This is a genomic window from Nannocystis exedens, assembly GCF_002343915.1.
Lineage (GTDB): Bacteria > Myxococcota_A > Polyangia > Nannocystales > Nannocystaceae > Nannocystis > Nannocystis exedens.
The window spans coordinates 57,672-173,014 of the sequence record NZ_NETK01000002.1 but is presented as its reverse complement, the minus strand read 5'-3'; the positions used below and the strand labels follow the sequence as shown (position 1 = coordinate 173,014).

The 115,343-nt window shown below is 71.7% G+C and carries 100 protein-coding genes (1 of these 100 only partly in view); 51 read left to right on the top strand and 49 right to left on the bottom strand.

Annotated elements, in window-relative coordinates; genetic code table 11:
• Positions 1-270: 270 nt before the first annotated feature.
• Positions 271-1,155: a GGDEF domain-containing protein gene (locus NAEX_RS44725; protein ID WP_096334047.1), complete on the top strand. Its 885-nt coding sequence runs from the start codon at positions 271-273 to the stop codon at positions 1,153-1,155.
• Between the two features lie 313 nt (positions 1,156-1,468).
• Here NAEX_RS44725 and NAEX_RS44720 read toward each other — a convergent pair whose 3' ends face one another.
• The gene (locus tag NAEX_RS44720) at positions 1,469-1,780 is read right to left on the bottom strand and encodes a TMEM165/GDT1 family protein (RefSeq protein ID WP_211302630.1); all 312 of its coding nucleotides are present in this window, start codon (positions 1,778-1,780) and stop codon (positions 1,469-1,471) included.
• An 80-nt stretch (positions 1,781-1,860) separates the two neighbouring features.
• Between NAEX_RS44720 and mutL the strand changes: the two genes are divergently transcribed.
• From mutL to NAEX_RS44695, 5 genes are all read left to right on the top strand, one after another.
• On the top strand, positions 1,861-4,998 hold the full coding sequence (mutL, locus tag NAEX_RS44715) for a DNA mismatch repair endonuclease MutL (protein ID WP_096334045.1): 3,138 nt from the start codon (positions 1,861-1,863) through the stop codon (positions 4,996-4,998).
• A complete protein-coding gene (gene miaA / locus NAEX_RS44710) occupies positions 4,998-5,999 on the top strand; it encodes a tRNA (adenosine(37)-N6)-dimethylallyltransferase MiaA (RefSeq protein WP_096334044.1) in 1,002 nt (333 codons plus the stop codon). Before mutL ends, miaA begins: the two co-directional genes overlap by 1 nt.
• Positions 5,996-6,955, top strand: a complete 960-nt coding sequence (locus tag NAEX_RS44705; protein WP_096334043.1) for an acetyl-CoA carboxylase carboxyltransferase subunit alpha — start codon at positions 5,996-5,998, stop codon at positions 6,953-6,955. The genes miaA and NAEX_RS44705 overlap by 4 nt, the downstream gene beginning before the upstream one ends.
• A 4-nt stretch (positions 6,956-6,959) precedes the next feature.
• Positions 6,960-9,092 carry a rhomboid family intramembrane serine protease gene (locus tag NAEX_RS44700; protein WP_096334042.1) on the top strand — a complete coding sequence of 711 codons (2,133 nt, stop codon included), beginning with the start codon at positions 6,960-6,962 and terminating at the stop codon, positions 9,090-9,092.
• A 119-nt stretch (positions 9,093-9,211) separates the two neighbouring features.
• The gene (locus NAEX_RS44695) at positions 9,212-9,748 is read left to right on the top strand and encodes a DOMON domain-containing protein (protein ID WP_096334041.1); all 537 of its coding nucleotides are present in this window, start codon (positions 9,212-9,214) and stop codon (positions 9,746-9,748) included.
• Between the two features lie 90 nt (positions 9,749-9,838).
• Here the strand turns inward: NAEX_RS44695 and NAEX_RS44690 are convergent, their stop codons facing one another.
• From NAEX_RS44690 to NAEX_RS44675, 4 genes are all read right to left on the bottom strand, one after another.
• Entirely contained in the window at positions 9,839-10,453 is a 615-nt protein-coding gene (locus tag NAEX_RS44690; protein ID WP_096334040.1) for a DsbA family oxidoreductase, read from the bottom strand.
• 14 nt (positions 10,454-10,467) lie between these two features.
• Entirely contained in the window at positions 10,468-11,127 is a 660-nt protein-coding gene (locus NAEX_RS44685; RefSeq protein WP_096334039.1) for a glutathione S-transferase family protein, read from the bottom strand.
• A 65-nt stretch (positions 11,128-11,192) separates the two neighbouring features.
• On the bottom strand, positions 11,193-12,152 hold the full coding sequence (lipA, locus tag NAEX_RS44680; protein WP_177325861.1) for a lipoyl synthase: 960 nt from the start codon (positions 12,150-12,152) through the stop codon (positions 11,193-11,195).
• Between the two features lie 26 nt (positions 12,153-12,178).
• Complete coding sequence (locus tag NAEX_RS44675) at positions 12,179-13,168, bottom strand: DnaJ C-terminal domain-containing protein (RefSeq protein ID WP_245914006.1); 990 nt, start codon at positions 13,166-13,168, stop codon at positions 12,179-12,181.
• Positions 13,169-13,272: 104 nt separating this feature from the next.
• Here NAEX_RS44675 and NAEX_RS44670 point away from each other — a divergent pair, with 104 nt between their 5' ends.
• On the top strand, positions 13,273-16,188 hold the full coding sequence (locus tag NAEX_RS44670; protein WP_096334037.1) for a TIGR03960 family B12-binding radical SAM protein: 2,916 nt from the start codon (positions 13,273-13,275) through the stop codon (positions 16,186-16,188).
• 171 nt (positions 16,189-16,359) lie between these two features.
• On the opposite strand, the gene NAEX_RS44665 is transcribed toward NAEX_RS44670, so the two are convergent.
• Entirely contained in the window at positions 16,360-17,073 is a 714-nt protein-coding gene (locus NAEX_RS44665) for a hypothetical protein (RefSeq protein WP_096334036.1), read from the bottom strand.
• A 207-nt stretch (positions 17,074-17,280) separates the two neighbouring features.
• On the opposite strand from NAEX_RS44665, the gene NAEX_RS44660 reads away from it, so the two are divergent.
• The gene (locus tag NAEX_RS44660; RefSeq protein ID WP_096334035.1) at positions 17,281-17,670 is read left to right on the top strand and encodes a VOC family protein; all 390 of its coding nucleotides are present in this window, start codon (positions 17,281-17,283) and stop codon (positions 17,668-17,670) included.
• A 649-nt stretch (positions 17,671-18,319) separates the two neighbouring features.
• On the opposite strand, the gene NAEX_RS44655 is transcribed toward NAEX_RS44660, so the two are convergent.
• Entirely contained in the window at positions 18,320-18,640 is a 321-nt protein-coding gene (locus NAEX_RS44655) for a PDZ domain-containing protein (RefSeq protein ID WP_096334034.1), read from the bottom strand.
• 285 nt (positions 18,641-18,925) lie between these two features.
• On the opposite strand from NAEX_RS44655, the gene NAEX_RS44650 reads away from it, so the two are divergent.
• The 3 genes from NAEX_RS44650 to NAEX_RS44640 all read left to right on the top strand — a co-directional run bounded on the left by NAEX_RS44650 (position 18,926) and on the right by NAEX_RS44640 (position 23,468).
• A complete protein-coding gene (locus NAEX_RS44650; RefSeq protein WP_096334033.1) occupies positions 18,926-19,192 on the top strand; it encodes a hypothetical protein in 267 nt (88 codons plus the stop codon).
• Positions 19,193-19,737: 545 nt separating this feature from the next.
• The gene (locus NAEX_RS44645; protein WP_170136565.1) at positions 19,738-21,639 is read left to right on the top strand and encodes an AAA family ATPase; all 1,902 of its coding nucleotides are present in this window, start codon (positions 19,738-19,740) and stop codon (positions 21,637-21,639) included.
• Positions 21,640-21,911: 272 nt separating this feature from the next.
• The gene (locus NAEX_RS44640; RefSeq protein WP_170136564.1) at positions 21,912-23,468 is read left to right on the top strand and encodes a serine/threonine-protein kinase; all 1,557 of its coding nucleotides are present in this window, start codon (positions 21,912-21,914) and stop codon (positions 23,466-23,468) included.
• 246 nt (positions 23,469-23,714) lie between these two features.
• Here the strand turns inward: NAEX_RS44640 and NAEX_RS44635 are convergent, their stop codons facing one another.
• A complete protein-coding gene (locus NAEX_RS44635; RefSeq protein WP_096334030.1) occupies positions 23,715-24,623 on the bottom strand; it encodes a serine/threonine protein kinase in 909 nt (302 codons plus the stop codon).
• Between the two features lie 157 nt (positions 24,624-24,780).
• Here NAEX_RS44635 and pyc point away from each other — a divergent pair, with 157 nt between their 5' ends.
• Positions 24,781-28,230 carry a pyruvate carboxylase gene (gene pyc, locus NAEX_RS44630; protein ID WP_096334029.1) on the top strand — a complete coding sequence of 1,150 codons (3,450 nt, stop codon included), beginning with the start codon at positions 24,781-24,783 and terminating at the stop codon, positions 28,228-28,230.
• A gap of 325 nt (positions 28,231-28,555) precedes the next feature.
• On the opposite strand, the gene NAEX_RS44625 is transcribed toward pyc, so the two are convergent.
• Entirely contained in the window at positions 28,556-29,077 is a 522-nt protein-coding gene (locus NAEX_RS44625) for a hypothetical protein (protein ID WP_096334028.1), read from the bottom strand.
• Positions 29,078-29,589: 512 nt separating this feature from the next.
• On the bottom strand, positions 29,590-30,195 hold the full coding sequence (locus NAEX_RS44620; protein WP_143140201.1) for a hydrolase: 606 nt from the start codon (positions 30,193-30,195) through the stop codon (positions 29,590-29,592).
• A 148-nt stretch (positions 30,196-30,343) separates the two neighbouring features.
• On the opposite strand from NAEX_RS44620, the gene NAEX_RS44615 reads away from it, so the two are divergent.
• Positions 30,344-32,020 (top strand): FG-GAP repeat domain-containing protein, encoded by a 1,677-nt coding sequence (locus NAEX_RS44615; protein ID WP_096334026.1) that lies wholly within the window; start codon positions 30,344-30,346, stop codon positions 32,018-32,020.
• A gap of 59 nt (positions 32,021-32,079) precedes the next feature.
• Here NAEX_RS44615 and NAEX_RS44610 read toward each other — a convergent pair whose 3' ends face one another.
• Both NAEX_RS44610 and NAEX_RS44605 read right to left on the bottom strand, forming a co-directional pair.
• The gene (locus NAEX_RS44610) at positions 32,080-32,781 is read right to left on the bottom strand and encodes a hypothetical protein (RefSeq protein ID WP_096334025.1); all 702 of its coding nucleotides are present in this window, start codon (positions 32,779-32,781) and stop codon (positions 32,080-32,082) included.
• Between the two features lie 244 nt (positions 32,782-33,025).
• Positions 33,026-33,565: a hypothetical protein gene (locus tag NAEX_RS44605; RefSeq protein ID WP_096334024.1), complete on the bottom strand. Its 540-nt coding sequence runs from the start codon at positions 33,563-33,565 to the stop codon at positions 33,026-33,028.
• Between the two features lie 334 nt (positions 33,566-33,899).
• Here NAEX_RS44605 and def point away from each other — a divergent pair, with 334 nt between their 5' ends.
• From def to NAEX_RS44590, 3 genes are all read left to right on the top strand, one after another.
• Entirely contained in the window at positions 33,900-34,517 is a 618-nt protein-coding gene (gene def, locus NAEX_RS44600; protein WP_096334455.1) for a peptide deformylase, read from the top strand.
• Between the two features lie 96 nt (positions 34,518-34,613).
• A complete protein-coding gene (locus tag NAEX_RS44595) occupies positions 34,614-35,027 on the top strand; it encodes a thioredoxin family protein (RefSeq protein WP_096334023.1) in 414 nt (137 codons plus the stop codon).
• Between the two features lie 207 nt (positions 35,028-35,234).
• Positions 35,235-35,939 carry a hypothetical protein gene (locus tag NAEX_RS44590; RefSeq protein WP_143140202.1) on the top strand — a complete coding sequence of 235 codons (705 nt, stop codon included), beginning with the start codon at positions 35,235-35,237 and terminating at the stop codon, positions 35,937-35,939.
• Between the two features lie 48 nt (positions 35,940-35,987).
• Here NAEX_RS44590 and NAEX_RS44585 read toward each other — a convergent pair whose 3' ends face one another.
• The 3 genes from NAEX_RS44585 to NAEX_RS44575 all read right to left on the bottom strand — a co-directional run bounded on the left by NAEX_RS44585 (position 35,988) and on the right by NAEX_RS44575 (position 38,925).
• Positions 35,988-37,427 carry a porin gene (locus tag NAEX_RS44585; protein ID WP_096334021.1) on the bottom strand — a complete coding sequence of 480 codons (1,440 nt, stop codon included), beginning with the start codon at positions 37,425-37,427 and terminating at the stop codon, positions 35,988-35,990.
• 235 nt (positions 37,428-37,662) lie between these two features.
• A complete protein-coding gene (locus NAEX_RS44580; RefSeq protein WP_096334020.1) occupies positions 37,663-37,944 on the bottom strand; it encodes a hypothetical protein in 282 nt (93 codons plus the stop codon).
• A gap of 69 nt (positions 37,945-38,013) precedes the next feature.
• Complete coding sequence (locus NAEX_RS44575) at positions 38,014-38,925, bottom strand: hypothetical protein (RefSeq protein WP_096334019.1); 912 nt, start codon at positions 38,923-38,925, stop codon at positions 38,014-38,016.
• Here NAEX_RS44575 and NAEX_RS51730 point away from each other — a divergent pair.
• Entirely contained in the window at positions 38,924-39,076 is a 153-nt protein-coding gene (locus tag NAEX_RS51730) for a hypothetical protein (protein ID WP_170136563.1), read from the top strand. The genes NAEX_RS44575 and NAEX_RS51730 overlap by 2 nt on opposite strands.
• On the opposite strand, the gene NAEX_RS44570 is transcribed toward NAEX_RS51730, so the two are convergent.
• Positions 39,077-40,783, bottom strand: coding sequence for an FG-GAP repeat domain-containing protein (locus NAEX_RS44570; protein WP_143140203.1), 1,707 nt, complete (start codon positions 40,781-40,783; stop codon positions 39,077-39,079).
• 343 nt (positions 40,784-41,126) lie between these two features.
• Between NAEX_RS44570 and dacB the strand changes: the two genes are divergently transcribed.
• Positions 41,127-42,905: a D-alanyl-D-alanine carboxypeptidase/D-alanyl-D-alanine endopeptidase gene (dacB, locus tag NAEX_RS44565; RefSeq protein WP_096334017.1), complete on the top strand. Its 1,779-nt coding sequence runs from the start codon at positions 41,127-41,129 to the stop codon at positions 42,903-42,905.
• A 188-nt stretch (positions 42,906-43,093) separates the two neighbouring features.
• Here dacB and NAEX_RS44560 read toward each other — a convergent pair whose 3' ends face one another.
• Positions 43,094-44,563, bottom strand: coding sequence for a lipase family protein (locus NAEX_RS44560; RefSeq protein WP_170136562.1), 1,470 nt, complete (start codon positions 44,561-44,563; stop codon positions 43,094-43,096).
• A 53-nt stretch (positions 44,564-44,616) separates the two neighbouring features.
• Here NAEX_RS44560 and NAEX_RS52595 point away from each other — a divergent pair, with 53 nt between their 5' ends.
• Complete coding sequence (locus NAEX_RS52595) at positions 44,617-45,588, top strand: YARHG domain-containing protein (RefSeq protein WP_211302629.1); 972 nt, start codon at positions 44,617-44,619, stop codon at positions 45,586-45,588.
• Positions 45,589-45,938: 350 nt separating this feature from the next.
• On the opposite strand, the gene NAEX_RS44545 is transcribed toward NAEX_RS52595, so the two are convergent.
• On the bottom strand, positions 45,939-46,877 hold the full coding sequence (locus tag NAEX_RS44545) for a CapA family protein (protein ID WP_096334015.1): 939 nt from the start codon (positions 46,875-46,877) through the stop codon (positions 45,939-45,941).
• Positions 46,878-47,070: 193 nt separating this feature from the next.
• On the opposite strand from NAEX_RS44545, the gene NAEX_RS44540 reads away from it, so the two are divergent.
• Both NAEX_RS44540 and NAEX_RS44535 read left to right on the top strand, forming a co-directional pair.
• Positions 47,071-48,093 (top strand): hypothetical protein, encoded by a 1,023-nt coding sequence (locus NAEX_RS44540; protein WP_096334014.1) that lies wholly within the window; start codon positions 47,071-47,073, stop codon positions 48,091-48,093.
• A gap of 18 nt (positions 48,094-48,111) precedes the next feature.
• A complete protein-coding gene (locus NAEX_RS44535) occupies positions 48,112-48,903 on the top strand; it encodes a hypothetical protein (protein WP_096334013.1) in 792 nt (263 codons plus the stop codon).
• 230 nt (positions 48,904-49,133) lie between these two features.
• Here NAEX_RS44535 and NAEX_RS44530 read toward each other — a convergent pair whose 3' ends face one another.
• The 3 genes from NAEX_RS44530 to NAEX_RS44520 form a co-directional block, all read right to left on the bottom strand.
• Positions 49,134-50,429 carry an acetyl-CoA C-acyltransferase gene (locus tag NAEX_RS44530; protein ID WP_096334012.1) on the bottom strand — a complete coding sequence of 432 codons (1,296 nt, stop codon included), beginning with the start codon at positions 50,427-50,429 and terminating at the stop codon, positions 49,134-49,136.
• A complete protein-coding gene (locus NAEX_RS44525; RefSeq protein WP_170136561.1) occupies positions 50,426-52,621 on the bottom strand; it encodes a 3-hydroxyacyl-CoA dehydrogenase NAD-binding domain-containing protein in 2,196 nt (731 codons plus the stop codon). The genes NAEX_RS44530 and NAEX_RS44525 overlap by 4 nt, the downstream gene beginning before the upstream one ends.
• A gap of 225 nt (positions 52,622-52,846) precedes the next feature.
• The gene (locus NAEX_RS44520) at positions 52,847-53,953 is read right to left on the bottom strand and encodes a pyridoxal-phosphate dependent enzyme (protein WP_096334010.1); all 1,107 of its coding nucleotides are present in this window, start codon (positions 53,951-53,953) and stop codon (positions 52,847-52,849) included.
• A 586-nt stretch (positions 53,954-54,539) separates the two neighbouring features.
• On the opposite strand from NAEX_RS44520, the gene NAEX_RS44515 reads away from it, so the two are divergent.
• Positions 54,540-55,334, top strand: coding sequence for a hypothetical protein (locus NAEX_RS44515; protein WP_096334009.1), 795 nt, complete (start codon positions 54,540-54,542; stop codon positions 55,332-55,334).
• Complete coding sequence (locus NAEX_RS44510) at positions 55,327-55,818, top strand: hypothetical protein (RefSeq protein WP_143825769.1); 492 nt, start codon at positions 55,327-55,329, stop codon at positions 55,816-55,818. The genes NAEX_RS44515 and NAEX_RS44510 overlap by 8 nt, the downstream gene beginning before the upstream one ends.
• Before the next feature lie 58 nt (positions 55,819-55,876).
• Here the strand turns inward: NAEX_RS44510 and NAEX_RS44505 are convergent, their stop codons facing one another.
• On the bottom strand, positions 55,877-56,317 hold the full coding sequence (locus NAEX_RS44505) for a J domain-containing protein (protein WP_096334007.1): 441 nt from the start codon (positions 56,315-56,317) through the stop codon (positions 55,877-55,879).
• Positions 56,314-57,066, bottom strand: coding sequence for a DnaJ C-terminal domain-containing protein (locus NAEX_RS44500; protein ID WP_143825768.1), 753 nt, complete (start codon positions 57,064-57,066; stop codon positions 56,314-56,316). The genes NAEX_RS44505 and NAEX_RS44500 overlap by 4 nt, the downstream gene beginning before the upstream one ends.
• A 102-nt stretch (positions 57,067-57,168) precedes the next feature.
• Here NAEX_RS44500 and NAEX_RS44495 point away from each other — a divergent pair, with 102 nt between their 5' ends.
• From NAEX_RS44495 to NAEX_RS44415, 18 genes are all read left to right on the top strand, one after another.
• Positions 57,169-58,110, top strand: a complete 942-nt coding sequence (locus tag NAEX_RS44495) for a hypothetical protein (protein ID WP_143825767.1) — start codon at positions 57,169-57,171, stop codon at positions 58,108-58,110.
• A gap of 36 nt (positions 58,111-58,146) precedes the next feature.
• Positions 58,147-58,470: a transposase gene (locus NAEX_RS44490; protein WP_096325681.1), complete on the top strand. Its 324-nt coding sequence runs from the start codon at positions 58,147-58,149 to the stop codon at positions 58,468-58,470.
• Between the two features lie 11 nt (positions 58,471-58,481).
• Positions 58,482-59,477, top strand: coding sequence for an IS3 family transposase (locus tag NAEX_RS44485; RefSeq protein WP_211302334.1), 996 nt, complete (start codon positions 58,482-58,484; stop codon positions 59,475-59,477).
• Between the two features lie 585 nt (positions 59,478-60,062).
• The gene (locus tag NAEX_RS44480; protein WP_143825766.1) at positions 60,063-60,599 is read left to right on the top strand and encodes a hypothetical protein; all 537 of its coding nucleotides are present in this window, start codon (positions 60,063-60,065) and stop codon (positions 60,597-60,599) included.
• The gene (locus tag NAEX_RS44475; protein WP_096334003.1) at positions 60,599-61,012 is read left to right on the top strand and encodes a hypothetical protein; all 414 of its coding nucleotides are present in this window, start codon (positions 60,599-60,601) and stop codon (positions 61,010-61,012) included. Before NAEX_RS44480 ends, NAEX_RS44475 begins: the two co-directional genes overlap by 1 nt.
• A 7-nt stretch (positions 61,013-61,019) precedes the next feature.
• Positions 61,020-61,940, top strand: a complete 921-nt coding sequence (locus NAEX_RS44470; RefSeq protein ID WP_096334002.1) for a hypothetical protein — start codon at positions 61,020-61,022, stop codon at positions 61,938-61,940.
• Positions 61,941-62,005: 65 nt separating this feature from the next.
• Positions 62,006-63,820, top strand: coding sequence for a hypothetical protein (locus NAEX_RS44465; RefSeq protein ID WP_096334001.1), 1,815 nt, complete (start codon positions 62,006-62,008; stop codon positions 63,818-63,820).
• Positions 63,821-63,830: 10 nt separating this feature from the next.
• Complete coding sequence (locus NAEX_RS44460; RefSeq protein ID WP_096334000.1) at positions 63,831-65,987, top strand: alpha/beta hydrolase; 2,157 nt, start codon at positions 63,831-63,833, stop codon at positions 65,985-65,987.
• Between the two features lie 15 nt (positions 65,988-66,002).
• Complete coding sequence (locus NAEX_RS44455) at positions 66,003-66,395, top strand: hypothetical protein (RefSeq protein ID WP_096333999.1); 393 nt, start codon at positions 66,003-66,005, stop codon at positions 66,393-66,395.
• 25 nt (positions 66,396-66,420) lie between these two features.
• Positions 66,421-66,789, top strand: a complete 369-nt coding sequence (locus NAEX_RS44450) for a hypothetical protein (RefSeq protein WP_096333998.1) — start codon at positions 66,421-66,423, stop codon at positions 66,787-66,789.
• Between the two features lie 60 nt (positions 66,790-66,849).
• Positions 66,850-68,148: a hypothetical protein gene (locus tag NAEX_RS44445; RefSeq protein ID WP_096333997.1), complete on the top strand. Its 1,299-nt coding sequence runs from the start codon at positions 66,850-66,852 to the stop codon at positions 68,146-68,148.
• On the top strand, positions 68,145-68,417 hold the full coding sequence (locus tag NAEX_RS44440; RefSeq protein ID WP_096333996.1) for a hypothetical protein: 273 nt from the start codon (positions 68,145-68,147) through the stop codon (positions 68,415-68,417). Before NAEX_RS44445 ends, NAEX_RS44440 begins: the two co-directional genes overlap by 4 nt.
• On the top strand, positions 68,417-69,379 hold the full coding sequence (locus tag NAEX_RS44435) for a M23 family metallopeptidase (protein ID WP_096333995.1): 963 nt from the start codon (positions 68,417-68,419) through the stop codon (positions 69,377-69,379). Before NAEX_RS44440 ends, NAEX_RS44435 begins: the two co-directional genes overlap by 1 nt.
• Positions 69,376-70,431, top strand: a complete 1,056-nt coding sequence (locus NAEX_RS44430) for a hypothetical protein (RefSeq protein WP_096333994.1) — start codon at positions 69,376-69,378, stop codon at positions 70,429-70,431. The genes NAEX_RS44435 and NAEX_RS44430 overlap by 4 nt, the downstream gene beginning before the upstream one ends.
• 90 nt (positions 70,432-70,521) lie before the next feature.
• On the top strand, positions 70,522-70,809 hold the full coding sequence (locus tag NAEX_RS44425) for a hypothetical protein (RefSeq protein ID WP_096333993.1): 288 nt from the start codon (positions 70,522-70,524) through the stop codon (positions 70,807-70,809).
• Positions 70,810-70,836: 27 nt separating this feature from the next.
• Complete coding sequence (locus tag NAEX_RS44420) at positions 70,837-72,852, top strand: S1C family serine protease (RefSeq protein WP_096333992.1); 2,016 nt, start codon at positions 70,837-70,839, stop codon at positions 72,850-72,852.
• A 26-nt stretch (positions 72,853-72,878) separates the two neighbouring features.
• Positions 72,879-73,142, top strand: a complete 264-nt coding sequence (locus tag NAEX_RS51725) for a hypothetical protein (protein WP_170136559.1) — start codon at positions 72,879-72,881, stop codon at positions 73,140-73,142.
• Positions 73,139-73,822: a recombinase family protein gene (locus NAEX_RS44415; RefSeq protein WP_143825765.1), complete on the top strand. Its 684-nt coding sequence runs from the start codon at positions 73,139-73,141 to the stop codon at positions 73,820-73,822. Before NAEX_RS51725 ends, NAEX_RS44415 begins: the two co-directional genes overlap by 4 nt.
• Before the next feature lie 294 nt (positions 73,823-74,116).
• Here the strand turns inward: NAEX_RS44415 and NAEX_RS49170 are convergent, their stop codons facing one another.
• From NAEX_RS49170 to NAEX_RS51715, 12 genes are all read right to left on the bottom strand, one after another.
• On the bottom strand, positions 74,117-74,491 hold the full coding sequence (locus NAEX_RS49170) for a hypothetical protein (protein ID WP_211302628.1): 375 nt from the start codon (positions 74,489-74,491) through the stop codon (positions 74,117-74,119).
• 52 nt (positions 74,492-74,543) lie between these two features.
• Complete coding sequence (locus NAEX_RS52590) at positions 74,544-74,999, bottom strand: hypothetical protein (protein WP_211302627.1); 456 nt, start codon at positions 74,997-74,999, stop codon at positions 74,544-74,546.
• 300 nt (positions 75,000-75,299) lie between these two features.
• A complete protein-coding gene (locus tag NAEX_RS44405; protein ID WP_143825762.1) occupies positions 75,300-75,941 on the bottom strand; it encodes a hypothetical protein in 642 nt (213 codons plus the stop codon).
• A gap of 233 nt (positions 75,942-76,174) precedes the next feature.
• Positions 76,175-76,525 carry a hypothetical protein gene (locus NAEX_RS44400; RefSeq protein ID WP_096333989.1) on the bottom strand — a complete coding sequence of 117 codons (351 nt, stop codon included), beginning with the start codon at positions 76,523-76,525 and terminating at the stop codon, positions 76,175-76,177.
• A 33-nt stretch (positions 76,526-76,558) separates the two neighbouring features.
• Entirely contained in the window at positions 76,559-78,616 is a 2,058-nt protein-coding gene (locus tag NAEX_RS44395; RefSeq protein ID WP_143825761.1) for a ParB/RepB/Spo0J family partition protein, read from the bottom strand.
• Positions 78,582-80,015 (bottom strand): hypothetical protein, encoded by a 1,434-nt coding sequence (locus NAEX_RS49160; RefSeq protein WP_143825760.1) that lies wholly within the window; start codon positions 80,013-80,015, stop codon positions 78,582-78,584. The genes NAEX_RS44395 and NAEX_RS49160 overlap by 35 nt, the downstream gene beginning before the upstream one ends.
• Positions 80,008-80,697 carry a methyltransferase gene (locus NAEX_RS44385; RefSeq protein WP_096333986.1) on the bottom strand — a complete coding sequence of 230 codons (690 nt, stop codon included), beginning with the start codon at positions 80,695-80,697 and terminating at the stop codon, positions 80,008-80,010. Before NAEX_RS44385 ends, NAEX_RS49160 begins: the two co-directional genes overlap by 8 nt.
• Positions 80,698-81,023: 326 nt before the next feature.
• Entirely contained in the window at positions 81,024-81,947 is a 924-nt protein-coding gene (locus NAEX_RS44380; protein WP_096333985.1) for a protein phosphatase 2C domain-containing protein, read from the bottom strand.
• Positions 81,940-82,317 (bottom strand): hypothetical protein, encoded by a 378-nt coding sequence (locus NAEX_RS44375; RefSeq protein ID WP_096333984.1) that lies wholly within the window; start codon positions 82,315-82,317, stop codon positions 81,940-81,942. The genes NAEX_RS44380 and NAEX_RS44375 overlap by 8 nt, the downstream gene beginning before the upstream one ends.
• Entirely contained in the window at positions 82,314-83,405 is a 1,092-nt protein-coding gene (locus tag NAEX_RS44370; RefSeq protein WP_096333983.1) for a site-specific integrase, read from the bottom strand. The genes NAEX_RS44375 and NAEX_RS44370 overlap by 4 nt, the downstream gene beginning before the upstream one ends.
• Positions 83,405-84,160, bottom strand: a complete 756-nt coding sequence (locus NAEX_RS44365) for a hypothetical protein (RefSeq protein ID WP_096333982.1) — start codon at positions 84,158-84,160, stop codon at positions 83,405-83,407. The genes NAEX_RS44370 and NAEX_RS44365 overlap by 1 nt, the downstream gene beginning before the upstream one ends.
• A gap of 540 nt (positions 84,161-84,700) precedes the next feature.
• A complete protein-coding gene (locus NAEX_RS51715; protein ID WP_170136558.1) occupies positions 84,701-84,868 on the bottom strand; it encodes a hypothetical protein in 168 nt (55 codons plus the stop codon).
• 317 nt (positions 84,869-85,185) lie between these two features.
• Here NAEX_RS51715 and NAEX_RS44360 point away from each other — a divergent pair, with 317 nt between their 5' ends.
• Entirely contained in the window at positions 85,186-86,250 is a 1,065-nt protein-coding gene (locus NAEX_RS44360; protein ID WP_143825758.1) for a tetratricopeptide repeat protein, read from the top strand.
• A 137-nt stretch (positions 86,251-86,387) separates the two neighbouring features.
• Here the strand turns inward: NAEX_RS44360 and NAEX_RS44355 are convergent, their stop codons facing one another.
• The 4 genes from NAEX_RS44355 to NAEX_RS44340 form a co-directional block, all read right to left on the bottom strand.
• Positions 86,388-89,039, bottom strand: coding sequence for a protein kinase domain-containing protein (locus NAEX_RS44355; protein WP_096333980.1), 2,652 nt, complete (start codon positions 89,037-89,039; stop codon positions 86,388-86,390).
• Between the two features lie 37 nt (positions 89,040-89,076).
• Positions 89,077-91,818 (bottom strand): serine/threonine-protein kinase, encoded by a 2,742-nt coding sequence (locus NAEX_RS44350; protein ID WP_096333979.1) that lies wholly within the window; start codon positions 91,816-91,818, stop codon positions 89,077-89,079.
• Between the two features lie 8 nt (positions 91,819-91,826).
• Positions 91,827-92,816 (bottom strand): ADYC domain-containing protein, encoded by a 990-nt coding sequence (locus NAEX_RS52585; protein WP_096333978.1) that lies wholly within the window; start codon positions 92,814-92,816, stop codon positions 91,827-91,829.
• A gap of 182 nt (positions 92,817-92,998) precedes the next feature.
• Positions 92,999-95,053 (bottom strand): ABC-F family ATP-binding cassette domain-containing protein, encoded by a 2,055-nt coding sequence (locus NAEX_RS44340; RefSeq protein WP_096333977.1) that lies wholly within the window; start codon positions 95,051-95,053, stop codon positions 92,999-93,001.
• 64 nt (positions 95,054-95,117) lie between these two features.
• Between NAEX_RS44340 and NAEX_RS44335 the strand changes: the two genes are divergently transcribed.
• Positions 95,118-95,609, top strand: a complete 492-nt coding sequence (locus tag NAEX_RS44335) for a hypothetical protein (protein WP_096333976.1) — start codon at positions 95,118-95,120, stop codon at positions 95,607-95,609.
• Between the two features lie 290 nt (positions 95,610-95,899).
• Here NAEX_RS44335 and NAEX_RS44330 read toward each other — a convergent pair whose 3' ends face one another.
• Positions 95,900-96,277 (bottom strand): hypothetical protein, encoded by a 378-nt coding sequence (locus NAEX_RS44330; protein WP_096333975.1) that lies wholly within the window; start codon positions 96,275-96,277, stop codon positions 95,900-95,902.
• Positions 96,278-96,410: 133 nt separating this feature from the next.
• Positions 96,411-97,331, bottom strand: a complete 921-nt coding sequence (gene grxD, locus NAEX_RS54180; protein WP_096333974.1) for a Grx4 family monothiol glutaredoxin — start codon at positions 97,329-97,331, stop codon at positions 96,411-96,413.
• A 108-nt stretch (positions 97,332-97,439) separates the two neighbouring features.
• Here grxD and NAEX_RS44320 point away from each other — a divergent pair, with 108 nt between their 5' ends.
• From NAEX_RS44320 to NAEX_RS44310, 3 genes are all read left to right on the top strand, one after another.
• Complete coding sequence (locus NAEX_RS44320) at positions 97,440-97,961, top strand: hypothetical protein (protein ID WP_096333973.1); 522 nt, start codon at positions 97,440-97,442, stop codon at positions 97,959-97,961.
• 110 nt (positions 97,962-98,071) lie between these two features.
• Positions 98,072-98,467 (top strand): Co2+/Mg2+ efflux protein ApaG, encoded by a 396-nt coding sequence (gene apaG, locus NAEX_RS44315; RefSeq protein WP_245914005.1) that lies wholly within the window; start codon positions 98,072-98,074, stop codon positions 98,465-98,467.
• A 1-nt stretch (position 98,468) separates the two neighbouring features.
• A complete protein-coding gene (locus NAEX_RS44310; RefSeq protein ID WP_096333971.1) occupies positions 98,469-99,284 on the top strand; it encodes a hypothetical protein in 816 nt (271 codons plus the stop codon).
• A gap of 54 nt (positions 99,285-99,338) precedes the next feature.
• Here NAEX_RS44310 and NAEX_RS44305 read toward each other — a convergent pair whose 3' ends face one another.
• Together NAEX_RS44305 and NAEX_RS44300 are read right to left on the bottom strand one after the other, a co-directional pair.
• A complete protein-coding gene (locus tag NAEX_RS44305) occupies positions 99,339-99,893 on the bottom strand; it encodes a hypothetical protein (RefSeq protein ID WP_245914004.1) in 555 nt (184 codons plus the stop codon).
• A 489-nt stretch (positions 99,894-100,382) separates the two neighbouring features.
• Positions 100,383-100,847: a GNAT family N-acetyltransferase gene (locus tag NAEX_RS44300; protein WP_170136557.1), complete on the bottom strand. Its 465-nt coding sequence runs from the start codon at positions 100,845-100,847 to the stop codon at positions 100,383-100,385.
• A 38-nt stretch (positions 100,848-100,885) separates the two neighbouring features.
• Between NAEX_RS44300 and NAEX_RS44295 the strand changes: the two genes are divergently transcribed.
• Positions 100,886-101,590 carry a PepSY-like domain-containing protein gene (locus NAEX_RS44295; protein WP_096333969.1) on the top strand — a complete coding sequence of 235 codons (705 nt, stop codon included), beginning with the start codon at positions 100,886-100,888 and terminating at the stop codon, positions 101,588-101,590.
• A gap of 264 nt (positions 101,591-101,854) precedes the next feature.
• Here NAEX_RS44295 and NAEX_RS44290 read toward each other — a convergent pair whose 3' ends face one another.
• A complete protein-coding gene (locus NAEX_RS44290; protein ID WP_096333968.1) occupies positions 101,855-102,370 on the bottom strand; it encodes an RNA recognition motif domain-containing protein in 516 nt (171 codons plus the stop codon).
• Between the two features lie 432 nt (positions 102,371-102,802).
• Between NAEX_RS44290 and NAEX_RS44285 the strand changes: the two genes are divergently transcribed.
• Entirely contained in the window at positions 102,803-104,719 is a 1,917-nt protein-coding gene (locus tag NAEX_RS44285) for an ABC-F family ATP-binding cassette domain-containing protein (protein ID WP_096333967.1), read from the top strand.
• An 81-nt stretch (positions 104,720-104,800) separates the two neighbouring features.
• Positions 104,801-106,168 carry an MYXO-CTERM sorting domain-containing protein gene (locus tag NAEX_RS44280; protein ID WP_096333966.1) on the top strand — a complete coding sequence of 456 codons (1,368 nt, stop codon included), beginning with the start codon at positions 104,801-104,803 and terminating at the stop codon, positions 106,166-106,168.
• A 731-nt stretch (positions 106,169-106,899) separates the two neighbouring features.
• Here NAEX_RS44280 and NAEX_RS44275 read toward each other — a convergent pair.
• On the bottom strand, positions 106,900-107,187 hold the full coding sequence (locus tag NAEX_RS44275; protein WP_096333965.1) for a hypothetical protein: 288 nt from the start codon (positions 107,185-107,187) through the stop codon (positions 106,900-106,902).
• A 54-nt stretch (positions 107,188-107,241) separates the two neighbouring features.
• Complete coding sequence (locus tag NAEX_RS44270) at positions 107,242-108,042, bottom strand: helical backbone metal receptor (RefSeq protein ID WP_170136556.1); 801 nt, start codon at positions 108,040-108,042, stop codon at positions 107,242-107,244.
• A 422-nt stretch (positions 108,043-108,464) separates the two neighbouring features.
• Between NAEX_RS44270 and NAEX_RS49150 the strand changes: the two genes are divergently transcribed.
• Both NAEX_RS49150 and NAEX_RS44255 read left to right on the top strand, forming a co-directional pair.
• Positions 108,465-109,268: a helix-turn-helix domain-containing protein gene (locus NAEX_RS49150; RefSeq protein ID WP_170136555.1), complete on the top strand. Its 804-nt coding sequence runs from the start codon at positions 108,465-108,467 to the stop codon at positions 109,266-109,268.
• 157 nt (positions 109,269-109,425) lie between these two features.
• On the top strand, positions 109,426-109,815 hold the full coding sequence (locus NAEX_RS44255; RefSeq protein WP_096333962.1) for a hypothetical protein: 390 nt from the start codon (positions 109,426-109,428) through the stop codon (positions 109,813-109,815).
• A 463-nt stretch (positions 109,816-110,278) separates the two neighbouring features.
• On the opposite strand, the gene metG is transcribed toward NAEX_RS44255, so the two are convergent.
• From metG to NAEX_RS44240, 3 genes are all read right to left on the bottom strand, one after another.
• Entirely contained in the window at positions 110,279-112,327 is a 2,049-nt protein-coding gene (gene metG / locus NAEX_RS44250; RefSeq protein ID WP_096333961.1) for a methionine--tRNA ligase, read from the bottom strand.
• Between the two features lie 66 nt (positions 112,328-112,393).
• Positions 112,394-112,909: a hypothetical protein gene (locus NAEX_RS44245; protein WP_096333960.1), complete on the bottom strand. Its 516-nt coding sequence runs from the start codon at positions 112,907-112,909 to the stop codon at positions 112,394-112,396.
• Positions 112,910-113,281: 372 nt separating this feature from the next.
• Positions 113,282-115,343: the 3' portion of a lytic transglycosylase domain-containing protein gene (locus NAEX_RS44240; RefSeq protein WP_096333959.1), read on the bottom strand. The gene runs 485 nt beyond the window's last position; the window shows 2,062 of its 2,547 coding nt (coding positions 486-2,547); the start codon falls outside the window, past its right edge; it ends in the stop codon at positions 113,282-113,284.

Below are 115,343 nucleotides of genomic sequence, written 5' to 3'. Positions count from 1 at the left end.
GCAGCGCCCCTGCGGGCTCGGCAAAATTTCGCGAGATCGCTGCCGCGACGGAGCTCGCGCGCGAGCCGCGACGGCGGCCGAAAGAATCTAGCATTTCGGGTACTTACGCTGCGTGACCTGAGACGGGGGGTGCGGGCCCGAACGCGCCATAACGAGCCTACATCCTCGGACCGCGTCGCACCAGAATCACCCCCGCGCTCCGCGTCGTTCCCCGGCTCTGGTAATTTGACCGGCGCAGAGGGGGCGCCCCTCGAGGACTGCCGCGGGCTTATGCGGGACGAGACGATCGTTACAGTCATCAACAAGAGCGACGAGGGCGGCGGCAAGGGCCCCAAGAAGGAGGCCTGTCTCGTCGTTATCTACGGCGCCGAGCTCGGCCGCAAGTACCACATCGACGGGCGCGAGATGACGATCGGTCGCGGCACCCTCAACGACATCTGCGTCAGCCAGGACAGCGTCTCGCGCACGCACGCGACCCTGCGGGTCGAGGATCACGGCGTCAAGCTCCGCGACAACGAGTCGACCAACGGCACCTACGTCAACGACCACAAGATCCACGAGGCCTGGCTCAAGGACGGCGACCTTATCAAGATCGGGCGCGCCATCTTCAAGTTCCTCAGCGGCGACAACGTCGAGAGCCTCTACCACGAGGAGATTTACCGCCTCTCCACGGTCGACGGCCTGACGCAGATCTTCAACAAGCGTTACTTCCTCGAGACGCTCGAGCGCGAGCTGTCGCGGGCCCGCCGGTACGACCGCCCGCTCGCGCTGGTGATGTTCGACATCGACTTCTTCAAGGCCTGCAACGACACCTACGGCCACCGCGCCGGCGACTTCGTGCTCCGCGAGGTGGCCGACGTGGTGCGCGAACGGGCCCGCAAGGTCGACGTGCTGGCGCGCTACGGCGGCGAGGAGTTCGCGATGATCCTCCCCGAGATCGACATCCGCGGCGCGACCCAGTTCTCCGAGAAGATCCGCACGATGATCGCGGAGTCGAAGTTCATGTTCGAGGGCCGCCACATCCCGGTCACGATCTCGATCGGCGTCGCCGAGCTGACGCAGGACATCGCCACCTACGACGACCTGATCAAGAAGGCCGACGCGCGCCTCTACAAGGCCAAGCAGACCGGCCGCAACCGCGTCGTCGCCGACTGACCGCACGCGCCGGGCCTCGCGCCCTGTTCGCACGCCTCGACGAGGCCAGCCAGGCCGGCCACAACCGCGTCCTCGATGGACCCGCACGCGCCGCGCAGCCCCTGTCCTCCTCGCGCACGCGCCTCGGAGGCCGCGTCACCGCGTCGAGCCGGTCCGAGCGACGCGCCGCCGACGCGAGCCTCCTTGTTAAGGTTGCGTGCGCGTCGCTCGCTCGCGCGGCTGAGACGGCGACCGCCGCTCCCCCGCGCATGTCGCTGCACATGCACCGAACGGGGAGCAGGCGGGCCGTCGCCGCGGCGACGTCCGCCGCGCGTCAGGTCTCGCCGACGAACGTCGACGCGAGCATCCAGCCGCCGAGGATCACGAACAGCGCCCCCGCGGTGCGCTCGATCAGCACCGGCTCGACGCGGGCGCGCAGCCACTCGCCGGCCAGCACCGCGATCAGGCTCGACAGCACCAGCGCCAGCGCCGACGCCACGAACACCAGCCAGCGACGGCCGCTCGACGCCGCCATGCTCATCGTGGTGAGCTGGGTCTTGTCGCCGAGTTCGGCGAGGAACACGAGGCCGAAGGTCGTAAAGAACGCGCGGAGGTCCATGGCAGGCAGCGGAGGCAGGTCCGCCACGATAGCCGTCTTGGCCCGCGGCGGGCGCGCTTGCGCGCGGGGCCTTGCGCGCCGGCCTCCGGTCGGCCTAACTATCCCGCGTGAATTCGCCCGCTCCTGCCGCCTCCGGTCGGATCGCCGTGCTCGGGGCCCTGGTCATCGACCAGATCGCCGCCGGCGAGGTCGTCGAGCGGCCCGCCTCGGTCGTCAAGGAGTTGGTCGACAACAGCCTCGACGCTGGCGCCACGCGCGTCGACGTCGAGCTCGAGGACGGCGGCATGGCGCGGATCTCCGTCCGCGACAACGGCCGCGGGATCCACCCGGACGACCTCCTGCTGGCCGTCACCCGCCACGCCACCAGCAAGCTGCGCCACGCCGCCGACATCGCCGACATCACCACTCTCGGCTTCCGCGGCGAGGCCCTGGCCAGCGTCGCCGCGGTCGCGCGGATCGACCTGCGCAGCCGCCAGCCCGGCGCCGCCGTGGGCGTCCACCTGCACGGCATCCCGGGCGAGGCCCCCACCCTCACCCCGGCCGGCATGCCGGTCGGCACCCAGATCGACGTCCACGCCCTCTTCGCCAACCTGCCGGCGCGGCGCAAGTTCATGCGCGCCGAGGCGACCGAGGTCGGCCATTGCAGCGACACCCTGCTGCGCCTCGCCATCGTCCACCCGGGCGTGCACTTCACCCTGCGCCACGGCAAGCGCGAGCTGCTCAACTTGCCGCGCGCCACTCGCGAGGGCCGCGTCGCCCAGGTGCTCGAGCGCCGCGTCGCCGGCCCGTTCTTCGCCTTCCGCGGCGAGGACGACGGCATCCGCGTCGAGGCCTACCTGCCCCACCCGACCGCCGCCGCGCGCGGCCGCGGCAGCCCCTACCTCATCACCCGCCAGCGCGTCGTGCGGGAGCGCAGCCTCGCGCAGATCCTCACCCAGGCCTACGGCCTCGGCGGCGAGGCCCCCTCCGCCTGCCTGTTCGTCGAGCCGCCCGCCGGCGCGGTCGACGTCAACGTCCACCCGCAGAAGGCCGAGGTCCGCTTCAGCGAGCCGCAGCAGGTCTACGCGGCCGTGCGCCGGGTCCTCGCCGCCGCCGTCGCCGCCGCCCCGTGGGCCGGCGAGCTCGCCGGTCTTTCGGGACAGGTCGCAACGAACATGTCCGATGCGCCAGCCTCCGACGAGACCGCGCGCGCATCGGCCGGCGTGCCTCCGGGCCGCGCCGGCGCGATCCCGATCGGCTTCGCGCCGGTCCGCGCCGGCGACGCGCCCCGCTCCGACGACGACTCGCCCGGCGCGCGGCAGTCCCCCGCGAGCGCGCGTCGTCGGGCAGCCCGCGACGACGACGACGCGGACGAGGCCGAACCCGACGACCGCCGCAGCGGCGCCGCCGGAGCGGGGCCCCGAGCGGGCAGGCGGCCCGCGCCTGGCCGCGACGGCGACGACACGGGCGAGGCTCGACCGCGAGGGCCGGACGAGGCCGACGTCGGACGCCGCCGCGCCGCCTTCGCCGACGACCTCGGCGAGGACGACGAGGACGACTCGCCCGGGCCCGCCGTCCGCCGCGCGCAGCAGGCGGCGGCCGCGGCGGCCGCCAACCGCCGCGCCGAGGCGGAAGCCTGGCTGAGCCGCGCCGAGGCCTCGATCGACGCCGCCCGGCGCCCGCCGGTCGAGACCGACCGCACCCCGTCCGCGCCGGCGCCCGCGCCCCGACCCCGGTCCGGCCCGCTCCCGGCGGCGACCGCGGGCGACCCCGGCTGGGACCTCGACCTCGCCGAGGCATCCGCTGGTTCTCGGGACATGTCCTCGCGGGCAGAAGCGGGCGGGCCCGCGGACGCCGCTTCGGACCCGTCCTTCCGCGCCGGCGCGACCGGCGAACGCCGCGGCGACGCGCCGGGCGCGGCCGGCCGTCCGCCGGCCGTCGGGGCATCTGGCGCCACGGACATGTCTGGAGATGCCTGTCCTTTCGAACATGGCTCGGAGGACATGTCCTCCAGCCCTGCTTCGGCCTCGCAGGCGTCCTCGCGGACCACGAGCCCCGCCCCGCGCGCCCGCCCCGGCGCCGAAGCCCGCGGCCCCGAGGACATGTCCCTCCGCCGCTCGCCCCCCGACGAACCTGGCGCTCCGGACATGTCCGCCAGGCCCGGAGGACCTGCCCCTCGGGACATGTCCACCTCGGGCTTCACCGGCGAACCTGCACCTCGGGACATGTCCGCCCCGACCCGACCTGTCCCCGGGGACACCTCGGACGAGCCTTCGGCCGCCTGGCTGGCCCGCGCCGGGGCCGCGAGCGAGCACGACCCCGCCCGCGACCGCGCCGCCGCCTGGGTCGAGCGGGCCGGCGCCGAATTCCCGCCCGACCTGCACGCCGGCGCCGATCCGCTGCTGCGCTGGTCGGAGCGCCAGCCCGATCCGCCGCCGACCCCGCCGCCCGCCGAAGAGCGGCGCCCCGGCGCCTATCGCCTGAGCACGCGCGCCCTCGACCACGGCTACGACCGGCACAAGCGCGCCGTCCTGGACGCGGCCGCCGCGCTGCGCCCCGACGGCGCCGCCCCGCGCCCGGCCGAGCCCGAGCGCGAGGCCTCGCTGGCGCTGCCGATCGCGACTGACGTCCCTGTCCCTCAGGACATGCGCGAGCAGTCCGGTCCCGGCGGACAGGCGAGCAGCCCGGCCGCCGCGCCGCGGCCCGACATCCCGGCCCTGCTCGCCTGCCTCCCGGGCCCGGTGGCCGTGTTCGCCGACCGCGACGCGCTGCTGGCCGTCGACCTCCGCCGCGTCCGCTCGCACCTGGTCTACCTCCGCCTGCAGCGCGACCTGGTCGGCCGGCGCGCCGTCGCCGTGCAGGGCCTGCTGTCGCCGGCCGTGGTCCAGCGGCCACCCGCCGACGTCGCGCTGATCCAGGCCGCTCGCGCCGAGCTGCTCGGCCTCGGCGTCGACCTCGACGTGTTCGGCGACGACGCCGTCGTCGTGCGCGGCGTGCCGGCTCACCTGCGTCACTGCGTCGACGACGCCGACGCGGCCGACCTGGTGGCGCGGATCGTCCCGTGGCTGCGGATCCGCTCCGGCGACGGCGACCGGGCCGCGCGTGAACGCGGCTTGCTCGACGCGATCGCGGCCACCCACGGCGGCGACCCGGCGCCTCGCCTCGCCCGCCGCTGGCTCGCCGAGCTGGTCGACGCCGGCGCGGCGCTCGACTCGGTGCCGGGGATCCGCCGCTGGACCGCGACCGCGCTGCTCGGAGGCGAGTGATGTCCGCCGACGGCGCGACGGATCGCGCGGACGATCTTCCGCGCCTGCTCGCCGTCGTCGGCCCGACCGCGTCTGGAAAATCACGCCTCGCGGTCGCGCTGGCGGAGCGCCTGCACCTGCCGATCTTCTGCTGCGACTCGGTGCAGATCTATCGCGGCCTCGACATCGGCTCGGCGAAGGTCGACGCCGCCACGCGCGAGCGCGTGCCGCACTTCCTGCTCGACCTCGTCGATCCCGACGCCGAGTTCAGCGCGGGGGACTACCAGGAGGCCGCGTGGCAATTGCTCGCGCGCGGTCCGGGCCTCTTCACCGGCGGCACCGGCTTTTACCTCCGCGCCGTCGCGCGCACGTACAGCGGCGCGGAGCTGGCCGACGTCCCTGCGAGCGATCCGCGGCGCGCGGCCTTCACGGCGCAGTGGGAAGCACGCGAACGCGAGCACGCGGGCGCCGTACACGCGGAGCTGCAGCGCCGCGATCCCCAGGCCGCAGCCGCGATTCACCCGCGCAACGTCGTGCGCGCCCTGCGAGCGCTGTGGCTGTGCGAAGCGCACGAACGGCCCGTGAGCCTCGTCCGCGCCGAGGATCCGCCGCGTGCGCGAGCTCGCCTGGCTGCCGTGGTCCTCGAACCCGAGTTCGCCGCACTGGATCGCGCGATCGATGACCGTTGCGACGCGATGATCCGCGCCGGCCTCGTCGCCGAGGTGTCCAACCTCGTCGCTGCTGGGTATGATTCGCGCCATCGATCCATGCGAAGCCTCGGCTACCGCCAGATCCTCGATCACCTCGCCGGCCAGAGCCTCGGCGACGCCGTCGCGGCCATCAAGCAGGAGACGCGGCGCTACGCCCGGCGCCAGCGGACCTACTTTCGCCACCAGCTGACCGCCGACCGCACGCTCGCGGTCTCGCGGCCGATCTGGTCCTTGAGTCAGGTCGAGCTCGAGCGCGAGGCCGACACCATCGCCGCCGAGGCCGCGGCGTTCCTCGCGGGGGAGCTGACATGAGCGGCAAAGTGTTGGAGTTCGAGCGCCCGATCGTCGAGCTCGAGACGAAGATCCGCGAGCTCAAGGATCTGTCCGGCGCCGGCAGCGAGATGGCCGACGAGATCGCCAGGCTCGAGCAGAAGGCCGCGGAGCTGCAGCGCGAGCGGTTCGCCGCGCTCACGCCGTGGGAGCAGCTGCAGCTCGCCAAGCACCCCGACCGCCCCTACACGCTGGACTACATCGGCGAGATCCTCACCGACTTCGTCGAGCTCAAGGGCGACCGAGCCTTCGGTGACGACCCGGCGATCGTCGGCGGCCTCGCCCGCCTCGACGGCCGCTCGGTGGTGGTGCTCGGCCAGCAGAAGGGCCGCAACACCAAGGAGAACCTCCACCGCAACTTCGGGATGGCGCGCCCCGAGGGCTACCGCAAGGCCCAGCGGCTGATGAAGATGGCCGACCAGTTCGGCCTGCCGCTGCTCTGCCTCATCGACACCGCAGGCGCCTACCCGGGCATCGGCGCCGAGGAGCGCGGCCAGGCCGAGGCCATCGCCACTTGCCTCGAGCTGATGGCCGGCCTGCGCGTGCCCTCGATCTCGGTCGTCATCGGCGAGGGCGGCTCGGGCGGCGCGCTGGCGATCGGCGTCACCGACCGGATCCTCATGCTCGAGCACGCGGTCTACTCGGTCATCTCGCCGCGCGGCTGCGCCTCGATCTTGTGGAAGGACGCCGAGGCCGAGCGCATCGCCGCCGAGCAGCTCAAGATGACGGCGCACGACCTCGTCGGGCTCGGGATCTGCGACGAAGTGGTGCCCGAGGCGCTCGGCGGCGCCCACCGCGGGCTCCCCGCCACCGCCGCCGCGCTCCACGACGCCCTCCGCCGCCACTACGGCGAGCTCGCCGCGCTCTCGGTCCAGGACCGGCTCGAGCGGCGTTACGCCAAGTTCCGGCGCATGGGTCACGTGGAGATGCAGGCTTAACGGCGTGGCGCTCTATCACAACCTCCTGGTCCTCGCGGGGCTGGTCCTCGCGATGGTCCTGCTGCGCACGATCCGGCGGCCCGGCGGGCCGCGGGGGTACGCGGCGGTGCTGGCGCTGCAGCTCGTGCTCACCTTCACCGCGATCGTCTACGAGGACCGGTACCTCGGGACCGTCGCGATCTGCCTGTGCGCGCTGACGGTGATCGCCCCCGCCGTGCTCGAGCGCGGGGCCCGGCAGATGTTCGCGCTCGGGCGCCCGCGCCTGGCCGTGCGCCTGTCTGGCCTTCGGGCCATGTTGATGCCCGGCGCCGGCCTCGGGCGCCAGCAGCAGATCCTCCGCGGCTTCGCGCTGCTCGACCGCGACGGCGTCGACGCCGCGCTGGCCTACTTCCGCGGGCTCGTCGCGGCCGCCGAGGACCCGGCCGAGCTGGCGGTGATCCACGAGCAGATCGTCGCCATGCTGCTGTTCGACCACCGCTGGAGCGAGGCGGTGACGCATTACGAGAGCCACTTCCACCCCAGCTACGCGGCGGTCCGGCCGACGCTCGCGCTCGGGATCTTGCGCGCCCTCGGCGAGCTCGGTCGCCACGACGCCGCGGCGGCGCTGCTGCGGTCGATCGAGGACGGCCCGCTCGGCAGCGAGGCCGGCGCGGCCGAGCTGCTGGCCCAGGCGCGCCTCACCTTCCTCGCCCACGTCGGCGCGCTCGGGGTCGTGGAGGACGCGCTGGCGCGCGACCGCGGGCGCCGGCTCGGCCTGTCCCCGGGGACAGCTACGCTCTTCCTCGGCATCGCCGCCGCCCGCGCCGGCGACCCGCTGCGCGCCGACGCGTTGCTGCAGCAGGTCCCCGGGCTCGCGCGCCGCAGCGAGACCCGCCTCGCCGCCGCCGCCCGCACCGCCCGCGCCCACATCGACGACCCCGCGTCCGCGCTCAGCGACGAGCTCCAGGACTTCGTCCAGGCCGTCGGCGAACGCTTCCGCGCCGCCGTCCGCGAGCGCAGCGGCGCTCGCCGGCTGCAGCCGCTCTTCATGACCACCGCGCTGATCGCCGCCTCGGCCGTGTGGTACGCGGTCACCCTGGCGGCCGGGTGGGCGGGCGTCGGCCTGCTGCGCGCCGGCGCCTTGACCGGCGAGCTGTGGCGGGCCGGCAGCTGGGGCCGCGTCTTCACCGCCCCGTTCGTCCACGCCGACCTCGTCGGCCTGCTGCTCGATTGCTATTCGATCTGGCTCGCAGGACATGTCCTCGAGCGCATCCACGGCTGGGCCCGCACCGGCCTGATCGCCATCCTCGGCAGCGCCGCCGGCATGTGGGCCGCCGCCGTCGCCGACCCCGATCCGGCCCAGGTGATCGGCGGCGGCAACGCCCTCGCGGTCTCGGTGCTGGTCGCCACCCTGTGGACCCTCCTCCCCGCGCGCACCCCCGGCCTGCTGTCGACGGTGCGCCGCAGCGTCGTCCTCACCCTGCTGTTCCTGCTCGGCGCGCACGTGTTCGCCTGCATCCCCGGGGTCTACGGTTTGCGCTCGACGCCCCTGTCTCTCGGGACAGCCGCCTTCGTCGCCTCGGCCCTCACCCTGCTGCTGCCGCCGACCTTGCCCGGCTGGACCCGCCGCCCGCTCGCCGCCCTGTGCCTCGCCGCGGTCGCGGTCGTCGGCCTCGGCGCCGTCCAGGTCACGCGCGAGGACCCGATCGCCTTCGCCGCCGCCCACCGCGACCGCCGCGTCGTCGAGAACGGCGTCGCCCTCGCCTTGCCCGCCAGCTTCGAGCGCGTCGACGCCGACGACCGCCGCCACCCGCTGCTGCCGGTGTTCCCCGGCTGGCTCGACACCCAGGCGCTGCGCGGCGGTCACCTCGTCGAGTTCGTGGTCGTCGCCGACGCGCCGATCGAGGGCAGCGCCCTGTTCGTCCTCGCCCCGGCGCTCGCGCACGAGCTCGTCATCCGCCCCGAGGACGCCCCCGCTCCGGCCTTCGCCGGCTTCGTCAACTACACCCTGCAGCGCAACGGCGAGACGATCGCGCGGGTCGTCGAGCGCCGCCTCGGCAGCCACGCCGTGCTCCTGCTGGCCGCCCCCGCGACCGCCCTCGACCCGGCCCCCGCGCTGTACTCGGCGATCCTCGGCGACGCGGCGCTCGCCGACTAGCGCCGCGACCGGAACGCTGCGGGCCGCGCTCGAGCTCCGCCTCGCGCCGCAGCTCGCCTCGGCGGCCCGAGCGGCCTGCGGGCTCCGGCGCGAGGGCTGCGCTGAGGTACGCTCGCCGCGTGCAGCTCGTCATCGATCGCCTGTGGGACGGCAGCCCGGCGCTGCCGGCCGAACGGATCACCCTCGACCTCCGCGCCCGCGGCGGCGCGCTCGAGATCGGCGTGGACGCCCCGTATCACGGCGATCCGCCGCCGCCTTCCCCGCCCGGCTCGACCCCGGGCCTGTGGAATTTCGAGGTCGTCGAGCTGTTCCTGCACGCGCCCGCCGATCGTTACCTCGAGCTCGAGTTCGGCCCGCACGGCCACTGTCTCGCGCTCCAGCTCGACGGCGTCCGCCACGTCGTCGCCACCGTCGAGATCGCGTTCGTCGCCGAGCCGCCCGCGCACGGCCGCTGGCGCGGTCGCGCCGTCGTCCCGCCGGACCTCCTGCCGCCCGGCCTCGCCCGCTGCAACGCCCACGGGATCCACGGTTTGGGCGCGGCCCGCCGCTACCTCTCGGCGCTGCCCGCGGGCGGCACCCGCCCCGACTTCCACCGCCCCGACGTCACCGCGCCGCTCGACCCGGCCCTCCTGCGCGAGCTGTCTCTGGGGACATGACACAGGGGGCATGCCCCTGGAGGCATGCCCCCTCGAACATGCTACAGCAAACATGCTCCTTGGGGCATGTCTCGGCGCGGGGCGCTCGCGTCAGCCCGCGGCCTTGCGGATCGCCTCGCGGAACACCGCCTCCGGCTGCGCCCCCGAGATCGCCGAGCGGCCGTCGAAGATGAACAGCGGCACCCCGCGGACCCCGCTGCGGGCCGCGTGGTCGGCCTCCTGGCGGGTCCGCGCCAGCTCTTCGGTGTCGCTCGTCAGCTTCGCCACCTCTTCGGCCGTGAACCCGTGCGGCGCCGCGATCTCGGCCAGCACGGCCGGATCGGCGATGTTCTTCGCCTCCAGGAAATACGCCGCGAACAGCGCCCGCGACAGCGCACGCTGCGTCCCCCTGGTCTGCGCGTGGCGCAGCAGCGTGTGCGCGCGCAGCGTCGGGTAGCCCATGCGCACCTTCTCGAAGTCGAGCGGGATCCCCGTCTCTCGCGCCGCCCGCTCGACGTTGGCGAACGCCGGCGTCGGGTCGCCGCCGAACTTCTGCCGCAGGCGCGCGCGGATGTCGGTCCCGCTGTCGGGCCCGTCCGGGTCGAGCAAGTACGGGTGCAGCGTCACCGTCGCCTCGGCCTTCGTCTCGGCCAGCGCGCGCTCGAGCCGCTCGATGCCGATGAAGCACCACGGACAGGCGATGTCGGACACGATGTCGATGTGCATACGCGGGCTCCCTCTCAGCTCGCCGGCCGCACCTTGGCCACGTGGCTGCCCTTGTCGGTCAGCTGCTTCATGAACCGCTGCGAGAAGTCCTCGACCACCGACGCCGTCACCGACGGCCGGCTCGCCAGCCGCCGCGCCCACGCCTCGACCTTCGAGCCCGCGGCCCAGAACGCCCAGCCGGTGCGCGCCTCGAGCAGCGCGAAGCGGAACATCGCCGGCGCCGCCGCCACCTCGACCAGCCTGAACTCGTCGCTGGCCAGGTCGCCCCTCTTCAGCGCCTCGTCGTAGCGGGCCAGCGTCGCCGACACCGCCTTGGCCCCCGCCTCGAAGTCGGCCTGCGTCGTCGCCACGATGACCCGGTACTGGCCCATCAGCAGCTCGCTGGCCACCTCGACCCACGCCCGCTGGCGCGCCCGCGCGAACGGCTCGGTCGGGATCAGCGGCGGCGGGTGGGTCTCGTCGAGGAACTCGACGATCGCCGCCGACTCGAACAGCGGCGTCCCGTCGGCCACCAGCACCGGCACCTTGCCGCGCGGCGACAGGGCCAGAAACCACTCCGGCTTGTCGTCGAGGTCGATGTCGCGGCGGGTGTACTCGACCCCCTTCTCGCGCAGCATGATGCAGGCGCGGTGGACGAACGGGCACAGGGCGTGGCTGATCAGCTCGAGCTGCATCGGGGACCTCCGGGGCTACATGTCTGAGAGGACATGCGCCTTCGCGCATGTCCCGAAAGCCACTTTCACGCCGCCGGCGGGCGCAGGCTGGCGAACCCGATCTTGCCGGCCCCGGCCTGCAGGCGGCGGATCAGCTCGGCCTGGCCCTCGGCGTGGTAGCTGCTGCGGACCAGCGGCCCGCTCTCCACGTGGACGATGCCGGCCGCCAGCGCGTGGCGCTTCAGCTCGGCGAACTCGTCGGGGTGGACGTAGCGCTGCACCGGCAGGTGCTTCTTGCTCGGCTGCAGGTACTGCCCGAGCGTCAGGATCGTCAGCCCGAGCGCGGCCAGTTGGTCGATGACCTCGCGGACCTCGGCCGGCTCCTCGCCGAGCCCGAGCATCAGCCCCGTCTTGACCAGCGCCCCGCGCTCGCGGGCCCGCCGCAGCACCGCGAACGAGCGGTCGTAGCGGGCCTGCACGCGGACCTCGCGGGACAGCCGCGGCACCGTCTCGAGGTTGTGGGCGAACACGTCGGGGCCGGCGTCGAGCACCGTATCGACGTCGGCGAGGTCGCCCTTGAAGTCGGGCACCAGCACCTCGATCGTCATGTCCGGGGCCGCCGCGTGGCACGCGTGCAGCGTCTCGGCCCAGATCCCGGCGCCGCCGTCGGGCAGGTCGTCGCGGTCGACCGACGTGATCACCGTGTGGTTCAGCTCGAGCGCCGCCAGCATCGTCGCCACCCGCGCGGGCTCGCCGTGATCGACCGGCAGCGGCCGCCCCGTCGCCACGTCGCAGAAGCGGCACGAGCGGGTGCAGATGTCGCCGAGGATCATGATCGTCAGCGCGCGGTGGTTCCAGCACTCGCCGATGTTGGGGCAGCTCGCGCTCTGACACACCGTGTGCAGCCCGAGCTCCTTGACCATGCGGCGCAGCGCCTGATAGCCGTCGCCGCCGGGCATCGGCACGCGCAACCAGTCGGGGTGGCGTTTGCGCGGCGCGGGCGCGGGCTCGGCCTCGTTCTGGACGATCGGCAGGCGAACGGTCACCCGCAAGGCATAGCACGCGCCGACCTCTACAGCTCGAGGTCGCTGCGGGGGTTCTCGTGCCCTTGCAGGCGCTCGAGCGCGGCCACCAGCTCCGGGTCCGACCCGGTGGGGAGGCGCACGTCGAGGGTCACGAGGAGGTCGCCGGGCTCGCCGCTCGGCGGCGCGATGCCCTTGCCCTTGAGCCGCAGCGTCTGCCCGTTCTGGCTGCCGGGCTTGAGCTTGAGCGTCACCGGCCCGGCGGGCGTCGGCACGTCGACGGGCCCGCCGCGCGCCGCCTCGAGCGCGGTCACGGGCAGGCTCATCTGCAGGTTGTTGCCGTCGCGCTTGAGGCGCGGGTGCGGCGCGACCTTCACCGTGAGGAGGATGTCGCCCGGTGGGTCGCCCGGCCCGCCCTGACCGCGCAGGCGCAGCTTGCCGCCGTCGGTGATCCCGGGCGGCACCTTGACGTCGAGCGTGCGCGACCCGCCCTCTTGCGACTCGATGCGCAGCGGGATCACGGCCCCGCGCAGCATCTGCGAGAAGTCGATCGTGATCTCGCCCTCGATGTCGTGGCCGCGCGTGCTGACCGGGCGCCGGCCCGCGCGGGCCGCCGGGTCGACCACACGACCGCCGCCGAACAGCTGCGACAGCAGATCGTCGAACGACACGCCGCGCGCGTCGCCGAAGTTCTGGAAGTTGAAGTGCCCGTCGGCGTCGAACCCGCCGCCGCCGAACCCGGCCGGACCGGCGGTGCGCCTGCGCCCGGCGCCGCGGGTCGCCTGTTGGTAGGCCCGGGCGCGCTCGGGATCGAAGCCCTGCGTCAGGCTGATGTCGCCGAACTCGTCGTAGTTCTTGCGCCGCTGCGGGTCGCCCAGCACCTCGTAGGCGCCGGACACCTCTTTGAACCGCTCCTCCGCCTTCTTGTCGCCCGGGTTCTTGTCCGGGTGAAGCTGCTGAGTCAGCTTGCGGAACGCCCGCTTGATCTCTTTCTCGTCGGCGCCGCGGGGCACGCCCAGGACTGAGTACAGGTCCTTCACGGCAGGCATTCTTGGGTCACACGCGGTCCTCGGCAAGGGGGCGGGGCGCCCGGCGCGGCCGCAGTGGTGCGGAGCCGCCGTTTCGGCTAAAAGGGCGGTTCGTCATGGCCGAACATCCTTACGCCGAATTCCTCGGGCGCGTGGAGAAGCCCGGGCGCTACCTCGGCGGCGAGGAGCAGCAGATCCGCAAGTCGGGCGCCGGTCTCGCGTGTCGCTTCGTCCTCGCCTTCCCCGATCTCTACGAGATCGGCATGAGCCACCTCGGCACGCGGATCCTCTACGACCTCGTCAACGGTCACGCCGACCTCGTGTGCGAGCGCGCGTTCAGCCCGTGGACCGACATGGAGGCCGAGCTGCGTGCGCGGGGTCTCCCGCTCGTCAGCCTCGAGACCGCCACCCCGCTGCGTGAGTTCGACGTCGTCGGCTTCAGCCTGCAGTACGAGCTCAGCTACACCAACGTCCTCCTCAACCTCGACCTCGGCGGGATCCCCTTGCGCTCGGCCGATCGCGGCGACGCCGATCCGATCGTCCTCGCCGGCGGGCCCACGGCCACGCACCCCGAGCCGCTCGCGCCGTTCGTCGACCTCTTCCTCGTCGGCGAGGCCGAGGAGGTCCTGCCCGAGCTCTTGCGCACGATCGGCCGCCTGCGCCGCGAGGGTCGCCCGCGGCGAGAGATCTTGGCCGCGGCCGCGCGCACGCCCGGCATCTACGCGCCCACCTTCTACGCCGTCGAGCGCGACGCGCGGAGCGAGCTGCTCGTCGTCACCGGGCCGACCGAGGAGGGTCGCGCCTTCGGCGTGCCCGAGCGGGTGACCCGCGTCTACGTGCGCGATCTCGATCGGTTCCCGTTCCCCACGCGCTTCCCGATCCCCTACGCCGAGGCGATCTTCGACCGCGCCAGCGTCGAGATCACGCGCGGCTGCACCGAGGGCTGCCGCTTCTGCCAGGCCGGCATCATCTACCGCCCGGTCCGCGAGCGCGACCCCAAGCAGATCGTCAAGGCCGTGCTCGACGGCGTCGACGCGGCCGGCTTCTCCGAGACCAGCCTCACCGCCCTGTCGACCGCCGACGTCTCGTGCATCGACCCGCTGATCAAGGAGCTGGTGCCCGAGCTCAAGCGCCGCAAGATCAAGCTCGGCATCGCCAGCCTGCGCGCCTACGGCCTCAACGAGGAGCTGCTCGACGAGATCAAGAGCGTCGGCATCAGCGGGCTGACCTTCGCGCCCGAGGCCGGGACCCAGCGGATGCGCGACGTCATCAACAAGAACGTCAGCGACGACGACATCCTGACCTCGGCGCGGCGGATCTTCGAGCGCGGCTACGACCGCATCAAGATGTACTTCATCATGGGCCTGCCGACCGAGACCGAGGCCGACGTCGTCGGCATCGCCGAGACCGGCCGCAAGGTCCGCGAGGTCGCGCGCGAGCTCAAGCTCCCGCGCATGCCCACCGTCACCGTCAGCGTCTCGCAGCACGTGCCCAAGCCGCACACCCCGTTCCAGTGGGCGGCGATGGATGGCCTTTCGGACCTGTCCCAAAAGGTCAACTTGCTGCGCGACCTGGCCCGGCGCTACCGCCTCGAGCTCAAGACTCACTCGCAGACCGAGAGCTGGCTCGAGTGCCTGTTCGCCCGCGGCGACCGCGACATGGGCGAGGTCCTCGGCCACGCCTACGCCGCCGGGGCCCGCTTCGACGGCTGGCGCGAGCGCTTCTCGATGCAGCGCTGGACCGCCGCGATCGCGGCCGTCGGCGTCGACCCGGCCCGCTACACCCGCACGATCCCGGTCGACGCCCGCCTGCCGTGGGACCACATCGACATCGGCCTCGAGCCCGGCTTCCTCGCCGAGGAGTACCGCAAGGCCCTGCGCGGCCGCGCCTCCCCGCCGTGCGGCAAGCCGTTCGGCGCGAAGGTCCACCCGATCAGCCGCGAGGCCGCCGAGGCCGACGCGCGCCGCCTCGTCTGCTACGACTGCGGGATCGCCTGCGACATGTCCGAGATGCGCAGCGAGCGGATGGTCGCCCTCGACCAGCTCGCGGGCATGAAGCTCGCGCGACACGAGCGCGAGCGCGGCGACGAGGTCGCCCGCGAGGCCGAGCGGGCCGTCGCCGCCGACCTGGTCCCGATCGAGCGCCTGCGCGGCCGCCTCAACCCGAGCAAGCTGGCCGACGACAGCGCCTTCAAGGCCGCCGCCGAGGCCCCGTTCACCCGCGTGCGGGTGTTCTTCGCCAAGTCGGGCCCGATGCGCTTCATGGGCCACCTCGACCTCACCCGCGTCCTCCCGCGCATGCTGCGGCGCGCCGGGGTCGAGGCCGCCTTCTCGCGCGGCTTTAACCCCGTACCTCGCATGTCCTTCGGGCCAGCTCTGGCGCTCGGCGTCGGCGCCCGCGAGGAGGTCGTCGACCTCGACGTCCTGCTGCCGCGCTCCGACGCCGACATGGCCGGGCTGTGGAGCGACGACGACCGCCTGCGCGAGGCCCTGCTGCTGCGCGACAAGTTCGCCGCCTCCGCCCCGCCCGGCATCGACATCCTCGACGTCCGCGTCCTCGTCCAGGGCGAGCGCCGCCTCGGCGAGCTCGTCGCCGCCGCCGACTACGCCGTCGACCTCGGCCCCGAGCTGGCCGCCGAGGTCGCCGCCGCGCTGCCGGCCCGCCTCGCCGGCCCGCTGCAGGTCGAGCGCGCCGGCAAGGCCAAGTCGGGCCGCGGCCTCAAGCGCCCCGTCGGCGAGGCGACCGCCGTCGACGTCGGCGCCGCCCTGCTCCACGCCGACGTCGACGTCGCCGCCGGCCTGCTGCGCTTCCGCGTCCGCCTCAGCTCCGACGCCCCGGGCGCCCGCCCGCGCGAGGTCGTCCAGGCCCTCGTCGGCGCCGTCGTCCCCGACCACAAGCTGGTCCGCGAGCGCCTGCTCGCCCGCGCCGGCGACGAGCTCGTCAGCCTGCGCGCCCTCGGCCCGACCTTCGCGCCCAAGAAGCCGCGCCCCGAGCGTGAAGGCGAGCCTGAACTCACGGGCATGCTCGTCTAGCCATGTCCCGAAGGGCATGTCGCTTCGGACATACCCTTCCAGACCGGGCCCACACGACTCCGCGGCGCCGGCTCGCGCTCGCGTCGACGCTCACCCCCCTCAGGCGCCGGCGAGCCGATCGCCGCATGTCGCGAAGGACATGCTTCGATCGGCAGGTGACGCTCGTCCCGGCTACTCGTTGATGTCCGACGCCGCGTTGCCCGACACCAGCAGCCCCGCCGCCGCCGCCGCGATCGCGGTCTGAACCTCGGGCGGCAGCGCCGGATCGATCCACACGAATTGGGGGTTGAAGATCTGCACCGCCGCGACCGCCACCCCGCCGGCGTCGCGGATCTCGTAGCCCACCGGCGCCGCGCTGGAGAACGCCGAGCCGGCCAGCTTGTGGACCATCGCGATCGACAGCGTCGTCGTCCCGTCGGTCATCGACCCCGACAGCGTGTTCGGCCCGTACAGCTTGCCCTGGCTCTTGAGCTCGAGCTGCCAGCCGCCGGCGCCCTCCGGCACCATCGTGCAGACGAACCCCGCGTCGTTGCTGATCGGGAACAGCACGCCCTGCTTGCTCGTCCCGTACGCGCACGACCCAGCCCAGCTCGCCGGCGTCCCGCCGACCAGCGAGAACTCGAAGGCCTGCTTCGACTCCTTGCGCTGGTACGGCCCGATCGACGTGCTCTTGTTGGTCTGGAACCCGCCCTTCGTCAGCGTCGCCGTGTAGGCGCCGAACGTCACCGGCTTGCGGAACGACGCGAACGCGGTGCCGCTGACCGGCTGTTCGGGCGCCCTGGCCGTCAGCGCCGGGTCGAGCTGCATCCGCGCCGCCGAGCACCCGGCCGACAGCGACGAGAGGACGAGCAGCGAGGCGACGGTGCGAAGCGAGAGAGCTGGCATGGCTTGTCCGGGCGAGGCCCGCGTGCGTAGCGACGCTCGCTGAAGCCGTCGATTCCTGCACCGGCCTCAGCCGTGATCCCCGTCACGCCTCCGTCACCGCCGGCGATCCATCGCGCCACGCTCGACCCGGTCGCCCGCGCTGCGCGGCCGACAGCCCCCGGCCCCGCGTGCCTTGACGCCCCGACGCGCGCGCGGCATCCCGTTCCCATGCGTCCCCAACCTTTGATCGCCGTCGCCGACGTCGAGGCCAGCAGCCGCTGGTACCAGCGGCTCCTCGGCTGCGAGAGCGGCCACGGCGGCCGCGAATACGAGCGCCTCGAGCATCACGGCGCCTTGGTTTTGCAGCTCCACGCCTGGGAGGTCGACCACCACCACGGCCCGATCGGCGACCCCGACGCGCGGCCTCGCGGCAACGGCGTCCTGCTGTGGTTCGAGACCGACGACTTCGACGCCGCCGTCGCCCGCGCCGCCGGGATGCGCGCCGAGGTCGTCCTCGCGCCCCACCTCAACCCCGACGCCGGCCACCGCGAGATCTGGCTGCGCGACCCCGACGGCTACACCGTCGTCCTCGCCAGCGAGGGGGGCGACCTCGGCTGAGCGCCGTTTGATGGATGTCGATCGGACCCGCCTGACTCGGCATGTCCCGAAGGTCATATTCCACGTCGCTCCGCTCGCCCCCGCGCACGAGGCTGCCCCGCGTGATCCGCCGCGATGCCCCGGCCGGTTCCGCCCGCCGCTGAACTGCGTCGCGTCGGCCACGCGCAGCAGCTCGCCGTGCGTGGCGACGACGGGCGGCCGCGCCACACGGCGTCTCCCGAAGGACGCCCCGTCCCGCCTGCGCTCCTCTCGAGCATGCCGAGCGAGACGACGAGCTGATGGGCCTTCTGCGTCGAACACGGCTGCATCCTCGTCGCTGCACCCGCCGTCGGCGACGAACGCTACGCCAGGCTGCTGCGCGAGGCCGAGGACATGCAGGAGCGAGGCCTCGCCACCGCCACTACCTCGACCGCGGGTTCCCGATCGCCCTCACCGACGCGGGCCGCCGCCTGCGCGCCGGCCAACCGTAGCGCCACCGTCCCGACCTCGCAGCGCGGGGCGGAGCCCGAGCCCGTCACTGCAACTCGAGGCAGCCTGGCCCGTCGCCTCATCCTTACCGCAGCGCGCTCGACTCGCCCGCGCCCCGTCGCGCTCGTACGTCACGTCGGTCGGGCGCTCTTCAGCCTCACGCGGCCCGATCGCCTCATCCTTACCGCAGCGCGATCGACTTGCTCGCCCGCGCCCCGTTGCGCTCGTACGTCACGTTGTAGTTGCGCGTGCTCTCGAGCCCCATGTAGAGCCCCAGCGCGGCCATGTCGTCGTCGAGCCGCGCCCCGTTGACCGACACGATCACGTCGCCCGCACGGAACCCCAGCGCCGCCACCGTGCTGCCCGGCGCCACGCGGGTCAGCTTGTAGCCCCCGCGCGCCGGCGAGATCGACGCCTGCCGCTCGAGCTTGCTCGGGTCGGCGATCGCCGCGTCGAACAGGCTCTTGTCGAGCGTGCAGCTCGAGGCCGACGCGCACTGCACCCCCGTCTTCCCCGCCGCGCCGCCCGAGCCCGTCGAACCCGTCGAAACGCCCTCGCCTCGGCCGTACCCGCCTCCGCCGACCGGCTTCCCCCCGCTCGTCGGCCGCGGTCCGGCCGGCCCGCGGACGGGGCCCCGCCCGCTCCCCCGAGCCCACCGGCCCCGCCGAGCGGCACCACCGGCGTCCCGCCGGCCTCGCCGTCGCGCGGCCCCGCCGGCCACTCTCCGTCCTCCGGCCCCGGCGACCTGTCCCCGAGCGCCTGCGCCATCGGGCCTGTTCCAAGGGGCATGTCTCCCACGACCTGTCCCGGCGAACCTGTCCGCGAGCGCAGCAGCTCCGACCACGCCAGCCCGCCGGCGATCCGCAGGTCGAGCGAGAACCCGACCCCGTCGCGGCGCACCGTCACCTGGGCCCCGCGCCCCAGCCGGGCCAGCAGCCCGGCCGCGCGGCCCGGGCTGTCGAGGCGGACCTCGCCGATCGCCTCGACCACGTCGCCCGTGCGCAGCCCGACCAACTGGTACACCGAGCCCGGCACCACCTCCGTCAGCCGGTAGCCGACCTGCGCCCCGCGCTCGAGCGCCGGCTCGACCCGCACCCCGCCGGTCCCGCTCGCCAGCTCCTCGACCGCCAGCGCGGCCACGAACGCGTCGACCTCGTAGCTCGCCTCGTTCTCGCTGCGCCGCCGCACCCCCGCCGCGATCGCAGCCCGCAGCGGCCCGGGCTCGGCGAGCGTCGCCTGGGCCACCGGCGCGGCCGCGGGCGCGGGCTCGCGGCCGGACAGCGCCTCGCATCCGGACAGCAACAGCACGAGCCACGGCGCGGCACGGAGCACGCCTGGACACTACCGTTCCGGGCCCCGGCGCACCACGTCCCGCGTCGCGCGCCGGCCTGCCCTCGCCGCAGGACCCGGCCTCACGGGCCCGCGCAGCCGCTTCGTGCCGCCCCGGCAATTCCACCCTCGCCTCCGGGTTCGCCCCTCGCCCCGCCCCGCGCCATCCCCGCACGGGCTCGATCGGCTTTGTCCGGCCCAGACAATGCGTCTTCGACGCTCTGGACGAGATCGCGCATGGGTCCTAACCTGTCGGGCGGAGGGTCCCGCGTGGTTCACCACAAATTGCGTCGTCTCCGCGTCTACGGCGGCTTCCTCGACAAGCTCGACATCCGCTTCGCCGACGGCCTGAACTGCATCATCGGCGGTCGCGGCAGCGGCAAGACCACCGTCCTCGAGTTCATCCGTCACGCCCTCGACCGCGCCCCGCGGTCGGGCACCGCCGCCGCCAAGGCGGCCGAAGACCGCCTCAAGAACCTGCTCGCCGCCAACCTCGGGACCAGCGGCTACGTCGAGCTCGAGTTCGAGAGCCAGGAGGGCCTGGTCTACCAGATCCGCCGCGGGGCCCACGACGCCCCGCAGGTCACCGACGCCGCCGGCAAGCCGGTGCGGCCCGAGGTGCTCGGCTCCTCGGTGCTCGTCGACGCCGCCCTCTTCTCGCACAACCAGATCGAGGACATCGCCCAGAGCCCGGTCGCCCAGCGCGAGCTCATCGACCGCCTGTGCGGCCAGCAGAGCCACGCGATCGAGACCCAGCTCGCGCAGACCACCTCGCGCCTGCGCGAGAACGCGCAGCGGATCATCGCCCTCCACACCCGCCTGCAGGCCGCCCAGCGCGACCTCATCGACCTCTCGAGCTGGGAGAGCAAGCTGGCGGCCGCCAACGCGGCGCTCGGCGAGGGCGGCCTGGCCGACGGGCTGCAGGCCGCGGCCGAGCACAAGGCCCTGCGCGAGCAGGAGAAGGCCGCGCTCGACCGGGTCCGCGCCGCCCTGAGCAAGCTGCGCGGCCTGATCGGCGACACCGTCCTGCCGCAGGTCAAGGCCCTCGCGGCCGCCCTGCCCGAGGGCCTCCTCAAAGGTCCCAACGGACATGTCCTCGCGGACCTGTCCCGGGAGATAAACCGCAAGATCGTCGAGATCGACCTCTACGTCTCGTCCCCGCTCGACAAGCTGGCCCTGCTCGAGCGCTCGGTCGACGACGCCACCGCCGCCCTGGCGGCCGTCCACGCCCCGCAAGAGGCCCGCTACGCCGAGCTCGCGGCCGTCGCCGCCAAGAGCGGGGCCCGCCTGGCCGCCCGCGACGAGGCCGCGCGCGAGGTCATGCGCCTGTCGGCCAGCAAGGGCGCGCTCGGCGAGCTCCAGGCCGAGCTCGACGCTGCCCTGCGGGCCCGCGGCGAGCTGCGCGACGAGCTGCAGCGGCTGCGGGGCGACCGTCACGCCCGCCGCAGCGCCGCGGCCGGCAACGTCAGCGCCCACCTCGGCGGCAAGGTCCGCATCATCCTCGCCCCCGCCGCCGACGTCGTCGCCTACCGCGAATTTCTGGTCGCGGTCATGCGCCGCTCGGGCAAGCAGTACAACGCCCCGATCGAGCGGCTCGTCGCCCAGGTCACCCCGGTCCAGCTCGGCCAGTTCGTCGACCGCGACGATCACGCGGCCCTGGCGGCGACCGCCGAGATCAACCCCGAGTTCGCCGAGTCGCTGCTCAAGGCCCTGCGCGAGGCCCCGGAGAAGCGGTTCGAACTCGACGTGCTCGAGCTCGAGGACGTCCCGCGGATCGAGCTGCAGGTCCAGGGCGACTGGCGCAGCAGCGACAAGCTGTCGACCGGGCAGAAGAGCGCCGCGATCTTGCCGATCCTCCTCATGGACAGCGAGGCCCCGCTGCTCGTCGACCAGCCCGAGGACAACCTCGACAACAGCTTCATCACCGACGCCATCATCCCGCAGCTCGCGGCCAGCCGCGGCCGGCGGCAGCTCGTCTTCATCACCCACAACCCGAACCTCCCGGTCCTCGGCGAGGCCGCCCAGGTCATCGTCCTCGAGGCCGACGGCCGCAACGCCCGGCTGGTCGCGCAGGGCCCGGTCGAGGCGGTGAAGCAGCACATCCTGCGCCTGATGGAGGGCGGCCGCGAGGCGTTCCGGCAACGCCAGCAGCGCTACGAGGTCGCCCCGTAGCCGCGCGTCCCGGCGGCGATTTCCAGCCCGTGTCGCCGCGCCTCGCCCCCATTCCCTCACGACGTCCCGGCCCGGACCCGGCTCACACATCGGCCGGCCCTCACCGACACATCCTGCCCGCGTCCCGGGCCGGCGCCCGGGCCCGCGCGGCCACGCGCTCGACTTGGCCGCACGGGCGCCGGTGATATAGTCCGCCGCGGATGGTCGTAACGACGCTGCCGAGGCCCGCCGCGTGTCGCACGTGCGGTCGGAGCTTTCGCGACGATCTCCTGGTGTGCCCCGTCGACGGCGCCACCTTGCCGCTCGAGGGCCGCCTGCTCGACGGCAAGTTCCGCCTCGACAAGCGCCTCGGCCACGGCGGCATGGCCACCGTGTGGCAGGCGACCAACGTGTTCGTCGAGCGCACCGTCGCCATCAAGTTGATGCACGCCAGCTACGCCGAGGACGCCGACCTGCTGGCCCGCTTCCGCAACGAGGCCACCGCCGCCGGCCGGATCGGCAGCCCGCACATCTGCGACGTCCTCGACTTCGGCCGCAGCACGATCGGCCCCTACATCGTCATGGAGCTGCTGTCGGGCTGCTCCCTCAGCGACCTGATCGACGCCTACCAGCGGCTGCAGCCCGGCCTCGCGGTGTGGATCATCCGCCAGGCCCTGGACGGCCTGCACGCCGCCCACCAGGCCGGCATCATCCACCGCGACCTCAAGCCCGAGAACATCTACCTGTGCCGCGCGATCCGGGACCAGTGGCTGGTCAAGCTCATGGACTTCGGGATCTCGAAGTTCAACGACTCGATCCGCACCGGCGCCGGCACCATGATGGGCTCGCCGAATTACATGGCCCCCGAGCAGATCCACGGCGCCGGGGCCGTCGATCGCCGCGCCGACGTGTGGTCGATCGGCGCGATCCTCTACGAGGCGCTCGCCGGCCAGCAGGCGTTCGCCCGCGACACCGTCGCCGACTCGTTGGCCGCCGTCCGCGGCTTCGACCCGCCGCCGATCCACACCCTCGCCCCCGAGGTCCCGCCGGGCCTGTCCGAGATCGTCGCTCGCTGCCTGCGCAAGCAGCCCGACCAGCGCTGGCCCTCCGCCGCCGCCCTCGCCGAGGCCCTGCTGCCGTTCGAGCGCCCCGGCCCGCGCACCCGCCTGCTGCCGACCACCCCGATCGGCGACGTCCGGCCCGTCGACGACACCCTCCCGCGCGCCGGCGCGGCCCCGCGGACCCTGGCCGACGGCCCGCCCGAACCTGTCCCGAGCGCCAGATCCCAGCCGGCCGGGCCGCCCGCCGCCGGCAAGCCCTCGGGCGCCCTTCCGCCTGTCCCCAAGGCCAGCTCCGCCGGTCCCTCGGGCGCCCACCCGCCTGTCCCCAAGGCCAGCTCCGCCGGCCCCTCGGGCGCCCACCCGCCTGTCCCCAAGGCCAGCTCCGCCGGCCCCTCGGGCGCCCACCCGCCTGTCCCCAAGGCCAGCTCCGCCGGCCCCTCGGGCGCCCACCCGCCTGTCCCCAAGAACATCTCCGGTGCCCTCCCGCCTGTCCCCAAGAACACCTCCGGCGCCCACCCGCCTGTCCCCAAGAACACCTCCGGCGCCCACCCGCCTGTCCCCAAGAACACCTCCGGCGCCCCCCCTGCCGTCGTCCAGGCTGCCGCTGCATCTGTCCCCAAGGCCACATCAGCCGCCCCGCCTGTCCCCAGGGCCACGTCGACCGCCGCCCCGCCTGTCCCCAAGGCCAGCACGCCCGCATGGACCGGCGACCCGCACCCGCTGCTCATCATCGTCGTCCTCGCCGCCGTCGGCGGCATCGCGGCCACCATCGCCTGGTTCGCCCTCTGACGCCGGCCGACCGCGGTCCGCCCGCTGGTTCGGTCTCTGACGCCGGCGACCGCGGTCCGCCCTGCCGCGCGCGAACCGAGCTCTCGCGCAGGGACACCGCTGGCCGCGCCGCGCCGCCTCGCGGTCCCTCGCTCCTGCCGCACGGCCTCGCAATCGCCGGCTTCCGCCCCGCGCAGCCTCGCCGTCCTTCGCTCCCAGGGCCTCGGCGATCGCCCGCTCCCGCCGCGCGTTCCGCCCCTCGCGAGCTCAGCGGCCGACCGGCGGCCGGAAGTCCGCCAGCTCCGTCGCCGGATCGCCGCCGTCGATCCCGACCAGCGCTGCCGCGAAGTCATAGACCGTGGGGTGGCGGCGGCTCGACTCGCGCGACACCGCCTTGAGCGCCACCTCGGCCTGCGCGCGCGTCAGCTTGCCCTCGTCGGCGCGGTACGGGCCGGGGGTGCCCGCGCGTTCCACGGCCGGCGGTGCGCCGGTGGCACGCGGGCGGTGGCCGGTCAACAGGTGGATCATCAGCACCCCGAGCGCATAGATGTCCGAGCGGACGGTCGGCTGTTCGCCGGCCACCTGTTCGGGCGACATGTACACCGGGAACACCGTCGACGGCTCGAACACCTCGGCGAGCTCGGGCCGCCACTCGGGGAACGCGCGCCGGTACGCGCGCGCCAGGCCGAAGCCCATCACCAGCACCCGCGGGCGTTCGTCCGGGTCGCCCTCCATCGGCTCCTCGCAGAAGCAGTTCTCCGGCTTCAGGTCGCCGTGGACGATCAGCTGGGCGTGTGCGTAGGCCAGCCCGCGACACACGTCGAGCAGCACCGACCGCGCCTCCGGCCACGGCATCGGCCCGCGGTTGGCGATTCGGGTCGCCAGGTCGACGCCCTCGCGCGGGCTCATCGCCTGGAGCACGGTCTGTTCGACGCGGAACGGCAGGTAGCACGAGCCGCCGGTGACGAATTTGTGCATCACGCGGTCGGCCTGGAGGTCGGCGCGCAACGTCTGCACTGCCGCCTCGTCGCACGTGTACTGGCGGCTGAACACGCGCACGTTCGACGCGCGGAAGCCCCGGAAGAAGCCGCGGTAGATCCGGCCGGTCTCGTTGGCGCAGATCAGGCGCGCGAGCTCGAAGTCGCCGTAGAGGCGCGGCAGCGGCTCCTCGGTCACACCTGCACCATACCGCACGGAGGGCCTGCCGCCCCACCTGCGCGGCTCGCGTAGGGCCCGCGCCAGAACGCGCGCTCACCGTGTTCACCCGCCCCCGCGCCGTATCATCGCCCCCTGCCTCACGCGCGCGCGCGAGCTCTGCTATGTCCGTCGCGCCATGGCCCCGACGAAGCGTCCGATCCGCAAGCTCCTCTGTGCCAACCGCGGCGAGATCGCGATTCGGGTGTTTCGCGCCGCCACCGAGCTCGGGATCCGCACGGTGGCGATCTTCAGCCACGAAGATCGCGTCCACCTCCACCGCTACAAGGCCGACGAGGCCTACCTGGTCGGCAAGGGCAAGAGCCCCGTGGGGGCCTACCTCGACATCGACGCCATCGTCGCCCTCGCCGCCGCCCACGACGTCGACGCCATCCACCCCGGCTACGGCTTCCTCTCGGAGAAGAGCGCCCTCGCGCGCGCCTGTGCGGCCGCCGGCATCGCCTTCGTCGGGCCCTCGGCCGAGGCGCTCGACACCTTCGGTGACAAGACCGCCGCGCGCGCCCTCGCCATCGCCAGCGGCGTCCCGGTGGTCCCCGGCAGCGACGGTCCCGTCTCCGATCTCCCGGCCGCGCGCGCGTTCGCGGCCGCGCACGGCTTCCCGCTGATCGTCAAGGCCGCCATGGGCGGGGGCGGCCGCGGCATGCGGGTCGTCCGCAGCGAGGACGAGCTCGACGAGGCGTTCACGCGCGCCGCCAGCGAGGCCAAGGCCGCCTTCGGCGACGGCACCGTCTTCCTCGAGAGGTACATCGGCGCCGCTCGTCACGTCGAGGTGCAGATCCTGGGCGATCGCACCGGCGAGGTCGTGCACCTGTTCGAGCGCGACTGCTCGGTCCAGCGCCGCCACCAGAAGGTCGTCGAGATGGCGCCCGCGCTCGGCCTGTCCGAAGAGACACGTTCCGGCCTGCACGGCGACGCCCTCCGGCTCGCGCGCGCCGTCGGCTACGAGAACGCCGGCACCGTCGAGTTCCTGGTCGATGAGACAGGTCGGCACTACTTCATCGAGGTCAACCCGCGGATCCAGGTCGAGCACACCGTGACCGAGGAGGTCACCGGCGTCGATCTCGTGCAGGCGCAGATCCGGATCGCCGGCGGCGCCACCCTCCACGACCTCGGCCTCCATCAGGACGCGATCGTCGCCCGCGGTCACGCGATCCAGTGCCGGATCACCACCGAGGATCCGCGCGCCCAGTTCCGCCCCGACACCGGCCGCATCGAGGCGTACCGCTCGGCCAGCGGCATGGGCATCCGCCTCGACGGCGGCTCGGGCTACAGCGGCGCCGTCATCACCCCGCACTACGACTCGCTGCTCGTCAAGGTCACCGCGCGCGGCAACACCTTCGAGGTCGCGCGGCACAAGCTGCTGCGCGCGCTGGCCGAGTTCCGGATCCGCGGCGTCAAGACCAACATCCCCTTCCTTCAGAACGTCCTCACCCACCCCAAGTTCGTCGCCGGCGACATCACCACCGGCTTCGTCGACGGCACCCCCGAGCTGTTCGACCTGCCCACCCGGCGCAACCGCGCCCAGCGGCTGCTCCGCTTCCTCGCCGAGGTCGCCGTCAACGGCCCCACCACGCCCTGGGCGACCCAGAACCCGCCCGCGCGCGTCGACCCCGAGATCCCCGAGACCCGCGCCGACGTCCGCCTGGCCGGCTGGCGCGACCTCCTGCGCGAGAAGGGGCCCAAGGCCTTCGCCGCGGCCGTGCGCGCTCACCCCGGCCTCCTCCTCACCGACACCACCTGGCGCGACGCCCACCAATCGCTGCTCGCCACCCGCGTCCGCACCATCGACCTCCTCGCCATCGCCCCGGCCACCGCCCGCGTGCTCGCCCCGGCCTTCAGCCTCGAGATGTGGGGCGGCGCCACCTTCGACGTCGCCCTCCGCTTCCTCCGCGAGGATCCGTGGGACCGCCTCGAGCGCCTGCGCGCGCTCGTCCCCAACATCCCGTTCCAGATGCTGCTGCGCGGCGCCAACGCCGTCGGCTACACCAACTACCCCGACAACGTCGTGCGCCGGTTCGTCCGCCTGTCGGCCGAGCGCGGCATCGACGTGTTCCGGATCTTCGACTGCCTCAACTACACCGAGAACCTCAAGCTCGGCGTCGACGCCGTCGGCGAGGCCGGCGGCGTGATCGAGGCCGCGCTCTGCTACACCGGCGACGTCGCCGACCCCGGGCGCACCAAGTACTCGCTGCAGTACTACGTCGACCTCGCCGGCAAGCTCGTCGAGATGGGCACCCACGTGCTGGCGATCAAGGACATGGCCGGCCTGTTGCGCCCGCGCGCCGCCACGCTGCTGGTCGAGGCCCTGCGCGCCGCCCACCCCGACGTCCCGATCCACGTCCACACCCACGACACGGCCGGCACCGGCGTCGCCTCCATGCTCGCCGCCGCGGCCGCCGGCGCCGACATCGTCGACGGGGCGATCACCGCCATGGCCGGCGTCACCTCGCAGCCGGCCCTCGGGGCCATCGTCGCCGCGATGCAGGGCAGCGAGCGCGACACCGGCCTCTCGATCGCCGACCTCCAGCCGCTCGGCACCTACTGGGAGCAGGCGCGCGGCCTCTACGCCCCGTTCGAGGCCGGCAACCTCAGCGGCAGCGCCGACGTGTACCTGCACGAGATGCCCGGCGGCCAGCTCACCAACCTGCAGTTCCAGGCCAACGCCCTCGGCCTCGCCTCGCGCTGGCCCGCGATCAAGCGCGCCTACGCGGCCGCCAACCGCCTGCTCGGCGACATCATCAAGGTCACCCCGTCCTCGAAGGTCGTCGGCGACCTCGCCCAGTTCATGGTCCAGAACGACCTCGACGAGGCCGCCGTGCTGGCGCAGGCCGAGACCTTGTCGTTCCCCAGCTCCGTCGTCGAGTTCTTCCAGGGCCACCTCGGCCAGCCCCACGGCGGCTTCCCCGAGCCGCTGCGGACCAAGGTCTTGCGCGGGCGTCCGACCTTCGAGGGCCGCCCCGGCGCCGCCCTGCCCGACCTCGACTTCGACGCCCTCGCCGCCGAGCTGCAGAAGCTCACCAGCATGCCGCTGCGCGACGTCGACGTCGTCTCGGCCGCGCTCTACCCGGGCGTGTTCCGCGACTACCTCGCGTTCCGCACCCAGTTCGCCGACGTCTCGCGCCTGCCGACGCGGGCCTTCTTCGCCCCGCTGCCGGTGGGCGAGGAGCTCAGCGTGGAGATCGAGCAAGGCAAGACGCTGATCGTGCGCATGAAGGCGGTCGGCGAGCTCGGCCCCGACGGCCAGCGCGACGTGTTCTTCGAGCTCAACGGCCAGCCGCGCTCGCTGCGGATCCCCGACAAGTCGGCCGCCCAGACCGTCAAGCAGCGCGAGCGCGCCGCCCCCGACGACCCCGCCGCCGTCGCCGCCCCCATGCCCGGCGCCGTCACCGAGCTGCGCGTCGCCGTCGGCGACCGCGTGGCCGCGGGCGCCCCCCTGGTCGTCCTCTCCGCCATGAAGATGGAGACCGTCGTCGCCGCCCCGCACCCCGGCACCGTCCGCCGCTTCGCCGTCGCCGTCGGCGACAACCTCGACGCCGGCGACCTCCTGCTGGTCCTCGCCCCGGCGTGACCTTCGGGACATGCCCCTAAGGGCATGTCTTCTTGGTCATTCCCTTTCAGACATGTCTCGAGGAGCATGCAGCTCGCCCTCGCGCGGGCACGCGCCGCCGGCCCGCCCTCCCGCTTCAGCGGCGGGTCGGGGTCGTAGGCGATGCTGTCGCCGACGTACGGCAGCGTCTCGCTGTCGGTCCGAGACGTGCTGCAGCGACGCAACAGGCATTACCGAATGCCTGGTTAATCATGTCCTGAAGAACATGTCAGCGCGCCATGCCCTCCTCATCCGATCCTCGACCTCGCGCCGGCCTCCCCGCCATCTCCGGCGCGAGCGCACGCCCTCAGCAGCCGGCCTGCTTGCTCACCTTCTCGAACACGTCCGCCCCGTGGCGGCGCACGATCTCCGCCTCCATCACCTCGTTGTAGCCGCGCGCGTGCTCGACGATCGTCTCGTCGACCACGCAGCCCGCGACCTCGCGCAGCACCACCTTGTACTTCTCCCACAAGATCCGCGAATACTCGCGACGGCACCGCGCCGGGTAGCCGAAGGTCTCGAGCCCGAGCTGATTCTGCGTGATCGCCGACTGTGCCGCGCGCTTGCCGTCCTCGTACGCCGCCGCCGCGAGCGACTCGACCTGCTTCACCGGCCCGCCGTCTCCTGCCTGATCTTCGGCGGCCGCGGCGGGCGCCTCGGCCTCGTCCGCCGCGCCGGTCCCCGCGGCCTCGGGCGCAGCGCTCGGCACCTGACGCCCTTCCCCTGCCTGCACCGGCGCGGCCTCGTCCGGCACGCGGATCTGCGGCGCCGGCTCGTGCGCGGCGCAAGCGGTCGAGACCAGAGCGGCGAGCAGCAGCGGACCTCGCATCCCTTCATCTTACTCGCCCCGCGGCGGTTGCGATCCAGTCCCCGATCGGCCCTGCGGCGGGCCGCGCTCGCCTGTCGCCGAGACCACCCAACCGCCCCGGCGAGCGGACCTGGTGCCACGGCCCCACCGGCGTCCGCCGCCCGACCGAACCCGCCCCGTGACCGCGGGCGAGCCCCGTCATCGTCGCCGTCGACCCCTCTGCCCGACCGACCCGCCCCCTGATCGCGGGCGCCGTCATCGTCACCGTCGCCCGCCGCCACGGCCCACCGTCTCCTCGCCCGACCGTCCCGCCCCGCGATCGCCGAGCTCTCTGCTCGGCATGCCCTTTCAAGCATGTCCCATAGAACATGTCTCTCAACGCATGCCCACGAGGTCATGCCCGTTCGAGCATACCGTTCTTCGCCTCGGTCCCGGCACCGGCCTCGAGGACGTCGAGGTAGGCGACGCGAGGCTCGTAAACCAGCGGCACCGACCGCGAGGACCTCATCCACCGCGGCCCGCCGGCTCCCGCGCTAACCGTCGCAGCCGATCCGCGCCCCTGCCAGCGCGACATCGTCGAAGTACAGCGTCATCGCCTGCCCGGCGTAGCTCTCCCACCCGAGCTTGAAGTCGCCCAGCGACGGCTGCCAGTCGGGCTTGCCGAGCCACTGCTGGTCGACGTCCGGCGTCGGCTCGCCGTCGATCACGAGCCCCCCCACCTCCGCCCCGTCGACCCACGTCGTCAACGCCCGCGCGGCCGAGTCGATCGGGAACTCCACGCACGTCCACTGCCCGGGGGGCGGCCCCACGCTGAGGGCGATCCCGGCCGGGCTCAGCGACGGCAGCGTCGCGTCGTCCGACTCGCGGTTCCACATCAGGATCTCCGACTGCCCGCCCATCCGCAGGTCCTTGCCGCCGGCGTCGGCCGCGTCGCGCAGCGTCGCGAACGTCACGTGCCCCTGCCCGAGCGCCCCCTCGGAGCGGACCCACAGCCGCCCGTACACCTGCGGCCCGATCGCCGCGATCGCCTCGGTGTTGGCGACGAACACGTGATCGCAGTAGCCGCCCCCGCCGTCGACCCGCAGCGACTGCGCGCCGGTGTGGGCCACCGCGCCGTCGCCAACGCCGGCATCAGCCACGTCAACGCCCGCGCGCCACGTCCTCGCCCACGCGCCCGCTCTCGCTCCGGCTCCCCGACTGTCCCCGCCATCGCCGCATGGTACCTGCCCCGTGGCCGTTCACCGACCTCCGCGCCCGCAGAATCGGGCTCCGGTGTATCGTCGTTGCGTGTCGCCCTCCCGTGTCCTCCGCAGCCTCGCCGGCCTCGCGCTCCTCCCTGCTTGCGGCGACGACGCCGTCACCACCGACGGGCCATCCGGCGGACCTGTCCCTTCGGACACATCCACGAGCACCGGCGCCACCCCGACCACCGGCGCGCCGACCACGACCACCACGACCACCACCTCCAGCGGCAGCGACGGCGAGACGACGACGACCACCACCATCACCACGACCACCGGCGGCACCACCGACGGCGTCAAGCTCGACGTCGGCTTCGGCACCACCGGCGACCCGCCGCCCGTCGATCGCTGCAAGGTCCAGGGCGACGACGCCGTCGGCGACTGCGAGATGGAGGCCCCGCCCGACAGCTTCATGCCCGCGGTCCAGTGGGCCTTCGCCGGCCAGGACGACGAGCTCCACGCCGTCGCCACCCCGCTGGTCGCCAACATGACCGACGACAACGGCGACGGCGTCATCGACCTGTGCGACGTCCCCGACGTCGTCGTCCCGCTCTACGGCAACGCCCAGTCCGACGGTCACCTCTACATCCTCGACGGCCTCACCGGCGCCGTGCACCTCAAGATCCCCGACATCATCGACGGCTACGCCAACCCCGCGATCGGCGACATCGACGGCGACGGCCTGCCCGAGATCGTCACCATCCGCAGCGAGGTCGGCGACATCATCAACGGCCACGCGATCGCCTTCGAGCACGACGGCACCTTCAAGTGGGAGAGCCCCGTCGTGTTCGACGCCTGGCAGGTCGCCGTCGCCCTCGCCGACCTCGACGCCGACGGCGACGTCGAGATCATGGCCGGCCGGGCCGTCCTCGATCACCTCGGCGCCCAGCTCTTCCTCGGCAACAGCAACGGCGCGATCGACATCCCGTTCGCCGCCGACCTCGACGGCGACGGCGATCTCGAGGTCCTGCAGGGCGGCGACGCCTTCCACCACGACGGCAGCGTCTACTACTCCACCCCGGTAGCGATCGCCCACCCGCAGGTCGGCAACCTCGACGACGACCCCGAGCCCGAGGTCTTGCTGGCCGGCTTCAACGGCCTCTCGCTGCTCGAGCACGACGGCACGATCGTCTACCAGGACCAAAACCCGAGCGGTGACGCGTCGTGGTGGCGCCCGGCCGCGATCCACGACGTCGACGGCGACGGCGCCGCCGAGATCCTCGTCAGCTCCAACCAGCACTACAACATCTACCGCCCCGACCTCACCCTGCTGTGGACGGCCTCGGTGCAGGACAACAGCGGCTTCGCGGCCGGCACCGCCTTCGACTTCCTCGGCGCCGGCTACGCCCAGGCCATGTACGCCGACGAGCAGTTCCTGTTCGTCTACGGCGAGGGCGGCGCGGTGCTGCTGTCGAGCCCGCGGTCCTCGTGGACGCAGGCCGAGAACCCCGTCGTCGCCGACGTCGACGACGACGGCTCCGCCGAGATCGTGGTCGTCTCCAACGGCGGGTTGCAACCCGCCGTCCAGGTCGTGCGCGACGTCGAGGACCGGTGGATCCAGGCCCGCCGGATCTGGAACCAGCACGCCTATCACGTCACCAACGTCCGCGAGGACGGCACCATCCCCCAGCACCAGACCCCCTCCTGGCAGGCCCTCAACACCTTCCGCACCAACGCCCAGATCGAGGGCGGCGCCGTCTGCATGCCCGATCCGCCGGGGTGACCGCAGCCCGGACATGCTTGATGGGGCATGTTCTGATGAGCATGTCCTGAAACGCATAATCACAAGGACATGTTTCGCTCCGCGCCACCGCAACCGCCTGACCGCGTGGACGAAGCGAAGACGCGGCGCAGCGCACCCGTGGCTCCTGCCCCGCGCCTGCGACGGCCATCAGGACCGTGGGGATGGCCGGCCAGCGCCGCCGGCCGGCGGACGCAAGCGGCCGCGCGTCCGCCAGTCCGCCGATGTCGGCCTACCAGCTCACGTGGTACGTGCAGGTCGGCGCCCTCGTCCTGGCAGCCGTCGGCCCCGTGCTCGATCAGCGGCTTCACCCCGTAGCGGGCGCAGCAGCCCTCGATGATGCCGACGTTGAACGGGCACAGCCCGCGCTGCGTGCGGACGATCGTCGCGCTGTAGTCGTCCTCGATCGTGCAGAAGATGTCGCCGACGTCGCCGCCGCGGGTGTTGAGCTTGAAGGCCGGGCCGAGGCTCATCAGCACCTTCTGCACGCTGTCGATGCCGGGCGGGAACACGGCCGCCTCGATCATCTTGCGGCCGACGTTCATCACCGCCGCGCGGCCGACCTTCTCGCCGATCCGATAAAAAATCGCGCTCGCCCACTCATAGTCGTACCACGCCTGCGGATCGATGGCCGCCACCCCCGCGTCGGCGAGGATCTTCTGCACCACGCTGTTCGTCTCGCCGAACGCGAGCACGAACGAGTTCAGGGCCGCGCCCGAGTATTCCGGCTTCGCCACGCTCATCGGCCCGCAGTATCGACCGACGGCGCCGCCGCGCCATCGGGGTCCCCGCGCTCTCCGTGAGCCGAGGCCGACGCACGCCGCGGCGCGTCCACGGGCGCCGGCCGTCACACCTCGGTGATGCGCCCGCCCACCGCCACCACGCGACGCACGCCGACCGTCCCATCTCGGCGATGCGCCCACGCAGCGCGCCCCGACGGTCGCACCTCGGTGATGCGCCCGCCCGCCGAGCAGCACACCCCGACCGTCACACCTCGGTGATGCGCCCGTTCACCGCCACGAAGCAGCGCACCCCGAGCGCCGCCGCGTGGGCCTTGCGCTCCGCCGACAGCGGGCCCTCCGAGATCAACCATACATGTCCTTTCGGCCATGCTGTTTCGGACAGCCGGGCGCGCGCCGTCGTGACCAGCCCCGCCAGCCGCATCGGGCCGAGGTCGGCGTCGCGCCCGGCGCACAGCACCGCCAGGCCTGGCGACGTGCGGTGCAGGCGACGGCTCACGGCCAGCGCGCCGAGGCCGAGGCCGCCGAGCGTGTACCCGACCACCGAGCGGACCGACGACCCCGCCGCCGAGCTCTCGGCGCGAGCCGGGCGCGGCGCCGTCAGCAGCACCACTGCCGCGGCGACGAGGCCGATCGCGCCCGACAGCCGCAGGCCGCGGGCGGCGCGGCCCGGGATCCGGGCGCACAGCTCGTCGACGGACAGCGCGACCTCCTGCGGCTCGTCGTCGAGCGGGACCCGGGCGCACAGCCACGGGATGCAGCGCTCGCGGGTGAAGACCCTCGACATGTCCCCGATCTACCCGATCTCGCCGCCGTCTTCATGCGGTTCGTGCCGGCGCCGCCGCGCCCGGCCGTCGCCGTCCGCCGATCTCGCCCGTCCCGGCCGCCGCGGGCCGTCTTCACATGTCCTCGAAGACATGCACCAACATCCAGGCGGCCAGTCGTCCGCGCGTCGCCCCGACGAGCCCGCGGCTCGTCCGCGACCGCAGCCCCGCGAGGCCCGCGGCCAGCGCCGGCCCGCTTCCTGCGCGCAGCCGTTCGTGCTAGCCGGAGGCGTGTCGCCTCGCCTCCTCGCGCTCGCGCTCGCCAGCGCCGCGTGCGCTCCGTCCGTCTCGAAGCCCATGCCGCCGTCCGCGCCCGCCCCCTCTGCGCCGCACCCCGACATCGTCCAGGCCGGCGACCCCGTGTTGCGCAGCCGCGCCGCCGAGCTCGCGGTCGAGCGGATCCCCACGCCCGAGATCCAGGAGCTCGTCGACCGCATGATCGCGACCATGCGAGCGGCCCCGGGCGTGGGTCTGGCGGCGCCGCAGCTCGGCGTCCCGCTGCGGATCCTCGTGCTCGAGGACCGGGCCGCTCTGATGGCTCGACTCACGCCGGCCGAGCTGCGCGAGCGCGAGCGCGTCGAGCTGCCGGTGCATGTGTTCATCAACCCGGTGCTGCGGCCGCTCGGCGACGACACCCGGACCTTCTTCGAGGGTTGCCTCAGCGTCCACGGCTACACCGCGCTGGTCGAGCGTCACGCCGAGGTCGAGGTCACCGGCCTCGACCGACGGGGCCAGCCGCAGACCCTTCGGGTGCGCGGATGGCCCGCGCGGATCTTGCAGCACGAGGTCGACCACCTCGACGGCACCCTCTACGTCGACCGCATGCTGACGCGCTCGTTCTCCACCGGCGACCAGGCCCGGGCGCGCCACGCCGGCCGGCCGATCGCCGAGATCCTCGCGGAATTCTCCCGCTGAGCCGCCTGCACGCGCGAGTTCCGGGGGGAGCGCGTCGGGTCGATCCATGACAGACCTCCCGTGACGGGTGCTATGCAAGCACCGAGGAGCAACGACATGAGCACCACCGAGATCACCAGCGACAACTTCCAGAGCATCGTCGAGGGCAACGAGACGGTGGTGCTCGACTGCTGGGCCAGCTGGTGCGGCCCTTGCCGCGCCTTCGCCCCCGTCTACGAGGCCGCCTCCGAGCGCCACCAGGGCATCGTGTGGGGCAAGCTCGACACCGAGGCCCAGCAAGAGCTCGCCGCCGCCTTCGACATCCGCTCGATCCCCACCGTCATGGTGTTCCGCCAGGGCATCCTGCTGTTCCGCCAGGCCGGCATGCTGCCCGCCAAGGCCCTCGACGAGCTCGTCGGCGAGGTCCAGGGCCTCGACATGGACGATGTCCGGCGCCAGATCGAGGAGCACGAGAAGGCCCACGCCGAGGGTCGTTGCGACCACGATCACGGCCACGACCACGAGCACTGAGCGCGGCCTCGATCTGTCCGATCGGACATCTTCCGCCTCGCGCGTCGTGCAGTTCGTCGATCGCGGTCGGATGTGCGCCGCGCCGGCGTGTCGACGCACGCGGCTGCGTGTTTGGGCGCCCAGGTGCGCCCGCTGGGCGCCCAGCCGCGAGTTTGCAGGCGAGGCCCGTGATTGAACGGCCGTCGGCGGCGCGTGTACCCTCCGCGCATGTCGCTGCTACGTCCTGTCCTTTTGTTCACGTTCGCGGTCCCTGGCGTCGCCTGTACCGAGCCCGAGCCCGAAGCCACGCCGGCGGAGCTGTACCGGGCCGCCGTCGAGGACGCCTCGGATCCGGAGGCCGACGAGGTCGCGGACGACCTCGTCGCCCTCACCGTCGACAACCCCGACCTCATGTTCGACGCCGAGGATCGGGTCCTCATGGTCACCTGGACCTCGTACAACGGCTACGACGGCAAGGAGGGCACGGCCATGCCGCTCGCCGTCGAGGTGTGGGTCACCCCGGTCCCCTCGCTCAAGGACTTCTGCACCGCCACCGGCCTGCAGGGCGCCGACCTGACGGCCCGCCTCGAGCGGCTCATGGGGCTCCCGCCCGACAACGGCAAGGACCGGCTCGTGACCATGTGGGTGCCGCTGGACGGCATGTTCCGGCCGAGCCCGGATCCCGAGATCGACGACTCGGTGGCGCAGCTCGACTTCCGCCCCGACGTCGAGCCGGAGCACAAGATGTGGATCGAAGACCTTCGCGCGGCCTCGTACGGCGACGACCCCGGCTACCCGTGGACCCAGCTCGGCTACACCTACGACTGGGACGCCGACGCCGACTCCGAGGTCGGCCTCAGCGAGTTCGTCATCCGCCCCGGCACCGAGATCGTGGTCGACGGCGTCGTCCACCAGGACGACTACTGCAAGTAATTGCCGCTGGCTTTCAGGACATGCCCTATTCGACATGTCCTGAAGGACTCAGAACGCCAGCTGGACCTGCAGGCGGAACCGGTCGATGCCGTTCGCCATCGCCTCGCGCACGGTCGGCCCGAGCAGCCCGTCCCACACACGGAAGTAGTCGAACGAGATCTTGAAGTTGTGCTCGGCGATGTAGTAGTTGACGCCGCCGCCGAGCTCGTCGCGGTCGATCATCGAGCTCCTGTCGCCGAAGATGTTGCGGACGAAGCTGTAGCGGGTCACGAACTCGACGTCGGCCGGCGGGATCAGGTAGCCGACCTGGCCGAACCAGCCGACGCCGTCGCGCGCGAGCGCCACGGGCACCGGCAGGCCCATCTCGTCGACCGCGCCGCCCGGGTTGCGGCGGCGGGCCTTGCGGTAGTGGAACGCCGACTCGATCGACAGCCCGCGCCACTTGAACATCAGGTCCGCGGTCGCGTGGTGGATGTCGGTCGTCCCGCCGTCGGCCGGCCGCGGCCCGTGGACGCCGCGCTCGCCGGGCGCGTCGTCGTGGTACGCGTAGGCGCCGCCCAGCGACAGCCCCGGCTTCTTGATCCGATCGAGGTCGGCCTCCGAGTCGTCCTCGAACTTGCCGAGCGGCATCACGGTCACGCGGCCGACGTACAGCGCCCCGGTGTTCGTCAGCGCGTAGGCGTTGCGGCCGTCGCCCATGAACACGCCGAGCGCGTACTTGAGGCGGCCGATCCCGCCGATGTCGTCGGAGCGCAGCACCAGGCCGATGTCGCGGTCGAGGTTGAACTCCTCGTTCACGCTCGAGCGGTCGACGAACTGCTGGTTGCCCGACGAGATCACGCGCTGACGGCTGAACGGCACCTTCATCTGGCCGAGCCAGACCGTGGCGTCGCGCAGGTAGGTGAACTCGACGCGGGCGTCGCGGACCGGGTTGTAGCGGATGCCCGGCGAGTCGTCGGGCAGCCCGCCCAGCATGTCGCGCGGCGAGAAGCCGAGCTGGATGTAGTAGCGGTTGTGCTTGCCGAACACGTTGCCGGCGAACACCACGCGCGCGCGCCGGATCTGCAGCACGTGATCGATCTCTTCGCCCGGCGTGTTCGGGTGCTCGAGGTCGTAGCGCATCTGCAGGCGCGCCCGGATCGCCAGCACGTAGTTGCCGTCCTTCGTCGCCAGCTCGAAGCCGCGGCCCGGCTTGAACTTGAACTTCTGCACCTTCGCGTCCGCCTTGCGGTCGAGCTTCGCCGGCGGCGCCTCGGTCTCCGGCTCGGCGTCGATCGGCGCCGGCCCCTCGCCCTTCTCCGCTCCCTCCGTCCCCTCGGTCGCCGGCTCGGCGTCGACCGGCCCCGGCGCCTGGGCGACCGGCGCGGCGGCGCTCGCGGGCCGCTGCGGCGTCGGCACCGCGTCGGGCGCGTCGACGAGCAGCCGTGAGGTCGGCGCCGCCTGCATCATCAGCGGCCAGGAGAGGGCGATCGCGAGCGGCAGCGGCATACGGTGCGCATCACGGATGCGTGGCGGGATGGTGACGGAAGCGTCACGAAGTGCCTAGTCGCGCGAGCCCCGCCTGCGCCTGGAAACGCCCGTAGAGGCCTGCCCGGGCGGGCGCGTGGGATTGGTCGCATCGGCGCGGATGGCGGAGATCGCCGCAGGCCGCCCCGGCGCCGGCTCCGGGCTCGATCTCCGCAAATCAAGGTCATGTCTTTTCAGACATGTCCGATCGGACCGCTCAGGGCGGCGCGAGCTCGCCCGTCGGCGCGCGCGCTGCCGTCGAGCGGTGCTGCACGTCGGAGTCGTCGGCCCCGGATCGATCGCCGACCGCCGCCTCGCGCCGGCGCTGGCGAAGGCCCGCGGCGCGGCGCTGTGGAGCGTGTGCTCGCGCGACGGGGAGCGCGCGCGGGCCTTCGCCGCGCGCTTCCACCCCGGCCTCCGGGCCCTGCGCGAGCGCGTCGTCGCCGGCGAGTTCGGCCGCGTCCTGCCCATGCGCGCCATCTGGACCTTCGTCGAGCAACTGGCGCGGCTCGCCCGAGGTCGGCCGCTGGTGATCGCTCGCCGCCGTCGGGCCGGCCTCCGTGCGAGGTCAGAGGTCGGCCTTGAGCGCCAGCAGCTCGACCCAGCGGCCGTACACCACGTCGTGGCAGTCCTCGACGTTCGTCTGGACGGTATCGCGGGCGCTCTCGGCGTAGACGTACATGCTCGACGCCGGGAACGTCTCGAGGTTGCCGTCGTACACGGTGACCTGGTCCACACCGTCGTGGACGTACACCGTGGTCCGCTCGGTGGTGCCGCACTGCTCGTCGGGCTGCGCCGGGCAGAAGCCCAGGTCGCCGTCGACGAAGTGCATCGGCGCCCAGAACGCCTCGAAGTCCTCGGCGAACACGTGGTAGCCGAGCGTGTAGAACAGCAACAGCGCGCCGTCGTCGACCGCGTGGAGCGCCACGTGGGTGCGGATGTCGAGCCCGAACTCCTGCGAATCGGTCTCGCGGTAGCGGAGGCGCACGTCGGTCTCGCCGCCGAGGAGGCCGGTGTGCGGCGCCTCCGTCGTCAGGGTCAGCGTCACGGCGTGGATGCCCTCGGCGTCGTCCGTGCATTGCAGCGCGATCGCCCCGCCGGCGATCCCCTGCACGCTGCAGCGGACGTCGAACTCGATCGGGTACGCCTCGGGGTCGATCAACGTCGGCGCGCTCACCTCGACGGCCACCGCGGTCCCCTCCTCGGGCCCGATGCAACCTGGCCACGGCGTACCGGTCGAGGTGAAGGTCTCCGCCCCGTGGCTGGTGAGCGCCTCGGTGGAGGTCGTCTGCCGGGGCGACTCGCCCGTGATCACGTCGCCCGACGTGCTCGTCTCGGCGGCTGAACCGCTGCTCGTGTCGGTCGACTCGGTGCCCGAGTACGCGCCCAGGTCGGCCTTCTGGAGCGAGCACGCGGCGCCCGGCGCGAAGGAGAGAGAAAACGCGAGAAGGTGGGGGATACGGATGGTCTGGAAAGTCATGATTAAATTCGGCCGTACTGGCCGCTGTTCATGGTTTCCCGGCCGAATCGAAATCCGTGAGCGCACGCCGAAAATTGTCGACCTGCGCGTCCCCGCGCGCCCGCTGCCGGGCCCCGGACATGTCCTGGGCGACATGTCGTTCGCGCCGTGATCAACCCGGCGGGTTGGGCATGCACAGCCCGCCGCCCTCGATCTGGGCGTTGGTCCGGTAGGTGTTGAAGATCTTCCAGTTGTCGACCGGCTTGGTCGGCAGCGTGCTGTCCTCGCGCACGTTGGTGACGTAGTAGGCGTGCTGGTTCCAGATCCGGCGCGCCTGGATCCACCGGTCCTCGGCGTCGCGCAGCACCTGCAGGGCCGGCTGCCCCGACAGCGACACCACCAGGATCTCCGCCGAGCCGTCGTTGTCGACGTCGGCCACGATCGGGTACTCGCTCAACGTGTAGCTGACGCGCGCCTGCGTCAGCACGACCGCCCCGGTGACGCCGTCGTAGATGCGGAAGTTCTGCTCGTCGGCGTACATCGCCTCGGCCACGCCGTCGCCGAGGAAGTCGAACGCCGTGCCGCCGGCCGCGCCCGAGCCGTCGACCACCTGCGACTGCCACAGCACCGTCGCGGGGTTGCCCTCGTAGACCGCGTAGTAGTCGCGCGACGACGACGCGTACTCCGGCTGGCTGTCGCCGTCGAAGTCGTGCACCGTGCCGGGCCGCATCCACGTCAGGTAGCCCGCGGGCTGCACCCCGGTCGGCGTCGCCGGGCCCCACTTCACCGTGCCGTCGTGCTCGAGCATCCACAGCCCCTGGCCGGAGGTGACGAACACCTCCGGGAACGGGTCGTCGTCGAGGTTGGCGATCTGCGGGATCGACTGCGCCGTCACCTGCGGGTACTTCTCCCAGTACACCGTGCCGTCGTGGCGATACGCCGAGTGGCCGGTCACCACCTCCATCTTGCCGTCCCCGTCGAGGTCGGCGCCGACGCTCGCCTCGAGCTCGCCCGGCTGCGGGTTGGTCTGCGCCCACAGCAGCACGCCGTTGTGGTCGTAGACCTCGTGGTTGAAGACGATCTCGGCGTCGCCGTCGGCGTCGAGGTCGTGGATCGCGACCGCGCCGGTCTCGCGGTAGAACTGGTCGTACTGGCCGCCGTCGGTCGAATTGGCCCACTTGAGCGTGCCGTCGTGCTCGAACGCCTTGAGGCGGTACGTGCCGCCGTGGTTCCAGATCGCCACGATCTCCGGCAGGCCGTCGTTGTCGATGTCGGCGAAGGCCGGCGTGGCGAAGCACGACAGGCTCTCGCTGGTCGGGATCGCGTAGTGCTGGGTCCCGGTCGCGCCGTCGAGCACGAACAGCTCGCAGATCTGGCCGTAGCCGATCGTCGGGCCGGCGACGAACAGCACGTCCGGAACGTCGCACAGATCGATCTCGCCGTCGGCGTTGTCGTCGGTGAAGTTGCCGACCAGCGGCGTCACCATCGACTGCAGGTTGGCGCCGAACGACCACTGCAGCGCCGGCGCGAAGCTGTCCGGCGCCGCCTCCATCTCGCAGTCGCCGATCGCGTCCATGTCGTCCTGCACCTTGCAGACGTTGCCGGGCGGGCCGCCGCTGGTCTCGCCGAGGTCGTTGGTGCCGAGGTCGAACTTGATCCCGCCGGTGCTCTCGGTCGTCATCTCCGCCTCGGTCGTCGAGCTGCCGGACTCGCTGCCGCCGGTGGTCGGCGCCTCCGTGCCGCTGCCCGTGGTCGGGTTCTCCGCGGTGGTGCCCGGCGTCGTCGCCGTCACCGTCGGGCCCGTCATCGTCATCGCCCCGGCGGTCGCGCTCTCGCGGTCGTCGTCTCCGCAGGCGGCGAGCAACAGGGGCGCAAACACCAAGGAACGACGGACAAGGGAAGTCATGCCGCAGGGTACCGGGCTTCGCCGGCCGGATCCACGAGGGCGCCGGCGACGTGAGCAAGCGCGGGCGAACCCGGGCCGGGCCCCTGCCCGCACCCGGAGATTCGCGGCGCCGATCCGGCGCTTCCCCGCGCGCGTGCGGTCCGGGGTGCGCTTGCGCGCGCTCCCGACCGCCGGACCGCACCTGTCCTTTGGACCAGCCAGACCTCCGCGTCCGCGCGCGACCTGACGGCGCTGTCACCTCGCGCGGCGCGCCCCGCCACGGCTGCCGGGCGCGCGCGGCTTGACGCGCTCTTCCGCCTCGGATCATTGTCTGCGCATGCACGTCTGGCCCGCCGCGGCCGGCGCGATCACCCTGGTCGCCGCGGCCGTCCTCGCCTTCGAAGGCGGCGCGCTCACGCGGCTCGTGGCGCCTGTCCCTTACGCCATGTCGCTCGAGGCCGGCGAGAGCGAGCCGCGGCGCGACGCCTACGTCGAGGTCGTGGTGGTCCCGGACGAGCTGCCGCCGCCGACCGCCGAGGAGCGGCTGATGACGCGGCTCGCGGCGGTCAGCCGCGCCGTCGAGCTCGCGCGGGGCGACGCCCGGCCGCGGATCGCCCTCGACACGGCCGGGCTCGACGCGGCGATCCGCAAGATCGTCGCCCCGCTCGAGCGGCTCGCCTCGGTCAGCGTCCACGTCCGCGACCTCGGCAGCGACACCGTGCTGTTCGACTTCCAGGGCGACGTCCCGCTCAACCCGGCCAGCAACAACAAGCTGCTGACCACCGCCGCCGCGCTCGACCTGCTCGGGGCCGACTACCGGTTCGAGACCCGCGTGCTGCGGCACGGCGAGGACCTCGTGCTCGTCGGCGAGGGCGACCCGAGCTTCGATCACGTGGCTTTGGCCGCGCTCGCCGACGAGATCGCCGCGCGCACCGACCTCGCCTCGCTGACGCGGATCGTCGTCGACGACGCCGCCTTCTCGCAGCGCCGGCTGGCCCCCGGCTTCTCCGACACCGAGATCGGGCTGTCGTACCAGGCCCCGAGCGGCGCGCTCAGCCTCGACTTCAACACCGTCGCGATCACGGTCGCGCCCGGGCCCGAGGGCCCGGTCGTCACGCTCGTGCCCGACAGCACCCACGTCGTCATCGACAACCGCGCCACCATCGGCAGCGGCGCCCCGACGGTCCGCACCTACGCGCGCGGCGAGGGCGACGCCGTCGAGACCGTCGTCGAGGTCACCGGCAAGATCCGGCGGCGCGCCAAGCCGGTGCAGGTGCGGCGGCGGATCTCCGACCCCGGCCTCTACACCGGCGGCGCGCTCGCGGTCATGCTCGCCGCGCGCGGCCAGGACGCGCCGCTGCCGGTCGTCCGCGGCCGCGCGCCGACCTACGGCAACGGCGCGGAGCCGGTCGCCCGCCGCGACTCGGCCCCGCTCGCCGTGATCGCCGCCGACGCGCTCGCCTTCTCCAACAACTTCATGGCCGAGCAGCTGCTCCGCACCCTCGGCTGGCGCGTGACGCAGAGCCCCGGCGACTGGGACAACGGCGCGCAGGTCGTGCTCGGCTACTGGCGCGCGCTCGGCCTCGACCCCAACGCGCTGGTGTTCGAGAACGGCTCCGGCCTGTCCGACCTCGGGCGCGTCACCACCAGCGCGCTCGTCGACCTCATCGCCGTCGCCGGCCGCGTGCGCGCCGCGGAGGGCGGCCTCGTCTCCGCCCTGCCCGTCGCCGGCGAGCGCGGCACCATGCTGTCGCGCCTGCGCAAGTCGGGCAAGCGCGTGCGCGCCAAGACCGGGACCCTCGACGGCGTCAGCGGCCTCACCGGGGTCATCACCGCCGAGGACGGCACGCCGCAGGTCGGCTTCTCGATCCTCATCAACGTCGACGACGGCCGCGTCGCCGTGGCCGCCAAGCGCAAGCGCGCCGAGGACCGCATCGTCATGGCCGTGCTGCGCCACCTCGACGCCTGGGCCGCCGCGGGCGGGGCCGGCGGCGACGCGGCGAGCAAGCCGGCGCCCGGCGGCTCGGCCAAGAAGACCGCGGACGAGCGCGTCGCCAGCGGCGAGCCGCCGGGCGGCCCCGCGAGCGATGCTCCGGCGGATCCGCCCGCGGGCTGAGGCTGGCTTTCAGAGCATGTCCGGAAGGGCCTGCTCTTTCGGACCTGTCTTCGGGACCTGGAGCGAGAGCGCTCCGGCTGCCAGGCGTCGGCCGGCGGCGAGGCCTGGCGCATCGCGCATGTCCCGAAGAACCTGCCTTTTCGGACCTGCCCTCGGGGGCCTGCCCGAAAGGACCTACGCGGACCAGCTCACAGCTCGGTGCAGTCGGTCGGCTCGTGGATGACGCACGGCTCGGTCAGCGGCTCGCCGGCCAGGCGGGCGTTGACCCACTGCAGGATGTAGGGGACCGCCTGCAGCACCGAGTCGCCGTGACCGGCGCCGGCGCAGTCGATGTGCTCGAGCTGGTAGCCCTGGTCGCACAGGCGCGGCAGGTCGGCCTTGACCACCGGCGTGTAGACCAGGTCGTCGACCTCGCCCTGCTGGATCAGCGTCGGCGTGACCTTCATCAGCGGGATCTCCGACTCGCCGAGCGTCGCCTGGCGCAGGAAGCAGCCCCAGTCGCCGAGCGCCTCCCAGTCGCGGTCGACCACCGCGTCGATGAACGACTGCGTGTAGACTTGGTTCGTCCCGGTGATCTCCGGCGGCAGGTCGAAGCTGCAGCCGCTCTCCATCATCATCGGCAGCACCGTGGCGACGTCGATCGGCGGCCCCGGGCTGAGCACCTCGCTGAGGTCGCCCTGCCGGCCGGTCCAGTCCCAGCCGCCGACGACCGCGGCCGCGAGCGCGCCGGTGGTCGGCCCGAACACCGTCGCGCCGTGCTCGGTCAGCCCGACCGCGTCGGTCGGCGGGACGGCGGCGACGTTGGCGACGATGTTGAGCTCGGGCGCGTAGTGGGGCGCGTAGCGGTCGGCCCACAGCGTGGCGAAGCCGCCCTCGGAGGCGCCGAACAGGACCACGTCGTCGCCCGGCAGGCTCGGCAGATCCATGTTGGCGGCCGCCAGCTCGTACAGCGCGCGGATCGAGTCGAGCGTGGCGATCGCCGTCGGCTCGGGCACGATGTACGGGTGCAGGCGGTTCGACGGCGGGCCCCAGCCGTTCATGCCGATGTAGTCGGGCGCGACCGACACGAAGCCCTTGGCAGCCAGGATCAGCGGCACCTGGAAGCCCATCGGATCCTTGGTCGGCGCGCACGCGTCGGTGAAGCCGCTGGTGCCGTGGGCCCACACCACCACCGGCCGCTCCTCCTGCGCCGGCGTCAGCGGGAACGACACGAACCCGGTGGTCTCGTGCTTCTCGCCGCGATCCTGGGTGACATAGCGGATCTTGTACACGCGCGCGCCGAAGTCGGCGGCGCCCAGCGCGGTGAAGCCGTTCTGCTCGAGCAGGTCGGTGATCGTCGGCGCGTCGAGCTCGATGACCTGCTCGAAGTCGATGACCTCGCCCATGCCGTCGGACGGGAGCCACTCGAACGGGGGCGCCCCGCAACCGCCGACCGGGAATTCGTCGCCCGTGGTGCCGGTCGAGGTGTCGCCGGTGGTCGTGTCGGTGCTCGCCGCCGTCGTCGTCGGCGTCACGTCGGTCGTGGTCGCCGGCGTATCCGTGGTGCTCGTGGCCTCGGTCTCGGTCCCGGTGCCGCTGTCGGTGGTGTTGACGTCGTCGCCGCACGCGGTCGCCAGCGCGCAGGCGACGACGAGCGGCGTCACATTTCGGTAGACCATGGGTGACATCATCGCCCACTGCCGCGCGCGCCCGCCAGGGTAAATTGCGACCCATGAACCGGCCTTCACGTCCCGGCCCTCGCAGCTTCACCTCGCCGACGCCCCGGACCCTCGCGCTGCTCGCAGCGCTGATCGGGCTCGCGTCGGGGTGCGACAAGGCCGCGACCGAGCCCGCACCGGCGCAGCCGGCCCTGCCCGCCTCGCCTGCGCCTGCGCCTGCACCGGCCGAGCCACCCGCGCCCGCGCCCGCGATCCAGGACATGCCCGAAAAGACAGATCCGCCGCCGGCCCCCGCGAGCCCGCCCGAGCTCGCCCTGCCCCCGCTCTACTACGACCGGGAGCTGACCCCGGCAGACCTCTCCGGCCGGACCCTGCGCGAGCTCACGCTGATGCGCAACACGATCTACGCGCGCGCGGGCCAGAGCTTCCGCAAGCCGTGGCTCGACCAGCACTTCCGCCGCTTCGACTGGTACGCCCCGGCCCCCGCGCCCGACCTCGGCAAGCTCACCCCCACCGACTACACCAACGCCCGCGCGATCGTCGACCACGAGCGGGCGATCCCGCGGGCCACGCTGCTGTCGCAGCAGAAGGCCCTCCTCGACAAGAAGTCCGCCGGCCCGCTGAGCCCCGAGGACGACATCGAGCTCGAGCTGCTGGCGGTCCACCTCGGCGGCTGGACGGCCGACCCCGAGCTCAAACCCGACGACCTGTCGCCGCTCGCCGACCCGACGCAGCTCGACGCGCTGCTCGCCGCCAACCAGCTGGCGACGCTGTCGCTCCGCGACCTGCGAATGCTGCGCAACACGATCTACGCCCGCCGCGGCCGCCCGTTCCGCTCGGCCCTGCTGCAGCAGCACTTCGGCGAGATGGAGTGGTACACGCCCGACGAGGCCTACGCCGACGCGAAGCTGACGCCGATCGACCGCAAGAACATCCGCCTGATCCAGAGCGTGGAGAAAGCCAACGGCGGACCCCTCACCGACTACGAGCACAAGGTCGAGGAGGGCTGGTTCTTCGCCGCCTGATGACCAGCCAGCGCCCCGGGCGGGCGCAGGACCAATTTCAGAAGTGACCGATAGAGCATGTCTTTGCAGGCATGTCTGAATCGGCATGTCTTGACGGGCATGTCCCCCAAGACATGCGCTCGTGTCGCCTCGCGGCTCGAACGCCAGGCGCCGGCGTCCCGATGCTCACCGCGAGCGAAGCGCGGAGCGCCGTCCGCCGTGAGCGAGGCAGGGCGGTCGTCACGCTGCACCCCCTCCCGAGCGGACCGGGCGCTCGCCAGGTCTTGCGGAAGCGACGAGCGCGGGGCTCTGCGAACGTTGGACGCCCCCGGCGCGAGCGCCGGCAGCCGTGACAGTTCGGCCCGCCTCGTTCACGGCGTGAGCGTCAGGCGGTCGGCGTCCCGGCGGCCGGATACGCCGAGCGCTCGCAGCAGGTCGAGCACGGGCGCCGGGTCGGCGGCGAGGCGCGCCGGCCGGCCGCCGAGGCCGGCGTCGATGGGCACCAGAGCGGCCGCCTCGACCCCCGCAGGGCCGAGCCGCACGCGCAGCACCAGGCCCTCGCGCTCGTCCGTGCAATCGCAGGCGAAGGCGGCGTTGCCGAGGCCCCAGGCCACCACGCCCCCGCCGCGGAGCTCGGCGCCGGCGAGCGAGTGCGAGCCGTGGGCGACGACCACGGCGGCACCTGCCTCGAAGGCCAGGTCCGCGGCGCGGCGCAGCGGCGGCTCGGGCAGGTACAGCGGCGGGCCGGTGGTGTGGAAGCCGACCGCGAGGACATCGCCGGCGCGCCGCGCCTCGGCCAGCGCCGCGGGCAGCCCCGGCGGCACCTCGCCCGCCAGGTCGAAGCCGGCGAGGGCCACGCGCAGGCCGTCGCGCTCGATCACCGCCACGCCGGCCGAGAGCCCGAACGGCGCCAGCCCGGCGGCGCGCAGGGCCGCGGCGGCGTCCGCAGGGCCCGTGGGGCCCGCGTCGCTCGCGTGGTTGTTGGCGAGCCCGACGGCGGCGATCCGCGCCCGCGCCAGCTCCTGCGGCGTACCTGTCCCATTGAACAGCCGCAGCGTCCCGGCCTCCCGCACGACCCCCTGGGCGCCCCGCGGATCGATCGGCCCCTCGAGGTTGACGACGCCGCTCGCCTCGGGCATCGCCGCCGCGAGCGGGTCGAGCGCCCCTGCCCCGCCCGGGCCGAGGTGGACGTCCCCGGCGAACCACAGCTCGACGGCCGCGGGCGGCTCGTCGCCTCGCCTGTCCGATCGACCAGCCTCGCTCCCGCACGCCAGCGCTGCGCCGAGCCCGATCGCCGCGATCGCCCGCACCCGCGCAGCATGCCGAGGTTCGGCCCGCTGCGCCAGGCGCGACCGCAGCGCTCAACCTCGTCGGGGCGCTCCGTGCCGTCGCTCGAGGTCGGCGACTCGCGGCCTCGTGCCGGCGCGACGGCGGTGCCGACCCCTCCCGGCGCGCCGCGGCCCTGCTTGCGCCGGCGGCGGCGAGCCGTCATCCTGCCGCCGCATGGCGATGATCTCGCGGAAGAAGCGCCCCTACCGCGTGCAGGAGGGTCTGCGCGGCTACCTCCGCCGTCACGGCCGGCTCGCCGAGCTGCCGGTCTCGTACGCCGATCTCACGCGCTACGACGACGCCACCCCGGTCTACGACAAGCGCGGGCGCGACACCTTGTGGCAGTCGGTGCTGTACCCGCCGTCGATGCGCAAGGAGATCCACCGCGACCTCGTGCGCACCTACGCCAACATGCGGGTGATGGGCAACGCGGCGCTGATGCAGCACCTCATCACCGATCGCGTCGACGTCTGCACCTACGGCAACACCCAGCCGTTCCGCGTCCGGATCCTCAACACCCTCAACGAGAACTTCGACTACTTCTACGTCAAGCACGCCGACGCCTCGCGGCTCTACGGCCTCGAGCTCGAGGACCTGCTGTCGCCGAGCCGGATCCAGTACATCACCGACGGCGTCACCCTCATCGAGGAGCACATCGCCGGGATCCCCGGCGACCAGTTCATCCGCGAGCACCTGGGCGACTCGCGGATCGAGGCGGTGCGCCTCGCCAAGGAGTTCGTCAAGTTCAACGAGCGCTGCTTCGTGCGCCTCCTGGGCGACATGCACTCGAGCAACTTCGTCGTCAACGTCATCCCCGACCTCGACGAGGTGATGGTCCGGATCCGCGCGATCGACTTCGACCAGCAGAGCTACGAGGGCCGCTGCAACGTGTACATGCCCAAGTACTACTCGCAGAACAACGCGGTCATCTTCCTCGCCATGTCGTGCATGACCCACGAGTCGGTCAAGCAGTACCAGGAGGAGGAGCACGCGCTGCTGCGGCTGCGCGCGCGCGCGGAGCACGAGGCGCTCGGCGATCTCCTGCACACCATGAGCGACGACGACCTCGCGCCGGACGAGAACATCCAGCGGCTGCGGCAGGAGCTCGCGCATCACCACCGCGACGACCGCTTCCTGCGCTGCGAGTCGATGGGCGAACTCGTGCGCGCCTCGCTCAGCCTGCTCGACTGGGAGTAGGCGTGCCATAGTAAAGCGATGAGCATCGCCCGCGAGTACACCCGTTCCCTGCGGAAGCACCTGCGCTGCCGGGCGGTCTGGCCGCCCCTGCTCGACGTGCGGCCCGGCGATTACGGGGTGTTTCGCGGCGGCGTGTTCGTGCGCGTCGGCCACCTGACCACCGACTTCGGCGTGCCCGTCGTCAGCGAGCCGGGCGGTCGCCGCGCCGAAAAATTTCAGTACCACAGCGAGGACGCGCTCGGCTTCGGCGGCGCCGCCGACCTCGCCGTCGGAGACGCCGCCGCCGAGCTGCGGATCGGCCTGTCGCGGCGCGCCTCCTTCTTCGTCTCGGTCGCCGAGCTCGACGTCGAGCGCCTCCAGAGCCCGCGCCGGATCGCCCTCGGCCTGCGCGAGCGCGAAGACTGGCCGTTTCTCCGCTACTTCGTCGTCGGCGAGCTCTTCAAGGGCCGCGACCTGCTGTTCTACGGCTCCGAGGAGGGCGAGGCCGGCGTCACCCTGCGCGGCGAGCCGTCCGAGCTGCTGCGCTTCCAGCAGCTCGGCAAGCTCGGCGGCTCGATCCAGATCTCGTCGACCGGCGACTGCCGCCTGCAATACCGCGGCAGCCCCGAGGTCACCGCCGCCATCGGCCTCAACCTGTTCCGGATCAAGCGCGTCGGCGTCGACCCCCTCCGCTACCGGGCGGCCGTCGAGTCCACCCCCGCCGCGACGCTGATCGCGGCCCGCGAGGAGGAGGACGACGACGCCCTCGAGCACCTCGGCGACGACGGCGACGACGACGACCGCCTCGACGACGACACCCGGCTCGCGTGAGGCTGTCCCTCGGGACATGCCCGCCGTCGCATGCCCCGATCGGCATGTTCTCTGGGGCATGCCCGATCGGGCACGCGCGAGAGCGGCGCTCTCCGGCCGGAGCCGCGAGCGACGAACGGGCCCCGAGGGTCACCCTCGAGGCTCGCGAGAGCGGCGCTCTCCGCCCGAGCCGCGAGCGACGAACGGGCCCCGAGGGTCACCCTCGAGGCCCGCGCGAACGACAGCGAGCGCTAGACCCGCTCGAAGATCATCGCCGAGCCCATGCCGCCGGCCGCGCAGGCCGAGATCAGGCCGAACTGGGCCGACTTCTGGGCCATCTGGTCGAGCAGCTGGAGCACCAGGCGGCCGCCGGTGGCGCCGAACGGGTGACCGAGGCTGATGCTGCCGCCCCACTGGTTGATGAAGGTCGGATCGATCTCGCCGACCGCGGCCGGGCGGCCGAGCTTCTCGGCGCAGTACTTGGCCGAACCGAGGCCGTGGATGTTGGCCAACACCTGGGCCGCGAACGCCTCGTGCATCTCGATCACGCCGATGTCGGACAGCGCGAGGCCGGTCTGGTCGAGCACGCTGGCGACCGCGCTGACGGGGCCCATGAGCAGGTGCTCGAACGGGTCGATGGCGGTGAACTGATAGCCGCGGAGGAGCCCGAGGATCGGCCAGCCCTCGGCGCGGGCCAGCTCTTCCGAGGCCAGCAGCACCGCCGACGCGCCGTCGGTCAGCGGCGAGCTGTTGCCGGCGGTGACCGAGCCGAGCTCGCGGTCGAACACCGGCCTCAGCTGCGCCAGCTTCTCCACGCTCGTGTCCGGGCGCGGGTGGTCGTCGGCGGTCACGATCGTCACCTCTTTGCCGCGCGGGACGGCCACGGGGGCGATGCGGGACGAGATCGACTTGTTCTTCCACGCCTCGCCGGCGCGGTGGTGGCTCTGGGCGGCGAACTTGTCCTGGTCCTCGCGCTTGATGCCGAACGCCTTGGCCATCTTCTCGGCCGACTGGCCCATCGTCTGGCCGGTCGACGTCTCGGCGATCGCGGGGGCCACCGGCGCGAGGTCGCCGAGCTTGACCCCGCGGAACGCCTTGAGGCGCTCCTTGGCGTTGCGGGCCTTGCTGGCGGCGAACAGCGCGTCGCGGAAGCGGCGGCCGAACTGGATCGGCACGTCGCTCAGCACCTCGGCGCCGCCGGCGAGCACGACGTCGGCCTTGCCGAGCGCGATCGACTCGGCGGCCGACGCGATCGCCTGGTTGCTCGAGATGCAGGCCATGCTGATCGTGAAGCCCGGCACCCCGGTGGGGAACGCCCCGGCGAGCGCGATCTCGCGGGCGATGTTCGGCGCGCCGACCGGCGGCGAGACGATGCCGAACACGATCTGCTGCACGCGCTCGGGCCGGATCTGGGCCCGCATCAGCGTCTCGCGGGCTGCCGCCACGCCGAGCTGCACGGCCGAGCTGCGGATCAGCTGCCCGCCCGCCTTACAAAAGGGCGTACGCGCCCCGGCGACCACCGCGACTCTGCGGACCTGCGAACTCATGCGGCACCTCCCTCATCCTTGTTGAGGCTCGAGAAATTCTTGCCCGACCGCGCCAGCTCGAGCAGCAGCGCCGGCGGCGTGTAGGTGTCGCCGTAGCGCTCGCGCAGCTGGGCCAGGCGGCTGCACACCGCGCCCGGGCCGAGCGCGTCGATGTGGCGGAACGGGCCGCCGCGCATCGGCGGGTAGCCGAAGCCGAACACCGCCCCGATGTCGCCGTCGCGCGGCGTGGCGATGATGCCCTCCTCGAGGCAGCGGATCGCCTCCATCGCCGCGATCAGCGTCAGACGCTCGCCCAGCTCCTCCGGGTCGCCCGGCTCGGCCAGCGGCGTGCGGCCGGCGAAGAACTCGTAGACCTCGGGGTCGACGCGCTTGCGCGGCTTCTTGCCGAGGAACCCGCGTTCGCCCTCGCCCGGGTAGATGTAGAACCCGCGGCCGTTCTTGCGGCCGTAGCGCTTGCTGGCGAGGAACTGGTCGACCGTGTCCGGCACGGTGATGCGCTCGGGGAACGCCTCGGCCAGCGTCTTCGACACCTTCGCGCCGACGTCGATGCCGACCTCGTCGAGCAGGGTGATCGGGCCGACCGGCCAGCCGACCTGCCGCGCCCCGCGGTCGACCGCCTCGATCGTGTGGCCGTCCTGGACCATCTGCAGCGCGGCCATCAAGTAGAAGCCGAGCACCCGGGTGGTGTAGAAGCCGGGGCCGTCCTTGACGACGATCGGCGTCTTGCCGATCTGCGCCGCGTAGCGCAGGCAGGTCGCCAGCGTCTGCGGCGAGGTCTCCGGCGTCACCACGATCTCGAGCAGCGGCATCTTCGACACCGGCGAGAAGAAGTGCAGGCCGATCAGGCGGTCCTTGTGCTGCAGTTTGGCGCCGACCTTGGCGATCGGCAGCGCCGAGGTGTTGCTGGCCAGGATCGTCGTCGGCGGCACGATCGCCTCGAGCTGGGCGAACACGTCCTGCTTGAGGCCGAGGTTCTCGGGCACGGCCTCGATGATGAGGTCCATGGTGCCGAAGCCGGCCAGCTCGAGGCTACCGCTGACCCGGCTCCTGGCCTTGAAGACATGGCGCTCGCCGAGGCTCTTGGCCCGGCGGTCGAAGTAGGCCTTGCAGTGGGCCAGCGCCTTCCCCAGCGGCTCGGGGGCGATGTCGCGGATCCGCGTCTCGATGCCCTTCTCGGCCGAGACCACGGCGATGTCGGCGCCCATGAAGCCGCCGCCGACCATGCCGAGGCGGTGGATCGGCGCGCCCTCGACGACGTCGCCCTCGGCGTCCTTGACCTCTTGCTTCTTCAGCGCGTTGCTGCGGCGGAACAGCGACACGAGGTTCTGCGCCACCGGCCCGACCGCCAGCTCGGCGAACGCCGGCGGCTCCTGGGCCAGCGCCTCGTCGAGCGGCAGCGACAGCCCGCGCTCGATCAGGTCGATCGCCACCAGCGGCGCCGGATACAGCCCCAGCGTCTTGCGCTGGACCGTCTTGCGCGCCTGGTTGAACAGCACGCGCCGGCCGACCGGGTTCTGCTCGAGCAGCACCCGCGCCACGTCGCTCTTCGGGTGCAGGTGCGGCTCGATCTTGTGCGCCGCCAGCAGCCCCGCGGCCCGGCGCGCCGCCGCCAGCAGCGACTCCTCGCTCACCACCTGGTCGACGAGGCCCATCTTCTTGGCCGCGCGCGGGCGGATGTTGCGGCCGGTGAGGATGACGTCGAGCGCCTCGCGCACGCCGATGAGGCGCGGCAGGCGGGTCACGCCGCCGCCGCCCGGGAACAGGCCGAGCATCGTCTCGGGCAGGCCGAGCACCGTCTTCGGCGAGTCGGTGGCGATCCGCCAGGTGCAGCACAGCGCGAGCTCGAGGCCAGCGCCGAGGCAGGCCCCGTGGATCGCGGCGACGATCGGCACCTTCGAGCCGGCGATCCGCTTGAGGACCTCGTGGCCCTTGCGGCTGAAGGTCTCGACGTCCTTGCGGTCGTTCGCGGTGGCGAACACCTCGACGTCGGCGCCGGCGATGAAGTTGTCGGGCTTGCCCGAGATCAGCACGATGCCGGCCAGGCCGGGCGTGCCGTCGAGCTCCGCGAATTGCTCCTCGATCGCGGCCAGCGCCGCCGGGGCGATCGTATTGACCTTCTCGCCCGGGCGGTCGATCGTGATGACCGCGAGGCGGGGCGACACCTCCGGTGGGTCGAGCGTGAGGGTGAACATGGCGGCCGGACATTGACCCGAAGGCCAACCCGGCGCAAGCACAAACCGCCCTGCCGGGCCCGGACGCCCGCCGGCCGCCGGGGTCGGCCGCACCCGGAGCTCGTCCCCGCCCGACCGACGCCGGCCGCCGCCTCCGGCCAGGGCCGCGGCCGCGGCCGCGGACGGGCCTGCCCTGTCGGACATGTCCATTTCGACATGCCCCGAAGTGCAGCACCTGCGCCTGGCTCAGGTCGCGGCCGGCAGGGCCGCGCCGGCCCGGATCAGTCGCCGCCGCAGCGCCACGGGCACGCGCGCCTCCCAGCCGGGCAGGATGTGCGGCCGCAGGTCGTTGGCCCCGTGGGTGTCCCAGAACAGCACCGGCCCGGACACCGCCCCGGCCGCGAGGTCGCTCCGCAGGGCGGCCAGGCACTTGCCGGTGTAGGTCGTCTCGAGCGCGAGCCCGCCGCCCGCGGCCAGGGCCACGGCCTCCTCCCCGGCCGCGGTCGGCACGGCGTAGCCGGACCCGACCTGCGAGTGGTCGATCGACCAGGTCACGCCGGCGCGCGCGAGCAGCCCCGCCGGCCCGAGCGCGGCCAGCTCGGGCCGCAGCCCGGCGCGCACCAGCGCGGCGAACACCTGGTTCAGCGTGCGCTTGAGCAAATATGTCCCGAGGTACAGGCGCTCGAGCGCCGACACCACGCGGATGCGCACCGGCAGGCCCGCCAGCGCCAGCCCGAGCGCCAGCCCGCAGCACGAGCCGCAGGTGCCTCCGGTGACGTAGAGCGCCTGCGGGGCCGGCAGCGCGCCCTCCTTCACCTGCTGCGCGAGCTCGAGCCCGGCCTCGACGAAGCCGAGCGAACCGAGCCCGGTGGTCCCGCCGGGCGGCATGTACACCCCGGGCTGCGCCGGCCGGGCCCACGTGCGATAGGCCAGCCACGCCAGCGGCAGCGCCGGCCGCGTCGGCACGGCCCACAGCTTGGCCCCCGTCGACAGCAGCAGCGCCAGATCTTTGAGCGTGTGCGCCGTCGGGACCTGGTCGAACACCCAGGCGTGCAGCTCGCGGCCCTGGGCCTGCAGGTGCAGCGCCAGCGCCACGAGGTGATGACTGCCGATCCCGCCGACCGAGACGATCGGACGTCGATCGTCGTACGGCGGGTTGGCCAGCAGCCACTCCAGCTTGCGCACCTTGCCGCCGCCATAGAGACGGCTGGTCTGATCGTCGCGCTTGACGTAGACCGCAGCCCCTGGCGCGTCGAGCCACGGGGCGCGCTCGACCGGGGTCGGCAGCGTCGCCAGGTCGAGGCGAGCCGGGGGGTTGCGCAAGAACGGCGACAGGTGGTGTTCGCGCTTCATGGGCCGAGAGGCGAGCCGAGCCAGCTTGCCCGAGAGGCGTCACGCCTCGCAGCAACGATAGGCGAGACCTTCCTCATGAGAGGACTCGGGCCCGAATCACCCCGATGCTGGGTCGCGGCCGCAGGGCCCGGTATGCTTCCAACTCTAATGAAACCTTGCCCGTTCTGTGGGCGGAGGGAACACCGGCGGAGACGAACCAGTCACGCGACGACATGGCGAATCTCCTTGTGGAGCATGACGCCAGCACCCCTTGAAAAAATCAAGCGGGAAAATTAAGATTGCGGACGAGAGTTGGGGACGCGACCCCTTGCTCGGAAACCCGGCGAGACCCGCCGGGTTTTTTTATTGCGCACGCAACGATGGTGCCCAAGGCACGACGGCTACTGTTGGGCCCGGCGCTCCCGTGACTCCGCCGCGCCGCGCCAGTTCGCCGAGCCGCCCGCGGAGTCGGCGCCCCCGCTTTCCGGAGCTGCCTCACGCAGCAACAGTGCGGCGCCGCGCGCAACAGATGCACGGGGCGCGAAGGCAAGCCCTTTCGCGTGAGGCGCGCTACAAATTTCCTCGACGACGGTGCTATCGTTCGAGCGTGCATATCGCCGAAAACTACTCCGGAGTGTTCGCGCCCGTCGCGCTCCGGCGCATGCCGGCCGACAACAGGGGCGCGAGAGACGGGGCGTTCGAGAACGCCGTCTCGAACCTTGCAAACTTCGTCGCCGACCACCTTTTCGACGCCGAGGACGACGTCCAGCTCGAAGAGCAGCTGGAGGCGCTTCTCGACGAGGAGAAGTACTACGACCTCATTGATGCCGTCCGCGAATCGTTCCGCCGCGAGGTGGATCCCGTCGAGGCCGCGCAAGCCTCCCAAAGTGTCGACGCGCCGCCGGGCCTCCTGCGGCTGTTCAGACACCGAAAGGAGTTGATGGACCTCGTAGCCCACTGCTGGCGGCAAGCGCAGCTCATCAATGCGGCTCACTGGGCCCTCATCGCAGCCGTGCAGGGGGTCGAAGTTGATGACGATTTTCGCGGAGTGCTTACTCGTTGGACTGCGCCTCCCAAAAAACTTTCCGAGTGCCTCTCGGAGGACGTGCCTGCGTTTTTCAAGCAGATGCACGTCGATTTGCGTCTCAGCGACGCTAGCCTCTGGGCGATCATCGCGGCACTTCCACACCAGGCCGACGACTGGATTCTTGAGGAGTTGCTGCGAACTCTGGATCGAACCCAGACTCGCTACTTGAGCAACCTGAGCAAGCCCGAGGCTTTCCCCCCTTCCGCGCGGGCCAACAGCCAACGCAGAGTGGCGACCCTGCCTCACTGGTTGGCCGCAGCCGAGGCCCAAGGTGCTGCCGTCTACCCGCCACTTCCGGAGGGAAGCGATGACTAAGGTCGTTCGCGTGCGCGAGGTGTGGTGGGCCAAGAATCTGAGCGACGGGCCAGAAGGTAAAAATCGTCTGGTGCTCGTGCTAGCAGAGTTGAAGTCCGGCTACTACGAGGTCATTTACGGCCAAAGCAACCCTGAGCCGACCGGCCGAGTGCCACACGAGCGCGTCGAACCTGGGACGAAGCGCGGCAGAAGATTCAAGGTCTACAAAGACACGTACTTCCGCGCCTCCAATGTCCGGCTGTTGCGCAACTCTGAATTCCTCGAGCGGACGGGAACCTGTTCGAGCGAGGACTTCGTGCTGTTCGAACTGCTCGCCGAACACTTCTACGCCAACGACCCGACAGCGCGGGTGAGGCGGAGCCAACTGCAATCCTCCGCGCCGTCGGAGCCGCAGCCCATGCTCCCCGAAACGGACAAGCAGCCCCTGCTTTCCGCAACTGAGTCGACCTCTGAGCCTCAGGTCGTATCGCCGAAAATTGAGTAGGCCGCCTCGCGCTGCCGCAGCGCCAAGCTGGCCGGTTCCACGTGGCGCGACGCGTCGCTCAAGTTACGTTGCCGGTCAAACGCTTGAAGAGGCCTCGCACACCGGCAACAAGTTTCTTGCTGGACTCGTAGTAGCGCTCGCCCCGCGCAGCAGCGGCGCCGAGTTCGCCGAAGGCCGCACTGGGCGTCGTGGCCTGCTTCGCTCGAGAGAGCTCCCCGGCTAGGCCAGCAAGCTCCCTCTCGACCGCCGCCGCCACGGCCTCCGCCCACGGGGGAAGTGGTCCGTTGGCAGGCAGCGTCTCCAACACCCGCGCACAGGCGGCGTACGCGGCTTCTACCTCTTCGAATTCAGACCTCGTGTCTCTCCTCGTGGCGTCTGGATGGGTGCGCCGCACTGCCGACCGGTAGGCACGTTTCAATTCCTCACGGCTACAGCTGCGCTTGACGCCCAGCACCTTGAACGGATCGCGCGGCTTCTTCACGATCGCCTCCTCCTTCATGCGCGGCGCATCTGCTCTGCAAGACGCGCCCGCGCAGCGCGACCGGCATCCGCCTGCAGCAACTGCAGCAGGTCCAGCAAGAGTGGTTCCGCCGGCGGCGGCACGAGGCGGACGATGGCCACGAGGTCCCCGGGCGAGGTCCTGCCGAGCCCGCGGCCGGCGACTCGGAACCGATGGCCGTCGCGCGTGCCCGGGGCTATCGCCTCCTCGACGAACCCTCCAGGCGTGGGGATGGCGACTACTGCGCCGCGGAGGGCCTCGAGCCAGGTCACGGACAGGTCGACGACGAGGTCGCAGCAGACCCGTCCGGCCAGGTCGCGGCGGACCTCGTGGCGGAGCTGCTCATCGTCGACGAGCTCGACCGTGACCAGGAGGTCGCCGGGCGGCTCACCCGCCTCGCCGGCTCCGCGGATCCGAAGCCTGTCGCCGGCGGCCACGCCAGGCGGCACCGCGACGGCACGGTCGCCGAGCGGCACGCTGCCGCCGTGGAGAGCGACCGGCACGGGGACGCGGAGCGTCGCCAGGATGTCTGCACCGGGCACCGGTGGGTGCAACAGGTCGTAGGCCGCCCGCTCCCGCGGGTCCAGGAGGAGCTCGTAGGCAGCTCTGGCGGCGACGAACTGTGCCTGCGCTGTCGCAGCCTTGTTTCGGTCGGGATGAAGCGAAGCCCGGAGCCGTCGCCATGCTGCCTTGACCTCGGCTGCCGACGCGTCGCGACGCACGCCGAGCGTCTCGTAGGGGGACGGCACAACCGAGAAAATAGACCGGCGACAGCGGGCCGGAGCGAGCGTAAGCGAGTTTAAGCGAGCGCCACCGCCTGATGGGAACGGGCCGAAACTATCCTCGCGGGAATGAGCGAGGAGACGAACGTTCCCACCGCTGGTCAGGTGCGCATCACCATCCGGCTCGGCAATCGCCGCGGGCCGCCGCACGAGGACGGCAAGCGCGGCGAGTTGATCGCGGAGCGCGACTGTCCCGCGCAGGTGGTGCCGTGGCTCAGGACGTTCGTCCTGATGATGCGCCCCGCGGCCAAGTACGATGCCATGTGGGTGTACGCGGGCGACGAGCTCTTATGGTCGACGAGCGGGACGCGAGCGGAGGTCGACGCTGCCACCCAGGAAGAGCTGCACCGGGGTGACCGCGACATCGCCGCCCAGCGAGAGGCCGCGTCCGTGGTCCGCCTCGAGCTGCGGAGCCTCGAGGGACAGGTTGCTTCCGCTCAGCGAAGCCTCGACCGCCTCGAGCAGCAAGAGGCGGACGCTCGCGCATCGCTCGCAGAGCTGCGAGCACAACTCAAGGCCGAGCGTGAAGCTGCCGACGCGACTCGAGAGGCGTTCCGACGTGAGCGCGCCGAGCTGGCGGCCATCGAGGCGGAGGAGCGCCGCCGCCGGCTCGAAGATGCACTCGCGGAGTCGACCCGCATCCGCGCAGCGATCGCCGAGAGCAACGCGTTGCTGCAGGGGAACGCCGAGAGAGAGTTTGAGCGCCTTCGTCGAGTGACGGGCGCCCACACCGACGAGCTGGCCAAAGCCTCGCAGGTGCATATGGCGAACCTCGAGCAGATCGAGCGGACGGGGTCCGCCATTACGGAGCGTGTCCGGACCGCGACAATCAAGCAGCTCGAACAGGCGGCGGCGAGCAGCGAACTGGTTGAGGCGCGGACGCTGCGCGAGGTCACGCAATCCGTGAAGATCCACGATCGCCTCGACGAGGTCCTCTCGCAACGCATGGCGCCGAAGGACGACAGGCCGAGCCCCATCTGTACTGCCTCGGCTGGCCCGCAACGGGCCTGAGTTTTGGTAGAGGAGAGGCGTGGCCAGGAGGCCCGCATGAAGAAGCAAGAACGCCGACACTTCACCCCCGAGCAGAAATCCAAGATCCTGCGAGAGCACCACCTCGACAAGGTGCCCGTGTCGGACCTGTGCGAGAAGTACAAGCTGCAGCCCAGCGTGTTCTACGGCTGGCAGCGGGCGCTATTTGAGCGCGCGCCGCAGGTGTTCGTCGAATCTCGCACGACGCCGGCGGAGACGGTCAAGCGCGAGCTCGGCGAGAAGGTGGAGCACCTCGAGGCGAAGCTGGTCAAGAAGGACGCGGTGATCGCCGAGCTGTCGGAGGCGCTGGTTGACCTAAAAAAAGAGCTTGGGGAGCTCTGAACGGCCGCTGGGTGCCCCATGAGACGCGGGACGAGGTGATCGACTTCGTCACCGACTGGTCGGAGAAGACCGAGCTGGCGCCGGCCCGCTTCGCGGGGTGGCTGGGGATCCAGCGGTCGCAGCTGACGCGCTGGCGCGAGCGGTACGGCAAGGCCAACGAGCACAACGGGAAGATCCCGCGCGACCACTGGATCCTCGACGCCGAGCGCCAGGCGATCCTCGACTTCTTCGACAAGCACCCACTCGAGGGCTACCGACGGCTGACCTACATGATGCTCGACCAGGACATCGTCGCCGTCAGCCCGGCGACCGTCTACCGAGTCCTGAGCGCCGCTGGCCGCCTCGATCGCTGGCAGCGCGGTCCTTCGAAGAAGGGCACTGGCTTCCAGCAGCCTGACGGCCCGCACCGCCACTGGCACGTCGACATCGCCTACATCAACCTCGCCGGCACGTTCTACTACCTGTGCAGCGTGCTCGACGGCTACAGCCGTTACATCGTCCACTGGGATCTCCGCGAGTCGATGACCGAACGAGACGTCGAGTGCATCCTGCAGCGCGCCCGGGAGCTGTTCCCCGGGGCGCGGCCCCGCATCGTCACCGACAACGGCCCCCAGTTCATCGCCCGCGATTTCAAGGAGTTCATCCGCGTCGCCGGCATGACCCACGTCCGGATCTCACCCGGCTACCCGCAGTCCAACGGCAAGCTCGAACGCTGGCACAAAACCTTCAAGTCCACGGCCTTACGGCCCGCAGCGCCATCGACGATCGACGAGGCCCGTCGCGTCACCGCCGACTTCGTCGAGCACTACAACGCCCGCCGCCTCCACAGTGCCATCGGCTACATTGCGCCGGTCGACAAGCTCGCCGGCCGCGAAGCTGCGATCTTCGTCGAACGCGACCGCAAACTCGAGGCCGCTCGAGAGCTCCGCCGTCAACGCCGAGAACTTGCTCGCCGACACCAAACCCACCATCATCCCAACCAGACCTGCCCACCCGCAAGTCCGTAAGCCGCACCTCCCTCGGTTGCATTCACGCTGAGCCAATACACATCGACGTCGGCTGGGGTCAGGTCTTGGGCGGCTTGAGCAAGTCCCTCGAGCGAGTGGACTTCAGCAAGGTGGTGACGAAGGTGGCCAAATGGATCGCGGCCGACGGGGACGCGAGCTAACCAAGCAGCGGCGGGATGCTGGGCAGCTCTTGGGCTTGCGGTCGTTCGGGCCCGCGGCTGGCCTGGCCCTCTGCCCGGTACCGCTCGAGCTCTCCGATGTCGTAGTAGAAGTGCCCCCGCCCTCGCCCCATCTTGACGAAGCGAGGGCCGACCCATGCGGCGCAACTGCTGCATTCATCGCGCCGGCACTTGCACGTGAGGCCCTTGTTCATTCGCCGCCAAGTTCGCAGCGTTGATTCGTGACAGCCAAGGATGTCCGCGGCCTCCACCGTCGTCCTGAGTCGTGGGTCCATCGCGACGAATCCTAGCGACCCCACGCTCAGGCTGCAACACGCACGCTTCGACGCGCTCTCACTCGCTCACGCACGCTCACGCTCCAACACGCTCGGTCCCTTTGCCTCGGTGGTCGCTCAACGTCGACCTCATGGCCAAAGCCGACGAGGACGTAAAAGCAATCGCGGAGGCCGCGGCGAAGGAAGGTGCCGCCGCGGCGAACCGCAAACAGGAGGTCGCCCAGCTCAAGGAGGAGAACTCGCTCCTCGAGCGGGGCAAGAAGCAGGCGCAGGCGCTCGCCCGAAAGGCGGTGGAGCAGTACGAGCTCAGCAAGCGCGAGCCCAACCTCCCGCAGCTGCTCGTCGTCGCCGCCACCGGCGGCGTCGGCTCGCTCATCGGGTTCAAGGGCTCCGAGATGCTGGCGGGCATGTCCGACGAGTGGGTCGACGACGAGGGGAATCCGACGTTCTTCCGCAAGGCGCTCGTGCACGGCCTCTTCCCGGTGCTCGGCATCGTCGGCGTCGCCATCGGCATGTTCATGAAGAACGGCCTCGTCGCCTCGGGCCTCATCGGCCTCGGCTCGGGCATGTTCTTCGGTTCCATCCTCCGCTCCGTGATGATCGACGACCCGCTCGAGGCGCCGTCCGACTCGACCACCACCACCACCACGGGTGAAGCGGTCGTCTGATGGAGTTCCCCGCGACCGCGCTGGGCAACGTGGACGGCTGGCTGCTGCTGCAGCTGCCTTGGGGTCTCGTGCCCTGGCCGGACCCCGACGAGCTCCACGAGCCAGGCGCGGCCGGCCACCTCATCCTCGAGCCTGCCGCCGGCGACGGGCAGATGCAGTGCCTGGTGAAGCAGCACCGCCAGCTGGCGCTGCTCGAGTGCAACAGTTTCCGACTCGCGGTGATCCTGCCGCGAGGTGTCGTCCTTCCGCAGCGCGCGGGGCTGTCGCTGCGCATGCCCACAGTCGAGGTCGACGAGGGCGTGATTGAGCCCGAACCCAACACGGCCGAGGGGGCCGGCTCCTGCCCTCCGTGTCCGCCGGTCTCTCGTGCGGAGCTCCAACGCCTGGTCGCGTGCGGCCAGTGCCCACTCTGAGGTCAACATGGCAGAATCCGCCCTGGCCGAGTCCAACGGCAAATACACCCAGCAAGTCCTCGCCACCATGCAGCAGGTCGCCCGCGACGTCCTCAAGGACGAGCTGGCCCAGCTCGCCAAGAGCGGCCTGCTCGCCGAGGAGAACTGCACCATCCCAGGCGCGGCCGCCGGCAAGTGCGGCTGCCACGGGACCGGCACCGCCGCGTCGACCGGCAAGGCCTGCAGCTGCTCCGCCGGTCGGGGCGTCGAGCTGTTCGGCCGGCCGGTCACGGACGGTCAGCTGCAGGACTTCCTGTCGGTCTGGAACGGCCTCGGTCCCGAGTGCGCCATCCGCTGCCGCAAGCAGGACCCGTGCATCCTCTGGTACTGGTGCATGATGACCTCGAGGTACTCGGCGTACCGCATGGTCAACATCATGCGGCTCGACGACGACATCATCCCCCTGAACGTCTTCGCCGGCGACGCGGCCGCGGCCCCCCCGTTCATCGACATCTTCAACAACCCGCTCACCACGGGGCAGAAGACGCTCATCCGCACGACGTCGGCGCAGCAGGGCCCGTTCAGGCCCGGGTGCCTGAAGGTGACGCCGCGGTGGCTGAACGGCGTCGACCGGAACGACGCGCTGACGATCCAGTGGTTCGTCGGCCCCCGTGACCTGGTCGACCTCAACGAGGCCGACATCGCTTCGCTGCTCGTGCGCGCCGGCTCGGCCAAAGCCCTCGCCGACTACACGACCAACAACGACTGCTGCCTCATGCCCTGGCCCGACTGGATGAACTGCGAGCCGCCGCCGATCCCCGACACCGAGGCGATCTATGCGTACCTGCAGATGGGCAACGTCGGCGCGGCCCAGCTGACGGGCCTCAACATCAGCGTGGTCAAGGCCAACACCAAGGAGTGCGACCGCTGCATGAAGTGCTGCAGCTGACCTGCAGCGAGCAACGGTTGCACTAACGCGCGGCGGGCCGCGAGAAGCCCGCGAGGAGTTCCGCCATGGGCAGCACCACCACGACCCGCCGCATCATCGTTCGCACCGTCGAGGCAGGCGGGGCCTTCGACGGCAGCACGCCCGAAGTCCTCGAGGGGTACGGCACCCCCCCGAACGTCCTCTCCAACACCGTCTACGCCTACAAGGTCGGCGAGACGGTCGGGCGGTTCGGCATCGGCGCGCTCGGCCGCAACGGCTACGACCCCGCGCTCGTCCGGGCGCGCCTCGTCGGCACGCCGCAGCCGGGGGACGAGCTGCAGGTGCGAAGCGGCGTCAGCGGCCTCGCCGCGCCATTTGCCGCCTTGCCCGGCGGCGACCAGAGCCGGGTGAGCCAGCCGAACACACCAGCGACGACGCTCGCCCCTCAGGACGCGCCCCTCATCGTCGGGCAGCCCTTGACGAACCAGTGGGGCCACTGGCTTCAGCTCGGGCCGACCGACGCGCTGGCCGTGTTCCACATCCCGGCGGGCGGCGCCGCAGATACCGTCGAGATCGAGGTCGTGGAGGGCCCAAGCGAACTCCTCGCCGCGATCTTCTGCTGCCGCGGTTGCGGCGGCGGCGACTGCGAGGCGGTCAACCTGGACCTCGAGGTCAGCGACGAGACGCCGGAGACGCAGATCGCGGCGTGGGCATGCGATCTGCACGTCAACGCAACTGTTGCCACGCCGGGCGCCCTCCTCATCCTGCCGCCCATCGCGGGGATGGCGACCGGCGCGTCCGTGCTCATCAGCCGGCGCGGAGGCACCTGGTTCAAGGTGGTGTCGCCGGACGGCGTGAACGGTGTGACGTCGCCGGACGGCGTGGTCTTCGACAACGACGCGATGGCCGTCCTCTTCGAGCCGACCGCGGACGGCTGGTCCGCCAGCGACCGCATCCAAGACCTCGCGCCCCAGCCGCTCCCTGGAGCGGCCACCGACATCCCTGCGGCCGCCGGGGTTCACATCTTCCAGGTCAGCCCCAACGACGGAGACATCGCCCTGCCCCCCACCGCCGAGGTCGCACCAGGGCAGGTGTACCTGGTGGCCCAGCAGGGCGACCGCCCCTTGCGAATCAACCTCGCGGACCCCTTGTCGGAGGACATCAATGGGGTGCTCGGCGCGCACGTCCGGCTGACCAACCGCGGCGACCAGGCGGTGTTCCTCCGCGACGGCGAAGCAGGATGGCGGCTCACCTGGAACCTGTACGGGAGGTATGCGGCCCTCGACACCGTCAGCGCCGACGAGGTCTTCGGACAGGGCTGGCCGGGCACGCTCTCCCGGCGCTACGACCAGGTTGCCGCCCTCATCGGGGTCACGCTCCCCGACCCGAGCGCGCCCCTGCCGCCAAAGGTGGGAACGCGTCTCCACGCCTTCCGGAGCGAGCCAGGAGTGATCGCGTTCGCCGCTCCCAACGCCGAAATCATCGGCAAGGGGGCGCCGACGTCCATCCTTGCGGTCGGCGGCGCCGACGTTTGGCACTTCCTCGAATACGAGGGGAACAACGTCTGGTCGTACTCATCGTCCGCTCCGAGTCAGGAGCGACGCTCCGTCTCCGTCACGGACGCCAACACCCCGCAGACGCTGGCGGCACTCACCCACGACGTGACCATCGTCAGCGTCTCGTCCAACAACGACGCGAACGTCGTGGTCCTCCCGCCGTTGCCGACCGACCTCGCCAAGATCCTCCGCGTGGTCAACATCGGGCCCGAGGACTTCGTTTTGACCGCCGCAGTGGGCCAGGCCATGAACGGCACGGCGACTACGACGATCCTCTCGCCCAACCAGGGGGTCACCCTTCAGCCCAACACGGCGACCACGTTCTGGCACGTGACGGGCGGCTGAGGAGACGCGTATGGCCGACGATTTCGACCGACTGACCAACTACGTGATGACGAACCGAGCTCGTCGAGCGGGCGAGGTCATCAAGCCCAGGAGCAGCAACGCCTGGGCCTGGTTGCTCGGCGGCGGTCTGCTGGCGGCGGGCGTCGGTGTGGCGGTCGCAGCCGGCGGAAAGAAGAAGACCAAGCCGTTGCCCGATGGGCAGGGGCCGGGCAACAGCGGCGGTGGTGGCCAACTCCCGCCGCCGGGCGTGCTGCAGTTCGACCTCGAGAGCAACTGGGGCGGCTTCCCCATGAGCGTGCGGAAGCATGCGGCCCGCGCCGAGCTGGCGAGCGGTATCCCTGGGCTTGCGCGCGCGCTGGCGATCAAGTGGTGGCAGGCATTCCGCGCGACCCAGCCGCTCGTCTCCACCGCCCAGGCCGCGACCATCGCCGCTGCGCACCCGGACCTCTGCCGCCTGTGCGTGACGCCGGCGGACGGCCCGAAGTCGGCCCAGCGCATCGACGCCAACCTCGCCAACGGCTGGCCCGTGCCCAAGGACGTCGCCGGCTGGAAGGTCGGCAGTTACGGCCTCGGAGACGTGCTCGGCGCCTCCGCCGTCTGGCAGGGCATCGAGGACGCCAAGACCGGGCCGGGACAGTACGATCGGGCGAGGATGCCGCTCATCGACCTCGAGGCGGCCGCCGCGATGCAGCGGTGGGACGTCCAGGGCTGGCTCGGCGCTGTGCTCATCTGGCAGCACCTGAGCGGGCCCCTCAAGGTCCTGGTTCCCGGCAAGGAGGCGAACCCCGGCGACTCGTGGGAGACGTGGGGCAACCTGTTCTCGGCCTACGCGGACCCGGCCGGGTTCGCTCAAGGCCAGGGGCTGCCCGCCAAACAACGCTACCTCGCGCGGGCGACCGAGATCGGCATCGACCTCGCGGCCGTCGCGTTCCCCTGGCCGCCGGGGAAGTCCTACAAGCACCCGGACGCCTTCTCGCCTCTCGCGGTCTGGCAACGGTTGCAGGCGTACCAGCAGCAGGACGTCGTGCATGCCAACGCGCAAGGACACAGCCAGCCGAGCCAGGGCGACGTGATCATCACGAACCCTGAGCCCGGCTGGAAGCCGCCGCCGCTGCAGATCCCCGTCCCCAAGCCGCCTGCCGAGGAGCCGGTGCAAGTGCAGCTGCCCGGCCTGCTCCTCGCCAAGCGCGTCCCGACCGCCGTCGCCGGCGACGCGCCCGCCCCTCTCGTCCTCGTCTTCCACGGACGGGGGGCACAGCCGGACCAGCTGGCAGCCCTCATCCCGCCGGACCTGGGCGGCCGGGCCTACCTCGTGCGCGGCCTGCCGAGCGGCGACGCGTTCGGGTGGTTCATGAGCGGCAGCCTGGACAACCCGCAGGTCGCGAATGCCCTCGTCGCCCTCACCCCGACGCTCGTGCAGGCGATCCAGACCCTGACGAAGCTGCACCGGACGACGCGAATCATCGCCGCCGGCTACGACCAGGGCGCCGCCATCGCCCTCCGGCTGGCGGCCATCGGCGCGGTCGACGGGGCCGTGGCCGTGGCCGGCGCGCTCCCCGAGCTGCTGCGGCCCAAGAAGCTCCCGACCCAGGCCCGCGTCCGGTTCATCCATGGCGCGCAGGACGAATCGGTGCCGCTCGCGTTGGCCGAGGCGACGCGCGGGGCCTTCGCCTCGACAGGCATGAGCGCGACCATGCTGTCGCTGGCCACGAACCACGCGCTCGCCCAGCTCGAACCGTCCGCCCGCACGGCGCTCGTCGAGCTCGTCAGCACCACCGCGCCGCGGGTGGGCTTCGAGCTGACGGACGGTTGCCAGCTCGTCGTGAGCGACCTCGGGCCCGCCGTCGCCTACATCGTGCCGGCCGTCATCGAGGAGGCGCAGGAGCGTGCCGCGACGTGGGCCGCGCCGGTCCCGATCGACGAGATCCGCGTGGCGACCAAGGACGTGATGGTCGCCGAGGACCCGGCCTGCGGCCTCGGCCCGATCCCGCCGCTCGCCGCCGCTGACGCGACCCGCGGCTTCCTGGTCACGCGCGCGCTGTATCAGGCGATGGTGTTCCGCGGGCTCATCCTGACGGCCTTCGTCGAGCAGCTGCTGGACGCGGCGCGGCAGGAGGCTGCAACCCACGGCGCGCCGGTCGCCGAAATGCCGGACCTGGGCTTCTGACCTTGAGGTGGTGCAGTGACGACCGATCGCCCCAGACTCGCCGAACGCTTCTCTTGGACACGTGTCAAGGAGGAGCTTTTCCGCCGCGTGTGGCGATGGAGCTGCGGTCGCCTGGCCCACGGCCTGAAGGACGCGGCGGCCCGCCTCGACCACTGGCTCCTCGACGACGACCCGGAGTTCCGGGCGAGGTTCGCCCGCCCGGCGTTTGCCATGGTGCTGTACATCCTTCGCGTCGAGTCGGTCGGGCTGCGGGCGACGCTGGCGGACCCGTGGTGGTTCCCGTGCGGGATGGACCATGAGCTGCGGGCGGTCGTGCGGGAGCCGTGGGCTGGCGACCTGGTCGAGGCGTGCAACTGTTGCATACCAGAGAGCGGAGCGCAGGTCCGTGCTGAGGAAGGGTGTCGGTGAGCCGCGACCGTGATATGGTGGGCTCATGCGCCCCCTCGTTCCCTCCTTCGTCCTCGGACTCGCTCTCCTGGGTTGTCAGGATGACCCCCCGCCCGAGCCCGCGGGACTCGAGGAGCATTGCGAGATCGACACCGATAATCCTGCGTACGAGTGCGGGCCCCAGCTCGCTTGCAACGTTGGCGACGACACGCCCAGGAGTGGCGACAAGGGCTACTGCGCCAACACCTGCCAGGTCGACAGTGACTGCCCGGGCGGGCAGGTGTGCAACGACAACAAGTCTTGCAGCTACCTCTGCGAGGACGAGGCCGAATGCCCGAAGGACTGGATGCTCTGCGGCTATAGCTCAACGCCGATGGTGTTCATCTGTCAGGGCACCCCGATGTACGAGTTCTAGTACGAGTTCTAGTTTGGCGCGTAGCGCCCCCTTGCGGTCCCGCTTCGAGGGGGCGCTGCGATGACGCGCGTTCTCTTTGCGGGGGAACTCGACTTTCGCGTCCCCCAACTGGTCCAGGACACAATCGCCCCTGCGCTTGGCGAGCGTCTCCAGCCGGTGCTAGGCGGCGAGGCCATGGAGGCGCTGGGCACCCTCAAGGACGCGTGGAACCTCCTGACAAGCGGAGATGGTGCGGCCATCGCTACAAGCGTTGCTGGCCTGATAGAAGCGTTCACCGGGTGGCTCCGGAGTTCCATCGAGGCCGACAGCGCAACTGAGCGCCTGAACATAGCTGCCGCACAAGAGGCGTTCGTGGGCCCCGTGGATGCACGTTGGATGTGGCGGGCCCCAAGCGGTGGCCCCCCCGCTTCCACGGCGCGCACCAAGATGGGCCCGGGCTGGCCTTCAAGCCGCGTGCTGGCCCAGTGGAACAAGGGTGCCGTGTACGTCTTCCCGACTAAACGGATCTATGACTGCGTGCGCCGCAGCTTCCGTCGCACGGATGCGACGAACGTCTTTGACGACGGCCAGCCAACGCTCGCGTGGACCGCTGCCGACGAGGCGATTGTGAAGTGCATTTCGCGCTCCTCGGAGTACTGGGAGAGCAGAGGTTGCGCCTACAATCCCGGCGAGCGTATCCAGCTCTCGGCTGGCACTTGGCCTTACGTGCATGGCGTGGATGTGGTCGCCTGGTCGGGTGTCACAGCGGTGAAGAGCGCCCTCGCTGCGCACTACCTGGCTCTGCACACACCAAGCGCTGTTCACGTCCAGACGGACAGTCGCCCGGTTCAGGCGATTTGGGAACGCTGGCAGCAGTTGGTGCTGCAGCGCTTGCCGCTGCTCCCGCCGGTGGGCCAGCAGGACAACGGCGTCTTTCGGACGTCAAGCAACCAGGTGCATGTCCAAGGTCCAGACGACCAGTATTTCGAGATCGAGTACGCTGGCCAGAAGTGGTCCGTGCGGGCGGACGTCGCTCGGCATGTTACCGACTCCTTCGTCGGCTTCTTTGAGCTCCGGAAGGCTGTTCTGCGCGACTGGGACCTCCTTGCACCCAGCGTCCAGAAGGCCGGCAAGGACAGTCACGATCCAGTTGTGAAGGCGCGGTCCTTGGGTCAAGCCCAGCCCCAAGGACCCAACGACGGTCCCGTCTTCGGCGGCAGCGGCAAGAAGCCCGTCAAGAAGCGCTCGAGCAGCCGCGCCGGGCTTGCCCTCCTCGGCCTCGGTGCTGCTGCCGCCGCCGGCACCGGCATCTACTTCGCCACGCGCGACGACAAGACGAAGCGCAGGCCCACGCAACTGTTGCCTGGAGACGAGCGATGAACGTGAGGTTCCAAGAAGCTGACGCGCGATGGAATTTCGTCGTCGTCGAGCTCGACTCGCCGCCGCGGCAAGGCGACCTGGTGCTCTGGCGCCCACTCGTGGGCGGCACCGAAACCGGCGAGCGCGTCTGGGCGCAGGTCGAGACCGTGGCCTGGATCATCGCCGAGCGCAGCACCGCGGTCGTCACGCTGCGCACGGTCGATGACTCGGTGGTGAAGCTGAAGGGCCAGGAGGCGCCGCCCCGCCGCAGCCGGAAGGGAGGCCGCTGATGCCCCTCTGGCCGCTTCCCACCCCTCGGCAAGAGGAGTTCAACGCGTCGACCAGGTTCGAGGCCAAGCGCCCCTGGGGGTCTGCTCCTCAGCAGCGCTACCACTGCGGCGTCGACCTCCGCGCCTCCAAGAATACGCCGATCCTCGCGCCCGAGGACCTCATCATCGTCGACGTCGATCGCGGCTGGCAGGGCCCGGCGAAGGCAACGCTCGTGCACACCATCTCGGGCAAAAGTATCATCGCCGGCTGCACCGCCCTCGGCAGCTCGCCGAAGGTGGGGACGCTGGTCAAGGCTGGACAGGAGTTTGCGCGCGTCGGGCAATACGCGGGCGGCAGCTCGATGCTGCACTTTCAGCTCTACGACACGAAAATTTCTTCGTCGCAGGCCAACAACGCCCAGTCCTGGAGGGTCAACACGCCGCGCCCCGCTCACCTCCTCGACCCGATGCCCTACTTAATGAGTTTGGGAACCGAGCCGCAGCCGACTCCCAAGCCCGGCCAGGGTGAGGGCGGCCGCGACTATGCGCGGCCCTGTCAGATGCTCGACGGCCAGCTCGTCTGCGTGCTGCCCGATGTCGAGGCGTGGGCCGAGACGCTGCGCCAGCGCGCGGCGCAGGCGACGGCCGCCGAAGCAGCCTTCCGCCAGCGCGTCGAAGCGAGGAAGGCCAAGGAGACGCCCCAGACCATCGCCGCCAGCGAGCAGCTCGCGCTGCTCGTGCGGGCACCGCTCGAGGACCACGACCAGGGCGTCAACGACGAGGTCCCCCCCAACGAGCGAGTGGGCATCCTCGTCGAGGCCTGCAAGACAGCCGTCAAGGTTACCCAGGTGTTCAACGGCAGGCGCGGCGGTGGTGGCGGTGGTGGACTGCTGCTCGGCGCGCTGCTCCTCGCAGGTGGTGGAGGCGCGGCCTACTACCTCTCCAAGCGGAACAAGAGCAGCGACGGAAAGGCACGACGATGACCAAGGCTCCGACCCGGTTGCGCGCCATCACCTCCAAGAATGCGTCGGCGTTGCGCCGCGCCATCAACCGCGGCTACGCGCTCGCGTGCAAGATCCGTCTGGCGCTGGATGGGGCGGGCTGGCCGCTCACCGGCGTCGAGGCCGAGAAGCAGCAGCTCCGCGGGCTGGCCCAATACCTCTACCGCTACATCCCCACGAGCATCGTGTCGCTCCGGCCCGCGCAGATGTGGATCGACGCGGCGAAGGGCCGGCGCCCGCGGCCGACCCTGACGGATGCCGACCGCTTCGGGTGGCCGACCTTCGCGGACCCGCAACCTCTCCGCGCCTACGTCGACTCTCAGGTCCCACGGACGACCATGACGATGGTCGCGTCACGCTCCCTCGGCTCCGGACCGCCTACGACGCTCTACGGCCTCGACGCCAACAGCACTGCGGAGGAGATCGCGGCCTATCGCGCCGAGCGCCTGGCCTTGTGGGCTAAAGTGCATGAGGTGTACGCCAAGTACGTCGAGGACGCGAAGGCCCACGGAGCTGAGGCGGGCGCGGCGCTGCGGGCTGCTGGTAAGCATGTTCGAGGCGACATCCGCGTTATCATTTTCGACCTCTTCAGCCACGTGCCCGCGATGCGCGTCGTCACGTTCCTTCAGAACGCGCCGCCGGGCTGGGGTCTCGAGTCCGAGCTGCTGCTCGCGGCGGATCCGCTGGTGCCGAACCTCATCAACGAGGCGCTGCCGCAACTCCAATGGGTCCAGAGCCAGAACACGATCGACAAGGCGAAGGCCGAGATGGATTCCGCTTTCCGCGAGGCGATGAACGGCACGTTCGCCGCCCTGGACGCCGCCGTCCAGGGCGGTGGCCAGATCATCAAGGCCGCCGCCGAGACCACGTTCGCGGTGGCGAAGGACCTGGGCGCGGGCGCCGGCAACCTCCTCACCGGTGCAGGCAACGCGCTCGTGTATCTCCCGATCGGCTTGGCCGTCCTCGGTGTCGGGGCGACCGCCATCTACTTTGCCACGCGCAAGGACGAGGCTCCGCGCGCAGCTGTTGCGTGACCCATGCCTAGCGTCCTCCTCACCCTCGCCACCCGCGCCGCCAGCCGGCGAACCCGAAAGCCTCGGTGGGCCGCGCCAACGCCGGCGCCGATGGCCCACATTGTCCAACCGGGCAGCAAGGTCTGGCGCGAGCTTCCCCGCAGCGCCCAGGTGTTCGCCCGCGAGCTCAACGACACCCTGCAGCTCGCCGAGGCCCACATGCGTGACCCACTCGTGCCGTCGGTGTGGCTCGAGGCGCTCTGGCAGGTGGTGATCAAGGGCCTGACACAGCAGAGTCGCGGCACGACCATCGAGCACGTGCTGCTCGCGTGTCGGGCAGTTCTGGCGGACCGGCGACGCTACTGGGGCCTGCCCGCCCTGCCCGACCCCGCTTACTGACGACGTTCGAAACTGACGGAGGGACCCATGCCCAGCGTAGCCCTGACGATCCAAGCCATGAAGCTCCGAGGCCGCCCGCGCAAGGCCAAGCCCGAACCGACCCGCGCGCCGCTGTCCGCGCGCGAGCGGCAGGACCGCACGGATGAGGCCGAGCGGAAGCTCCGTCAGCGTCAGGCCGAGCGACGGGCGAAGCACGAGCAGCGCTTCGCCGCTGCAGAGCGGAAGCTTCGGGACCGCGAGGCCAAGGAGTACGAGGCTCTGGAGCGGCGCGTCTCGCGAGGCGCGCGGCTGACCAGGCACGACGACCCTTCCCTGACCGGCCGTCACGGCTGGCTCCCCGACCCACTCATCGAGGACGCGGGACTCGGCGGGGGCCTTGGCGCCTTCGGCCAAAAGCTGAAGCAGTTCGACGACCAGCGCGACCTGGACGTTGCGCAGCGCGAGTGGCTGCGCGCCTTGTGGGACATCGCCAACGTCGCGCCGTTCGGCCTGGACTTCGCTGATGCGCTGCTGCACCGCTACAAGCACAGGTGGCGCGACGTTGGTTCCAACGGCGAGCTCGCTGTTCCTCCGCACATCGTCCTTACTGACGTCCCGGGCTACGAACGCCTGCGCTCATCGATCCAGCAGTTCGGCCAAGAGCTGAACTTCATCAACAATCGACTGCGCCGCCGCAACGACGAAAACTCCGCGCGCCGGGCTCAGCGCCTCTACGTCCTGTGGGACCTCGCGCAACTGAGCCTCCCCAGCTATGGCGAGGGCCTCGACGTCGCCTACCAGGTGATGAACGAGTACGTCGCTGCGTGGGGCATCCAGGACGCTCCCCAGCCCACGCGGGGCCGACGCGACAAGCTCCCTCCGATCCCCGAGCTGCAGCTCCCCCCGATCCCGCCGGCCCGCGGGAGCCGAGGTCGCTCCTCGAAGTCTCGCTCGCGCTCGACGAGGGCGCGGGCCGCCACCGACGACGAGGGCGCTGGCCTCCTGATGTGCGAGGCCAGGGACTGGACCGGCATCATCGCGCAACTGATGCCGTCCGTGGTCAGCATCATGACCACGAACGGCAACGACCAGGGCATCGGCTCCGGCTTCGTGCTCAGCGAGGACGGCCTGGTCGTGACCAACCACCACGTCGTCTGCGGCGCACGTGAAATCATCGTGATGCTGGCTGACGGGCGCCGCCTCGACGCCCGGCGAGTCGGGTCGGACCCCCTCAGCGACATCGCCCTGTTGCGGCTCAGCGAGGGAACGCGCCTCGCCCCGGCTCGTCTTGGTGAACGTGTCGACGTCGGAGCGCCCGTGCTGGCGATCGGCGCGCCGGCTGGCCTTCCGCGCACCGCGACCTCTGGCATCGTCTCTGCAACCGGCCGCGGCAGCATGGGCCTGTACGCCGAGGACTACGTCGACTTCCTGCAGTTCGACGCCACAATTGCCCCCGGCTCGAGCGGCGGCCCGCTGTTCGACACGCACGGCGAGGTCGTGGGGGTGACGACCGCCGCCCTCGGCCGGGGGCTTGGCTTCGCGGTACCGGTTGAGCAAGTCCGGTGGGTGCTGGTGCAGCTCCGCGGCCAAGGCACGGTCGTGCGTGGCTGGTTGGGCGTCGAGGTTGACGACCCGGCCGCGACGATGGGCCCCGCGACCCGCGGCGCCGTAGTCGTCGACGCCGGCGAGACGGCGCTCGAGGTCGACGACAGGATCACGGCCATCATGGGCCAGGCCGTGCGCGACGCCCACGACCTCAGGACCCGTGTCGCTCGGCTCGCGCCTGGTACCAGAGCGCGGGTTCGGGTGCTTCGCGCAAACGAAGTCCGCGAGTTCGAGCTCGTCGTCGGCGAGCTCGTCGCGGAGGACGTGTGCGCCGATGCGCCGGCGCTTCACCGAACCGACCTGCTTCCGCCCAAGGCCCGGCGCATGTGGGAGCACGCCTATCAGTCCCAGGTGGCCCGCGGCTCGCCACCAGCGCGCGCGGCGGCATCAGCCTGGGCCGTGGTGAAGCGTGGCTACGAACGCACGGCTGACGGCACTTGGAGGGCGCGAGTCGCATGAGCTCGGAGCTCCGCTTGCTCATCCTCTTGGGCGCGATCGGGCTCCTTTTCTGCGGCGCGCTCGTCGTCGTCGCGATCATGCTGTGGCGGTCGCCGACACAGCTCGCTCGGACCGTGACGCGCCCTTTGGACGAGCGGCTGCAGGAGCTGACGGCCGCCGTCCGGGCGGGCGCGGCCAGCGACGCGGGTCAGGACCAGCGCCTCGACGCGCACGAGCGGCGCCTCGACGAGCACCAGCAGTTGCTCGAGCAACATCAGCGGCTGCTGGCCGGCCGCGTCGAGGTCCTGTGAGACGCGGGAACGCTGGCGTCGCCGTCGGCTACATCCGCACGTCGACAAGCGAGCAGCGGCTTAGCCCGGAGGCGCAGGAAGCGGCACTCCGTGCATGGGCCGAGCGCGAGGGCGCCGAGCTGGTGGTCATCGAGCGCGACGTCGCGTCCGGTCGAAGCCGGCTCGACAGGCGGCCCGGTCTGACGCGGGCGCTCGCGGCGCTGCGCCAGCACCGGGCGGGCCGGCTCGTCGCCCTTCGACGCGACCGGTTCGCCCGCGACGTCGCCCTTGCTGCCCAGCTTGGCTTGCTCGTGCGCCGCGCGGGCGCCGAGCTGGTGGTCGTCGACGGTCCCCCGCCGGGCGACTCGCCAGAGGCGGTGCTCATGCGCCAGCTGGTCGACGCGGTCGCCGAGTTCGAGGCCGGTGTCATCCGCGAGCGGACCCGTGCGGCGCTCCGCGCCAAGCTGGCACGGGGCGAGGCCGCCGGTGGAACAGCCCCGTACGGCAAGCGGATCGTTCGGGGCCGCCTCGTTGACGACCCGGCCGAGCTCGCCGCACTAGCGCGCGCGCAGGAGCTCCGTGCCCAGCAAATGAGCCTCCGTGAGGTCAGCATCCGGCTGCGCGTCGAGGGGCATCGCCCGCGCGGCACCGCCTGGCACGTGTCGACGCTCGCGCGGCTCCTCGCTGACGGCGCTGGTTGACGCGCCTGTGTCCGGCGCAGGATGATGCAGGGGTGCGGCAAGTCGCATTCTGGCTTGGGGTCCTGCTCTTCATCCTCGCTTGCGTTAAGTGTCCTCGTGCCGAGCCGCCGCGCGAGGTCAACGCCTGGGGCTTTGAGGGGCCGACGGGCACGGCGGAGCCCAAGGCCCAACCGAGCCCCGCGAGGCCCGAGGCCCAGCCGAGCTTGGGACATCAGCTGACGCTGACTTCGCCGACGCCGGCCTCGCCCTCCGCACCCATCTGTCGCAAAGGCAAGCCTTGCGGCAACACCTGCATCAGCATCGACAAGACCTGTCACAAGTAGGCGCGCCGTTCGGGTCGCGCGGCTGCTCAATGACGGGCCGTGACAGCAGCGTGACGTCCAGACGCTCGCAATGAACCGCGAACCGCCAGGCCCATTGTCTACGACGAACGCTGACGCTCACCCAGTTGCCCTCGCAACTGTTGCCTCCTGCGACGATGTCGGCCGCCGCTTCGTCCGGGGTCAGGCAGTTAGAGACCTGCCCGCTGGCGCCGTTGGCCTCGACACGCCACGACCCTCGCCAGTCATCAATGATCGCCTCGACCTCGAGGGGGTTGAGGTGGCGATCGACAAGCCGCCTGCCTCGGTGTAGCAGGACGAAGCTGCCGCCCTTGTCGACGACGACCACGTTGTCGCCGCCCGGTAAACGGAGGACGGGTTGTGCAAGCGAGTCGCTGCGGTCAAGCGCCGCCAGCGAGCCAAAAACGGTCGCCGTCTGAGTTACGCGGCGACGACTCGCCAGCATCCGCTGCCATGGGGTTTGGAAGACCCTCATCGCCAAGAAACCTGATTTTTGTCAACAATTTCGACCATCTAGCCGTCCCCCTCCGGTCGGAGCATGAACAGTGGACGACACTCAGGGCGACGTCGACCTCGTCGCCGAGCTCCTCGTCGTCGGCCAGGTCCTCGTCGAGCTCGTCGTCGTCGTCGGCCAGGTCCTCGTCGAGCTCGTCGTCGGCCACGTCGAGCTCGTCGTCGTCGGCCAGGTCCTCGTCGAGCTCCTCCAGGTCCTCGTTCGTCGTCGTCGGCCAGGTCCTCGTCGAGCTCGTCGTCGTCGTCGTCGGCCAGGTCCTCGTCGAGGTCCTACTCCCCCAGCAACGGGACTTGCCGCGCCCGCTTGGAAATTCGTGCGGCATAGCAGCGAGGACAGCGCCCCGTTGTCGGCGGTGCCTTGCCGGGGACGCACGAGGCTAGTTGTTCGTGTCCACACGCGAGCGTCAGGGTGAGCCTCTTGCACACGAGTTCGCCGCTCGCGGCGAAGTCCTCCCCTCGAAGTTTCACAGCGACGACGTCCTGTAGTGGCTCCTCCTTGAGAAACCGCGCGAACTCCCGGCGGCGTAGTTCGTTGGGCGACGGCACGGGCGCCGACAGTTCGTCCGTGAACTCCCGAGAGGGAGCGCTGGCGTCGAACCCCGTACATCTCGCCCAACGTTGCGTCACGGTTCCTCCGCTTCGGGGGGCGTCAGAGACGACTCGCCCGTCCTGTCGTCATCTTCCCCTGCATGCTGCTCAGAACCGTCAGTGCGGTCGTCTCCGAGCGTTTCGAGCTGCCGGCTCATCTCGGCTTCGTCGCCGCACGCGACGCAGTCCTCGCCCTGGTGTGGCTGTCCGTGATTGCACACGTCGTCCTCGCCACGTGCGTCGAGGACGTCGTCCTCGCCGTGGTCAAGGGTGTCGTCCTCTCCAGCGGCCCTTGAGGCGAACAAGCGCCGCCGGTCGGTCCTGCGGCGGGCTTGCTCCTCGAGATCCGCCAGCTCCGCTGCCCACCGCTCGGGGGTCAGATACTCGATCGAATGGACGGCCTGGATGTCATGGGTCGTGACACGGAGTTGCCAGTCCCCGCCGGCCTCACACAGCTCGTGGTGCTCGACGCGGTAGAGCCGGCCCAAGCTGGTGATGGGCCCGACAAACTCTCGGTGACCCATCGCGTGAACGCGTGCGAACGGTGATGGAAGGGCCAGGGCTTCGTTGGGGTGCTCCGGCTGGAAGTCGCCGGCCAGTTGGAGCTCGAGTGCCTTGAGGTGGCGGAACGACTCTCGACAGCGAGCGGCCTCGTTGTTGATCTGCGTGATAAGCACGCGTGAGTCCCCCGTCCCGGCGGCCCAACTGCGTGCCTCGGCGAGCTTCGCGGTCTCGCCCAAGAGCAACTGTTGCGCATGGCGAAGCGAGGCGACCACCGAGCTTGTGGCGGTGGAGGGCTCGCGGATGGGTTCGACCTCCTCTCGGCCGAGCTCACGGCCTGGCGTACCTGTCGCCGGCGCTGAAAGTTGCACCTGGGGGCCCCCACGCTTGCGTTGGTCGACGCGAGCCATCACTCACCCCCCAGGTGCGCCGCCTCGACGATCTTGGCGTGGTAGGTCTGCAGGATCCGTTGCATGTCCTCGGGCGTGCTTGTGATGAAGTGCGCCAGCTTCTCGGCGACGTGCGCGACCTCTCCCGACCATCCCTTCTGGCGCTCCGCGACGCTCGTCATGGCCGTCACCAGCGAGACGAGGAGCGCTTGCACGTTGGCTCGGATCCTCGTCGTCGTGGCGACGCTCGCCGCCATGTTGGCGAGTGCCTGCAGCACCGCCGCAAGCAGGCAGTACGCGTGCGCGTTGGGGTTGGCTCGCAGCTGCGCCTCGAGGCGCGCGGTTCCTTCGTCCAGTTCTGCTCTCTGCACTTTGCTTCTCCTTCGTTCGTCGTTCTGTCGTTGCTACTCCGCAGCCGCGGCCTCGGCCTCCAACAGGGCCTGCGCCTCACTACCGGTCGCGACCCGCGGCCCTTCGACCTTGGCGTCCTCGAGCACGTCATCCCACTGCAGGCCGGCCTCCATCACGAACAGGCCCAAGCTGAGCCGCTCGTCTTCTTCGAAGTCCCAGTCGTCGACCACCGTGCGCACGAGGTTCGCGCTCGGTGGCAGCTGGAGCATCTCGGGCGTGATGCCGGCGTCTCTTCCCGTGGCGGCGTGGTCAGCGCTGATCCCCGCAGAGCGCGTCGGCGTTCGCGTCGCAGCCTGCCATGCGGCCGCAGCGTCCTTGTCGAAGCCCGCTTGCTCCCAACCGATGCTCTCGAGTTCAGCGTATGTGCTCACGCGCCTGCCGGTGCGCCCCGCGTCGGCAGCGACCTGACGCTCGTCGATCACATAGTCGGTCAGGAGGCTCCCCAGCGTGATCCGGTCCTCGGGAAGTCCCCAAGAGCGGTCCTCGACTTCGTCTTGGTGGAGCAGCTCGAGCGTCGGCGCGAGCGCGAGGTGCTCCGGCAATGCACCCGCAGCCTGCAATCGTTTCACCTGCTGCGGGGTTACCTCCGGGCACGCGCTCGACCATGCCTCCTGTGCGACCAGATCGAAGCCCTCTTCCTGCCAGCGTTTGCGCTCGCGCGCTGCCTTCGCCGGGTCGACGAACGCGGCCCGAATCGGTTCGGGCAGCTGCGCCATCGCCTCGTCGTCGCCGGCGAGCGCCTGCACGAGCAGCGCGAGGCCCTGATGCTCCGCGCTCAGCGAAGCACGCCCCAGCCGCTCCGCAGCCGCCTGGATCGTCCTGCTCGGCAACGCCTTGACCTTGGCGCCGAGCTCGGGCAGCGGTCCGCCCGCGAGGTAGGCATCGATCGCCGCGCACCGTGCCGCCCCCGACTTGTACGCAACGGTTGCCTTCGCCGCGTCGAGCTGCTGCTTCTTCGAGGTGATGCCGGCGAGCTTGTACGCCACGGCCGCCGGCATCTTCCCTTCGGAGACCTCGTCACGCAGGGAGGGCGCGAGCTTGTTCAAGCTGTGAAGGTTCGTGATCGTGCGAAGGCTCTTGCCGAGCCGCTCGGGCAGTTCGTTCAACTGGTAGCCGGCGGCGAGCAGCTGCTCGACACCGTCCGCCTCGCGGATGATGTCCTCGCTGAGTCGCATCTGGTTGGCCACCACGGCCGCTGCCGTCCTCGCCTTGCCCTCCAGGCGCACCATCGCGTGGACGGCTCGAATCAGGAATGGCGGGGTGACCTGCTTTCGGCGCTCATCGCTCGTGAACCGGACCGCATCGTACCATCGCGTGAGCAGAAGCCGGTTCGCGAGGCGTGTCGCCTGTGTGCGGCGGCTGCCGCTGCCCGAGTACAGGCGCGTGATGCCGTCGTCGTCCTCATGCGGCGTGACCTGCATGACCTCGACCACTTCACCAAGGGCCATGATTGACTCGGCCATACCGCGGTCCGGCGGCAACTTCGCCCGTCGGTCGAACATCGGATGCTTGGGGTCGGTTGCAAGGTCGATGTGATGCGGGCTGACCTGGATCACGGAACGGTCCGTCAACTTCCGGAAGTCGGCCGAGACGCCGGCTCGCTCGAAGAGGGCCGCCCGCTCCGCCGCCCAGCCTTGCCAGTCCGTCGGGCACTTGAGCTGTGCCTGCTCGTGGATCCGCTCCAGCACCGACGTGCCCTCCCGCGCCACCAGGACGAGCACGTGCGCGACGGGCGGGGCGTCCTCCCACCGCGGGACGGTCCGCGGCTTGGAAGACCGCTGCCACTCCAGGTCACGGACCACCAGGTCGCACGCCGCCGCTGCCGCGTAGGCCCAAGCCCGGTCGCCAGGTTGCTCGGCAGGCTCTTGTTGCTTGGCTTTGCCGCCCGCCTTGGCGCCGCGCGTCTTGTCGGCGCTCTTCGCAACGGGTGCCGCTGGCCGCCTCGCCGCGTTCGTGGGTGCCTTCTTCGCCGTCCTCGTCGTCTTCTCGGCCTTCATCGATTGCCCTCCGAGCACGTCATCGATGCTCATCTGTCGTCGTCGGTTGCTCATGTGAAGCCTCGTCGTGTTGCGGCCGCACGAGCTGCGCGAGGCGCTGCTCGATGAGCCTGGTTTCGTCGTCCGTGAGGTCGCCGCGAGCCAGCAGCGACCGGAACAGCACCACCGCCTGGGCGCGGTCGCGACTCGCGACCTCGTCGAGCGCCTGAATCTGCTGCGCGCGCCTGCGATGCTCAGCGGCTCGCGCGAGCAACTCTTGCTCCTCCTCGCGTTCGGCCTGGTCGACGTCCGAGTGACGCCGAGAGGCCGGCTTGTCGCATGGAGCGACAGACGCAAGCGCCGCCTTCAGCTCGTCGAGTCGTAGTGACCGGTTCTCAGCCGCCGTGCGGGCGACGAGCTCGGCAACGACGCGACGCGACTCGGCGGGGGCGAACAGCAACGCGCGGAAGTGCGGCAGTTGCAACCCCGGGTTGTCCCGTTCGAACGCGTTCGGCTCTCGTGGGTGTTCGACGCGGTCAAGCAGCGCCGCCACTTCCCGCGCCTCATCGTCGCTCGAGGGCTTGTCGGGGGCGGCACCTGGCGATTGGCGCGACCCCGACTTGGCCGAACGAAGCGCCACCAGCTGCGCGTGATGGTTGCACCACCGCGTCCACCGTTCGCCGACGAACATCTCTGGCCCGTAGAACTCGAGCGCCTGCGGCTTCGCCTCGCAGATCGCCGGCGCGGCCGCCAGCACCGCCTCGAGTCGGTCGCGCGGCTCGCCGTCTTCGAGCAGCGCGACGAGGTGGCGCAGCCCGCGACGAGTGGCTGGGATCGCCGCGGCGCCAACGGGCGGCGCTGCCGCCGAGACGATCTCTCCGGCGACGGAAAAAAAATCAGGGGTGGCGTCGCATGCGGGTGCGCGCGCGTGGGACCCACACTCGGGACCTAATTGGGACCCAATTGGGACCCTTAAAGGATGCGGCGGATCGTTGTCCGGGATCTGCCGGATCGTCGTCCGCAAGATCCCGGATCGTTGTCCGGGATCTGCGGATCGTGGTCCGGGATCTGCTCCGGATGGTTGTCCGGGATCTGCTCCCAACTCGCGCTTGACAGCGGGCGGGAAAGGGTACTTGGCAGCCAAAAACGCGTCGCGGTGTTCCTTGTCCAACAGGGCGAGCTGGTGTTGTCCGACGCGCTGCACCCAGCCCGCTTCGACCAGGTCCCGATCGAGAGCGCGACGGAGCGTCTCAAGCTCGAAGCCGAGGAGCGTGGCGGTGTCGCGGTTGAGGCGTGCAAGCGCGACTCGTGGCGCTCGTCTTACCGGCTGGCCGCGGGTCTTGCGGTACGCCTTGACGACCTCGACGTCGTCGACGAGCGTCCACAGCCAAACGAGCAGCAACCGAGCGGTGCTGCTGAGCTTCCTTCCCTCGCGGTTTGTGGCGCCGAACAGCGCCCAGTCGGCTTCAGCCACGACCAACCTCCTTGCGCGGCCAGAACTCGCGCGGCAGCGGCTCAACCTCGTGCTCGTCCCCCGGGCGGACCGTCCAGCCCAGCCACGCGGAGGGAAGCGGAGGGAGCAAGCGACGCTGCCACACCGGCGTCGGACGGCCCTGCCGGCCAGCCCGAAAGAGCATGAAAATATGGCCAACGAAGTCGCCGCCGAGCGGCCGGCCTGTGCGCCCCGTACCTCGCTTCAGGCGCAGCCGCCCTGGAATGGACCACTCGTCCAGGGGCGGCGTGCGCCGGAGCTGCTCGTCGTCGTCCTCGCTACCGCCGAAGGTCGAGCGCAGGAGCAGAAGCACGTGGCCGCGTGGGCTGACCTCTTCGAGGCTTAGGGCGAGCGTGTCCCTGGCCCGCGTGTAGGGCGGATTGGAGACGATCAGATCGGGCCGCCAGCGCCTCAGCTCACGGCGCGCATCTTGGGCGAAATAGTTGCCGACGTGGAAGCCAGCGTCGTAGTGCCTGGCGGCGAAGTGCTCGGCGCTCCGGATCTCGAAGCCAAAGCGACCAGCCGCTGGCCATACGTGCTTTGCACGCTGGCCGAACACTCCGGCACCCGTACCGAGATCTGCGATGCGCTGAGCCTCGATCCCGTAGAGCTCGCGCGCGCCGAGCAGCCCCTGCTCGGCGACAGGTCCAGAGGTCAGGTACACCTCCCACTGCCGGCACTCTTTAGGATCAGACGCGCGAGGGTCCGGCCCGTTTCCGTGAGGCGGACAGGCGCGTCCTGCTCGATGAGGCCCCGCGCTTTGAGGCCCCGCAGGAGACGGCCGATTGGCCAGTACTCCCGGCGATAAAGTTTCACGAGCGCGCAGCGCTGGCGCCACGTCAGATCGTCCACGACGCATCACCGCTCCCGGCGCTCCCTCGCGCCGACGACCTGCTTTGCGAGGTCGGTAGAAAGAAGTCCAAGGAGCGGGTCTCTCCCCGCCGTCACGCCAGCGGCCCCCCACGGGCTGGGCGGCGTTCCCCAAGCCGCTCACCGACGCGCCTCCGGAGGCTGCAGGTTGCCGGTCGGCAACGGTTGCGCGTCCGCTGCCAGGCCAGCGCTGCCAGGCCAGCGCTCGTGGGCCCAGGCGAGGGCGAGGTCATCAGAGCCAGCGGGACGATCGAGCGAAGCGGCGAGCTCGTCACCTTGCCAGGTCGCGACGCGCAGCCACGCGTCGAGGCGGGGCTCATCCTCAAGGCCATCGCTCGCGACGTAGAGTCGTAGCGTGGGGCCTTCAGCCTCGAGCACCGGCTGGAGGCCGGCGGCGACTTCATCGGGATCACCGCGGCGGCACAGGAGTGCGACGCTGGTCCTCAGTCGCGCCCTGCGCTCGCGGCCGTGCGCGTGCCACTGAGCCCCGTAGCACGCCACGGTGGCGATCGTCGCCGGCGAGGCGAAGCCGTGAGCGAGACTTCCGGTGGCACCCCACGCGCCGTCACCAACGCTCCAGATGGACGTCCAACTGGGCGTGCTGACGGCCAGCATGAGGGTGCAGTGGAGAAGACCTGCAGCGCCCTCGCCAAGCATCACCCAGAGCGGCAACAGGTGTCGCACCAGGATACCGGCCACGTGATGCCGAGCATCGCCGGGGCCCATTCCGCGAGCAGCGGCGTCGGCCGCAGCCCGAGCAGCCAGCTCCACGACGAGCCCAGCCCCGACCTCGGTTCGGCTCACTGCGCCGTCGACGACACCAGCACCGTCGGCCACGGCCAGCACAACCGCGCTCGGCAGACGGAGCGCGAGCGCGTGATCCTGGCCGCCTTGTCGGCGTCGCAGATGTCGCTCACCGGCGTCGACCAGGGAGCCGACCAGAAACGCACGCTCCATGTTCAGTGCCCATGACGAGGGCGGCGGAGCATGGGGCGCGCGCGGAGGGGTGCGCCGCAGGTCCGAGGACAGCATGGGATCAACCATGGAGGCCCTCCTCCTGCGGCGGGACTTTTGGACGTCGAGTCTCGAGCGTGTTGCCGAGCTGCCACACCTGCGCCTTCAGCTCATGGAGCGTTGCCTCTCTCGCTCGGACGCCAAGCTCCAGCTGCTCAAGACGCCGACGGAGCTGAGGGCGCTCAGCACGGATGCGCTCGAGTGCCGAGCCCAGCGCGCCGTCGATCTCATGCAACTGTTGCAGCTCCAGCTCGGTCGCTGCCAGCTCGACGAGCGCGAGCTCGCAGGTCATTCGATCGACCCTCGCCCGTTCGAGCGACTGCTCGCACTCCTCGACACGACGACGGGAGTTGATGAGGGCGACCTCGAGGTCAGCGATGACGAGTGTTGGAAGGCTCATCCCAGCCCTCCGATCCGCGCCATGACCTCGCCAGCCTTGCGCTGCACCTCGACTTCGAGCGGGGAGACGAGGGCATGGTCGTAGTGCCGTCTGACCACCCCCTCCGTGTTGCCGAGAACGACGGCGGCTTCTTTAGTCGTGAAGCCCTCTTCGATGAGGTGCGAGGCCACGTTGTGGCGCAGCCCGTACAAGGGCACCTCCGGCACCTCAGCGATCGTCAGCACCTCGTGCCACGTGTGCCAGAGCGTGGTGAGTGGCGTACCTACGCCGCTCGGAAACACCAGCTGACTGAGTCCCCCGACCTGCTCGTGTTGCTGCAGGAGGATGTTCGCCACCGGCTCGGGGACAGCGATCGAGCGGATGCCCCGCTTGACCGCGATCCGGCGGGCGATGGGCTTGGGGCCGTCGAGACCGACGAGCTGTTCCCACCGGAGCAGCCTCAGCTCTCGTGGCCGGCGTCCCCAAAGGAACATCACCCGGATGAGCTGCGTGGCCGAGGTACGCGCGCCCTGTCGGAGCGGCGAGCGGTACTTGCGGCGCAGACGGCGGCGCTCGACTACGTCAACCGCCGCCAGGATCCGACGGCATTCCTCCAGCTCGAAGCGCAGCTCCCGCGGCTTCATCCCATTCCGCGGAACGACGGAGACGGGATTGCTCTTGGGGGGGCGCCAGTCCTGTAGCTCGGCGAAGTCGCAGACCTGTTTCAACAGGTCGCGGCACAGATCGGCTGTTCGTCGAGTGGGGCGACGCGTGCGCGCCCCGACAGTCTCACTGAGACGCGCGTGCCAAGAGTTGGCCTCGCTGCTCCGCAACTCGTGGATGGGACGCGCGCCCAATTCCTCCAAGCGGGAGCGCAGATCCGCGTAGCGGCGCACCGTCTCATACGCCAAGTCGCCGTGCTTGACCCGCCTCCAGCACTCTTGCAGGTAGGCAAGCCACGCCTCTCCGAGCGTTGGCTCCGAAGGGCAGCACCACGCGAGGGTGCGGCTGTCGAGGGGTGAAGGGAGAAGAGGATAGACGGAGTCGTTCGCAGACACGCCGCCCTCTTCGCTGGCACGCGATGGAGTGAGGAAATTCTGCGCAAGCATTATGCGAGCTCCCCTTCGTCCAACTGCGGTTGGGCCAACTGCGGTTGGGGTACGCGGTCACGAAAGCGAACCTCGCAACCGTTGCCCGCGAGCGCGAGCATGTCGGGCTCGACCTCGTCGAGAAGCCGCACAGCGAGGTCCGGGTCATCGACCGGAAACCCATTGCACAAGGCACACGTCAATCGGTCCGCCGTCACGCGCCATGGCGCACCTGCGCACCTGGGGCAGAGCGCTAGCGGGTGCGCCGAGAGGAAATCCGGGCCAGGGCGCACGACGAAATCGAACCTGGTCCGCGGCAGCGCCGCGAACCTCTGCAGGCTCTCAACATGGGAGAGCAGTCGCGAGCTCGTCAGCTTCTCTGCAACCGCAAGGTCCGCGACATCACCGAACGCAAGCTGCGCCTGCGCGACCGCTGCCAGCTCGACGCCGCACCACGGGCCCAGAAACAGGCCGCGTGCACAACGGGGAACGCGACCATCACCAGGTGCGCCATGGTCGGCCCCGGGCCAGGCGCAGCAGGTGGGGCACTCGCCGAAAACGTCTGTCGCGGCGCGGTAGACCTCCAGCGCGTGGACAGGATCCTGCGGACCCTTACGGCCAAGGCCGAGGCGTACGAGCATGCGCACCGGCCCGAGCGGGCCGCGACGTTCGGAATGCGCGACTCGGGGGCTGAATTTGAGCAGCGCCTCTGCGGCGCTCGCGAACATCGCGGCCGTGCGCGCGCTCTGGAAGAGGACGGCATCACTAGCTTGCATCGCTCGCACCTCCCTCCGACTCGCGAGCAACCGTTGCGTTCGGCCTCGGGCGGGTGTGGCGAAGCAGGCAGGTCTGGCAGCGCCACACCTGATGCGTCTCTTGGGTTTCCTCGAGCAGGCACGGCCCAGGGCACTGACGGTCGCCCTGGCAGGACTCGCAAAGCTCCCAGGAGCTGATCAGGGGTTCGCGGCGCAGGCGTCGGGCCGTGTCACGCGCCCCACCCGGCTGGCGATCGAGGTCGGCCGCAGCGACCTTCGCGCGATTTCGGCAGCATGCGGAGCAGAGGCCGCATCCCTGGAGCGGCGGGCAGTCGATGAACCCGTGTCGGGCCCCGAGGTAGCAAGTCAGCGACCACAATGAGGCGGCGAGCGAGCGAAGCTGGGGCCCCGCGGCAGTCGTGCTGGCGACCAGCGCTCGGAAGAACCCGTCAGCGTGTCGCCATCCCTGGCCAGCGCTCGAAGCCTCCAGCGCAGCAGCCCACTCTCTCAGGCGCTCCCACTGTTCGAGACGGGCAGTTCGGAGGGGGGAAATGGGGCGGCTCATTGCTCCCCCTCCCCCCGAACGGTGGTGAACTCACATGCCAGTGGCCGTTCGTTGGCGGCATAGCCGACGGCGAAGCAGATCTCCGGCGGCAGAGCCCGCAGCTCCAGGCTGGCGGCCTGCTCCCGAGCGGCCATCACGACCGCACGGCAGAAATCCTGGTGCATGGCCGGCGCAAGGCGCGGAGGGCCGAAAGAGGTCTGGAGGTGGCCTACTTGGCCAGGGATGAGGTTTGAGGTATCTCCGCAAGGTGAAACCTTGCCCGTTCTGTGGGGAGCAGATCCAGGAAGTCGCCGTCAAGTGCCGATACTGCGGTGAATGGTTGGATCCGTCGCGGCGACCCGAGTCCGCGGCCGCCGCCGCGCCGGTCTCGTCCGCGAGCGCGGGGTTCGCCAGCCTGTCCTCCTCGCGCGGCGAGGGCGAGCGCCCGCTCGGCGACTTCGGCCAGCTTTCGCAGCCTGCGCCCCCGTCTGGCCTATCGCACATGTTCCAGGGGACAGCCCCCGCGGCGCCCGTCAGCGAGCCGCCGCCGGCCAGCCTGGCGACCGACAGCGTGTTCTCGACGACCCTGCGCGGCGGCATCCCGCCGCTGTCCGTCGAGCCGCGCGCCGGCACGGTCGCCCAGCCCGAGCCCGAGCGCCGGCCCGACTTCGGCGCCGCGCCGGCGCGCCCCGGCGAGTTCGCGCCGCTGGGCGGCGATCTCGACCTCGACGTGTTGCCCGCGCTCTCGTCGGTGCACGCCGCGCCGCCGCAGCCGCTGCTGCCGCCCCCGCCGCCGCCGCCGCAGCCGATCGCCTCCGCGCCGATCCCCGCGCCGCCGAGCGAGCCGCCGCCGTCGTTCCAGGCCCGGCCCGCCGACGAATTCATGCAGGCGTTCCTCGGCGCCGCCGAGCCGATGAGCGACAGCGGCGGCGACGACGACCTGTTCGCCACGCCGGCCCCGCCCCCGCCCCCGCCGTGGCCGCTGATCGGAGCCGCCGCCGCGGTGGTCGTCGCGATCGCCCTCTACGCGATGCGCGGCCCGCTGTTCGGCGGCGACGAAGCCCCGACCGATCCGGCGGCCGCCGACACCAAGCAAGAGCCGCCGCCCGAGGCCAAGGCCCCCGAGGTCAAGGCCGAGCCGCCGCCCGAGACCAAGCTCGCCGAGGCGCCCAAGCCCCCGCCGCCCGCGCCGACCGACGCCGCGTTCACCGAGCGGCTCACCAAGGCCAAGGACGCCTACAAGGACGGCAAGCTCAAGGTCGCCTCGGCGGCGCTCACCGAGCTGTCGCAGCAGGCGCCCGACCACCCCGAGGTCCTGCTGCTGACGGCCCAGGTCCAGCTCGAGCAGGGCAAGATCACCGAGTCGCGGATCACCGCCGACCGGTGCGTCGCCGTCGACCCCAACCTCGCCGACTGCTGGCTCACCCTCGGCGTGCTGCGCCAGAACGGCAAGGACGACGCCGGCGCCGTGGTCGCCTACGAGACCTACCTGAAGCTGGCCCCGACCGGCCGCTACGCCCGCGACGCCAGCTCCCAGCTCGCCCGCCTGCGCCGCAGCGCCGGCTGAGGCTGGCTGAACGAGCATGTTTCGAACGGCATGCTCGATAGGGCCTGTCGCTTCGAGCATGCCCGTAAGGACATGCCTGTGAGAACCTGCTTTTTCGGGCAGCTCGATTCGCGCGACGACCCGCGCGTCCCCCGCCCTCAGTGCCGCTCGCAGGCGGCGAACAGCGCCTCGGTGTCGGCCCGCCGCGCGTCGCCCTCCGGCACCGCCGAGCGCCCGCTCGCCAGCAGCGCGCACACGCGGGCCCGCTCGGCCGCGCGGCTCGCCAGCAGCGTCGCCAGCGCCAACGAGGCCTGTCCCCGCTCGAGCTCCGAGCCGCGCTGGCTGACCCGCACCCGCTCGAACCAGCGGATCGCCTCGTCGCGCTCGCCGAGCGCGGCCGACAGCTCGCCGGCCTTGAGCGCCGCGCGCGAGGCCTTGGCCGGGTCGCTCTCGAGCGAGCCCTCGTACAGCTCGGCGGCGCGGCCGTAGTAGTCGCGCGCCTCGGCGGTGCGGCCGGCGGCCGCGGCGATGTCGGCGAGGCCGACCAGCGCGTCGCCGACCGGCTCGCGCCGGAGCCCGTCGCGCTCGGCGATCGCCAGCGCCCGGGTGAGGTACGGCTGGGCCTCGGCGTGCATGCCGACGCGCACGTAGGCGACGCCGAGGCCGGCCAGCGGATCGAGCAAGAACTGGTGCTCCGCGCCGAGCGACGGCTCCATCAGCGCGATGGCCTCGCGGTAGCTCGGGATGGCCTCGGCGTAGGCGCCACGGCGGATCGCCACGTCGCCGAAGCCGACCCGCGGATGAGCGCCCAGCGGGTGGTCGGCGCCGAACACGGTGGCGAACAGCTCGAGCGCGCGCTCGAACTGCGCCCGGGCCTCGTCGAGCCGCCCGTGGTTGACGTACATGATCCCGAGGTTGTGGTGGACGATCGCCGCCAGCGGGTCGGCCTCGCCGCGCACGCGCAGCGCCTCGATGGCCTGCTCGTAGTGGGCCCGCGCCTGCTCGACGCTGCCCTCGCGGTCGTCGAGGAGCGTGCCGATGTTGTTGTGCAGCAGCGCGACCAGCCGGGCGTCGCCGCGGGCGCGGGTGACCAGCGCCTCGGCGTACATCACCGACGCCAGCCCCTCGCTGCGCCGGCTCTCGTCGCTGCCGACGACGTACATGTGGATCACCGCCGCCTCGGCCGCGACCGCGTACTGATCGTTGGCGATCCCGAGCCGCACCGCCTCGGCCAGGGCCGCCTCGGCCTCGGCGCCCGGGGTGGCCGCCATCCGGAGCCGCCCGTCGCTGAGCGCCGCCTCGGCCGCGAGCGGCGCGTAGCCGAGCCGCGCCGCCTCCTTGCGCACGTCGGCCGCGATCCGCAGGCCCTCCTCGTAGCGCCCGGTCTGCTCGAGCACGTCGGCGCGGGCCAGCTGGGCCCGCAGCGCCTCGATCTCGCGCACCACCGTCGGATCGTCGGGCAGGACCACCGCCAGCAGCGCGTTGGCGTCGGCGCACGCGGCCAGCCCGGGCAGCGCGGCGGTCGCCTGGACCGCGTTCTCGACGACCGACAGATCGGGCGCGGTGAACACCTGCGTCAGCGCCGACAGGTGGGCCAGCCGCTGGTCGAGGCAGGCGTTGCGCAGGTCGGTCAGGCGATCGGTCTGCAGCCCCGCCGCGTGCTCCTCGCACACCGCCTTCCGCTGGTCGCGCCAGGCCTCGGCGTAGTCGTCGAGCCGCGCGATCACGCGGTCGCCGACGTCGCGCGCGAACCCCAGGCCGGTGGCCTTGAAGGCCCGGCGCACCTCGGCGCGCCGCGGCTCGCCCCACACCGCGTCGAGCCGCTCGCCCGCGGCCTCGCAGCGCGGCGAGTCGGTCGCGCGCACGGTCGCGGTCGCGTAGCCGGCGACGCCGACGACCACCAGGGCCACGCTGACCGCGAGCACGCGCAGCGGCACCGCCCACGGATCGTGCTCGAGCGCCGCGAGCATGTCGGCCATGCTCGGCCAGCGCGCCTCCGGCGACGGCGACAGCGCCCGCTCGAGGATGCGAAAGAACCGCCGCGGCACCTTCGAGTCGGACGGCGGCGGCGGCACCACCCCGAGCTCGATCGCCTCGCGCAGCAGGATCGCGGTCGCCCCGGCGAACGGCCGCCGGCCGTACAGCGCCTCGTAGAGCGTCACTGCGAAGCTGAACTGGTCCGCCCGCGGCCCCGCCGGCTCGCCGCGCCACTGCTCGGGCGGCATGTAGCGGGGCGTGCCGAGCACCGCGTGGTCGTCCTCGCCGATGTCGGCCTGCGCCAGCCCGAAGTCGACCACGCGCGCCAGCCCCGAGCCGTCGACCACCACGTTGTCGGGCTTGAAGTCGTGGTGCACCACGCCGGCGTCGTGGGCCGCCTGCAGGCCGCGGCCGGCCTGGATCAGCACCGCCAGCCGCTGGCGCCACGGCCGCGGCTCGGCGCGCATCCAGCTCCGCAGCGTCGCGCCGCTGAGGAACTCCATCACGAGGTAGACCTGGCCGCGGTAGTTGCCCACCTCGTACACGCGCACCACGTGCGGGTGCTCGACCTTGGCCAGCGCCTGCGCCTCGCGCAGCAGCGCCGCCTCGCGGCCGTGGCCCTCGCTGTCGGGCAGCACCAGCTTGATCGCCACCTTGCGATCGAGGTCGTTGTCGTAGGCCGCGTACACCACCCCCATCCCGCCGACCCCGAGCTGCGACAGCACGCGGTAGCGACCGATGCTCTGCGGGACCTCGACGGGCTCGGGCGACGCGCGCGGCGAAGCAGGGGCCTTGTCCCCCGGGACCGTGTCCTCCACGTCGCCGGCGCTCACCTCCGGCGATCATAACCCCACCGCGCCCGACGCACGCTCAACCGGCGGCGCAGGACCGGTGCGCCAGCTTGCTCGTTTCTGCGCGCAGCGGATCGGCCTCCTCGAGGCCTGCGGCAGCCCCCTGTGCCAATTCGCAGACGCGTGCGCTCACCGCCCCGCCGCGCCCGGCCAGCACCGCAGCGAGCTGAGCCGCTGCGCGCGCCCGCAGCCCGGCCGCCGCCTCGCCCTGCTTCGCCAGCACGCGCTCGAACCACCGGCTCGCCGCCTCGCGATCGCCGCGCTGGAGCGCCAGCTCGCCGGCCCGCAGCGCCGCCCGGACCGCCTTCTCGTCGTCGGTTCCGAGCGCGTCATAGACCGTCGACGCCCGCTCGTACAGCAGCTGCGCCTGCTCCGCCGCGTTCGCCGCCGCGGAGACGTCCGCCAGCCCCGCGAGCGCCTCGGCGAGGAACTTGTCGTGCACGTCGGCCCGCTCCGCGATCTGCACCGCCCGCGCGTAGTACTTCGCCGCCTCCTCGGAGCGCCCCGCCTGCGCGTGCGCGTGCCCGAGGCCGACCAGCGGGTACATCAAGTAGCGGTGCTCCGGCCCGTGCGCGCCCTCGAGGAGGGCCAGCGCGCGCAGGTAGCTCGGCATCGCCTCGAAGTGACGCCCGCGCCCGAGGTCGACGTCGCCGAGGCCGATCAGCGGGTGCGCCACCAGCGGGTGCCCGTCGCCGACGATCGCCACGAAGCGATCGCGCGCGCGGACGAATTGGTCGCGCGCCGGCTCGAGGCGGCCGCGGTCGAGGAACATCTGCCCGAGGTTGTGATGCACGATCGCCTCGAGCGGATCGGGCTCGGCCAGCCCGCGCAGCCCGGCGATCGCCGCCTCGTAGCTGGCGCGCGCGGCCTCGACGTCGCCGAGCAGGTCGTGCATCGCCCCGGTGTTGTTGTGGAGCAGCGGGCCGAGCAGCCCCGCGCCGCGCGCCCGTTCGACCAGCGCCTCGGCGAACGGCGCCGCCGCCAGCGCCTCGCGCGGGCGCTCGAGGTCGTTGCCGAGCACGAAGATCCGCATGATCGCCGCCTCGGCCGCCGTCGCGTGCAGGTCGTGAGCGATGCCCAGCTTGAGCGCCTGGCGCAGCGCCGCCTCGGCCTCCGCCGCGCGCACCGACGCCATCAACACCCGCCCCTCGCCGAGCGCCGCCTGGGCCTCGAGCGGCGGGTAGCCGAGGCTCGCCGCCTCCGCCCGCAGCTGCTTCGCCAGCGCCAGCCCCTGCTCGTACTGCCCCGTGCGCTCGAGGATGTCGACGCGCCCGAGCTCGCGCCCGACCACCTCGACGCGCTCGGCCACCGCCGGGTCGTCGGGCGGCACCGTCGCCACCAGATCGCTCGAGTCGGCGCACGCGCCGAGGCTCGGCAGCGAGGCCGCCGCCTGCACCGCGTTCTCGACCACCGCCCGGTCGGCGGCGATGAACACGTCGACCAGCGTCGCCAGGTGGGCCTTGCGCCGCTCGAGGCAGGCCACCCGCAGATCGATCAAGCGATCGGTCTGGACCCCGGCCGCGTGATCCTGGCAGGCCGCCTGGCGCTCGCCGAGCCACGCCTTTGCATAGGCATCGATGCGCCCCTGGACGCGCTGGGCGGTGTCTGTCGCAAAGGGCAGGTGGGTCGCCTCGAACGCGCGGGTCATCGCCGCCGCGCGCGTCTGGTCCCACACGCCCGCGAGCTTGTCGGCGTCGAACTGACAGCGCTGCCCGCCCTCGACCTGCGACACCGCCACCGCGTAGCTCGCCAGCGACGCCGCGCCGATGAGGCCCGCCATCGCCGCCACGCGCACGCGCACCTTCCACGGGTCGTGCTCGAGCGCCGCGATCATCGCCGCCAGGCTCGGCCAGCGGTCGTTCGGCTCGAGCGCCAGCCCGCGCGCGATCACCTTGAACAGCCGGCGCGGCACCGGCGACTCGAGCGGCGGCGACGGGATGATGCCGTCCTGGACCTGCAGGCGGATCGCCGCCCACGAGTCGCCGGCGAACGGTCGCACCCCGTAGAGCGCCTCGTAGAGGGTGATGCTGAAGCTGAACTGGTCCGACGTCGGGCCCGCGGGGCGCCCGAAGTGCTGCTCGGGCGACATGTACGCCGGCGTCCCGAGCACGTTGCCCATCTGCGTCAGGCGGACCGACCAGTGCAGCAGGTTCGAGCGATCGAGCGGCTCGGTGCCCGGCGCGGTCGAGCGCGACGGCTCGCCCGGGGCCGTGGCCGCCAGCTCGTGGTCGAGCGACGCCGCGCGCGTCGACCGTTCGGCCTGTTCCTCGGCGCTCCCCTCCGCCTGCACGAGCCCGAAGTCGAGGACCCGCGCGCGCCCGGCCGCGTCGACCAGCACGTTGTCGGGCTTGAAGTCGCGGTGGACCAGCCCCGCCGCGTGGGCCGCCGCCAGCCCGCGACCCGCGTCGCACAGCGTGCGGAGGATCCGCTGCCACGGCCGCGGCGCGCTGCGCAGCCACTCCGAGAGCGTCTCGCCCTCGACGTACTCCATCGCCATGTAGATGCCGCCGTCGTGGTCGCCGACCTGGTAGACCTGCACGACGTGGGGGTTCGACAGGCGGGCCATCGCCTGCGCCTCGCGGATCATCCGCTCGCGCACCGCCGGGTTGCCCAGCAGCTGCCTGCGGACCAGCTTGAGCGCCACCTTGCGCTCGAGCTTGCGGTCGTAGCCGACGAACACCACGCCCATGGCCCCCTCGCCGAGCTTGCGCTCCACGATGAAGGGGCCGATCGACGCGGGGTCTGGGCTCGCCTCGCTCATCCGACCATCTAGGGACCTACCACGATCTTGCCGCTCTGGATAAGACCGCCCGACGCGAAGTCGCCGCCGCACGCGGGGATGTTGCAGCCGAGCTGCTGCGCGCCGAGTCGCATGTTGGCGCTGTTCAGGCACACCGCGCCGTCGGGGCCCCACTCGGCCTCGACCACGAATTGCCGGTCCGGATCGATGGTCTGCACCCCGACCTGATCGAGCACGTGGACCAGAGTTCCGTGCGCCGTGTGCGACACGCCGTCGCCGCAGTAGTCGGCGCGGACCAGGCGCGTGCACGCCTGATGGTGGTCGCGCAGCTCCGGGTCCCACGGCTTGTAGCCCCACTCGACGCACTTCGCCAGCGCCGCGTCGCGACAGGCGAACGTCAACCCGTCAGCGGTCGGGATCAGGCGATCGCCGGTGGACGCGTCCCACACATCTGCCAGCAAGATCGCCTGCGTCGGCTCGCCGGCGTTGTCGACGCACAGCGGCTCCCACTCCTTCTGGTCGACCCTCAGCGCGAGGTCGTAGAGCAGCACGTCCGAGCCGGGCGACAGCGGCTCGACGTCGAGGATCTTGATCGTCTTCTTGCGCGCCGTCCCGTCCTCCAGGAGATCGAACTTGATCCTGGTCGAGTCGAGCTGCGTGCCCGAGAACACCTCGTCGGTCGTCGTCTTGACGTGTAGGTTGCTGCCCACGAGCCAGCTCGTGGCGACGTCGTACGTCTCCTTGCGCAGCTTGATCCGCTCGATCTCGATGTAGTCCGCCGAGCCGTCGGGCCCGTTCAGCCGCGTCCCGTTCAGCCGCGTCCCGTTCAGCCGCGTCCCGTTCAGCCGCGTCCCGTTCAGCCGCGTCCCGTTGACCTGCGTCTCGCGCACGCTCACCGCCTCGTCGCTGCAGACGCACTCGCCCGCCTCCGGCGCGTCGCAGCCCGCGCCGATCATGCTCGCCGCCACACCGGTCAGCCACGTCCATCGTTTCGACATCGACACCTCCCGCATCGGCATCACGGCACTATAGCAGCGTGCTCTGCGTTACGCCGCGAACAGGCCGTGCGAGCGCATGTGTGGCGTTATCGTGATCCGCCGTGCAAGCCGCGACAGCCGCCCGCGGTGAATTCCTCGCAGAACGCAGAAGGCCAAGCTGGAGCCTGACATTGCATGTCAGAGCGACCCTGAAGGCTCCGCGCTCACGCCTCGCTCGCGACCTCGGCTTCCATCCCTTCGAGTTCGGCCTGCGCGACCTCCCAGCGGGCGGTGAGCTCCTCAAGCGCAGTCGCGTCGCGGCGGTAACCGTCGAGCAATTCGTTGCGGCGGTCGTTGTCGGCGTAGGTCGCCGGATCTGCGAGCAGGGCGCTGCGACGGCGCTGTTCGGCCTCCAGCGCCGCGATCTCCGCTTCCATCGCCGCGACGCGCTTGCGGAGGGGCCCGAGCACGCGGTTGCGTTCGCTGCGGCGCTCGGCCTCGCGCCGCCTGGCCTCGCGCCCCGGCTTCGGCGGTTCGGCCCTGTCCGCCGGGACCTTGTCGTTGCGACCTGGCGGTTCGTTCCTGCTCTTTTGGACATGCTCCGAAAGACGGGCGGGTCCCGCGACCCGGCCCGGCGGCACCGGCGGCGGCTCGCCCTCGCGGCGGCGCCGGCTCGAGTCCATGTACTCGTCGAGCGTCCCCGGGTAGGTCTCGACCTTGCCGCCCTCGACGTCCCAGATCCGGGTCGCCAGCGCGCGCACGAAGCTGCGGTTGTGGCTGACGAACAGCAGCGTGCCGTCGTAGGTCTTGAGCGACTCGGCCAGGCTCTCGCTCGACTCGAGGTCGAGGTGGTTGGTCGGCTCGTCCATCAGCAGCAGGTTGCCCGGCTTCAGCAGCAGCTTGGCCAGCGCGACGCGGGCCCGCTCGCCGCCGGACAGCACGCGGATCGGCTTCTCCACGTCGTCGCCGCTGAACAGGAAGGCCCCGAGGATCGTGCGCACGCGCGTCTGCCCGGCGCTGGGGTCGACCGCCGCGACCTCCTCGAACACCGTGCGTTCGCTGCGGAGCGCGTCGGCGTGGTGCTGCGCGTAGTAGCCGACCTTGATCTTGTTGCCGAACGTGATGCTGCCGCCGTCGGCCTGCAGCTCGCCGGCGATCGTGCGCAGCAGCGTGGTCTTGCCGGCCCCGTTGACGCCGATGATGCCGATCTTCTCGCCGCGGCGGACGCTGAGGTCGACCCCGTCGAGCACCACGCGCGGCCCGTAGGCCTTGCGCAGCCCCTCGACGCGCAGGCTCTCGTTGCCGGTGCGCTCGCACGGCGGGAAGCCGAACGACATCACCTGGCGGCGCTCGAACAGCCGGACCTCCTCCATCTTCTCGAGCATCTTGATCCGGCTCTGCACCGCCGCCGCCTTGTTGGCCTGGGCCCGGAAGCGCTCGATGAACTGCTCGGTCTTCTCGCGCTCGCGGGCCAGGTTCTTGGCCTTGTTCTCGAGCACCACCTCTTCCTCGGCGCGCTGGCGCTTGTAGCCCTCGTAGTCGCCGCTGAACTGGCGGATCCCCTCCGGCTCGAAGCTGACCACGCGATCGATCTGCTCGTTGAGGAACTCGCGGTCGTGCGACACCAGCACGAACGCCCGCCGGTAGCGCTTGAGGTAGGCCGCGAACCACGCCACCGACGGCAGGTCGAGGTGGTTGGTCGGCTCGTCGAGCAGCAGCAGATCGGGCTGCTGGAACAGCAGCGACGCGAGCACCGCCCGCATCTTCCACCCGCCGCTGAACTCGTCGAGGTCGCGCTTCGCGTCCTCCGGCTGGAAGCCGAGGCCGGCGAGGATCCGCAGCGCCTCGTGCTCGGTGTACTGGGTGTCGAAGTCGGCGGCCCGCGTGTGCGCGTCGGCCAGCCGCTCGGCCGCCGTCATCATCGCCTCCTCGTCGCCGCTCTGCTCGGCCGCCGCCATCTCGCGCTCGGCCTCGGCCAGCCGACGCTCGAGCTCGCTGCGCCCCGGCACGCTGCCGACCACGAAGCTCGTCAACGTCTGGCCGCCGCCGAGCTTGAGGTCCTGCGACAGGTAGCCGACCCGCACCCCGCGCGCGAAGCGGATCGTGCCGCGGTCGGTGCCCTGCTCGCCCGCCAGCATGCGCAGCAGCGTCGACTTGCCGGACCCGTTGGGGCCGATGAGGCCGATCCGGTCCTCGCGCCCGATCCGCAGGTTCAGAGCCTCGACGATGGTCTTCTTGCCGAAGCCCAGCGACACGTTCTCGAACACGACGATGCTCACGGCCGCGGGTTATCGCCGAACTGCAGGGGCGTGCACGCGGCCGCCGTGCGCGTACACTCACGCCATGACGACCCTCGACCCGGACACCCTCGAGCGGCTCAGGCGCCAGGTCCCGCTGCGGCTCGACCGGCGCGGAGAATTCTTCTTCGAGGACGACCCCGTCACCCACCCGAACGTCCGCGCGCTGTTCCTCCGCGGCCTCGATTGCACCCCTGCCGGCGAGCCCAGCCTGCGGGTCGGCGAGCAGTGGTGCTACCTCCAGGTCGAGGACTGCCTGCTGCGCGTCCACCGGGTCCTGCGCGGAGACGACGGCGCGCCCCGGCTCCACCTCGACGACGGCCGCGACCTCCCGCTCGACCCCGCCACGCTGTGGGAGGAGCCCGGCCAGGGCCTGCGTTGCAGCGTGCCCTCCCAGCACAGCGGCCGCCCCCTCAGCGTCCGCTTCACCAACACCGCCCTCGCCGACCTCGCCCCCTGGCTCGACGACGGCGACCCCGTCGTCCTGCGCCTCGGCGACCGCCGCCTGCCGGTGCCCACGCGCCCGCCCGCGGCGTGATGCGGGCCCACGGGCCCGCACGCCCCTGGCCGCGCGCCTTCAGGTCCTGAGCGACATCCGACCCACGCCTCACCCCGCTCGCGCCCCCTCGCGCGACGCGGGCTCGATTCGAAGCCCGGCGGCGCCCGAGCCGTCCCGCGCCTGTGCGAGTCCACGCCCGACCGCGTCTCGGCCTTCCCTGGAGCGCAGCCGGGCCCTTGCCACCCCTCGCGTCGGGCGGGTCACCGCCGCTCCTGCGGGTGGCATGACCCTTCGGACCTGTCCCTTCGCGCCTGCCCGAAAAAACCTGCTCAATCGGACATGTTCGCGCCGCCAGGCGACTCCTCGTCGTCCTGCTTGATCTTCTTGGTCGCCTCTTCGTAGGCCTCCGCCTCCTCCTGGGCCTTCTTCTGCGACGCCAGGATGAAGTCGGGCTCGCCGAGGATCTTCTGCTTCGCCTTGAACTGGTAGGCGTAGAACATCTCGACGTTGTCGTAGATGGCGCCGCACATCTGGTCGCGGGCCTCGCCGACCAGCGGCTCCTTCGTGGCGGGGTCGATCAGGCGGGTGGCCAGCCAGGCGTCGACGGCCGCGCAGTAGTCGGCGTCGCCGCCCGCGCACACCCCCTGGCTCAGGCGCTCGCACGGGCTGGCGCAGCCGCCGAGGCCGACCGCGAGCAGGAGCGACATGGCCCCGAGGACAGGGCGCGACAACGAGCGAACGACAGAAGAAGCGAAGGACATGGCGCGGATGCCGAGGACGCTAGTTTACCGATCCGGGCCGGTCAAGCGCAACGCTGGCGGGCCCGTCCGCTCGCGCCGCTCAGTAGCGCGGCACCCCGGAGTCGACCTCGCGCGACCAGGCGTCGATCCCGCCGCGCAGGTTGTAGACCTCGCGGAAGCCCTGGTTGACGAAAAACTCCGCGGCCGCCTGCGAGCGCACGCCGTGGTGGCAGTGGAACGCCAGCGGCGTCCCGCGATCGAGCTCCAGGATCTCCGCGCGCACCGCCTCGTCGAGCAGGCGCGCCCCGGCGATCGCGGCGATGGCCTGCTCCTGCGGCGTGCGCACGTCGAACAGCCGCACCGCCCCTTGCGCGAGCTTGCCCTGCAGCTCGCGCGCCGTGATCGGGCGGACCTGCGCCGGCGCGTTGGGGTTGTCGATGGCGAACCCGGCTTCGCCGTCGCGCTCGATGAAGTCGATGCGCAGGCCCTCGGCCCGGGCGGCGCTCATGCGGTCGAACAGGAGCGTGATGCCCTCCACCGTGACCTCGAGGTCGCCGGCCTCGCGGCCCTCGACCGCCAGGTCGTGCTCGAAGCGCGGGCTGATGCGCACGCGGATGGCCTCGCCGGGACCCGCCTCGGCGGTGACGTCGCGGAACACGGCCGCCGCCCGCGGGCTGACCTGCACCTCCGGCGGCTTCACCTCCGGCGCCCCGAGCAGCGTCGCCAGCTCGCCGGACGCGTGCATCTCGCGGACGATGTCGGCGCCGCCGACGAACTCGCCGCGCACGTAGAGCTGCGGGATCGTCGGCCAGGCCGAGAACTCCTTGATCCCCTCGCGCAGCTCCGGATCGGCCAGCACGTCGACGCTGGTCCAGCGCGGCACCAGCGAGTCCAGCACCTCGACCACGCCGGCCGAGAAGCCGCACGCCGGGCGGAACCGGGTGCCCTTCATGAACAGCACCACCGCGTCGGCAGCGATGAGCCCCTGGATCCTGTCTCGCAGCGCCTCGGTCAGCGACATCCCGGCAGTGTACTACCGCCCGCCGAACTCGCCTCCCGCCCACGCGCGTGCGGCTTCTCAGGCGCCCTGCCCCCGGCGCCGGCTTGCACCTGCTATCGTGGAACCCGCATGTCGCGTCGTGCGTCGCTCCTCGCCCTGGTCGTCGCTCCCTGCATCAGCACCGCCTGCAACAGCGACGACCTGCTCGGCGGGCTCGACCAGCCCGACACGACCAGCACCGGCACCGGCACCACGACCACCACCGGTGAGCCGCCGACCACCGGCGAGCTCACGACCACGACGACCACCACCAGCGGCGGCGACACCACCACCGGCGCGAGCAGCACCACCCTCGCGCCGGAGCCGCCGCCGACCTGCGACGAGCTGCTCGACTGCGTCCTCCCGTGCGCCCTCGGCTTCGACCTCGAGTGCGCCCAGATGTGCGCCGACGGCCTGTCGGCGGAAGAGGCCGGCAAGGCCTTCGACCTGGCCCTGTGCGTCGGCATGGCCTGCTTCGAGAGCGAGGCCTGCACCACCGAGACGCTGATGGACCCGGTGTGCCTGGCGTGCATCGGCTTCCTCCTCATGGACGACAACCCCGCCGGCTGCGAGGCCGAGGCCGAGGCCTGCGCCGGGCCGCCGCGCGAATGAGAATTCTTGCGCAGGCGACCGGAAGCGGCGCCGGGCCGGCCCACGGCGCCCGAACGCGCGGGCCCGGGGCCGCTTGTCGGCGGGCGTGCGCGCGGCGTATAGATCGCCCCGTGTCGACCTCCGAGGCGATCACCAACGGCGTGCGCGTGCGCGTCGCGTCGCAGTACCTCCCCGAACACTCGCACGCCAACCAGAGCGAGCGGCAGTGGTTCTTCGCCTACACCGTGAAGATCTCCAACGAGGGCATCGACACGGTGCAGCTCGTCAGTCGTCACTGGGTCATCACCGACGCCAACGGCCGCACCGAGGAGGTCCGCGGCGCCGGCGTCGTCGGGGCCCAGCCGGTGCTCGCGCCCGGCGAGTCGTTCGAGTACACCTCGGGCTGCCCGCTGAAGACCGCCTACGGCACCATGCGCGGCACCTACCAGATGGTGACCGACGACGGTCAGCAGTTCGACGCCGAGATCGCGCCGTTCGCCCTCAACATCCCCTACGCGGTGAACTGAGATGACACGCCCGTCGCTGCTCCTCGCCTCGCTCGCGCTCCTCGGCTGCAGCACCGGCGACGACCCGGGCGACAGCGGCAGCAACAGCAACAGCGGCCTCACCACGGCCTCCGTGGGCACCGATCCGTCGACCACCGACGTCTCGACCACCACCGGCACCTCGACCGATCCGGCGCCGACCACCAGCGACGGCACCACGACCGGCGACGACCCGACCACCACCTCGACGACCACCACCGGCAGCACCACCGACGAGACGACCGGCACGACCGGCCCGATCTGCGACCCCGGTCAGGTCAATTGCGTGTGCGACGGTGACGCCTGCGCCGACGGCCTCGAGTGCGTCGACGGCATGTGCGTGCCGGTCCTCGTCTGCGACGGCGACCTCGGCGAGCCCGACGACACCGAGCCGAACGCCCAGGACCTCGGCGAGATCAACGACGACGACGACAACACCGTCATGGCCGACGGCGTGCTCAGCGGCGCCGGCGACGTCGACTGGTACACCTACCACGGCCTCGACGAATTCGGTCACGTCGCCGAGCCGACCGTCAAGGTCACCTCGTCCACGACCGTGCGCGTGTGTCAGTTCATCGAGTGCGACCAGGGCGGCGCCGTCGGCACCGAAATCACCTGCCCCGAGGGCACGCAGACGGCCCTGTCCGGGGCCCTGCGGCCCGGCTGCTGCGGCGGCGCCACCTTCACCGTGGCCGACTTCAACTGCTCCGGCAGCTCCGACGACATCCAGGTCTACGTCCGCCTCGACAAGCCGAGCCAGGACGAGTGCGTCGAGTACAGCCTCGTCTCGCACAACTGATGCGGGCGGCCCGGCGCCTGTCCTCCCCGACAGCCTGTCCCGAAGGCCAGCCGCTTACTGCGGCGCGCCGTCCGGCACCTGCGGCGACACCGTGATCGGCCGCCCGCGGAGCACCGCGAAGAACGCGGCCAGCAGCGCGACTGTCCCGTAGGACAGCCCGAGCACGACCCCGGCGTCGACGATCCCGCGCCACGGTTGGTCCAGCCCGCGGACCAGGGTGACGAGCGCCGTCACGCCGATCACCAGGCCCCACGACAGCATGAGCCGCTTGCGGTTGGCGTAGAACAGCCCCATGCAGAACAGCGGCGCCAGCGCCACGTGCAGCGGCCGCGGGTAGCGGGCGAGGTAGAACGCCCGCGCCACCGCTCGCGGCACGAACGCCTTCTGGAAGCCCTTGTAGCCCTCGGCGTACAGGTTGAACAGCGACCAGCCGACGTACAGCGCCCACTGCAGCGGCGTCATCCCGACCGTCAGCGGCTCGACCGCCAGCGGCGTCAGCCTGACGATCGCGCTCACCAGCAGCGCGACCACCCCGAGCATGCCCCACCCCGCGATCGACACGGCGGCGGGCGTACGGGGCGGGAACAGGCGGACCATCGCGCTCGGCATCGGCGCGCGAATGTACCCCGCCGCCGCCGCCATGACGACCCGTGCGACCGGAGCGCGCGCCGCCGCAGCGGCGCTTTCTCTCTCGCGCGGATTCGCACACGTCGCGCCGAACCGCTCCGCGCCGCCCCGACGCGAGGTCCGCGACAGCGGCGCGCCGAGCCGCGACGGCGCGGGCTCGCGGCCTCACGCCGCGCCCGCGCTCGACCTGTCTCTCGGGACATCCGCCGCGCCCCCGCCTCGCAGCCGACGTCCCGCTCGTCCCTGTCCTTCGGGACACTCCCCTTCTCTCCTCCCCACCACGGCGACGCATGTCCTCACCCCGCGACGCTCTCCCCTCGCGCGTCGCGGCGCGGCCGCTCCGCGCCGCCACGCAACCTGTCCCTCAGGACACCTCGCCGACCCTTTTGCGCCTCCACGAGCCCCGCGCGCGAGCGCCCTGAACCTGTCTCTCGGGACCCCCCGTCCCTCCGCTCGCGCCCGGCACCGCCGCTACGCCAGCCGCTTGCGCATCGGCACGCAGCGCTGCGGCGGCCGCTTGCCGGTCTGCCGGGTGTCGCGGCGCCAGCCGAGGCGCTCGTAGAAGCCGACGGCGTTGAGCGTCGCCGACAGCCGCAGCTCGGCGGCGCCGAACGCCCGCGCGACCCGCTCGAGGCGCTGCATCAGCCGCAGGCCGAGGCCGCCGCCCGTCGCGCCGGGGCTGACGTACATCGCCCGCACCTCGCCGGTCGCCAGCCGGACGGCCGCGAACGCCACCACCTGCCCGGCCCGCTCGGCCACGTAGACGGTCGACGAGCGCAGCATGCGGTCGTAGAGCCCCGGGCTGGGCGCGAGCCACTGTTCGATGGCCTCCGGCGAGTAGTGACCGGCGCACAGCTGTCGCACCGAAGCAGCATGGACCGTGGCGATCGCGGCGAGGTCAGCAGGCCGCGCCAGCCGGATCGACGGCGCCCTCACCGCATGAGTGTACACTTGTGCGAGGAGTAATTCGCATCATGCAGCACCATCGCATCCTGGCGCTCGGCGTCGCCGGCCTGATCCTCGCCGCGTGCGGCCCTGGGACCGCGAGCAAGGGCGAGCCCGCCCCTGCCCCGACCAAAGCCCCGGCACCCCCGCCGGCCGAGTCCAAGCCGCCTTCGCCCGCGCCGGCCGCCCCTGTCGGCCCCGGCCAGCTCGACGCCGACCTCGTGCGCGCGGCGGGCACGGCCCAGGGCGTCGAGAAGATCAAGGTCGAGGTCGAGAAGGACGGCACGGTGCGCTACCTGTCCGTCTATCACCAGGACGCCGCCGCCGTGCCCGAGCCGGTGCGCAAGCAGCTCGACGCGACCTACCCCGGCGCCAGGGTGCTGCGCTACGAGACCGAGCACGTGGTCCCGCACGGCCGCCTGCACGAGATCGAGGTCGAGACCGCCGACAAGCAGCAGTGCGAGCTGAGCGTCAAGGCCGACGGCGGCGTCGTCTACACCGAGTGCCACATCGACGCCAAGGCCCTGCCCGAGGCCGTGCGCGCCGCCTTCGACAAGGCCTACCCGGGCGCCGCGGTCAAGGAGGTCGAGAAGAAGACCCTCACCGGCGCCGGCGACGAGTACGAGATCGAGTTCGAGGCCGGCGGTCGCCTGCACGAGCTCTACTTCAAGCCCGACGGCAGCGTGATCCGCCACGAGCTGGTGGTCCCGGCCGTCATCGAGGTCCCGGCCTAGCCTTTCAGACATGCCCCCGTAGACAGCTCTCCGCCGCCGCCCGCGCGCGCGCGCCCCGCACCGGCGACGGTGGCCTGTCCTTTCGGCCAGAAAGGCTGCACCGGCGCCCGCCGGACCTGCCCCTTCGGACAGCCGAGTCGGGCGACCGGCTCGACCGTCCCGCCGAACCTGCCCCTTCGGACAGCCGAGCCGGGCGACCAAAACGAGCGCGCCGCCGCGGGAGCTCCCCGGGGCGGCGCACGCGCTCAATTTTCGACGCAGGACTCAGTCATCGCCGTAGTCGTCGTCGCGCCGCCGGCCGCCGCGACCGCCACGGCCGCCGCGACCACCGCCGCCGCCGCCACCGCCGCGACCACCGCCGCCGCCGCCGCCCCAGCCGCCGCCGCCGCCGCCGCCGCCGCCGCGGCCACCGCCGCCGCCGCCCCAGTCACGGCCGCCGCCGCCGCCACCGCCACCGCGGGGACCGCCGCCACCGCCGCCTTCGAAGCCGCGCGACGGAGCGCGCTCGACGAAGGGCCGCGAGGGCCGGTCACTGCGGGCGCGCTCGACCGCGGCGTCGCAGCGGATGGTCCGCCCGTCGAGCACCGCGCCGTTCATCGCCTCGAGCGCGGCACGACCGGCCGCCTCATCGGCGAACGTCACGAACCCGAAACCACGGCTGCGCATGGTCTCCTTGTCCTTGACGACGATCGCCTCGTCGACCTTACCGAAGGGTTCAAAGGCCGCGCGCAGGCTCTCGTCGCCCGTCGCCCACGCCAGTCCACCGACGAAAATTTTCACTTCTGTCTCTCTCCTATTCTCTCTTCACTGCACGCCACGTCGGCCGTGGCTCGCGGCGCCCTGAGCGGGACCGCGTCGTTGCGTCGACACTCCACAAGCGACACGCCGGACGCACACGCGCGACGCGACCGGAGCGAGGCCGGCTGCGACCCGGCGGGCTCCGTGAGTGCCGATTGAGGTCATGACCAGGGGCAGGATCCGCCCTCCGCCCGGGCCCTGTCAACCTCCGCGAGCCCCTCCGGCGGCGATTTCACCTCACGCGGGCCGGACCCCGGAATCCCCTCACTCCCTGGAATTCGCCGCCCGGGCGGCCATGCCGCGCGGGCCTTCACGAGCCTCGGATCGCCTCGCAGGCCGGCGCACGCCGAGGTGGGCGTGTCCTCCCCCACAATTGCCGCGCCGGCGGCCCGGGCGGAGGTAAAGTCCCGCCCCGTGCCGATCGCAAGCCTGCGCCAGGTCGAAAAGAGCTACGGCGTGCGCCGCGTCCTCGCCGGCGTCAACCTCACGCTGATGACCGGCGAGCGCGTCGGGCTGGTCGGCAACAACGGATCGGGCAAGACCACGCTGGCCCGGATCCTCGCCGGACTGGACACCCCCGACGCCGGTGAAGTGGTTCTCCGCCGCGACGCCGCGATCGCGTACCTCGAGCAGGAGCCGCACCTCCCACCCGGCCTCACCGCCCTCGAAGCCGTCCTCAGCGGTCTCGGCCAGTGGTCTGCCGCCCGCGCCCGCTACGACGCCGCCACCGCGGGCCTGGAGCGGGCCGCCGGCGCGGCGGTCGACGCTCTGGTGGCCGAGCAGGCGGCCGCCGCGGCGGAGATCGAGCGCTGCGGAGGTTGGTCGCGGGCCGCGGAGGCCGAGTCGTACCTCGCGCGGCTCGGCGTCCGCGATCCCGCCGCCCCGACCGAGCGCCTCAGCGGCGGCGAGCGGCGCCGCGTCGCCCTCGCGGCCCTGCTGGCGCGCCGGCCCGACCTCGCGGTGCTCGACGAGCCGACCAACCATCTCGACGTCGCCGCGATCGAGTGGCTCGAGCGCCACCTCGCCGAGGACTACAGCGGCGCCGTCCTCCTCATCACCCACGACCGCTACATCCTCGACCGCGTGTGCACGCGGACCTTCGAGGTCGACCGCGGCAGCGTCTACGCCTACGACGGGGGCTTCGGCGCCTACCTCGAGGCCAAGGCCGAGCGCATGGCTCACGCCCAGCGCACCGAGGCCAACCGGCAGAACTTCCTCCGCCGCGAGCTCGAGTGGTTGCGGCGCCAGCCCAAGGCGCGGACCACCAAGCAGACCGCGCGGGTCAACCGGGCCGAGGCCGAGCTGGCCAAGTCGGGCCCGCCGCGCGAGCGCCGGGTCGAGCTGTCCCTCGAGGCAGCTCGCAGCGGCAAGACGATCCTCGAGCTGCGCGGCGTGACCCTCGAGCTCGGCCGCGTCCTCGTCCGCGACTTCACCCTCGCGCTCAACCAAGGCGAGCGGATCGGCGTCGTCGGCCCCAACGGCAGCGGCAAGACCACCCTGCTGCGCTCGATCGCCGGCGAGCTCCCCCCCACCGCCGGCGAGGTCGTCCGCGGCAAGCACACCGCGATCGCCTACCTCGACCAGAACCGCTCCGGCCTCGACGACGACCGCAGCGTCTACGACAACATCGCCGAGCGGCGCCGCGGCCTCGAGCTCGGCGGCGGTCACCCGCTCGACATCGCCCGCTACCTCGAGCGCTTCCTGTTCGACCCGACCGCCTACGCGCAGAAGGTCGGCTCGCTGTCGGGCGGCGAGCGGGCCCGCGTCGCCCTCGCCGTGCTCCTGTCGGGCGCGTCCAACCTCGTCCTCCTCGACGAGCCGACCAACGACCTCGACGTCGCCACCCTCGGCGCCGTCGAGGAGATGCTGCTCGACTTCGCCGGCGCCGCGATCATCGTCACCCACGATCGCTGGTTCCTCGATCGCGTCGCCACCTCGATCCTCGCCTTCGAGGGCGACGGCAAGGTCGTGCGCCACCACGGCAACTACAGCGACTACCTCGAGCGCCTGGCCGAGACCGAAGCGGCCGCCGAACCACAGCCCGCCGCACGTCCCGCCGCGGCGCCCGGCAAGGCCGGCGCGCCGGTCGCCAGGCGGGGCCTCAACTACTCGGAGAAGCGCGAGCTCGAGGGGCTCCTCGGCAAGATCGAGGCTGCCGAGGGCGAGGTCCAGGAGCTCGAGGCCAGGCTCGGCGACCCGGCCTTGTACAGCGGCGGCGGCGACCAGGTCGCCGAGCTGGTGCGCAAGCTCGACGCGGCCCGTCAGCGCGCCGCCGCCCTCGTCGCTCGCTGGGAGGAGCTCGAGCAGCGGAGCGCGGACGCCGGGGCGTGACGTCGCGGCGCGGCCGGCGTCCCGCGCGATCGCGGACTTTATCCGCTTGGGGGTCCGCGCAACTGCTTCTATCCTGCCCTCGTGCCCCGCATCGCTCTGGTCGCGCCGCTCGCCCTCGTCCTCGCTCCCATCCTCGTGGAGACCGCGCACGCCGGCCCGGTCCAGTTCGTCGAGCAGCGCAAGAACTTCATGGTGTTCGACGACGACGGCACCGTCGAACACGCCAACTGGTTCTCGCGCGCCGGCTTCTACGACGGCTACTACCCGCTCGAGGAGGGCTTCCTCGCCGCGCACCCCGACGACGCCCAGTTCATCGTCGTCTACTCGACCTTCGACCTGGTCGACGGCGTCGGCGCCTTTTATCAGTCGCTCGCCAACGACGTCGCCGGCATCGGTTACGCGCACGCCGCCGACTTCGACCCCGTGATCCCCGCCGAGTTCTTCGACGACACCCCGAACAGCCAGTTCATCGGCATGCTGCACATGAACAACTGGCGGAAGTTCATCAAGACCGGCACCGGCGACATCGACGACTGGTGGATCTCGCTGGTGTTCGGCCAGGAGCTCGGCCACGCCTGGCTGGCCTTCCCCCACGTCGCCGGCGGCGACGACACCCAGCTCCTGCTCGGCCGCTCGAAGGCCCACTGGAGCTTCTACATGCACTCGGGCGGCTCGCCGGTCGAGGGCCACCGCTGGACCGACAACGGCGACGGCACCTTCACCGCCGCCAAGCTCGACCAGTTCGAGTTCAGCGACCTCGACCTCTACCTCATGGGCCTCATGGATCCCTCCGAGGTCAAGCCGTGGTTCATCATCGAAGACCCGCACGACTGCATCGACTCTGTCCTGCCGAACCAGGCCTGTCCCGAGCCGAGCTCCTTCCTCTTTAAAGCCGAGAGCTTCACCGTCAGCGGCACCCGCCGCGACGTCACCATCGAAGAGGTCATCCAGGCCGAGGGCGAGCGCGTCCCCGCCTACCCCGACGCCCCCAACGAGTTCGGCATCTCCTTCCTCCTCGTCAAGCGCCCGGACGAGGTCCTGTGCGAGGAGGAATACGCCCTCATCGACGAGATCATCGACCGCTCGATCAACATGTGGGTCGGCCAGACCCGCGGCCGCGCCCACATCATCAACCGCACCTTCAGCGCCGACCCGATCACCCCCGGCGTCTTCTGCGAGGCCGGCACCAGCACCGGCAGCGACGACACCGGCAGCGACCCGACCGGCAGCGACGACACCGGCCCCACCGAGCCGACCACCGCCGGCCCCGCCACCACCTCCGACGGCAACAGCAGCGGCGCCGGCGACGAGAGCAGCGACAGCGACACCGGCACCGGCGGCACCAACACCGAAAGCGGCTGCGGCTGCCGCTCCGGTGACGCTCGCGCCACCCCGGCCCTCGCGCTCCTGCTCGCCCTCACCCTGCGACGCCGCCGCCCGCGCACCTGACCCGAAGGCCAGGCCGCGAGAGAGCCGCGGCTCGACTCACGAGGCCGGGCCGTCGTCGCACCTGTCCCGACGGCCAGCCCCACAGGCCGTGCCGCGACTCGACTGCGAGCTGGCGCCGTTGCGGACCTCCCCGCAGCGACACCGGCGCCGTCACGCCTGCGCGAAAACCCGTCCGTCGCTCGAACCCCAGCACGACGCGGTTCCCGGCCAGAGACCTCACCACGCCCTGCCGGCATGCGCTCCGCCCCTGACGAGCGCAGCACGAGGTTCACCCCCCTCGCCTTGACGCCCTCCTCACGCCGACGCCCAAGAGTTCTCCGCGCCGAGAGACACGGCGTCGATGACGCGAGAAAGCGTCTTTTCGGCGGCCAGCCCTGGCCGTCGAACAGGCGCCGACAGACCTGTCTTGAAGAACACCCGCCATCGAAGCCCGGGCGCCGTGTCGGCCTCTCACGGCTGCAGCCCTTCCCCGGACCCCGCCGCGAGGCGCCGTCGGCAATTCGCGAAGCTCAGCCCGCCGATCTTCGCGTGGGCCCTCGCGACCACCGACGCCCGCCAGGCCGTTCTTCGCGTTGAACCTCGAGCCTCCGACGACCGCCAGCCCTCGCGGAGCCAGCGCGCCGATCTTCGCGCTGGCCCCGCGAGTGCCGAAGAAGCACATGCCCCGAAGGCCATGTCCCAAGCAACTCTATCCACCGAAGCGCCGCCAGGGCGCTCACCTGACTCGAAGGTCAGATCGCCATCAGCACCGGCACCGGGTGCATGTGGAACGCCCCCGGCACCGGGCACGCTCCGAGCCGCGCCGCGCGGCGGGCCGTGAAGTGCGTGATCGTGGCGCGGAGTTCGTCGCCGGTCGGCTTGAACAGCGTCGCCACGTACTGGTAGCCGATATCCTCGAAGTCGTCCTCCGGCTCTGCGTGGCACAGATAGCCGCGGCGATCGAGCCAGAGCGTGCGATGGCCGTGGTACTGCGCGAGTTCATCGACGAGACGGGCGACCTGCGGTTCGAGCGACACCATGAGTGCAGCCTTGTCACACCTCGATCGCCGTCGCAAAAAATCGGCGCGCCGCGATCACAGACTCGCGATCGCGCGCGCCATGATCCTCGCTGCCTCGAGCATGTGCGGTCCCGGGCGGCCCGAGTAGCGCTCGTCGAGCCTGATCACGCGGCCGGCGCGGGCCGCTCGCAGCGCCTCGAGACCGGGTCTGCGGATCAGGTTGTCCGGGTCGAGCTTCTCGAGCGCCACGCCGCACCACGACACGAAGCAGATGTCCGGGTCGGCCGCCACCAGCTCGGCCGGCGTGATCTCCACGCTCGCCCCGGGCCTGTCGGCGAACACGTTGATCCCGCCGGCCAGCTCGATGAGGTTGTTGGTGAAGCACGCCGCCCCGGGCGTGAACATCGGCCGCGGCCACCACTCGAGGTAGACCTTCGCCGCGCGCGGCGGCCGGGCCTGTCGCAGCGCCGCCGCCTCCGCCTCCATCGCCGCCACCACTTCTTCTGCGCGGTCCGGCACCCCGAGGTCTGCCCCGGCCAGCCGCACCTCCGCGATCACGTCGGTGATCGATCGCGGCGCCAGCACGCGCTGCGGCACCCCCCGCGCGCGCAGGCCGGTGACGATCCGCTCCATCCCCGGCACCGAGAGCGAGCTGAACACGAGGTCAGGTCGAAGCTCCGCCACGCGATCGAGATCCGGCCCGAGGTCCGGTCCGAGGCGCTCGCACTTCGCCGTCTCGGGCGGCGAGTCCGACGAGTCCTCGCACGCGATCACGCGCTCGAAGCAGCCGAGGCTGGCCACCAGCTCGGCGTTCGAGGGCGCCAGCGTGATGACCTTTCGGACAGCCTGTGTCGCGCTCGAACCGAGGTCGGACAACGTGAATCGTTCCGCGCAGATCGATGATCCCGTCTCATCGACCGCACGAAGCTCGCGGGAGCCCCTCGCGGCGAGCCAGGCGCGGGCCGCATGGAGCAGGTCGGGGTCCTCTTCGACCGCGGTCCGGGGCAGCACCTGCCTGCCGAGCGAGAACACCGCGACGGGTGCGGGACCTCCGCCGCGCGGCCGGAGCTCGAACACCTGCACCGCCTCCTCGGCCGCGTGTGGCGGAGGCACCGAGGGCGAGCGAACGGCCACGAAACGGCGGGTCTCCCACTGATGCTCCGGCTTTCGCACGGTCGGGAGACTGGCTGCTGGATCCAGAAACGGCAAGAGGTCCTGCCGCAACCGGCAAAGTTTCTGCCGATTTTGCGGCGCCCGATCCGACTTCGGTTAGAGTGCCGGCACACAGGAGGACCTCTATGGAGATCTCGATCAAGGACGCCGCCGATTTGCTCGGCAAGAGCGAGCGCACCGTGCGGCACATGGCCCAGACCGGGCGTCTGCCCGCCCGCCGCGTCGGCTCGCGCTGGCTCATCGACCGCGACGACCTCATGTCGGGCAAGTACAGCGGCCAGGACGGCGACGACGCCGCGGCCGAGACCGCCGAGGCCGAGGCCGAGGCGCCGGCGACCGCTGTCCAGGAGGACAACTTCGAAGGTGGTGAGGAGGCGTCGGTCTCGGCCGAGCGCCCGCGGCTGCGGTTCGACCGCGCCCTGCCGCCGGGCACCCCCTCGGTGCGCGCCCTCGACAGCTTCCACATCGCGGCCGACCTGCTGGCCGAGCTCGGCGAACTCCGCCGCGACCTCCGCGACGCCGCCCACCTCCGCGACGCCGAGCAGAACCTGCGCGGCTTCATCCAGGCGCTGGCCGACGGGATCCACGCCGACCTCGGCGATCAGCCCGAGCGGTTCCGGGCCGCCCGCACCCAGGTGTGTGCCGCCCTGACCGACCTCATCCACTTCAACGTCACCCACGACAAGCCCGACCTGACCCCGCTCGTCGACCGGATCGAGCACGAGCTGCTGGGCTCGCTGCAGCTCCTGATCGGCACCGCCGACGAGCGCTCGAGCTGGCGCTACCGCGTGCGCGGCCTGGCCGAGCGGACCGCCGCCCGCGTGTTCTCGCGCCTGCGCGGGCTCGCCGGCGAAGGCCGCGTCGGCGCCCGCCTGGCCGCCCTCGAGGAGCGCATCTTCGGCGCCTCCGCGCCCGTCACCGTCAACTGAACGTCGTCCAAGGCGAGCGCGATCGGGCAGGTCCCCGAAGACATGTCCGATCGCGCATGTTGAGAAGACCCGGCAGCGCGGGCGGCGCGCGCGCGATACGACCTTTTGACTTGTTCGTCCGCTCGACCCGGATCAGAACTCCGGCGGAGGAACTGTCATGCGAATCCCGCCTCCGCGCCTCATCTTCTGGATCGTGGCGGTCTCGTGGATCGGCGGCTGTACCCCGGGCCCCGGGCCCACCGATCCGGACGGACCGATCATCCGCACCCCCGAACCGAAGCCGACCGCGCAGCTGCCGGCGCGCCAGCTCGCCGCCCTCGGCGACGCCGCCCTGCTCCCTGCCCCGCAGTGTCACGCCTGCGGCGACAGCACCTGTGCCCGCAGCGCCCCCGACGACGTCTGCCTGGTCCAGTGCAGCAGCTCCGGCGTGCGCCGCTGGGACCTCGGTCAGCTCGCCGACCAGGAGTGCGACCCCGCCGCTCACAACTTCTGCGAGGCCAACGGCCTCGGCCGCGTGCTCGATTTCTGCTGGGGCGGCTACTCGTGAGCCGCCTCGCTCGCGCCCCCGCTTGAGCCTGTCGACCTGACCTTCGGGTCCGGGCGCCCGCTCGTGCTTGAGCCTGTCGACCTGACCTTCGGGTCCGGGCGCCCGTTCGTGCGCGGCCTCACCGCATGTCCGCAAGGACATGTTGCTCGGTCGAGACGGCGGCTCCCCTGCCCGCGGGGGGCGGCGTGACGGTTTACACGCTGCCCCTCGGACCTGTTGGACAGATCGCGCCGAGCTGGTCGAATCGCTCGTGAAGGGCAGGTTCCCTCGGCCCAGCTCGCGCTGCTTGCGGTGCGGATTCGCCGTCACCTCTTCGAGCAGGCGCTCGCGCAGAGCTGGCCGACCGGTCTGCTCCTGAGGACATGTTTTTCGGACCAGCCCGCTCGCCGACGACGTCGTCAGCGGGCCGCCGCGACCGGCAGCGACCCAGGCGGGCCGCTGCCGCGCGCGGCCGCGACCGCGCTCAGCTGATCTTCTCGCCCGGCAAGCTGCGCGGGTCGAGCTCGAGCACGGTGATCGCGTCTTCCTTCGCGCCCGACGCCAAAACCATGCCCTCGCTCGTGCCGAACTTGCCCATCTTGCGCGGCTTGAGGTTGGCGAACACGACCACGTGCTTGCCGGTGATCTGCTCCGGCGCGTACGACTGGGCGATCCCGCTGAAGACGTTGCGCTGGCCGAGCGGACCGAGGTCGATCGTCAGCTGCAGCAGCTTGTCGGAGCCCTTCACGCGCGCGGCCGCCAGCACCTTGCCGACCCGGAGGTCGACCGGCGCGAACGCGTCGATGGTCGCCTCGGCGGCCAGCGGCTCGACCTCATAGGCCGGGGTCGGCGGGGCGGCCGGCGCCGCGCCGCCGATCGTCTCCTTGCTGGCCTCGACGATCGCCTCGAGCTTCTTGGCGTCGATGCGCTCGGCCAGCGTCACGTAGGCCCCGATCGTCTGGCCCTCCGGCAGCGGCTCGATCGCGTTGACGAAGTCGAGCGGCGCCGGCAGGCGCAGGCCCTCCTCGATCGTCGCCGCCCACTTCGGCAGCACCGGCTTGAGGATCGCCGCGATCACCTTGCTCGCCCACATGCCCGCGGTGCAGACCGCCCGCGCCCGCTCGGGGTCCTTGGCGACCACCTTCCACGGCTCCTGCGCCGTGATGTAAGCGTCGAACTCGCCGCCGATCTCCATCGCCAGGCGCAGCGCCTTGGCCGACTCGAAGTTGGCGTACAGCCCCGGCACCTGCGCCAGCGCCTCGCGGGCCTTCGCCATCAGCGGCTCGGCGTCGGCCGGCACCGGACCGAGCTTGCCCTCGAGCCGGCCGACGAGGAACTTCTGGCAGCGGCTGGCGAGGTTGGCCGCCTTGTTGACCAGGTCGGAGTTCACGCGACTGACGAAGTCGGCCATGTCGAGGTCGATGTCGTCCTGCTCCGGCCCGAGCTTGGCCGCGAAGTAGTAGCGGAGGTAGTCGGCCGGCAGGTGGTCGAGGTACGTGCGGGCGAGGATGAAGGTCCCGCGGGTCTTCGACATCTTCTCGCCGTTGACGGTGAGCCAGCCGTGGACGTTGATCCGCGTCGGCGTGGTGTAGCCGGCCGCGTGCAGCATCGCCGGCCAGAACAGCGCGTGGAAGTAGACGATGTCCTTGCCGATGACGTGGACGAGCTCGGTGTCCTCGCTCTGGTCGGCGCGCCAGTACGACGCGAACGACGCCCGGTCGGGGTGCTCGTCGCACCACTTCTGGGTCGCGCCGATGTAGCCGACCGGCGCGTCGAACCACACGTAGAAGAACTTCTTGCCGTCGTAGCCGGGGATCGGGAAGCCGAAGTAAGGCGCGTCGCGGGAGATGTCCCAGTCGCGCAGGCCGTCGTCGACCCACCGCATCACGTAGTTGCGGACCGCCGACTGCAACTTGGCCGAGTTCAGCCACTCGCGCAGGAAGCCCTCGAAGCGGCCGAGCGACACGAACAGGTGCTCCGAGTCGCGCAGCTCCGGGGCGGTCCCGCAGATCGCACAATGCGGGTCCTTGAGCTCGGTCGGGTTGTACGTGTGGCCGCACTTCTCGCAGACGTCGCCGTACTGGTCGGCCGAGGCGCAGTAGGGGCAGGTCCCCTTGACGAACCGGTCCGGCAGGAACATCTGGTCTTTGGGACAGTAGAGCTGCCGCGTGACCCGCTTGTCGATCTGCCCGGCCGCCTGCATCTTCTCGTAGATGAACTCGGCGTGCTTGCGGGTCTCCTCCGAGTGCGTGGTGTAGAAGATGTCGGCCTCGATGCCGAAGTCGCGATAGACCTGCGCGTGCTCGGCGTGCATGCGCGCGACCAGGTCGGCCGGGTCGACGCCCTCGCGCCGCGCTCGCAGCTCGATCGGCGTGCCGTGGGTGTCGACCGCCCACATGAAGATCACGTCCTCGCCGGCGAGCCGGCGCGCACGCACGTGGACGTCGGTCTGGATGTACTCGAGCAGGTGCCCGAGGTGGGGCGAACCGTTGGCGTACGGGAGGGCGGCGGTGACGAGGACACGGCGCGGCATCGCGGCGCCTATAGCACGCTTCGCCCGCTTCCGGCGAGATCGGCCGCGGGAGCCGCCGAAACGGCCTCAGGAGTCGACCGGCTCCGGGCCTCGCGCCTCGCGGGCGGCGGTGATCTGCGCCTCCAGGCCCTCGAGCTGCTCGAGCAGCCCCTTCGCGGTGCTGCAGCGGCGCTCCATCTGCGCCACCAGGTCGCCGACCTGGTTCGACAGCACCTGGATCAGCTCGGGGAACAGGTCGACGGCGGCGTGCCGCAGCACGCGCGGCGCCTGCAGCAGCGGGATCACGTTGCCCGGCGTCTCCGAGGCCAGCGCGATCTTCGACTCGAGGATCTTCACGGTCTTGATGACGAGGTGGTACTCGCCCTGCACGCGGAGGTAGCCGAGGAAGCACAGCTCGATGACTCGCTTGCCGTCGCGGCCGATCGACATCGACTCCTGCAGCGGCCGCGGGTGGACGTAGTCCATGCCGATCATCAAGCGGCCCAGGGCCTTGTCGATCGCCGAGATCAGCGCGTTGAGCTGATCGGATCCCTCGTTGAGCCGCTGCGCGGCTTGCCCGAGCTGGTTCAACCTCTCGTTCATCACGTCCCCTCGAGTCTGCCCGTCAGGGCGAAGCTGCCAGCTCCCGCCGGAGTGGCTCTCGCCACCACCGCGACGGTACCGCTGCGGCGGTCGCGGCGACAAGCCGGCCTCCGCGAGGGCCTTCAGCGCGGGCCTGCGCCCACGGGGCCGGTTCCGCGCCCGCCAGCCTGCGCCGCCGCCGCGAGGCGCATGTGCGAGTGGTTCGCACGCCCTCCGCACGCCGGACGAGCGTCGGGTGGTTCGCACGCCCTCCGCGCCGGACGAGCGTCGGGAGCCGTGCGGCCTCGCCTCCATCGCCACGCTCCCCGACCGCGCGAGCGTCACGCACGCTCGACGGCCTCGGTTCCGCGCCGGTCGGGTCCACCGTCGCGATCAGAAGTCGATGTTGTCCTCGACGCGCAGGTCGACCGTGTTCTCCCAGCGCGGCAGCGAACCGCCGTACATCAGCGCGTACGCGGCCTGCACCTCGAGCACGCGGCGGGTGTAGTTGGCCGTCTCGCGGAACGGGATCTCGGCGATGAAGACGTCGAGCTCGAGCGGCGCGGCGGTCGACCCCTTCGCGGCCAGCCAGCGGGCGACGTTGAACGGCCCGCCGTTGTAGCTCGCGTAGGCCAGCGCGGCCTGGCCGTGGAACTTGTGCAGCAGCTCGGCGAAGTAATAGGCCGACAGGCGCACGTTGTGCTCCTCCTCGAACAGCGCGTCGACGTCGAACGGCTCGCCGAGGCGCGCCGCCAGCTGCTGGCCGGTCCACGGCATGATCTGGATCGCCCCGCGCGCGCCCGACGACGACACCACGTGCCGGCGGAACCGCGACTCGGTGTACATCAACGCCCACAGGTGCGTCGGGTCGAAGGCGCGGGCGGTGGCCTCGCGCTCGACCGTCTCGCGGAACGCCCGCGGGTGCCAGCGCGCCTTGTAGGGGCCCGCGGTGGGCGGCATCAGGCGGCTGCGGCGGTACGGCTCGTCGAGCGCCCACGTCAGCGCGAACAGCCCCTCGCGCAGCGTCTCGCCGGCGCCGCGCTCGCGCACCAGCTTGCGCGCCTCCTTCGGCAGGCCGAGGCGCGGCTGCTTCCACGTCGACTTCCAGCTCAGACCGACCACCAGGTCCTCGTGGCGCGGGACCCAGCCGCCGCGATCGAGCCCGTACAGCGCCTCGTAGGCGTCGACGGCGACCCTCAGCTCGCGGCGCGCCTCCTCGAGCAGGCCGGCGGCGTGGAGCGCCGCGCCGCGGGCCAGCGCCGGGAAGGCCCAGCCGAACTCGCCGGCGAGCGCCTCGAAGGTCGCGCGCGTCGCCGCGAAGTCGGGCGGCGGGTTCGACTCCGCGGGCACCGGGGCGAGCGCCGGCGCCGGCCCCGGATCGACGCCGATGTCGAGGAGCCGCTGGCGCGCCTGCAGGCCGTAGTAGCCGAGCGGATCCTCGCTGACCAGCTGCCGCAGCAGGCGCTCGGCCTCGCCGCGATCGGGGGTCTGCTCCTCGCCCGCCTCGCCGGTCGCCCTCGCCCCGGCGCCGGCGGCCAGCAGCGCGCGGGCGCGGAAGTAGCGGGCGGCGCGGGCCTGCTCGGCCGGCAAGCGGCGCTCCGCGCTGGCGAACGCGGCCGCCGCGGCGTCGAAGTCGCCGAGGCGGAAGTCGAGCCAGGCGTCGAGCCACAGCCCCTCGCCGCGCTGGCGCTCCTTCGCCGGCGTGCGCCCGAGCAGCTCGCGCGCCTTCTCGTAGCGGCCGCCGCGGATCGCCTGGCGGATCGCCTCCCACAGCGCCGCGCGCCCGGCCCCGCCCTTGCGCCCGACCTGCTCGGTCCAGATCGCCAGCGCCTCGTCGTAGCGGCCGGCCTTGTCGAGGCAGCGCAGCAGATCGCCGCGGAGGTCGGCCGAGGCTGACTTTTTGTACAGGACCCAAAGGTCATCCGCGCACGCGCCGTAGTCGTGGGCGCGCGAGGCCGTCGCGGCGCGCGAGCGCAACGCGACCTCTCGGACATGTCCCGGAGTTTTGGAATCTTCGACCAGGTCGGTGAGCACCCGGCGCGACAGCGTCATGTCGCGCGAGCGGCGGGCCGCGGCCGCGCGGTCGAGCTGCTCGGCGACGGTGTAGCGGACCGGGCGCCCGAGCTCCGCCAGCGCCGCCTCGGCGGCGACGGCCGCCTCGGTGCCGGCCCGCCAGATGGCGACCGAGCGCAGCGCCTTGACGGCGTCGGCGGTCTTGCCCTCGCGCGCGATCGCCTGCGCCCGCAGCAGCTCGAGCCCGGCGACGTCGGGGTGCTCGGGGTAGTCGCGCAGCACCTCGGTCAGCGCCTTGACGGCGCGGCGGGCCGCCGCCTGGCCCTCGATGGCCGCCAGCGCCCGCGCTCGCGCCACGCGCATCGGCGCCGCGTTGCGCACCGGCTCGTGGTCGATCGCCCGCTCCCACGCGGCCACCGCCTGCTTGCGCAGCGCGTCGGCC

Excerpts from the sequence above, each read along its gene's own strand:
- NAEX_RS44725 (WP_096334047.1), top strand. The coding sequence starts at position 271 with ATGCGGGACGAGACGATCGTTACAGTCATCAACAAGAGCGACGAGGGC.
- miaA (WP_096334044.1), top strand. The coding sequence starts at position 4,998 with ATGTCCGCCGACGGCGCGACGGATCGCGCGGACGATCTTCCGCGCCTG.
- NAEX_RS44705 (WP_096334043.1), top strand. The coding sequence starts at position 5,996 with ATGAGCGGCAAAGTGTTGGAGTTCGAGCGCCCGATCGTCGAGCTCGAG.
- NAEX_RS44690 (WP_096334040.1), bottom strand. The coding sequence starts at position 10,453 with ATGCACATCGACATCGTGTCCGACATCGCCTGTCCGTGGTGCTTCATC.
- NAEX_RS44685 (WP_096334039.1), bottom strand. The coding sequence starts at position 11,127 with ATGCAGCTCGAGCTGATCAGCCACGCCCTGTGCCCGTTCGTCCACCGC.
- NAEX_RS44670 (WP_096334037.1), top strand. The coding sequence starts at position 13,273 with ATGGCCGAACATCCTTACGCCGAATTCCTCGGGCGCGTGGAGAAGCCC.
- NAEX_RS44665 (WP_096334036.1), bottom strand. The coding sequence starts at position 17,073 with ATGCCAGCTCTCTCGCTTCGCACCGTCGCCTCGCTGCTCGTCCTCTCG.
- NAEX_RS44660 (WP_096334035.1), top strand. The coding sequence starts at position 17,281 with ATGCGTCCCCAACCTTTGATCGCCGTCGCCGACGTCGAGGCCAGCAGC.
- NAEX_RS44650 (WP_096334033.1), top strand. The coding sequence starts at position 18,926 with ATGTCTCCCACGACCTGTCCCGGCGAACCTGTCCGCGAGCGCAGCAGC.
- pyc (WP_096334029.1), top strand. The coding sequence starts at position 24,781 with ATGGCCCCGACGAAGCGTCCGATCCGCAAGCTCCTCTGTGCCAACCGC.
- NAEX_RS44625 (WP_096334028.1), bottom strand. The coding sequence starts at position 29,077 with ATGCGAGGTCCGCTGCTGCTCGCCGCTCTGGTCTCGACCGCTTGCGCC.
- NAEX_RS44610 (WP_096334025.1), bottom strand. The coding sequence starts at position 32,781 with ATGAGCGTGGCGAAGCCGGAATACTCGGGCGCGGCCCTGAACTCGTTC.
- NAEX_RS44605 (WP_096334024.1), bottom strand. The coding sequence starts at position 33,565 with ATGTCGAGGGTCTTCACCCGCGAGCGCTGCATCCCGTGGCTGTGCGCC.
- def (WP_096334455.1), top strand. The coding sequence starts at position 33,900 with ATGCCGCCGTCCGCGCCCGCCCCCTCTGCGCCGCACCCCGACATCGTC.
- NAEX_RS44595 (WP_096334023.1), top strand. The coding sequence starts at position 34,614 with ATGAGCACCACCGAGATCACCAGCGACAACTTCCAGAGCATCGTCGAG.
- NAEX_RS44590 (WP_143140202.1), top strand. The coding sequence starts at position 35,235 with ATGTCGCTGCTACGTCCTGTCCTTTTGTTCACGTTCGCGGTCCCTGGC.
- NAEX_RS44585 (WP_096334021.1), bottom strand. The coding sequence starts at position 37,427 with ATGCCGCTGCCGCTCGCGATCGCCCTCTCCTGGCCGCTGATGATGCAG.
- NAEX_RS51730 (WP_170136563.1), top strand. The coding sequence starts at position 38,924 with ATGATTAAATTCGGCCGTACTGGCCGCTGTTCATGGTTTCCCGGCCGA.
- NAEX_RS44575 (WP_096334019.1), bottom strand. The coding sequence starts at position 38,925 with ATGACTTTCCAGACCATCCGTATCCCCCACCTTCTCGCGTTTTCTCTC.
- dacB (WP_096334017.1), top strand. The coding sequence starts at position 41,127 with ATGCACGTCTGGCCCGCCGCGGCCGGCGCGATCACCCTGGTCGCCGCG.
- NAEX_RS44560 (WP_170136562.1), bottom strand. The coding sequence starts at position 44,563 with ATGGTCTACCGAAATGTGACGCCGCTCGTCGTCGCCTGCGCGCTGGCG.
- NAEX_RS52595 (WP_211302629.1), top strand. The coding sequence starts at position 44,617 with ATGAACCGGCCTTCACGTCCCGGCCCTCGCAGCTTCACCTCGCCGACG.
- NAEX_RS44540 (WP_096334014.1), top strand. The coding sequence starts at position 47,071 with ATGGCGATGATCTCGCGGAAGAAGCGCCCCTACCGCGTGCAGGAGGGT.
- NAEX_RS44535 (WP_096334013.1), top strand. The coding sequence starts at position 48,112 with ATGAGCATCGCCCGCGAGTACACCCGTTCCCTGCGGAAGCACCTGCGC.
- NAEX_RS44530 (WP_096334012.1), bottom strand. The coding sequence starts at position 50,429 with ATGAGTTCGCAGGTCCGCAGAGTCGCGGTGGTCGCCGGGGCGCGTACG.
- NAEX_RS44525 (WP_170136561.1), bottom strand. The coding sequence starts at position 52,621 with ATGTTCACCCTCACGCTCGACCCACCGGAGGTGTCGCCCCGCCTCGCG.
- NAEX_RS44520 (WP_096334010.1), bottom strand. The coding sequence starts at position 53,953 with ATGAAGCGCGAACACCACCTGTCGCCGTTCTTGCGCAACCCCCCGGCT.
- NAEX_RS44510 (WP_143825769.1), top strand. The coding sequence starts at position 55,327 with ATGACTAAGGTCGTTCGCGTGCGCGAGGTGTGGTGGGCCAAGAATCTG.
- NAEX_RS44505 (WP_096334007.1), bottom strand. The coding sequence starts at position 56,317 with ATGAAGGAGGAGGCGATCGTGAAGAAGCCGCGCGATCCGTTCAAGGTG.
- NAEX_RS44495 (WP_143825767.1), top strand. The coding sequence starts at position 57,169 with ATGAGCGAGGAGACGAACGTTCCCACCGCTGGTCAGGTGCGCATCACC.
- NAEX_RS44490 (WP_096325681.1), top strand. The coding sequence starts at position 58,147 with ATGAAGAAGCAAGAACGCCGACACTTCACCCCCGAGCAGAAATCCAAG.
- NAEX_RS44480 (WP_143825766.1), top strand. The coding sequence starts at position 60,063 with ATGGCCAAAGCCGACGAGGACGTAAAAGCAATCGCGGAGGCCGCGGCG.
- NAEX_RS44475 (WP_096334003.1), top strand. The coding sequence starts at position 60,599 with ATGGAGTTCCCCGCGACCGCGCTGGGCAACGTGGACGGCTGGCTGCTG.
- NAEX_RS44470 (WP_096334002.1), top strand. The coding sequence starts at position 61,020 with ATGGCAGAATCCGCCCTGGCCGAGTCCAACGGCAAATACACCCAGCAA.
- NAEX_RS44465 (WP_096334001.1), top strand. The coding sequence starts at position 62,006 with ATGGGCAGCACCACCACGACCCGCCGCATCATCGTTCGCACCGTCGAG.
- NAEX_RS44460 (WP_096334000.1), top strand. The coding sequence starts at position 63,831 with ATGGCCGACGATTTCGACCGACTGACCAACTACGTGATGACGAACCGA.
- NAEX_RS44450 (WP_096333998.1), top strand. The coding sequence starts at position 66,421 with ATGCGCCCCCTCGTTCCCTCCTTCGTCCTCGGACTCGCTCTCCTGGGT.
- NAEX_RS44445 (WP_096333997.1), top strand. The coding sequence starts at position 66,850 with ATGACGCGCGTTCTCTTTGCGGGGGAACTCGACTTTCGCGTCCCCCAA.
- NAEX_RS44440 (WP_096333996.1), top strand. The coding sequence starts at position 68,145 with ATGAACGTGAGGTTCCAAGAAGCTGACGCGCGATGGAATTTCGTCGTC.
- NAEX_RS44435 (WP_096333995.1), top strand. The coding sequence starts at position 68,417 with ATGCCCCTCTGGCCGCTTCCCACCCCTCGGCAAGAGGAGTTCAACGCG.
- NAEX_RS44430 (WP_096333994.1), top strand. The coding sequence starts at position 69,376 with ATGACCAAGGCTCCGACCCGGTTGCGCGCCATCACCTCCAAGAATGCG.
- NAEX_RS44425 (WP_096333993.1), top strand. The coding sequence starts at position 70,522 with ATGGCCCACATTGTCCAACCGGGCAGCAAGGTCTGGCGCGAGCTTCCC.
- NAEX_RS44420 (WP_096333992.1), top strand. The coding sequence starts at position 70,837 with ATGCCCAGCGTAGCCCTGACGATCCAAGCCATGAAGCTCCGAGGCCGC.
- NAEX_RS52590 (WP_211302627.1), bottom strand. The coding sequence starts at position 74,999 with ATGCCGCACGAATTTCCAAGCGGGCGCGGCAAGTCCCGTTGCTGGGGG.
- NAEX_RS44395 (WP_143825761.1), bottom strand. The coding sequence starts at position 78,616 with ATGAGCAACCGACGACGACAGATGAGCATCGATGACGTGCTCGGAGGG.
- NAEX_RS44380 (WP_096333985.1), bottom strand. The coding sequence starts at position 81,947 with ATGGTTGATCCCATGCTGTCCTCGGACCTGCGGCGCACCCCTCCGCGC.
- NAEX_RS44375 (WP_096333984.1), bottom strand. The coding sequence starts at position 82,317 with ATGAGCCTTCCAACACTCGTCATCGCTGACCTCGAGGTCGCCCTCATC.
- NAEX_RS44370 (WP_096333983.1), bottom strand. The coding sequence starts at position 83,405 with ATGCTTGCGCAGAATTTCCTCACTCCATCGCGTGCCAGCGAAGAGGGC.
- NAEX_RS44365 (WP_096333982.1), bottom strand. The coding sequence starts at position 84,160 with ATGCAAGCTAGTGATGCCGTCCTCTTCCAGAGCGCGCGCACGGCCGCG.
- NAEX_RS51715 (WP_170136558.1), bottom strand. The coding sequence starts at position 84,868 with ATGCACCAGGATTTCTGCCGTGCGGTCGTGATGGCCGCTCGGGAGCAG.
- NAEX_RS44360 (WP_143825758.1), top strand. The coding sequence starts at position 85,186 with ATGTTCCAGGGGACAGCCCCCGCGGCGCCCGTCAGCGAGCCGCCGCCG.
- NAEX_RS44350 (WP_096333979.1), bottom strand. The coding sequence starts at position 91,818 with ATGAGCGAGGCGAGCCCAGACCCCGCGTCGATCGGCCCCTTCATCGTG.
- NAEX_RS52585 (WP_096333978.1), bottom strand. The coding sequence starts at position 92,816 with ATGCCGATGCGGGAGGTGTCGATGTCGAAACGATGGACGTGGCTGACC.
- NAEX_RS44335 (WP_096333976.1), top strand. The coding sequence starts at position 95,118 with ATGACGACCCTCGACCCGGACACCCTCGAGCGGCTCAGGCGCCAGGTC.
- NAEX_RS44330 (WP_096333975.1), bottom strand. The coding sequence starts at position 96,277 with ATGTCGCTCCTGCTCGCGGTCGGCCTCGGCGGCTGCGCCAGCCCGTGC.
- grxD (WP_096333974.1), bottom strand. The coding sequence starts at position 97,331 with ATGTCGCTGACCGAGGCGCTGCGAGACAGGATCCAGGGGCTCATCGCT.
- NAEX_RS44320 (WP_096333973.1), top strand. The coding sequence starts at position 97,440 with ATGTCGCGTCGTGCGTCGCTCCTCGCCCTGGTCGTCGCTCCCTGCATC.
- NAEX_RS44310 (WP_096333971.1), top strand. The coding sequence starts at position 98,469 with ATGACACGCCCGTCGCTGCTCCTCGCCTCGCTCGCGCTCCTCGGCTGC.
- NAEX_RS44305 (WP_245914004.1), bottom strand. The coding sequence starts at position 99,893 with ATGCCGAGCGCGATGGTCCGCCTGTTCCCGCCCCGTACGCCCGCCGCC.
- NAEX_RS44295 (WP_096333969.1), top strand. The coding sequence starts at position 100,886 with ATGCAGCACCATCGCATCCTGGCGCTCGGCGTCGCCGGCCTGATCCTC.
- NAEX_RS44275 (WP_096333965.1), bottom strand. The coding sequence starts at position 107,187 with ATGGTGTCGCTCGAACCGCAGGTCGCCCGTCTCGTCGATGAACTCGCG.
- NAEX_RS49150 (WP_170136555.1), top strand. The coding sequence starts at position 108,465 with ATGGAGATCTCGATCAAGGACGCCGCCGATTTGCTCGGCAAGAGCGAG.
- NAEX_RS44255 (WP_096333962.1), top strand. The coding sequence starts at position 109,426 with ATGCGAATCCCGCCTCCGCGCCTCATCTTCTGGATCGTGGCGGTCTCG.
- metG (WP_096333961.1), bottom strand. The coding sequence starts at position 112,327 with ATGCCGCGCCGTGTCCTCGTCACCGCCGCCCTCCCGTACGCCAACGGT.
- NAEX_RS44245 (WP_096333960.1), bottom strand. The coding sequence starts at position 112,909 with ATGAACGAGAGGTTGAACCAGCTCGGGCAAGCCGCGCAGCGGCTCAAC.